Origin of the sequence: Corynebacterium sp. HMSC072A04 (genome assembly GCF_001809235.1) — a bacterium.
Lineage (GTDB): Bacteria > Actinomycetota > Actinomycetes > Mycobacteriales > Mycobacteriaceae > Corynebacterium > Corynebacterium hiratae.
In genome coordinates this window covers 1-109,349 of record NZ_KV796811.1, presented here as the reverse complement: position 1 = coordinate 109,349, position 109,349 = coordinate 1, and the positions used below count along the sequence as shown (strand labels likewise).

Below are 109,349 nucleotides of genomic sequence, written 5' to 3'. Positions count from 1 at the left end.
CCGACTGCGCTTGCACTTTCCGGACTGGGGGTGGGGCATTTCCTCTTCGATGCCTTCCCGCCGCGCAAACCCGGACCGCGTAAAGCCTGGCTGGAGTCCCTCGTGGGGGAGCGCCGTGCCATTGCTTTCTTTGAATCCCCGCACCGGCTAGCGCAGACGCTTGGCGACGCCTCAGCGATCCTCGGCGCGGAGCGCCGCGCTGCGGTCTGCCGTGAGCTGACGAAGACCTACGAGGAAATCAAGCGTGGCACCTTGGGCGAGCTTGCCGAGTGGGCGCAGGAGAATGCGCGGGGTGAAATCACCGTCGTCATCGAGGGCGGGGATGCCGCACCCGTGTCGTTGGAGGCCCTCGTGGAGCAGGTCCGTGCGGAGGTTGAGCGGGGCGTGCGGGCCAAGGATGCCTGCAAGCAAGCAGCAGCGGGAACCGAGTGGTCCAACCGTGAACTTTATGATGCATACCTCGCCGCGCGCGGCTGAGCTTTAACAATAAATTCTGGTGATGCCCGTCTCTTTTGGGCCAATCGTTATGGCATCGTTATGTCACCCGGCGTGGCCGCGGCATGCGCGGTAGGGATGCCATACCTCGGAAGTGCCTCCGAACAAGCTGGCAAGCTGCACAGTTGCGGTACAGATTCGGCAGCTGCGGTGGAATAGCGGTCGTGCAAAGAAGCTCGTGACAGACGCTTTAGGAACGCTATATGCCCGAAATGCATGTGGTGAATAGTCTTTTTGTTTCCGTTTTAGTTTGACTAGTTGATGAGACAGCACCAAGGTCGGGAGGTATGACAGACTCGACGAATGCAGACAATGTAAAGGACACGGGGGTGTCTTCGGCTGTGCCCCAAGGCGAGAGCTCGCCGGCCGCGGTAGAGGAATACCGCACCGTCGACGAGCGCCTCGAGGAGGCCTCGGCCACAAGCCAGCTCCAGGATATGCTCACCAACAAGGCGTTCAATCCTGAGGCGGCTCCCGCGCCGGTGGAGGAGGAAGAGGACGAGAAGTTTGGCCCAGGCGGCATTGATTCACCGATCGACTGGACCATTGTGGGAATCGCCGGCCTGCTCGTTGCCGCCTTTGTGGCATGGGGCTTGGCCGCTCCAGAGAGCTTTGCCTCCTTCTCCAGCAATGCTCTGAGCTTCGTGGTGAATAACTTTGGCTGGGCCTATGTGCTCTTCGGGACCATTTTTGTGGTTTTCGTTATCTGCGTTGCGGCCTCGAAGTTCGGCACCATTCGTTTGGGCAAGATTAACGAGGAACCGGAATTCTCCACGGTCTCTTGGATTGCGATGATGTTCGCTGCCGGCATGGGCATCGGCTTGATGTTCTATGGTGCTTCCGAGCCGCTCAACTACTTTAAGAACGGCGTTCCGGGCCATGGTGAGAATGAGGTAGGAACCTCAATGGCCACGGCCATGTTCCACTGGACCCTGCACCCATGGGCCGTGTACGCCATCGTGGGGCTTGCCATCGCTTATTCCACCTTCCGTATTGGCCGCAAGCAGTTGTTGAGCCAGGCCTTCGTGCCGCTCATTGGCCAGCGCGCCGCCGACGGATTCGCAGGCAAGATCATTGATATCTTGGCCATCTTCGCCACCGTCTTTGGCACCGCTTGTTCGCTGGGCCTCGGCGCGATGCAGATTCAGGCAGGCCTGCAGGCCTCCGGAATTATTGAGAACCCCACGCAGAACGTCGTCATCGGCATCGTTCTCGTGCTGACCTTGGCCTTTATTCTGTCGGCCATGTCGGGTGTAGGCAAAGGTATTCAGTACCTCTCTAACACCAATATGGTCTTGGCGGCTCTGCTGGCCATCTTCGTGTTCGTCTTCGGCCCAACCGTGTCGATTTTGAACCAGATCCCAGGCTCCATTGGTAACTACCTGGCGAACTTCACCGAGATGATCGCTCGTACCGCTGAGTCCGATAACGGAAACGCTGGCGAGTGGCTATCTACCTGGACCATTTTCTACTGGGCTTGGTGGGTTTCCTGGTCGCCGTTCGTGGGCATGTTCCTCGCCCGCATTTCGCGCGGCCGTTCCGTCCGCGAGTTCTGCGTTGGTGTGCTTCTCGTCCCGGCTGGTGTCTCCACGGTGTGGTTTGCCATCTTCGGCGGTACCGCCATCCACATGGAGCAGAACGGCAACTCCATCTCCGGTGAGTCTGCCGAGCAGGAGCTGTTCAACCTGCTGCAGAACCTCCCCGGTGGTTTCATCGCGGGCATCGTCGCCGCCCTGCTCCTTGCCACGTTCTTCATTACGTCGGCCGACTCGGCGTCGACAGTCATGGGCTCGATGTCCCAGTCTGGCGCTACCACCGCCAAGCCGTGGCTGTCCGCGGCATGGGGTGTGCTCACTGCGGCTGTCGGCCTGACCTTGCTGCTGTCGAGCGAGAATGCCCTGTCGAACCTGCAGAACGTCACCATCGTGGCGGCGCTGCCATTCCTCTTCATCCTCGTCGGCCTCATGTTCGCTATTTACAAGGACTTGAGCAACGACGTAATTTACCGCGAGTACCGCGAGTCCCAGGCCTTCCAGCGCAAGCTGGCGCGTGAGCGTCGCCTGCACCGCGAGTTCCAGCGCGAACAGGCCTACAAGGCCCGCCGCCGCCAGCACAGCCACAAGAACTAGTTCTGGCGCGAGCATTTCTCTCATACACCCCCTCACTGCATTGCCGGTGAGGGGGTGTTCGATAGAGTAGGGGCCATGACTGAGACAGTTGTCGTTAATGTTGCTTGGCCCTATGCCAACGGACCCCGCCACATCGGACACGTGGCGGGTTTCGGTGTTCCTTCCGACGTGTTCGCCCGTTTCCAGCGAATGCGTGGCAACGACGTCCTCATGGTTTCCGGTACCGACGAGCATGGCACCCCGTTGCTCGTGCAGGCGGATAAGGAAGGCGTGACGGTTCGTGAATTGGCGGATCGCTACAACCGCCAGATTGTCACCGACCTGGCTGGGCTCGGCCTGTCTTATGACCTCTTTACCCGCACCACCACTCGCAACCACTACGCGGTGGTGCAGGAGCTGTTCAAGGGGCTGTACGAGAACGGCTACATGATTAAGGAGACCACCCAGGGCGCCATTTCGCCGTCCACGGGCCGTACCTTGCCTGACCGCTATATCGAGGGAACCTGTCCGCTGTGTGGTGCCGATGGCGCGCGCGGTGACCAGTGCGATAACTGCGGCAACCAACTCGATCCGGTAGATCTCATCAACCCGGTGTCCAAGATCAACGGCGAAACCCCGAAGTTCATCGATACCGAGCACTTCCTGCTGGATCTTCCTGCGGTCAAGGACGTCCTCGAAGAGTGGCTGAAGACGCGCGAGGACTGGCGTCCCAACGTTCTCAAGTTCTCCCTCAACCTGCTGGAGGATATGCGCCCGCGCACCATGACCCGTGACATCGACTGGGGCATTCCCATTCCGGTCGAAGGCTGGGAGGATAACGGCGCGAAGAAGCTCTACGTGTGGTTCGACGCGGTGATTGGTTACCTGTCTTCCTCCATCGAGTGGGCCCACCGCACCGGCAACCCGGAGGCTTGGAAGGACTACTGGCAGAACCCGCAGGCACGCCACTACTACTTCCAAGGCAAGGACAACATCACCTTTCACTCCCAGATCTGGCCAGCAGAGCTCTTGGGCTACGCGGGCAAGGGCTCCAAGGGCGGTGAGCTGCACACCTACGGTGAGCTCAACCTGCCCACGGAGATTGTGTCTTCGGAATACCTGACCATGTCCGGCTCCAAGTTCTCCTCCTCCAAGGGCGTCGTTATCTACGTCAAGGACTTCCTCGAGGAGTTCGGCCCAGACGCACTGCGCTACTTCATCGCCGTTGCCGGCCCAGAAAACAATGACACTGACTTCACCTGGGATGAGTTCGTGCGCCGTATCAACAACGAGCTTGCCAACGGCTGGGGCAACCTGGTCAACCGCACCGTGTCGATGGCCCACAAGAACTTCGGCGAGGTCCCGGCCCCGGCCGCGCTGGAGCAGGCAGACAAGGACATCCTGGCACTGGCGGAGGAGACCTTCACCACCGCCGCGAATTTCCTCGAGCAGTCCAAGTTCAAGCAGGCCATGACCGCCATCATGCACGTCGTCGGCGAGGCCAATGCCTATGTCGCGGCGATGGAGCCGTGGAAGCTGGCCAAGGATGAAACCCAGCGCGAGCGTCTGGCCACCGTGCTGTGGACCGCACTGCAGGTGGTCTCCGACTGCAACGTAATGTTGACCCCGTTCTTGCCCTTCACCGCACAGAAGGTGCACGAGACCCTGGGACGTGAGGGCGTCTGGGCCGCACAGCCGCGCATTGAAGACGTGGTGGATGATATGCCGGTCGAACTCGTTGGCGTAGACCTCCCGCCGGAGAATCACCCGTACCCGATCATCACCGGTGACTACGCGGCGCAGCAGGCTGCGTGGAAGCGTGTCGACATTACGCCGGGTACAACGCTGCAGAAGCCGAAGCCGCTGGTGGCTAAGCTCGACCCGGAGCTTGGTGAGACCGGCCCGGAGTGGGCCCCGGTTCAGAAGTAAAGGCGTGGGCTCGGCGTTTCGGCGCTCGCTTGCGCCCTTCCTGCTCTTTTCCGTTGTTTGCCTCACCGCGCTGAACCTGCGATCCGGTATCGCTTCGGTGGCACCGGTGCTGGGGCAGATCCAGAATTTCTTTGGGATCAGTTCTGGGCAGGCAGGTTTGTTGACCGCGCTTCCTGGCCTGTGCTTCGCGGCCATGGGTTTGGCCGCCGTGCCCATTGCTCGGCGGGGCGGGCTCAGCCGTACCTTGACCGGCGGCACGCTGGCCCTAGTGGTGGGCCTGGCGCTGCGTCCGTGGGTGAGCAGCTTCCCGCTGTTTATTGCGTTGACCCTGTGCGTTGTCGGCGGCATCGCTCTAGCCAACGTTCTGCTTCCCGCGTGGATCAAGCAACATGGTTCGGGCCGCACGCTGGTGGCGTTGATGACCACCTACACCACGATGCTGGGCGTATCCAGCGCCCTTGGCCCGCTGTCCGCGGTGACGCAAAGCACGTGGCAAGGTGCGCTGTGGATCTGGTGCCTGCCCGCCATCGCGCAGCTGGTGGCGTGGATAGTGGTTCTGCCGCAGGCTGGCAAGGACGTCGCCCACGGGGCGATCGACGGTGCCGGCGCGCCAAAGCCCATGTACACTTCGCCCACGGCGGTGGCCATGCTCTTTTTCTTCGGGCTGCAGTCCTCCATGGCCTATGTCCAAATGGGTTGGCTGCCGCGCATGCTGGTAGAGAAGGGCGTGAGTGAGGATACCGCCAGTGTGGCACTTGCTGTCATCGGTGTCTTTAACATCGCCGGCGGCGTGATCATGCCCTGGCTAATTTCTCGCCTGGACCGCCTAACACCCGTACCGATTGTGCTGGCGCTGTGCACCTGTGCTGGGTGGGGTGGGGTCCTTGTGGCTGCCGACGTCGCCCCGCTCGCCTGGGCCTGCATGATGGGGATCGGCGGTATGTGCTTCCCACTGGCTCTGGCATTGCTCACCGCCCGCACTCGGAGTGCGCTGACGACCGCACGACTCTCCGGTTTTGTGCAGCCGGGCGGCTACATCTTGGCGGGGCTGTTGCCGCTTTTCGTGGGCGTTGTGCGCGGCGCTACCGGTAACTGGACGGCCGTCCTGATTGCGCTGATGGTGCTCAGCCTTTGCATGCTGATGGCGGGTTTGCGCGCGACTAGGCGGGTCTACATTGACGACGAGCTCGCTGCCTAGCGGGGTCCTCCTTAGTTGCGGTAACTTTTGTATTGCAGCGTTAGTTAGAGTTAACGCCTCGCGTTATTGACGTGTCGCGTTATGGGGGGTATGGTGCATTTATGATTCAGTCGTTCGCGGATAGGGATACAGAGCGCTTATGGAATCGAGAGAGGGTGTCCTCGATAGATTCACGTATTCACTCGGTAGCTCTTCGCAAACTGAGGCAATTGGGCTATGTGCAGAGGCTAGATGAGCTTCGGATTCCTCCGGGGAATAGGCTCGAAGCGTTGAAGGGCGATCGGCGGGGTCAATATAGTATTCGTATCAATGACCAATGGCGGATCTGCTTCCGGTGGACCGCTTTAGGGCCAGAGGAGGTTGAGATCGTTGACTACCACTAAAAAGCTCCCCCCAGTGCACCCAGGTGAAATCCTGATGGAAGATTTTCTTAAGGAAATGGGGATTACCCAGCACAAGCTCGCTGTTTCGATAGGGGTCCCGCCTCGACGTATTAACGAAATCGTCCACGGAAAGCGGGCTATTACCGCCGATACGGCTCTTCGCCTTGCCAAGTTTTTTGGAATGTCCCCACAGTTCTGGCTGGGGTTGCAGACCCATTACGACTTGGATGTCGCAGAGGACAAAATTCTTGCCGAGCTGGACGATATTGTGCCGCTTCAGGCAGCGCCGGCTTAACGCGTTTGCCGTCTGTGACCGCGTAGCGCAGGGTGAGTTGCTCAAGCCGAAGTCGCCGTTGTTGCCAAAGTTTCTCGCCCGCCGCGGGATCTGGCCAGATCTTTGGCAACAATGGCAGTGCCGTCACTGGTGGTGGGGCGGCTGGCACGCGCCTCCCTGAGTTAGTGGCCATCAAACCGCTTTAGGAGCGGTCGAAGTCGCGCTGCAGGTGCACCAGCCCGAGGCGCACGCCGTCCTTGGTGTGGATATTGGGCATGCGGCCGGTTTCCACGAACCCGAACTTCTTGTGCAGGGCAATGGAGGACTCGTTGGTGTCCACGATGTAGGTAATCATCGTCTCCACGTAGTCATTTTCCTTCGCGTGGTCCATGAGCGTGTCCATGAGCTCGCTGCCCACGCCCTTGCCCCGTGCGGACTCCGCAATATAGATGGAATCCTCCGCCGTGCCGTAGTAGATAGCTGGGGTGACAAACTGGAAGTAGGCGGCCCAGCCAATGATTTCGTCATCGTCCACCGCCACATAGACGGGAAAACCTTCCTCCTCCATCTGTGCGAGCCACTTTTCGCGGTCCTCGACGGACTCCTGCCACGTGACTAGGTTGGTGGCCGGCTTCGCGGCGGAGGCGGCATTATAGATGGCGGCGATTGCGGGGGCGTCGGCAAGCTCTGCGGGACGTACGTGCATGATGTTCCTTAAACCATGAGTTGCAAGTGGGTGAGGTCTATCCAGCGCCCAGCTTTGCGGCTGACTTCTTTTAACGTTCCTACAGTGGCAAAGCCGAACTTCTCATGCAACTTGATGGATGCGACGTTGTCCGCCACGATGAGTGCCAGCAGCGTATGGACCTGCTCCGCCTCGCGGGCATGCTGAACGACTGCATCGAGCAAGCGCGTGCCTACCCCGCGGCCGTGGGCGGTGGGATCAACGTAGATCGTCGTCTCGTAGCAGCCCAGCCACACCTTAGGATCGCGGTAGGGGCGGTAGAGTGCCCAGCCCAAGTACGCGCCATCGTCATCGAAAGCCACGAAACAAGGACAGGCTTCGCGGCGCAGCTGGTGGAGATACTCGGTGCGCTCTTCCACTGTGGCGGGTTCGCTGCGAAAGATGAAGTGGGTCTCCCGGATGGCCCAGTTTAAGGTGGCGGTCATTGCGGGGACGTCGGCGTCCGTCGCTTCACGGATTATCATGCGCGCAAGACTACACTCGCAGCCATGTCTAAGAAGAAGCCACGCCCCATGCCCGTTCCCGCCGAAGGTTTGAGCCAGCTTATCGACGCCCACACGCACCTCGCCTCTTGCCGCGACGCTGACGCCGACCTCGTTGAGCGTGCCCGTGCCGCAGGTGTTGAGCGCATCGTCACCGTGGGCGATGGCCTAGCGGAGGCGGAGAAGGCTTTGGCCGCGGCGCAGGAATTCGACAACGTGTACGCGGCCTGCGCTATTCATCCCACCAAGGCGCATGAACTCGACGAGGCCGCCCGTGCGCGCCTGAGCGAAATGGCTGCGGACCCGCGCTGCGTGGCCATCGGGGAAACGGGTCTGGATACCTACTGGATTTATCATGAGCCGGAACGAACTGCGCCGCTTGACGTCCAGGAGGAAGCGCTTCACTGGCACGCCGAGTTGGCAGCGAAGGTGGGCAAGACGCTGATGATCCACAACCGCGAGGCCGATGAGGATCTCATGCGCGTGCTGGGGGAGTGCGCTGAGGCGCCGAAGGTCATGCTGCACTGTTTCTCCTCGCCACTTGATGTGGCCAAGGAGGCTCTGGAGCGTGGCTACGTTTTGTCCTTCGCCGGCAACGTGACGTTCAAGCGCAACGAGGAGATGCGCCAAGCCGCAGCGCTCGCGCCAGCCGGGCAGCTGCTCATTGAGACGGACGCGCCGTACATGACCCCGGAGCCCTTCCGTGGTGCGCGTAATGAACCTTCGTTGATTGGTCATACGTACCGCTGCGTGGCGCAGGCGCGCGGCCAAGAAGTGGAGGACTTGGCCGCAGAGGTGGCTGAAACCTTCGCCGAGGTCTTCGGAGTGTGATGATCTTCACTCAAAGCAAAGGTGCTGCTCAACGGTGGCGCGCGTGTTTGGTGTGACGAGTGTGTTGCCAGTGGTGGCGGCGTGTGAGAACGTCTCGATCGTTACGCTCTGTTACCGTATCGTTATCCAAAGTTAGTCCGGCCTTGATGTTGCCGGCTGGCGTACATTCGCACGCCACGTCAGGTGCTGAGGAGAGTTCAAAGACCTCTCTGGGCACGAAGCAACGCAGAGACGAGTAAAGGTTTATGTCCCCGAAGAAGCAGATCAAGCGAATCAACAACTCCCGCTCCCTGCCACTGCGCATGGCCACCGGCGGTGTGCTCGGCACGTTGGCTGTGGGTGGTGTCGTTGCCGTCGGTTCTCAGAAGGACATCACGCTCGACATCAACGGTGAGACCACCCAGCTGGCTACCTTCGCCGGCGATGTTAACGCGGCTCTCGAGGCCGCAGGTGTGAGCGTTGGCGGGGAGGACGTTGTCTACCCGGCGCTTTCTGAGCGGGTCTCCGATGGTGACTCGATTACCGTTCGCACCGCCAAGCCGGTTGCGGTGACCATCGATGGCGTGGAGACGAAGATGTCCTCCACTGACCTCACCGTGTCTGACCTGCTGGGCGGCCTCGACGGCATCGTCCCAGGCGCTGCTATCACCTCCGGTTCCAAGACCGTCGAGGATGATGAGGTTCTGACTGAGGGAATGAACCTTGAGGTGGTATCCCCGAAGATCATTAAGCTCTCTGACGGTGGCTCTGTGTCCTACGCCAGCGTTGCGGCTAAGACCGTGAAGGACGTGCTAGAAGCCCGCGGTATCACCGTGGGCAAGGATGACCGCGTGTCGCCGGACCTTGACGCTCCCGTCAAGGCCGGCACGGCCATCACCGTGGACCGCGTGGACATCTCCGAAGAGGAGAAGACGGAGGACTTCGACGCACCAGCTACCTACGTTGATGACCCGGAGCTGGAAGAAGGCACTGAGGAAGTCCGCGAGGAGGGCACCCCAGGCTCGCGCACCGTGACCCGCAAGATTGTGAAGGTCAACGGTGCGGAAGAGTCCAACGACATCATCAAGGAAGACGTGCGCACCGAGGCCGTCGCCGCAGTCATCGCGCGCGGTACCAAGCCGAAGTCCACCGCACCGGCCGTTGCTGAGGGCTCCGTATGGGATGCCTTGGCACAGTGTGAGGCCACCGGTAACTGGTCCATCAACACCGGTAACGGTTTCTCCGGCGGCCTGCAGTTCACCCCGTCGACCTGGGCTGCCTTTGGCGGCACCGAGTACGCCCCGCAGGCCTGGCAGGCCTCCCGCGAGCAGCAGATCGCCGTGGCCCAGAAGGTTCAGGCCGCACAGGGCTGGGGCGCATGGCCCGCCTGCACCTCGAAGCTCGGCCTGCGCTAAAGCTTCAGCGCCCTGCGTATTAGTCTGGATGACATGACACAACCCCACTTGCTGGGCCCGGTGGAGATCCGCGAGCTCGCCGCTGAGCTCGACGTGACGCCGACAAAGAAGCTGGGCCAGAACTTTCTGCATGATCCCAACACCATCCGGCGCATCGTGGCTGCCGCGGACCTGCAACCGGAGGACCGCGTGGTGGAGGTCGGCCCTGGTTTGGGTTCGCTGACCTTGGGACTACTGGGTGAAGTCGAGCACGTGACGGCCGTGGAGATTGACCCGCGCCTGGCAGGCAAGCTCCCAGATACCGTGGCGGCGCGGGCAGCCAACTTTGCGGATCGCCTCACCGTGGTGGAGAAGGACGCACTCACCGTTGAGGCAGGGGAGTTGGGGGAGCCGACCGCCTTGGTAGCTAACTTGCCCTATAACGTGGCGGTGCCGGTGCTGCTCCACCTGCTGGAGGTCTATCCATCCATTCGTCGTGTCCTGGTCATGGTGCAGCTGGAAGTAGCTGAGCGCCTCGCCGCCGCGCCGGGCAGCAAGGTCTATGGCATCCCCAGCGTGAAAGCATCCTTCTATGGACCGGTTCGCCAGGCCGGCACGATTGGCAAGAACGTGTTTTGGCCGGCACCTAAGATTGAGTCAGGGTTGGTGCGCATCGACTGCACCCGCCCCTTCGACGAGTCACTGCGCCCGCGTCTGTTCGCGCTGATCGACGCCGCCTTTGCGCAACGCCGCAAGACACTTCGCGCCGCCCTGGCGGGTTTCTATGGTTCCGCCGCAGCAGCCGAGGAAGCGCTGCGCGCGGCGGATATCGATCCGCGCCTGCGCGGTGAGAAGCTGGGCGTGGAGGACTTCGTCCGATTGGCGGAAGCCTCATGAGTAGGACGGGAGACGACTCCCCGCAGATCTGGCAGGCGCGCGCCCACGCCAAGGTCAACCTGCACCTGGGGGTGGGGGAGGCCCGCGCGGATGGCTTCCATGAGCTGGCCACCGTGTTTCAGGCCCTCGACGTACATGACCGCGTGAGCTACCGCTGGGGCGAGAAAACCGCAGTGGAGGTCACCGGCAACCACGCGAAGGGTGTGCCGGCGTCAGCCGAGAATCTTGCGTGGCGCGCGGTGGAACTGGTGGCCCACAACCTCATGTTGCCAGCTGCTGGCACGCTCACGATGGAAAAGAACATCCCCGCCGCCGGGGGCATGGCCGGTGGCTCTGCTGATGCCGCGGCCGCCTTGCTTTTGGCCAACCAATCTTTGAGTACCGAATTCGGACGTGAAGCTCTCAGCATGGAGAAGCTCTACGAACTCGCCGCGGAACTGGGCTCCGACGTGCCTTTTACCCTCATGGGCGGCACGGCCTTGGGGCGCGGGCGCGGCGAACTCTTGACCCCGATGCTCTCGCGCGGGCGCTATATCTGGGCAATCATCACCAATGCGGAGGGCTTGTCCACACCCTCTGTCTTCCGCAAGCTGGATGAGCTGCGCGCTGCCGGCCGTGGAAGCACACCACACTTGGACACGGAAGCCGTGGGCCAAGCCCTCGTCGGCGGCAACCCCCACGAACTTGCCGCGGTGATGCACAACGACCTCCAGCCGGCAGCACTCTCTCTGCGTCCGGACTTACGCAAGATTCTCGACACCGGTGAGGCCGCCGGCGCCCTCAAGGGCATCGTTTCCGGGTCTGGGCCGACCTGTGCTTTCCTCTGCGAGGACGAGGAGACCGCACAGGAAGTGGTGGCCCAGGTCTGCGCCGATAACCGCGGAACCCGTGGCCTGGTGACCACAGGCCCCGCAACCGGAGCAACGCTGGTCTAGCACCCGCGTTGCATTAGTTAGCGGTCCTTAAAGAACGGCCATCTCCACGGGCTTGAAGTCGAGCTTGTAGCGCTGTGCTTCCTGGTCGCCGAGGAGGTCAAGGACCACCAGTTCTTGCTTGTTCGCATCCGTTACGTAGGCATAGCCGTTTGCCGCCTTGAGGATCGGACCCGGCTGTTGCCACTCCTCGTTTTCCTTCCACTGGGAGATAGCGTCAATCTTCTTTGTTACCTCGCCGGAATCTGGGTCGATGACGTTGAGTTTGCCGTCGGTCGTGAGGACTAGTGCCTCACCCAAGGGGCCGCGGGCCAACGAGCGGAACCAATAGGATTCGCCCAGCTCGACCTTCTTGGCAGAGTAGTCCTCCGTATTGATGAGGGTCACTGAGGTGGGACGCTCGAAGTCGGCATCCTTGTCGGTCTTGTTGTCTGCCAAGATGATGTTGGATTCCTCCGAACCCGCAGAATTGCCGGAGCGCTGGTATCCGTCCTTGCCCGCGTATGCGGAGACGTCGATCTTGTGGAATTCAGTGCCGTCGAAGACGACGGGCCCATCCTCGCAGCCGAAGAAAAGGGAACCGTTGCCGGCGGCAGCTTCGCCGTGGACGCCAGGACACTCAGTGGTTTCCGCAAGGACCTTGCCGGATTTGTCGAGGTGCTGGATGGTGTGGCGCTCGTCTTCCGTGCCCTTCGTGGTGACCACGGAGCCGTCTTTCAGCGGGACGGCCACACCGTGGTGCGCAGCGCCTGTCTCGACGGTGTTGACAGGCTTGGCGTCTTCCTTGCCGATGTCCTCGGTCTTGTAAATCCGTGCCACACCATCGCCGTCGGAGAAGAGCGCGGTAAAGCCGTCGTGGTGAACCACGTGACCGGCGTGCGGTGCGTCGATGGCTGCGCTGAGAAGCTGCGGCTGCGCCGCGTAGTAGTGCTTGTGGTCGCCGTGGGGCTTGGTGATGCGCCCCGTGTCGAAGGTGAGGAAGCTATCGCCCTTGGTCACCATGATGTGGCGGTTATCGCCGGCATCGCTTAGACGGAGGAATGCTTTCAGATCTTCGCTCTCGATGACCTCACCGGTTTCGCCGTCGAGCGTGGTGAGGCCGTTCTTGTGCGAAAGAAGGATACGGTTTGGCAGCTCGGCTACCTCAGTCTCACCTTCAGCGGCTTCGAAGCCGTCATGGCTGTGCTCCCCGTCATGGCCATCGCCGTGCTCGGCATGCGCGTGGGAGGCTTCAGTGCTGGAGGGCGACGTGGATTCCTCGCTGTCAGGGGAGGAGCAAGCGGACATGGTGAGGATCGTGGCGGAAAGTGCGGCGCACAGGGCGAGACGTTCTTTTTTCATAGTGCGCCAGAGTATTGGAAGTGAAAATCAATATCAATAAAGGTAATGGTGCGGGGGTAACCGCGCTGAGGCACTAAGATGAACTCTCGATATGGCGAACCTCATTAACCTCGAAAACGTAACCAAGTCCTTTGGTCTTAAGACCCTGCTGGACGGGGTCTCCCTCGGCGTGCAAACCGGTGATCGCATCGGCATTGTCGGCGTCAACGGCGGCGGCAAAACTACGCTGCTGGAAGTTCTCACCGGTATCGAATCCCCAGACTCGGGCCGCGTGTCCCACAACTCGGATTTGCGCATGGCGGTGGTAACCCAGCGATTCGAACTAGAGGAGTCGCTCACTATCGCCCAAGCCATCATCGAGCCGCTCGGGCTGGAAACCTTCGAGTGGGCTTCTAACGCCAAGGTGCGCGATGTCCTCGGCGGCCTCGGCATTGTTGACCTAGGGCTAGACACCCCTGTGGGCTCGCTCTCCGGTGGTGAGCGCCGCCGCGTCAACCTGGCTGCCGCACTCGTTCAAGACCTCGACATCGTGGTGCTCGATGAGCCGACCAACCACCTCGACGTCGAAGGCGTGCAATGGCTGGCCAGCCACCTGCTTTCGCGCAAGCTAGCGGTCGTCGTCGTCACGCACGATCGCTGGTTTCTCGACACCGTGGCCACCACTACCTGGGAGGTGCACGACGGTGTCGTCGATGCCTACGAGGGTGGCTATAACGACTGGACCTTCGCCCGCGCCGAGCGCGCCCGCCAAGCCGATGCTATTGAGCAGCGCCGCCAGAACTTGGCCCGCAAGGAGCTGGCGTGGCTGCGCCGCGGGGCACCGGCTCGTACCTCGAAGCCTCGCTACCGCATCGAGGCAGCCGAGGCGCTCATCGCCGACGTCCCCGCACCGCGCGACAAGGTCGAACTCATGGCCTTCTCCAAGCAGCGCCAGGGCCGCGTCGTCATCGAGCTGGAGGACGCCAAGATCACGACCCCGGACGGTCGCATGCTGGTGGACCACCTCACCTGGCGGCTCGCGCCGGGCGAGCGCATCGGCCTCGTCGGCGTTAACGGCTCCGGCAAGACCACGCTGCTGCGCGCCCTTGCTGGGGAAGTAGAGCTTGCCGCGGGCAAGCGCATCGAGGGTAAGACCGTGCGCCTGGGGTGGCTGCGCCAAGAACTCGATGATTTGGATCCACAGCGCCGGCTTCTCGACGCCGTCGAAGACGTCGCCACCTACGTTCACCTGGGTAAGAAGGAACTGTCCGCGTCCCAGCTAGCTGAGCGCTTGGGCTTTTCCGCCAAGCGCCAGCGCACGCCGGTCGGCGACCTCTCCGGCGGTGAGCGCCGTCGCCTGCAGCTGACCCGCGTGCTCATGGCGGAGCCAAACGTGCTGCTTCTCGACGAGCCCACGAACGACCTCGACATCGATACCCTGCAGGAACTGGAGTCCCTGTTGGACTCTTGGCCGGGCACGCTGGTGGTCATTTCGCATGATCGCTACCTCATCGAGCGCATCGCGGACAACACCTATGCGCTATTTGGGGATGGCAAGCTCACCAACCTGCCGGGCGGAATCGAGGAATACCTGCGCCGCCGCCAGGAGATGGAGGCCGCCACCGCCCGCGGCGTTCTCGATTTGGGAGAAGCCTCCAAGAACTCTGATGAGCAGAGTGCGGATGCCGCCCCGGCCAAGCGGTTGAGCTCCCAGGAGGAGCGCGAGCTGACCAAGAAGATGAATGCGCTGGAGCGCAAAATGAGCAAGCTCGACGATAAGACGGCGAAGCTGAATGAAAAGATGGCGGTGGCTGCAGAGAAGATGTCCTCCGGTGAGGGGGACAGCGATGAGCTAGCGAAGCTCGACTCCGAGCTCAAGGCCATCGCCTCCGAGCGTGAAGAGCTCGAAATGGAATGGCTGGAACTCGGGGAAAAGCTCGAGGGGTAGAACCAGCCCTACCCAAAGAACCCAGCGATAGCCAGCATCGCCGGCAGCGAGAGGAAGGTGGTGAGGAAGACCGTATCGCGCGCCACCGTTTCTCCCGACTGGTAGGTCGCGGCATAGTTGTAGACGTTCTGCGCGGTCGGAAGCGCAGCCAAGATGAGCGCTGCGTAGAGCTCGTTGCCGCTCAGCCCCAGCGCCAAGCCGGCCGCCAGCGCAATCGCCGGCATGGCAATGAGCTTGAGAACCGTGGCGGTAATCGTCGGCAGGCGGTCAACGGCTAACAGCCCGTCGCCGGTGAGTGAGGCGCCAAAGCTCATCAGGATCATCGGGATGGAGGCACCACCAAGGATTTCGAGCGGAGCCATCATGACGTCGGGGACGTGCCAGCCTGCTGCGGACACGATGAAGCCGGCAATCGCCGCGATGACCACTGGGGCTGTCAGTCCTGAGCCCACGGAACTTAAAACCGAACGCAGGCTCGTTCCCTGGGCGTTGAGGCCGGCGATGATGAAGGGCGAGAGTACCGCCATCTGGAGTACGAGCGCTGGCACCACAAAGGTGGCATCACCGATGACATAGGTGGCGATGGGCAGGCCGATGTTGACGGAGTTGTAGTAGCTGGCTGCGGCTGCGCCGGCCATGGTCTCGGCTCCACTGCGTCGGAAGAATAACGCGCTCAGCATCCAATACAAGGCCATGGTGGCGACCGAAGCTATCGCGATGACGGCGACAACCGGCGAGGCAAAGGCCGCGGTATCAGAGGCGGCCACGCTGGAAAAGATCAGCGCTGGGGTCGCCGCCCAGAACGCCGTGCGGTTGAATTGCAGGCGCGCCTCACCTTCGCCGATAACGCCGCGCCGAGCCATAATGAAGCCCACGCCGATAACCACAAAAATGATGGCGAAACCGGTTAAGACGTCCAGCAACAGTGATCACCTTTCGGATACTCGTTAAAAAATCCATGCTAAAGCCAGCCTTGGCTATTCTTCCATGTCGGCATGCAGCCACCGGCAAGTGATAACAAAGTGGTATCGAAAATCCCACATGAGCGGTTAGTCTTTTTCCGCCGAAGCATTTTTGTGGCACGGTTGAAGGCATGAATTCTTTCCGTCGTGTTTCCCGCATGTCCGCCACCGCCGCCGTGGCAGCCACCCTCACCGCTGCTCTGTCGGTGTCCGCTGCCCAGGCCGCCCCGGTCAACTCCTCTTCCGCACAGTTGCAGGACGTAAACCAGCTGTCCTCCCAGGCCGTTGAGCAGGTCAACTCTTTAGAGATCGAGCTGCCTGCGCAGGCCTATGACTTGGCGAAGCAGTTTAACGTCCAGTTGCCGGGCTTCATCAAGAAGCCGACCCCGGCCGTCGCCGGCGAACTTGTTGGTGCTACCCATGCCCACCTGCTCAAGCAGGGCCACCACGAGGATGCCAACGCCAAGAACATCGCGCAGGAGTGGGCAAACCAGGCAGCAGCTGGCAAGGTCACCTTCCACGACAATGCAGGCGATGGGCTGACCCACCTGGAGGAGGGCAGCGGCAACATTTACAAGCTCACCGAATCTGAGGCCAAGGAGCGCGTGGACTGGCTCAACCGCGACGTGCCCGTGACCAAGACGGATGGCACCGGCTTCGGCGTCGCCCAGGCCTTTGACGGAACCTACGTCTACGTGGCGGAGTACTTCTTCAACAACTAATTCTCCCGAGAGGCTTTTTACAAGGCCTTCTGCGCGTTTTCATGGAGCAGGTTACAGTGGGGCCCATGATTTTGATCAACGTACAGTTCCACGTCAAGCCCGAGTACGCCGAGACCTTCCTCGACGAGATCGACTGGTACACCAAGGCCTGCCAGGCAGAGCCCGGCTGCATCGACTTCAAGTGGTTCCGCGATCCGGAAGACAAGCAGCGCTTCCTGCTCCTCGAGTCCTACAAGGACGGCACCGACGTTGACCACGTCAACACTGAGCACTTCAAACGCTCCTGCGAGGAGTTCCCGAAGTACCTGGTGGAGACGCCGGACATCATCAATACTCACATCCCAGGTAAAACGCAATGGGATAAGATGGCTGAATTTTCCGTCTAGGAGATTGAGCAGCTTTCAGTAACACCGGAAGCGCACAAGCATCGGCACAGCGAGAACGGCCGGGGAGGCACATCCCCGGCCGTTTTCTATGTGCTCGGGCCTAGAGGCGAATCCTGTCAACTGCCCTAGTTGCCAAAGTTATAGGTCCTGCCGCAGGATCTGGCCAGATCTTTGGCAACTAGGGCAGTGCTGCTAGGGCGATGCTGCTAGCGCACTGCCCTGATTGGAGAGCAGCTGATTCGAGAGCGGCCGAAGGCTAGAGCGAGCAGCCCGTGGTGATGGATTTTTCTCCGCGGGAGTACTGCTCGAGGGCGTCGGAAAGCGCCTGCACGTACAGCGCTGCGCCCTCGGCCTGTGGGTGCACGCCGTCGTCGTAGAGCAGCGCCGGGTTCTCTTGGGCCATGCCACACCAGTCGGCCACGTAGACGTTGTCGTGCTCTTTGGCGGCCTCGATAATCTCTGCGCGTGCCTGCCCCATCCAGTCGCGCTCGCCGTAGGGCACGACGAGGATAACCGTGCGATCGGAACCGAGGATGGTGAGGAGTTCGTCCATCTCGCCGTCTGCAGCCGATCCGTTCGTGCCCAGCCCCACAAAGACGGTGGAGCGTAACTGACCGGATTCCTTCAGCTGCCGGACTTCTGCAATCGCCTCGGCATATTGGCGGGACACTTCCGCGTCGATGAGAATCCCCGGGAAACGCTCGTTGAGGGCTTCGGAGGCAGCAAGCATGACCGAATCACCCACCGCGTTGATCGCCGTGCCCGCAGGCAGAGCGCGCTTTTCTGCGGGCTTCTCGGTCTCTGTCGGTGTTGCCGATGCCGCTGCCTGCTCGTTGGCTTGGGACATGCGCTCCAATTCTCGCTCCAGCTCGGTCTGGTCCTGTGACGTGACCAGCCCATAGGCCACGCCCAGCGCGGAGAAGATCACCATGGCGGGCACGGCAGGCCACATGGCCTTGCCGAAACCGTCCTTCATCTCGGCCACAGTGGGGCGCGAAGCCCAGTAAGTGCGCCACGTGGCGATATACCCGGCGCGGCGGAAGGGGTTTTCCACGAACTGATACGTCACCTCAGCCAATAGGAAGGACAGAGGAAGCGCGAGCAAACCCAGCAGCCACGCCGGGGCATCAGACAGCTCGCGAAGGATCATCACCACAGGCCAATGCCACAGGTAGAGCGAGAAGGAGCGCTGGCCCAGCCACCGCATCACCCGGGTGCGGAAGAGCCATGTGAGAGGTCCGGTCTCACGCACCACACCCCAGATCATTGCCGCGCCGAGGAGGCTGGTGAGGACCAGGCCGCCGCGGTAGGTGACCCCAAGGTCTGCGCTCATCCACACCAGCTGCGCCAGGTAACCAACCAGGGCGAGGGCTCCGACGGTGCCGGCGATAACGCCTGTGCTTGTCGACGCCCATGAGTCCGCCTTCGCCTCCTTCGACGTCGAGGTGAGAAGAAGGGACAGCAGCGCACCGATGAGGAGGCCGAAGGCATGGGTATCGGTGCCGTAATAAACACGGGTAGGGTCTTCGCCCGGAGTGAACAGCAGCGCCATCGCGGCAGCGGAGGCGGCTGCGAGGACGAGAGAGAGCGCGATGGGCAGGCGCTTGGGTTGGCGTCGCGACAGCGCGAAAGCGCCAAACATGAGCAGAGGCCACAGGAGGTAGAACTGCTCCTCAACGGCCAGGGACCAGTAGTGGGCGAAGACTTGCACCTCATTGGGCGCAAAATAGGTCTGGCTGGTGGCGATTTGGGTCCAGTTGTTGACGAAGAAGAAGGTACCCAAGAATTGTTCCCGGATCCCCACGGCGAGGTCCCCGCCGATCACCGCGACGAGGGCCGTACACAGGCATAAGACGACGAGCGCAGCCGGAAGGATGCGCCGGAAGCGCCGGATCCAAAAGTCGGTGAGGCTGATGCGCCCGGTCACGGCGAACTCGCGCACGAGCAGCGAGGTAATGAGGAAACCGGAGAGGACAAAGAACATGTCGACGCCGAGGTAGCCGCCAGGGAGTAGATCCCCGAAGAAGTGGTAGAGCACGACCGCCAAGACCGCGAGACCGCGCAGCCCATCCAGGCCCGGTACCGGGCGCAGGCGCGCGCGACGCTGGCGCGTGACGGTGGGGGATTCTTTCGGCACCGCTGGAGTGTCAGCGCCCTTCGTGTTGCCCTGGCGCGCGGTTTGGCGCTGCTCGCGGGAGCGGCGTGGTGCTTTGAGCTGCTTGCTCGTCGGTGTGCCGACGGGCTGCGAGCGCCGCGCCAAGGCGCGCGATATCTCATTCTCAGGCCGTGGTTCGGGGGAACTCTCGGCGGGTGTGGGCTGAGCTGGGGGCTGCGAAGCGGCCTTGGCGATCCGTTCTACCGGCCGCGCCGGACGGGGCTGTTCGTCGCACTGCGGCCGGGTAGATTGAATACGCTGCGGCCGAGTTGGGCGCGGGAGCGGGCGGCGGCGCGGCGAGGGGGTTTCCTCGGCGGCTTCGCGGGCTTTGTGCAGCTTGGCCTTGCGCACAGCGGAGGCCTTGGGGAGGGACCCCGGGTTCAGCTCAAGGGAGGTGTCCGTGGCCCGACGAGGGACACGGGGCCCAGGGGATCGCAGGAACTTCTTCACTGAACACTCCACACGTAAGGGATTGGGGTCTAGGGAACCGGGGTAATCCTACTCGGGTGGTGGCAGAGAATCGGGAAGGTTTCCTGGGAGCGTGTTAGGTGCGCAGAAGCTGGCGCAGCACCGTGCTCACACCATTGTCGGTATTGGCAGGCGCGATAATATCCGCTATTTCCTTCAGCTTCGGATGCGCGTTGTCCATGGCGATAGCCGTCCCAGCGGCGCGCAGCATTTCGAGGTCATTGAGGTAGTCACCGAAGGCCACGGTGGCGGTGATTGGAACGTTGGCAAGTTCAGCGAGCTTGAGCAAGGCTGCGCCTTTATCCACGCCGCGGGCCATGACATCGAGCCAGACTTTGCCCGATACCGCCACGTTGTCCTCCGGTACGGCGCGACGAATCGGCTCGTAGAGGTGAGCCTCGGAACCGGATTCGCAGAAGATGGCGATCTTGATGATGTCGCTATTGGGGACGTCGTCCAAGTCGTCGACCCACGTGACCGCCTTGTAATACTTGGAAATCTCCGCGCGTGCTGCCTGCGTGACATCCCGCGCCACGTAGGCGGTCTCCGGAGAACATAGAACGACGGTGTGCGCCTCGCTGATGGCGGCTGCGGCCTCGCGCGCCGCGCGCACGGTTTCTTCCTGCAGCGGGAAGGTGGCGATGATCTCGCTGCTGCGCAAAATCACCGAGCCGTTCTCGGCAATGAATGTGCCACCCTTTGGGAACATGTCTTGTAGGGTGGCCAGCTGGCGTCCCGAGGCCGGAACCAGCTCGCAGCCGCGGGCAGTGGCGAGCTCCTCAAGCTCTGAAAAGTCTGCGGGCAGCTGACCGTGGGCATCGAGGAGGGTGCCGTCCATGTCAAGAGCAACAAGCTGTGGGAGCAAGAAATTCACACCAATCTGAAGGTTGGGTTTAGAAGCAGGGGTCGATGTTAAAACCAGCCTCAAAAACAGGTGGCTGAAACATGTGTGATATGGAACACTGGTGCGCATGACTACGACTGATCCAGTACTCGTTTCCGTCCGCAACCATACCGGAGTCCTCGAACTCAATCGGCCGAAGGCCCTGAACTCGTTGACCCCGGACATGATCGATATCATCCGCCGCTCCCTCGAAACGTGGGCGCAGGACGATGAGATTGAGCAGGTCCTGATTTACTCCAATAGCCCTAAGGCATTTTGCGCGGGCGGCGATGTGCGCCACGCGCGGGAGGGAATCGCGGAAGGCAAGCTGGAGGAGGTCGATGCCTTCTTCGCCAGCGAGTACCTCACTAACGGTGATATCGCAGAGTTCCCGAAGCCCTATATCGCCGTCATCGACGGTGTTGTCATGGGCGGTGGATTGGGCATTTCTCTGCACGGCTCGCACCGCGTGGTGACGGAAAAGGCCTTCGCCTCGATGCCGGAGATGAACATCGGCTATGTCACCGACGTCGGTGTGGCCTATGCGGCCCAGCGCATGGTGGGCACCCGCGGTATCGCCTCACCGGGCTTGGCCAAGTTCTGGGGTCTTAGTGGATACCGCATGTATGCCGCAGACATGTTGTGGACTGGCGTGGCAACCCACGTTGTCAAGGATGCACACGAGCTGATTGAGGCCTCCATTGAGCGCGGTATTGATGCCGCGCTGGAGGACCTCGCCCTGCCCGCACCCGAAGAGCCCGCCCCGCTGGAGCAGGTGGCCAAGGACCTGGAGGAGACGTTTGCCCTGCCAACGTGGGAGGAAATCTCCGCGGAGCTGGACAAGCGCCCGCTCATTGCCGGTGAGGTCCGCCGCCTTATGGCAGGGGCGTGCCCAGCTGCCATTATCGCGGCTAACGAGCTTTATGAGGCAGAGGCCGGTGTCGACGACATTCGCGAGGCCCTCCTTTTGGAACTCAAGCTGGGCATGCATATGTACCGCCGTCCCGACTTTTCTGAGGGCGTGCGCGCGGTACTAGTGGACAAGACTCAGGACGCAGCGTTTAACCCGGCCACCACAGAGGAGGTTGACGTCGAGGAGTTCCGCGCCGTGCTGAACTCCTAACGCTCCCAGCTGCACATGCTTTCAGCGCTGTCCGAGCACTTATAGGGGGCGCGCCCGGTGGTAGGCAGCGCGCGCCCGCTGCTCGTCTACGCCTGCCGGCACCGCAACGTTGAGGGTGGCTTGCGTGGCCGCCGGAGTCGGTGCGGGGAGGTGGAACGCGGGGGCATTGGATAGCGCGAGGCCTTGGCGGCCGTCGGGAAGCTGCACCGGCAGCAAGGTCCACAGGCCCAGAACTGGCATGGCCAGCTGTGGCAAGCGTGCAGAGCGTGCCTCAGTGATGGACACGCGGGCCCGAATCAACTCGGGGATGGCCTGGTCATATCCGAAACGGCGCAGGTTACCCGCGGCCTGAGCGGACAAGGAACCGGCTAGCTCGTCTGCCCAGGCCCAGGTGAAGATGTTCGTGGAGGCGTCGATCGTCGCGATGAGGTGCGCGGGCACCGTGAGCGAGCCGTAATCGGAGTTTACAACGGTCCGCGAGGTTACAGGATCAAGGTCCGCCCACAGGTTGGGGAAGCGGGCCTCCAAGAAGAAGTTGTGCTCGGTGGCGAGGAAGTGGGCGTCGGCCAACACCTCGCGCGCGCTGAGCCCAGCGCGGCCCGGGGCCTGGGGGAGAGCTACGGTCCGGGAGCCGTGGAAAAGCGCGAGATTTTCCACGTGGCTCTGCGGAATGCCCAGGTAGCAGGACAACTCGGCGGTGGCTAGGCGCTCGTCGACGCCACCGGTGACGTCCCCTGAGTGCTCAATTCCGGCCAGGATGCTCACCCGGGGATCCGGGTTAATCTCCGCGAAATCGACGGCGACCAATGCTTCGCCATCGCCCTGTGGGACGCGGACAACAGGCCGGTCGCCCACCAGCCGTCGTGCCAAGCCGCGCAGCAGGGCAGAGTCAGGTTGTGGCCCGTGGAATTCCGGCTGCGGTGCGTGCTCTGCCATGCCGGTGGCCCAGCGAAGCTCCCCGTTGTGGATGGTGGCAAGACGCAGTCCATCGAAATCATAGACCCCGGAATCAGTGCTAAAACGCACGACGGCGCGTTGATCCAGGTCTGGCTGCCCTTCCTCCGAGGCTGCTGATACGGAATCGGTGGGAATGAAATTCACCTCGACGTCGCGAACGACGCCTAGGCGTGAGGCAAACGTGGCGTCGATGCCGGCTTGGATAAAGGCGCCAGCGGAGTACAGGTTCTGGGCTGAATCCATGGGTCTCCTTGACTAGTTTGTATTCCTGCGGAAGGGGTGCTCGATGGCCTCCTCGTAGGCCTGAAGGAGGGCTTGGGTGGATTCTACCCAGGAATGTTTTTCAGCTTCGCGGCGGGCGGCCTGTCCCATCTGCGCCCGGCGGGAGGAATCACGCAGGAGGCCGAGAGCGGCGCTGGCCCACGCGGTGTCGTCAGCGTCGGGCTCGATGAGATGTCCTGTGACGCCTTCTTCGATAACGAAGGGGATGCCGCCGGCATTCGTGCCGATGACCGGAACCCCAGAGGCGAAGGACTCGAGAGCCACGAGTCCCAAGGTCTCTGTGGCGGAGGGGAAGAGGAAGACATCCCCCACGGCGAAGGCGGCGGCGAGCTCCTCGCCGGAGAGGTAGCCCGTGAATACGGTGTGCGCAGGATCGAAGTTGGACTTGAGCTCCTCCAAGGCGGGGCCATCGCCGACGATGGCCAGGCGGGCGTCGCTAAGCTGTGCCCTCACCAGTTCCATCACGTGATCGAGGCGTTCCAAGTCCTTCTCCTTGGAGACGCGGCCGATATAGGTCACCAACGGGGAATCCGGGTTACCGTCGGTCAGGCGCTCGCGCATCTGTTCCGTGGCGCGACTGGGGTGATAGGTCTGCGTATCAACAGCCTTGGGCCACAGCTGCACGTTGCGGATCCCCATCATCCGAGCCTTATCCACCATGGGGCCGGAGGTGCACAGGTTCACCGCAGCCTGGTTGTGCAGATACTTCAGCGCGGCTTCGGTCAGCGGCCTAGTCCACCCAATCCCCAGCGCTTCAACGTACTCGGGGACATTGGTGTGGAAGCTGGCTACCAGCGGTACGGCATCGCGCTGCGCGGCAAAGACGCCGAGGGCCGCGGTCCAAATGGGATTGACCGCGTGGATGACATCGGGATCGAAATCCCGGATTTCCTTGAAGAATTTCCACGAGGGCAAACCGAATTTAATCTCCGGGTAGACCCACAGCGACAAACTGGGGATGCGGGTGACCTCGAAGCCGGCATAGGTGTCAGGGGCCTTGCCTGTGGCAAAAATCCGCACCTCATGGCCCATCGCGGCCAGCTGGTCCAGCGTGCGCGTCAGGCGGGTGACCACGCCGTCGATCTTGGGCAGGAAGACCTCGGTAACGATAGCGATGCGCACGAAGGTTTAAGCCTCCGCAGCGTCCGCGCCGTTGGCCAAGGCTTCGGGAACACCAGCGTGCTGCTGGCGCGTCCACAGCGACTGGGCTGGAATCTTGGAGCGGTCAACACGGTCGGCGTACTTACGCGCGACTTCCTCCACCTCGTGGAGCAACCCCTCCGACAAAGTGGTCGGCTCCAGGCCGAGCTCGAGGAACGTGTCGTTGGTGACGTGGAGTTCATTCTCTGCGGATTCCTTGCGCGGGTTCGGCACATAAGCCACTTCCGCACCAGAGATCTTCGCCAGTAGTTCTGCCAGGTCACGCACGCGGTGGGTTTCGGTCATCTGGTTGATGATCTTGACGCGCTCCCCGCGTGCCGGCGGATTCTGCAGGGCTAGCTCGATGCAGCGCACCATGTCACGAATGTGAATAAAGGCGCGGGTCTGTCCGCCGGTGCCGTGGACGGTCAGCGGATAACCAATGCCGGCCTGAATGAGGAAGCGGTTGAGCACCGTTCCGTAGTCACCGTCATAATCAAAGCGGTTAATGAGGCGCTCGTCCTTCTGGGTCTGCTCAGTGTGCGTGCCCCAGATGATGCCCTGGTGTAGGTCGGTGATGCGCAGCTCATCATTCTTGGCGTAGTAGGCAAACAGGTGCTGGTCCAGGACCTTCGTCATGTGGTAGACCGAGCCCGGGTTGGAGGGGTAGAGGATTTGCTGCTTGACGACGCCATTCTCGCCCGCATCCACCTGCACATCCAGGTAGCCCTCCGGAATCTTCATACCGGCGGTGCCGTAGCCGTAGACACCCATGGTGCCCAAGTGGGCGACGTGGATATCTTGCTCAGATTCCACGATGGCGGCGAGCAAGTTGTGGGTGGCGTTGATGTTGTTATCCACCGTGTAGCGTTTGGTGCGCGAATTCTTCATGGAATAGGGGGCGGCGCGCTGCTCAGCGAAGTGCACCACCGCATCCGGGTGTTCGGTATTCAGGAACTCCAGCAAGCCGTCGTAGTCCTGGGCCACGTCGAGGTTACGGAAGCCGATGGTCTTGCCGGAAACCTCGGTCCACGCGGCCAGGCGCTCCTCAATGGAGGCGATGGGTGTTAAGGATTCCGCGCCCAACTCCTCATCGATGGCGCGCCGGGAGAGGTTATCCACGATGATGACCTCGTGGCCTTGGTCGGAGAGATAAAGGGAAGCGGGCCAACCGCAGAAGCCGTCTCCGCCGAGAATCGCTACCTTCATTTTTTGTCTCTCCACTTCTTGGGTCGGGGTCAAAACGTGCTGTACCAGCAGGGGTCTAGTCTATGTTGACACGCGTAAGTTGGGGGTTCGTTACGTGGCACACTTTTTTCGAACATACCGTTTGCTCGCCTGCGTCGGGGGCGCGCGGGGTAAACAGTAGATGAATGTTCTCTAAGAGCCTGTAGACTAGCCCGCATGCTTGAAGCCGTGCTGAATGCCTTCGCCGATTCCGTCAACGCGCTTCTCATCGGAATCCTGGTGGCCATCGGCATCATGCTTCCGCGGGGGAGCTACCGCAAGATCGCGGCCCTCGTCATCGTCGGTGACTGGTTCGGCGTGCTCACCGCCGCTGCTGTGGTGATGTTCGTCTTCGTCGGTATCCAGGACAAGGTGGCCGCCGCGCTGGAATCACCGCTGCTTGGTTGGGGTCTGGTGGTCATCGGCCTGGGGCTGGGCCTTCTGGCCTGGCGCTCCAAGGGCGAACCCAATGACATGGTGCAGAAACTCCTCGGCCCACTGCGCACGCCCTCGGCCAAGACTGTCGCGGTGGGCTATGCCATGGGTGTTATCCAGTCCTTGACCTCCGTACCCTTTTTCTATGGGCTGATGCACCTTGCTGCCGGGGATTTCAGCAACACCGTTAAATACGGAGGCCTTTTCTTCTATGCCACCTTCGCGCTCTCGCTGCCCACGGTGTGCGGGCTTTTCATCGCGCTTGTGCGGGCGAAGCCAGACTCCTGGGCTGGTCGCGCCTTCGCGTGGGCGCGGGAAAACTCTGCAGCAGTGGCACTATGGAGCGGCTACGGAGTGGCCGCCTTCCTGGTGGTGATGGGTCTCGTTGCTCTTCTATAACGAGCCGGCTGGTGGGCAAGAGTTCAAAAGTGAACTGCCCTAGTTGCCAAAGTTCTGGTCAGTTTTTGCGGCGGACTCGGGAGTTTTGTCAACAACGGCAGTTGCGGTGCTAGTCGTAGAGGACTTCGTCGAGGGGGAGGGCGTCGCCATGCGGCGCCTGATTCTTAGCAATGTCGACGTAGCGCGCGGCGTGCGGGATGAAGGCGGCGGATTCCTCAGGGCTCAACGCACGGCGCACCTTGGCGGGCACCCCGGCGGCCAAGGCACCGGCGGGAATGTTTTGGCCCTCGAGCACCACCGCGCCGGCGGCGATGAGAGAGCCTGTGCCCACGGTGGAGCCGGAAAGCAAAGAAGACTTCATTCCAACCAGCGTGCCCGCGCCCACGTGCGTGCCGTGGAGCATGGCCATGTGGCCCACGGTGACGTCATCCTCCAGCACACACGGCGCAGTGGTTTCGACGTGGATGACGCAGTTGTCCTGGATATTGACGCGGGCGCCAAGGCGAATGGCACCAACATCCCCGCGCAGCACGCTGCCATAGAACACGGAAGAATCCGGCCCGATGGTGACGTCACCGATGATGGTGGCATTCGGTGCTATCCAGGCGCTGCGGTGGATGCGGGGTGTGTGCCCTTGGAAGGGGAGGATGAGCATGGCGGACTAGCTTTCTTCAGGGGTGGGTTCGACGGACACAGCGAGTGACTCGGAAATTTCATAATCGCCGGGCTCCGCGTTGAGTTGGGACAGCGTCTCTCTTTCTGCAAGCGACAACGGGATGGCCCATCCCTTCTTGGGGTCGTGGACGGGACGCTGTTCTTTAGTCGTGGGGGAGAGATGCACCGTGGTCTGAGGGCCACGTAATTGCGCAGATTCGCCGGAGCGCGCCACCTCACTGAGCACCTGCGCACCGGCAGGGGAGGTAACCAGGATGATGAGACCGCTCGCAGTGTGCACGGAAAGATGATCGAAAGAAACCTCGACGGCGTGGGGATCCGGGGAGGCCAAACGGACAGTGCTGGAGCCGCCAAGCTTGTCGACGGCATTCTTAACCGCAGAAAACAATCCCATGGCGCGATCCTAGCGCGGGGGTACCATCGGGCACTGTGATTGACGCGAAAGATACAGCACTCGTCATTGAAGGCGGCGGCATGCGCAATTCCTATACCGCCGCGTGCATCGTCAAGCTCCTAAAGGAGGAGGTGGAATTTGGCTGGGTTGGAGGTGTTTCCGCGGGCTCTTCACACACCGTGAACTTCCTCTCCCGCGACGTGAGCCGCTCGGAAGAATCCTTCGTGGATTTTGCCAAGAACCCCAGCTTCGGTGGCCTGGGTTCGCTGCTGCGCGGTAGCGGCTACTTCAATGCGGAGTTCATCTATGAGAAGGCCGCCGATCAGGACATGCCCTTTGACTGGGAAGCATTTCAGGCCAACCCGGCGCAGATGTGTATTTCCGCCGCGCGCGCCGATACCGGGGAGAGCGTGTACTGGGGGCGCAATGACATAAAGACACAAGAGGACCTGATGGTGCGCGTTCGCGCGTCTTCGACGTTGCCGCTGATCATGCCGATGCGTGTTATCGATGGCGCACCGTACGTCGACGGTGCGATGGGGGAATCCGGTGGCATCCTCATCGAGCAGGCGGAGAAGGCCGGCTTTGAAAAGTTCTTGTTCCTTGGCTCGAAACCGCGTGGCTACGTGCGGCCTGAGGTAGGGCGGCCCGCGGCGCTGCGACGAATCTTCCGAAAGTACCCTGCCGTGGCGGAGTCAATGATTGCCCGGCCGCCCCGGTACAACGCCTCCAAGGAGCGGCTTCTGGAGCTGGAAAAGGAGGGGCGTGCACAGCTTTTCTTCCCAGAGGATATGCAGGTGGCTTCGACCGAGCGCTCGGTGACTAAGCTGCGCGCGAACTATGAAGCCGGGCGCGCGCAGACCTATGCGGAATGGCCGGCGTGGAAGGAATTCCTCAGCAGTTAAGGGAAACGCTGTGCCTAATCCGCCACGAGGGTTTCGATGGTGAGCTCCGGGTGCTCCTTCTCAATGAAGGCCAGCTTCCACTTATCACCAAAGAGCGCGATGAGCTCGCCGTCGGTGCGGGTGAAGATCTCCACGCCGCGCTGGCGGCCCAACTCGGGCGCGGATTCGGCGTCGGTGCGGCGCGCCACGGAGTAGGGGATGGGCTCGGTGATGGTCTCCACGTTGTACTCGACCTCCATGCGAGCCTGCATGACCTCGAACTGCATGGGGCCCACCGCGGCCATGACTGGGGCGGCATCGCCACGCGTATCGTTGCGCAGAATCTGGACCACGCCCTCCGCAGCCAGCTGGTCCAAGCCCTTGCGGAATGCCTTGTAATCACCCAAAGACTTCGCGCGTAGGATGCGGAAGGACTCCGGCGCGAACTGCGGCATGGGCTTGAACTGTACCTTCTTGCCTGTGTAAATCGTGTCACCGGGAGCCAAGGAACCGGCGTTGACCAAGCCCACGATGTCACCCGGGTAAGCCGTGTCCACGGTGTCACGCGTGCGGCCGAAGACCGTCAGCGCATACTTGGTGGAGAAGCTGCGGCCGGATTGGGCGTGGTTGACCTGCATGCCGCGCTCAAACTCACCGGAGACCACGCGCATAAAGGCCAAGTTATCGCGGTGCTTGCGGTCCATGCCCGCCTGCACCTTGAAGATGACGCCCGCAAAGTCGTCAGTAACCTCACGTACCTCGTCGATGGCGGAGGTGGCCGCTTCAATGGCCTGCGGATCCGAATCACGGGAGCGCGGAGCCGGGGCGATGGCGCACAGGGTATCCAGAATCTGGTGCACGCCGAAGTTCAGCATCGCGGAGGCGAAGATGAGCGGGGAGGTCACGCATTGCTCGAAGAGTTCCTGGTCGTGCAGGGCGCCGTCCGCAGCCAGCAGCTCTGCCTCCTCCACGGCTGTTTCCCAGGCGTCCTCTTCCTTCGCGGCGGCTTCCTCAGGCGCGTAGTGCTCCTCCGGGGCGATGGTGGAACCACCGGCGGTGCGCAGGAAGTGCACGTACTCATCGGCCTCGCCGTCATCGTTGATGTGGGCCAAGCCGCGGAAGTCGCCGGCGATACCCACCGGCCAGTACAGTGGGGTGGGCTGCAGCTGGATTTCGTCGACAAGCTCCAGCGGCTCACGGCCCACGCGGTCCCACTTGTTGATCACCGTGATGATCGGCAGGCCGCGGGCCTTGCACACGCGGAAGAGCTTGAGGGTCTGGGGCTCGAGGCCCTTGGCGGCGTCGATAAGCATCACGGCAGCATCCACCGCCGTGAGCACGCGGTAGGTATCCTCCGAAAAGTCCGCGTGGCCCGGGGTATCCACCAGGTTGATCATGTAGGGCTCGCCCTCGTGGCCCTCGGGCGCGTACTCGAACTGCAGCGCGGAGGAGGCCACGGAAATACCGCGTTCCTTCTCCATCTCCATCCAGTCAGAAACCGTGGACTTGCGGTTGCCCTTGCCGTGCACCGCGCCGGCCTCGTTGATGACGTGCGCGTGGAGCGCCAGCGCCTCCGTCAGCGTGGACTTACCAGCATCCGGGTGGGCGATGACTGCGAATGTGCGGCGGCGGGAAGCTTCGGAGGCAATACTCATGCGGGCTAGTTTAGCCGCTGCCTGCTACCACTCCACATTGAGCTGGCGGCCCAGATCATCAAAGATGCGCCGGGCCACGGAGAGCTTCTTCGCAATCGGCCGCTGCAGGCCTGGCTTGCGCTTCTGGTTGTAATACTCGCCGGAGTCGAAATGGATGCCCGGTGTGCCGCTGAGGAAGTAGGCCAAGTTCTCCCCACCCTTGTCCGCCTTGCCCAAGACGTATTGAGCCGCAGTGGTCGAATAGAGCTTGCTCGTCCTGCTCGTTGAGTTATGCCCGAAACCAGTATTCAATATCCCCGGGTGGAAGGCCACGGAGGTCAGCCCGTGGGAGGCGAGGTAGCGGGTCAGCAGGATATCGCCCAACTTGGCGTTGCCATAGGCGCGTTCGGCGCTGAATTTTTCAAAGGTATTCGGGTCACCGGGATCGAAAGAGGAATACAGGACATTGGCCAAGGAAGCAGTCTGCACCACGGTGGCGTCGCTGGCCCGCAGGGTATCGCGCAATAAAGAGGTCAGAAGAAAAGGCGCCACGACGTTGATCTGCCACGTGCGCTCGAAGCCGTCGGCGGTGGCGAAGGGCCCGTCGAACATGCCGCCGGCATTATTGCCCAAGGCATCGATCTGCGGGTACTGGCTTAGCTCTTCTGCGAGGGTGCGAACCTGGCCCAAAGACTCGTAGTTGGCCACGTGAAAGGACGCACCAATTTCTTCGGCCACGGCCTGCGTCTTTTCCGGGTTCCGGCCCACGAGCACGAGCGAATCCTGCGGGCGGCGCTGGTGAAGGATGCGGGCAGCGGCCGCGCCCACCCCGCTCGAAGCACCGGTAATGACAATTGTTCGAGGGTCATGATTAGAAGGCAGGTTCTTGCTCGCGCGGCTCATACTTGGACAGTGTAGGGCGTTGAGCGTGGCCGCGCCGGGGGTTTATTTAGCCCGGGAATGGATTTCCTGTTGGGCCTTGTTGAGTCCCTCTGTCACGATGAGGCGGGCGGCCTCAGCAGCGGTGGCGATGGTGGAATCGAGTTCAGCGCTGGCGTCGACAGGCGCGAGCACCCAGTCCGGAATGGAACCGCCCTTGGGCGGGCGCCCGATACCCACACGCACGCGCAGATAATCGCGCGTGCCCAAGCGCTCGCTCAGTGACTTAAGGCCGTTGTGGCCGTTTTCGCTGCCGCCCTTCTTAATGCGCACCTTGCCGGCGGGCAGGTCGAGCTCATCGTGGATGACGATGATGTTCTCTGCCGCAACGCCCAGCAGCGTGGCCAACGGGGCGATGGGATCGCCAGAGAGGTTCATGTAGGTGTGTGAGCGCAGCGCTACGACCTTCGTGCCCCCAAGCTCGAGCTGTGCCGCGCTGAGTTGGTGTCCGGTGACAGGCTCGAGCATGTCACCAGATTCGGCGAGGAGATCATCCACGGCCATGTACCCCACATTGTGGCGGGTCGCGGCGTATTTCGCGCCGGGATTACCCAAACCCACGATGAGCCACTCGGCGCTTAAATCCGAGGGGTTAAGTCCGGAGGCGGCGGCCTTCTGTGTTTTCTTATTCGGTGCTTCGCCGGCGCGGCCAAAGAGGCGGGTGAAAAAGTCACGGATGGCAGACACAACTACTTCCTTGATGGTTTTCTTTAGGCTGGGTAACCATGAGTCAACTTCTTGAGACTATCACTTGCCCTGTCCTACCTGCTCCGATGGCGGGCGGGCCCACCACGCCTGAACTAGTGGCCGCCGCCGACGCCGCCGGTTCCTTCAGCGCGCTGGGGCTGGGAACCTGCTCCGTCGACGCCGCGCGGGAGGCCATCGCTGCGTGTGCCGGTACGCGCTTCGGGGTCAATATCTTTCACCCGCAGCGCGCACTGACCGAAACGGAACTCGCCGCTGCGCAGTCCCTCGCCGCCGAAGAGGGCGCCGTGCTTGGCGACGTCTCCCTCAACTTCGGCTGGCAGGACAAGCTCGACGCCGCGCTGGAGGGTGGGGCAGCGGTGCTGTGGTCGATGTTCGGCGTCTTTAGCGAGGACGAGGTCGCGCGCATCCATGACGCTGGGGCAGAGGCGTGGACCACGGTCACCAACCCCGAGGAGGCGCAGGCCGCGGCCGCCCGCGGCATCGATGTGTTGTGCGTGCAGGGCCCTGAAGCTGGCGGGCACCGTGGTGTGTGGGACCCGAGTGCGGAACCCGATCAGCGCCCTCTCGAGGAACTCGTCGCGGCGGTCCACCAGGTCACGGACCTTCCGCTCATTGCCGCGGGTGGTCTGCGCACGGCGGAAGATGTTGCCACGGCCCTGGCCTGGCCGGGGGTAAAAGCAGTCAGCTGTGGTTCCGCCTTCCTGCTCTCCGAGGAAGCGGGGACGAGTGAACACAACCGTGGCCTTCTGCGCCGCGGTGGCCAGACGGTGTCCACCCGCGCGTTCTCCGGGCGCTACGCCCGCGGGCTGGAGACCGCCTACACGCGGGCACACCCGGACCTGCCTTTGGTCTACCCCTACCTTAACGCGCTACTGAAACCTCGTCGCGCCCAGCTTGACGCGGACGTGGACTATTGCCTCGTAGGTGTCGATGTAATGAAACTTGGCGGGGGTAGTGTGGCGGAGATCCTCGCTCAACTACACCCAAACGGGCATGAATAACGGTTAATATTTACGGATGGACAGAGTTTTACACCCTTTTTGACGAGTAAAGGATACAAAGCACGTGACTTCGAACGCGCACATTGGGCACGAGGACTGGAACGAGCGCCTGGAGCTGGCCCAAGAGATGATTCCGCTCATCCACCAGCTGCACCGCAACAATAACGTTGTCACCTCTATCTACGGCCGTCTGCTCATCGGCGTGACCGACATCGACATCATCAAGGCGCACCGCTACGCCCGCCGCATCGCTGAGCGCGAGCTTTCCACCGCAGAGACCCTGCCTATTCTCAAGGAACTGTGCTCGATGAACCTGGGCACCGCTTCCATTGACCTGGGCCGCCTGGCCACCGGCTTCGAGGAGTCCGGCTCCGATAACCTGCGCAACTACCTCGAGGAGACCCTCGTGGATCTCGTCGGCGCCGGTGTGGATAAGGAGTCCACCGACGTCGTTCTCTACGGCTTCGGTCGCATCGGCCGCCTCTTGGCTCGCATCCTCATCGCCCGCGAGGCTGCCTACGGCGGCGTGCGCCTGCGCGCTATCGTCGTGCGCAAGAAGGGTGACATTGACATCTTCAAGCGCGCCTCCCTCCTGCGCCGTGACTCCGTCCACGGTGCCTTCAATGGCACCATCGCTGTTGACGAGGAGAACGAGGTCATCTGGGCCAACGGCACCAAGATTCAGATGATTTATGCCAATGACCCGGCGGACATTGACTACACCAAGTACGGCATCGACAACGCCATCGTCGTCGACAACACCGGTGTGTGGCGCGACCGTGAGGGACTGTCCCAGCACCTGCAGTCCAAGGGTGTGGCTCGCGTGCTGCTCACCGCTCCGGGCAAGGGCGATCTGAAGAACATTGTCTACGGCATCAACCACGGCGACATCGAGGACTCCGACCAGATCCTCTCCGCCGCATCCTGCACCACCAACGGCATCACCCCGGTGCTCAAGGTCATCAACGACCGCTACGGCGTGGTTCATGGCCATGTGGAGACCGCACACTCCTTCACCAACGACCAGAACCTCATCGATAACTTCCACAAGGGTGACCGCCGCGGTCGCGCAGCTGGCCTGAACATGGTGCTCACGGAAACCGGTGCAGCCAAGGCCGTGTCCAAGGCTCTGCCGGAGTTCGAGGGCAAGCTCACCGGTAACGCCATCCGCGTTCCCACCCCGGACGTGTCCATGGCTGTGCTCAACCTCGAGCTGGAGAAGGAAGCTGACCGCGACGAGGTCAATGACTTCCTGCGCAACGTGTCCCTGCACTCTGACTTGCGCCAGCAGATCTCCTACATCGCTTCTCCGGAAGTTGTGTCCTCTGACTTCGTTGGTTCCACCCACGCCGGTGTGGTCGATGGTCTCGCCACCATCTCCTCCGGCAAGCACCTCGTGCTTTACGTGTGGTACGACAATGAGTTCGGCTACTCCAACCAGGTCATCCGCATCGTCGAGGACATGGCCGGTGCCCGCCCGGTGGTCTACCCGAAGCGCGTTGACGTCTCTGAACTCTAAGAGCTAGAACAAGAACACCGCCCGCGCTGCATGGCGCGGGCGGTGTTGCTGTTTTGAGGGCCTGCTCTGGTTTGCGACCTAGCTTTGCCAGGATGTTTCAAACACGCAACTGCCCGATTTGCCAAAAGTAGGGGCTGAGATTGAAAAATCCGGGCGACTTTCGTCAGATTGGTCGGTTTAGCGGGAAGATAGCGCTCGAGTATGGAGTAAATGCCGTGCGCGCAATGTTGCAGCCACACCGAGCACTGCGGCCAACATCACAGCGACGGCATAGCGCAAAGGTGAGTGCGCAACCAAAGGCCAGGCGGGGAAGGCAAGGATCCATAGGCCGGTTTCTGCCAAGACATCGCCGCCTAACGTGATGGAGACGATCGTCCCTACGATTGTGAGGGCGATAGCACTCACGATGCCGAGGCGAATCACCAGTATGAGTGATACGGCCGCGATGACAAAGCCCACCCCAACCGCCAGGGGGAAAGCCAGAAGCTGGGCAGCGATATCGCCACCTGCGAGTGCACTAGTCAGGCATGCGGCAGCGCAAACCGCCACGATGACGGACAAAAACCACATGAGGATTCCGGATGTGCCGAACCGTGTTTCCATATACACCAGCGGCCACGAATCTGACATGCGCGGCCATACGAGGACAGGCAAAATACCTGCGCCGACCGGCAGCAGAAAGAAGTAAAAGAAACCTTCGACGTAGTTAGCGGGATAGAGCAGGGCGACAAAGCCTAGCGCCAGAATGCTGAGCATCAGGCAAGAGAACACCGCTGGGCTAAAAGCTGCACGGTGGAGTCCTAGCAGCGTAGACCACAGCGAGGACTGTGCCGCCGCACGTGGGTGGTTCGTAGGCTGCCATACTTGGGCTTTTTCCACGGTGGTATCAGCCACGTCGGCGTCAGCCTGGGCTTTTGTAGAACGCGTGAAACGGTGTCGCAGCGAGAACATTGGCTGGTATCGTCGCGGCGTGTAGACTGCGGCTAATGCTCCGAGCACGGCGAGGATGACGCACAATATGAAAGCCGGTAGTGGACTGCTGCTTAGAAGTGGGTCGTGTGGTTCAAGAGGCACCGAGTTCTGGTGAATACGCAATGCGCGTAAAAGCAGTCGTTGCGGCCATGCTGGGGGAAAGGCCCACCACTTGCCTGATTCAACAGTGCTCGGAAGGATGCTGAGCATTTGCCACAAGGCCGCAGCAACCAGTGTAAAGGCGAAGCCCAGTCGGCGGGCACAGGCAGCGGAAAGCCCGGCAATGCCAAGTGCACCAAGGAAAGAATAAAGCCCGGCGACGAGGATAAGCTCGTGGTTCTCGCGCCCCTGGATGGCGACAGCGAGCCAGGAACCACCAAAGTTCAGCATGTGGAAGAGCGCAATGCTGGCAATGACGCCGAGAAGCCGGACAGCGTTCTCCCGACGCGGGTTGAGGTTTCTCCACTGCGTCCCGCCGCTGCGGGTAACGGCCTCACGGTGTTCTGGGACCGCAGCGAATAGCGCAACAAGTGGGGCGTACATGCCGGTAACAAATAAGGATTGCCAAGCCAAGACGCCTGTGGCATCACTGTGCACCGATGCCATAGATGAAAAGATCACCGTCATGATGACCAGCGGTAGAGCAAGTAAAGGCAACCACTGTAAGGTGCTTCCACGGCTGCGCAGTAGTTCTGCTGAAAGGTAACTCGGGCGAGGAACAGTAGTGTGCTTAGGCACGTGACTCTCCTCCCCGGTTGGTAGGCGCTTGGGAGGGGTGGCCAGGTGAGGTAAGTCGGAAGAATTCCTCCTCCAACTGACCACGTGGAGCTAGCTCGTGCAGGGAACCGGAATAGCGAATCGTGCCCTCGGCCAAGACGGTGATGTCATGGGCAAGGTGCAGGACCTCTCCAAGTTGGTGGGAGCTGACGATAACGGTGTGCCCAGCTGCGGCTAGTTGTTGTAGTAGCTCTCGCAATTCCTTGATGCCTTGGGGATCGAGGCCATTCTGGGGCTCATCAAGAACAAGTACCTCTGGATCGCCGAGGAGAGCTTGTGCTAACGCCAGGCGGGCCTTCATACCAGTGGAAAAGGATTTCGCCTTCTTGGAGCCAACGCCGTTGAGCCCAGCGATGGAGAGAACCCGGTCAATCTCGGAATCAGGAAGGCCCAGAAGTCGAGCGTGAACGCGAAGATTCGCCGAGGCAGAAAGATGGCCATAAAAGGCTGGCCCGTTCACTGAGGCACCAATGCGGCGAAGCACATTGCGGTTCCAAGGTTGGCCCGCCACGTTGATGGAGCCTGAGTCAGGCGGCAGGAGACCTAAGAGGATGGAAAAGAGCGTCGATTTTCCTGCCCCGTTGCGCCCGAGGAGCGCATGCACGCGGCCCGGGGAGATGCGGAAGGAAACATCATCGAGGACTCGTTGCCGACCAAAAGACTTCGAGATGTGCTCAAAAGAGATATCGCAATTCATAAAATGCAGTATCGCCGGGGCTTATCATAAAGGAATCCGCCTGCATGATGGTCTTCAGCGAGCAGACCTCCTACCGTGGTAGGAGCTTAGGCAACCCCAGCACGCTGCGCTAAGAGAACGAGGGCCACTCGGTCACGTGCGGCGAGTTTAGACATGAGCGCGGAGACGTGAGTTTTCACCGTGGTTTCTGCGATGACCATGTCGGCGGCTATCTCCGCATTTGTAGCACCACGCGCGATGAGCGAAAGCACTTCCATCTCGCGGCGTGTTACAAGACTGAGTCCTTGGCGTTCCTGGGCGCTGAGGTTTTCGCGCGTCAGCGCCGAGCGATAAGCCTCCAGCACTGGGCCGGTTACCCCGGCGGCCAGCACCGATTCTCCTTGCGCCACGTTGCGAACGGCGGTCACAAGAACCTCTGGGTCGGCATCCTTCAGCAGGAAGCCGTGGGCGCCAGCGGAGATGGACCGCGCCACGAGTTCTTCATCATTGAATGTGGTGAGCATGATGATGCGGCACTCGGGCTTGCGCTCGAGTATGGCTTGAGCCGCTCCGATGCCGTCCATGCCGGGCATGCGAATGTCGAGGATAGCCACATCAATGTGGTGGCTTAGTGCTGCTGTCACGGCGTCCGCCCCAGTGGCAGCGGTTGCCGCGACCTCGATGTCTTCTTGCGCAGTGAGGATGGTAGACAACGCTGAGAGCAGCATTGCTTGATCATCGGCCAATAAGACGCGGATTCTAGATCTGCTGTGTGGCATCCTTGGTCTCCTTCATCGGTATCTGTGCGTGCAAGGAAAAGGAATGAGCATCGCCGGAATAGTCGAGGCGACCGCCAAGCGAACGAGCTCGTTCCGCCACTCCGACTAAGCCCACGCCGCTGCCCGCGACGTTGCTTGGCGTGGGATGAGGATTGGTGGAGGTGAGGGTGAGCGCGGCGGCGTCATCAAGTACAAGCTCAACCACGACATGCGTGCCGACGCCCTGATGGCGCAGAGCATTCGTCAAGCCCTCCGTGGTAATGCGCACCAATGCCATCTGCACCAACGACGGCACGGCGTATTCAGCTGGGAGGTTTGCGTCGACTTTCAGCCCAGCAGCGCGGAAGCCTTCGAGGATTCCTTCGATGTGCTCAAGTTGTTGAGCAGGCTCCAGAGCCGTGGGTCGGGGTGAGCGCAAGGCAGCGACGATTCCGCGAACCTCGCGCAGGGCGGTATCCGCATTATCGCGGATCGAAAGAAGTGCTTCTTCAGCCGCGCCGGAGTCCGCAGTCGCTGCAATGATGCCTGCATTAGCCTGAACCTTAATCAGGGTGAGGGAATGGGCAAGGACATCGTGCAGTTCCCGTGCAATGAGGAGGCGTTCTTCTTCTTGTGCCTGGTGGAAGCGCTCGCGGGCTAGTATCTCCCGTTGGCGATCACGGTCAAAATACCGGGCAGCGATGAAATACGTGCTGCCCAGCACTGCCCAATGGGCCACCACCATGGCAAGGAAGGGTGTGTCTACCTCATAGCGCAGAAGGTAAGTCTCAGTGTCGATGCGCCACATGAAGGGGGAGATAAAGGTACCGAGTGCGGTGATGAGGAGGACCACCCGCGGAACCAGCCTCTGGGTGATGTACCGCGAGGTGGTGTACACGGCCATGGGGGCGGTCAGCGCCCACGGGGTGAGGCCGCTATTGGTGGGGAGCTGGTTCATCCATATGACAGCCCAGGCCAGGAGCAGAACTAGGAATCCTGTTGCGCTCACGATTGGCCTCGAGCGCCACACGAGGAAGAACGGTATGAACAGCAGCGACAAGAGAGCCTCGAGTACTTCCACCGTTCCGGAAGAGGAAAACGCCAAGGCACAATAAAAGGCCGCTACGAGCCCCGCGACTCCTGCGAGTAGCGCGTCCCCCAAATGCACCGAGGACAGGAAGGTACGCGCGGTGCGGGAAGAGCTCATAGACGGCCATGGTAGTACATGCCGAAAGTACTACTTCTTTTTCTTGTCCTTCTTGCCCTTCTTTTTCTTTCCCTGCTTCTTGCCGGAGCCGTTGCCGTTGACCTTGTCGCGCTCCAAATCGGCTGCGACATCTGGTACGTAGGCAAATTCATTGCGCGGCGGGCGTACGTATTCGGCCTCGAGCTCGGGGCGATCTGGGATCTCAGGAACATCCTGCTCTACGTGCTGGTACGGAACCATCTTGAGGATGTGGTTGATCACGTTGATGCGCGAGCGCTTCTTGTCCTCGGATTCCACGGTGTACCACGGGGAGGACGGGGTATCGGTGTGGACGAACATTTCATCCTTGGCACGCGAGTAGTCTTCCCAACGGGTAATGGACTGCAAGTCCATGGGGGAGAGCTTCCAGCGGCGCAGCGGATCGTTGCGGCGGGACTTAAAGCGTGCGAGCTGCTCCTCATCAGAAACGGAGAACCAGTACTTAAGAAGGATGACGCCATCCTCGATGAGCATGTGCTCCAGCAGCGGAGCCTGGTGAAGGAAGCGCACGTATTCTTGCTGGGAACAGAAGCCCATGACACGCTCCACGCCGGCGCGGTTGTACCAGGAACGGTCGAAGATGACGATCTCGCCGGCGGTGGGCAGCTTCTCAATGTAGCGCTGGAAATACCACTGGCCCGCCTCACGGTCGGTGGGCTTCGGCAGCGCCTCGATGCGGCAGGTACGCGGGTTCAGGTATTGCGTAATGCGTTTGATGGCGGAACCCTTGCCGGCAGCGTCGCGGCCTTCCATAATGATGACCACGCGGGCGCCGGTCTCAACGACCCACTGCTGCATCTCGACGAGCTCCGCTTGGAGGCGCTTAAGCTCGTCCTCATAGGCTTGCTTGTCTAGCTTCGGCGGCTTGGTGGCAGACTTCTTAGACTGTGAACTCATACCTTTAAATTTACCTCTTAGCTGGGGAAATGCCTAACCGCAGGGGTTAGAGATGTGCGTGGGATGGAGCTGGGGATCAGACTGGCGATCAGTCAACCTCGTGTTGCATCACCGCGCCGCTGGCGGCGTCGACATCGAGCTCGTGTTCCTGGCCGTTGGCCTTGAACTCGATCTCCCAGTGCGGGCCCTTGCCGTCATCACCATCGTCGTAGTCGACTTCCTTTTCTGTGACGGCCTGGGCATCAACGCCGGCGTGGGCTAAGGCTTTCTCAAAAGCTTCATCGCCGCTGAGCATGCCGGAGCCCTCTGCGTTGCCGGTGGCCCCGGCGCCAGCCGTGCCGGCAGGCTGCTGAGCGTCATCATCGTCGCGGTCATCATCACGGTCATCGTCGCCAGCATCCGTGCCCGTCGCTGTGGCCGTTTCCGTCACGGTTTCCACCGGCGCGGGAGTCGGCGTCGGGGCGGGCTCGGCCTCCTTATCCGACGAGCACCCCACCAGCGCGGTGCTGGCGCAGAGTGCGATGCCGGCGGCGGTGAAACGGGAATGAAGAGTCATCGAGGCTCATCCTCCTCAGTCAATCAGGGGGAAATGTGGTGCCTCACCGTATCGAAATCAGAGCGTGCTCGCTGAAGAGCCTGGATATGGCTGACTGTTAACGGCCGTGACAGGTGCAGCCTTCGCCGCAGCCACCGGCAGCAGGGGGCTCACCGAAGCGCGTAGTGTTCTCAATTGCCCCTAGCCCTTCGAAGCTGATGCGGGTGCGGGAGCCGTCGCCCAGCAGCGCCTCCTCACCACGCGCGAAGCCCACACCTTCCGGAGTGCCGGTGGCAATGACATCGCCCGGATTGAGAGGGTAGAGGGAGGAGCAGAAGGCGATGAGCTCGGCCACGGAGAAGATGAGGTCATCGGTGTTGTCGTCTTGGCGCACGTCGCCGTCGACGGTCGTGGTGAGCCGCGCGGCCTTGCCCGGGGCCCATTCATCAGCCGTGGTCAACCACGGCCCGAAGCCGGCGGTGCGGTAGAAGGATTTGCCGGCGTGGAACTGCGTGGTGGCGCGCTGATAATCCCGCAGGGTGTAGTCGTTCATGATGGCATAGCCGGCCACGTAATCCAGCGCATCTTTCGTGCTCACCCGGTGCGCGCGGCGTCCCATGACCACGGCGAGCTCTCCTTCGTAGTCCAGCTTCTTCGTGGCATAGTCCGGGACATAAACGTCGTCGAAGGGCCCGGTCAGGGCCTCCGGAAACTTGATGAAGAGCGTGGGCTGCGTGGGAAGCTCGCGCCCCATCTCCCGGGCATGCTTGGCGTAGTTGACGCCAACGCAGATAATCTTTCCCGGGTTCGGGATGACGGGGGCTAGGTCGGCATCGTTGAAAACCACAGGCTCGCCGGACAGCTGCGCGGCCTTGCTCCAATCGGGGCTGGCGAGCAATTCTCCGACGTCCTCATAATCCAGCTCGGTGCCCACGTTGGGGCCGTCGATGCGGATAGCGCAAGTACCAAAACTGGTGCGGAGAGTAGCGAGCTTCATGGCGGCTAGTCTAACGCGCGAAGAATCTCATCGACGGCATCGGCACAGATGATGGGAATCTCGTGGGCCTCCTGCTTAGTCCACGGCTTGAGCACGAATGCGGCCGGATCCATACGGCCGGGCGGGCGGCCGATGCCTACTGAAAGCCGCTGATAATCCTTGGTGCCCAGGGACTTCGTGGTGGAGCGCAGGCCGTTATGGCCGTGGTCCCCGCCGCCGAGGCGTCGCTTGATGGTGGCGAAGTCGAGCTCCAATTCATCGTGGATCACGATGATGTGATCATGAGGAACATTGAAGTATTGGGCGAGTGCCTTGATGGGACCGCCGGACAAGTTCATGAAGCAGCGCGGCTTGGCGACGATCACTTTGGTATCGCCACGTCGCGCTTCGGCGACATCCGTGTTTGTCTTTTTGTGAACGGAAAAGGAAGCGAATAGCTCGTGGGCTAGTTCATCAGCCACGTCAAAGCCGATGTTGTGGCGAGTTCCGGCGTACTTCGGCCCGGGGTTTCCTAGGCCAACGACGAGAAAAGGAGAAGAAGTCACGCAGCCATTCTAAGCCGCTGGGGTGAAGACACAAGAGCGCACCGCCACCTGCACGCTCACCCCCTCGGTATGTAGGGGAGGGAGTGAGAAAGAATGCAGGCAGCGGTGCGCTAGAGAATGAGGAGTGATAAGGAGAGGGGAGTTTTACTCCTCGTCGGCCTTCTCCTCGGCGGCGCCCTCGTCTGCGGACTCGGCGCCAGCCTCAGCGCCGCCGTCCTCGGCAGCCTCAGCGGCAGCCTCGAGCTCCTCATCAACCTGCGGCTCGGAGATGGAGACGATGACGGTGTCTTCCTCGGCCACGAGGGTGGTGCCCTCCGGCAGGGTGATGTCGCCAGCGGTGACCACGGTGCCATCCTCGAGACCCTCGATGGACACGGCGATCTCCTCCGGAATGTTGAGCACGTCTGCCTCGACCAGGAGGACGTCGGCATCCTGGATGGACATGAGGCCCGGAGCCGGCTCGCCCTCGAGGACAACCGGAACCTCGACCTCAACCTTCTCGCCACGCTTAATGGAGAGCAGGTCGATGTGGTCGATGTTGAAGGTCAGGACGTTCTGGTCGACGTGCTTGACCATGACCAGGTGCTGCTCGCCCTCGAGCTCCAGCTCGAACACGGCGTTGACGCCGTGGTTACGGACCAGTGCGGTCATTTCCAGGCGGTCAACGGCGAAGTGCAGAACGTCGACGGCGTGGCCGTAGACAACGCCCGGGATCTTGCCTGCAGCGCGCAGACGGCGAGCGAAGCCCTTGCCAAACTCAGAACGGACTTCAGCCTTCAATACGGGGCGCTCAGAAGCCATAAGTAAATCTCCTTAAAGTATCGTTGTGCGGCAAGGGCTCATGAAGAACCGTGTAGATACGACAAAAGCCTGCCGATGGACGTCTTGGACGAGTCATCGCAGGCTTAATACAAGATTCACTGCTTAACTTGTGCTATCGCGTCGATAACGGATTTCTCCCTCGCCGAGACGCACAAGATTTTAGCAGCAGCGTCGTCGCAGAACCAAATCTAGTGAGTCTCAAACAGCGTGGTCACAGAACCGTTCTCGAAAATCTCGTGGATGGTGCGAGCCAGCAGCGGGGCGATGGACAGCACAGTGAGGTTGTCCCAGCCCTCGGTGGACTGCGGCAGGGTATCGGTGGTGATGACCTCGACAGCGCCGCACTCGGACAGGCGCTCGCGAGCCGGGTCGGAGAAGACACCGTGGGTACAGGCAATAACCACGGACTTGGCGCCGGCCTCCTCCAGTACGCGGACCGCGCCCGCGATGGTGCCACCGGTGTCAATCATGTCATCGAGCAGGATGCAGTCCTTGCCCTCGACGTCACCGACGACGCGGTTGGACACCGTCTTGTTGGCTTCGGTGTTAGAGCGGGTCTTGTGGACGAAGGAGAGTGGGGCATCGCCCAACTCGTGTGCCCACTTCTCTGCCACCTTCACGCGGCCGGCATCGGGGGAGACCACGGCCAAGTTGTCCATCGGGTACTTGGACTTGATGTAGTCGGTCAGGATCGGCATGGCGTGCATGTGGTCGACCGGGCCATCGAAGAAGCCCTGAATCTGGTCGGTGTGCAGATCCACGGACACGATGCGGTCGGCACCGGCAGCGGCGAGCAGGTCCGCCACTAGGCGGGCGGAGATAGGCTCGCGGCCGAGGTGCTTCTTGTCCTGGCGCGCGTACGGGTAGAAGGGCAGGATGGCGGTGATGCGCTTAGCAGAGCCGCGCTTGAGCGCATCAATCATGATGAGCTGCTCTACCAGCCACTTGTTGAGCGGCTGGGTGTGGGACTGCATCACGAAGCAGTCAGCACCACGGACGGACTCCTCGAAGCGAATGAAGATCTCACCGTTGGCGAAATCGCGGGCGGTGGTCGGAACCAGATCGGTCTTGAGCTCCTTGGCCACAGCCTCAGCCAACGCCGGGTGAGCGCGCCCGGTGAAGAGCATCATGTTCTTGCTGCTGCCGGTAACCTTGCCAGTCATCAGTAGATATCCCTTTACTTGTCGTTAGTTAGTGGTCTGATCGTCAGCCTGGGCGTCCTGTGCCTTGTCGGCGGCTTCCGCTGCCGGCGTGCCCGGACGCTTCTTTTGCACCCAACCTTCGATGTTGCGCTGCTTGCCGCCGGAGACCGCGAGCGCTCCCGGGGGAACGTCGTCCTTAATTACTGTACCCGCACCGGAGTAGGCGCCATCACCGACGGTGACGGGGGCGATGAACATGGTGTCCGATCCGGTGCGCACGTGGCTGCCGATGGTGGTGTGGTGCTTGTTGACGCCGTCGTAGTTGACGAAGACGGAAGAGGCACCGATATTCGAGTAATCACCCACGGTGGCATCGCCGATGTAGGTCAGGTGCGGCACCTTGGTGCCGCGGCCAATCTGCGCCTTCTTCGCCTCGACGAAGCCGCCCAGCTTGCCCTCTTCACCCACGATGACGCCCGGGCGGATGTAGGTAAACGGGCCCACCTGAGCGTTGGTGCCGATGACGGAGTCGAAGCCGTGTGTGCGCACCACGCTGGCGCCAGCGCCCACCTGCATATTGGTCAGGGTGGTGTCGGGGCCCACCTCAGCACCATCGGCGATGGTTGTCGCACCCCACAGCTGGGTATTGGGGTGAATGACAACGTCCTGGCCAATGGTCACGTTGACGCCGATCCAAGTGGTATCGGGATCGACGATGGTGGCGCCGCCGCGCATGGCTTCCTCGACCACACGGCGGTTGAGAATGCGACCGGCCGCGGCCAACTGCACGCGGTCATTCACACCGGAGAGCTCCTCCGGATCGACAGCAACGTGCGCGCCGACGCGGTGGCCTCCCTCGCGGGCGATCTCCAGCACATCGGTGATGTAAAGCTCGCCCTGGGCGTTGTCGGAGTTGAGCTTCGTCAAGGCGTCGCGAAGCACGGCTCCATCGAAAGCAAAAACGCCGGAGTTGACCTCGCGCACCGCGCGCTGCTCCTCGGAGGCATCCTTTTGCTCCACGATGGCGGTGACCGATCCATCCTCGGCGCGCAGCACGCGGCCGTAACCGGTGGGATCCTCCAGGGTCATGGACAGCACGGTCACGGCGTTGCCTTGGCCGGTGTGGGTCTCGTGCAGCTGGCGCAGTGTCTCCGGGCGCAGAAGCGGAACGTCACCGTTGGTCACGATGACGGTGCCGTCGAAGTCAGGCAACGCACTCAGGCCGCACTGGACGGCGTGACCGGTACCGTTCTGCTCTTCCTGGACGGCCTGGGAGACCTCGCAGTCCAGCTCCTCGGAGATGGCATCGACGGCAGGGGAGACCTGGTCGCGCTGGTGGCCCACGACGACCACGAGGTGCTCCGGGTTCAAGCCAGCGGCTGCGTGGAGGGCGTGGCCGAGAAGTGACCTCCCGCCAATCTCATGCAACGTCTTTTGGGTTGAGGATTTCATGCGGGTACCTGCGCCTGCGGCAAGGACGATGGCGGCGCAGTTCGTTACTTCAGCCACGAGTGTGTGCTTCTCCTGTGATTGGGGATGTCAGGACTTACTTTTTTCATCATAACGCCTGCGTTCTATTTTTCGCGTGAGACCTCCGGAAGTGCCCGGGCACGCCAGGCGCCGAGCAGACCGATGCAGGCCAAGAACAGAATGGCTGCCGAGGGACCAGCCAGCGCGATCACGGCGGAGATGCCGCCAATCACGAGGAGAATGACACCCATCATGGTGTTTGCAGCCCCGACGTAGCGGGTGCGCTTGTCTTCGCCAGCCATGTCCACCACATAGGTCTTGCGCGCCACGCGAATGGCAGTGTGCGCCAGGTTGACCAGGAAGAAACCGAGAGGCAATGCCCACATGCTTACCGCTGCCGGCGCCCACGCGGCACACGCGACGATGCCCAGCAGGATGATCGCTGCGGCACCCGCACCCCAGGACATGACCAAGCGGGAGGACTTATCTGAGAGCACACCGGATACACGGCCACCCACGAGGCTGGCCAGGCCTGAGGCCAAGACGAAGCCGCCGAGCCCACTCAAAGCCTGCGAACCGATGCTCTGCGAAAGCACCACGATAAAGGAGGTGGACAGGGCAGACACCAAAAGCAGGGCACGAACGTTGACGAAGCTGCGGAAGCGGGAATCCTGGGTGTATAGCTTCCAGGTATCCGTCCACCAGCTGCGGTTCAGGCACTTCTGGCCGGCATCATCCGGCACCGGCTCCTCGATGGTGCGGAATACTGCTGCCGCCAAGAACCACGTGGCCGCACCGATGGCCAGCAATGCCGCCAAGCCCCAGCGCGGGAGCTCACCCAGCACGGCGAGGATGCCACCGGTAATCAAGGTGACCGCGCCGCCGAGCTGCGTGGCCCGGCCGGTCACTACTCCGCGGTGGCCCTTGGAAATGGTGCGGCCCTGCACGTCTTTGCCGGTCAGCGAACACAGCGCGCGCAGCACGGCGAGAGCTGCCAGGGCGAGGCAGACGATGAGGCCGAGGAGGGGGCCGTCGACAAGCACCGCAGCCGCCGCGATGATCGCCGCGCACAGACCCTGGCCCACCGAGCCCAGCACCCACAGGCGTTTGCGTGCTGGATGGGACACCACCCACGGGGTCAGCGCCGCCTGCGGGAGCATGGAGCCGGACTCGCGCAAGGGGACCAGTAGGCCCGTGAAGAAGCCCGGCACCCCGGCCACGCTAAACAGCCAGGGTAGGACCGTCTTTCCGGAGAGCAATTGATCGCCCACTCCCTGCAGGCCATTCGACCAGACGAAGCGGCGGGCATTGGCGGACTCTTCGGACGGTGAGGAGCCGTGGGGAGATGCTGAACGCGAAGCCATGACTGTGATCTTAAGCCCGGCTCGCTCCAATCCGGGGTCTAAGGTTCACCTGATCTCTATCCTGGGAGGCATGTCTATCTCCGCTCGCCCTACAGTATCCCGCCGTATTTTTGTCCAGGGTTCCGTGCTGACTGTTGCCGGTGCCGCCGTGATGGGGTTGAGCGCCTGCTCCACTTCGGGGTCGAAGAATCAACCGGAGCCGCTGGGCTACGACGGCGAGCCGCGTGCCCTGCCCATCCCGCCCGTGGAGGAAGGGGAGGTCGTCGACGGCACGCGCGTATTCAAACTCACCGCCCAGGACGGCTACTCGGAGATCCTCCCCGGCAACGACCGCACGCGGACGTGGGGCTTCAACGGCGCCTTCTTGGGCCCCACTCTGCGGGCTCGGCGGGGCGAGAAAGTCCGCGCGGAAATCACCAACGACCTCATTGAGATGACCACGGTGCACTGGCACGGCATGAAGCTTCCGGCCTATTCGGATGGCGGCCCGCACTCACCGATTGAGGTGGGCAAGACCTGGAAGCCCGAGTGGGAGATCATCCAGCCCGCGGCCACGCTGTGGTACCACCCGCACCCGCACATGGCCACGGCCACGCATGCCTACCGCGGGCTGGCGGGCATGTTCCTCATCGGTGACGATGTGGCCGATGACCTGGACCTGCCGCAGGACTACGGTGTGGACGACATCCCGGTAGTCATCATGGATGCCAAGTTCACCGACGATGGCCAGATTGATGAAAAGAGCGATAACACTCTGGGCCTTCTGGGCACCACGCCTCTGGTCAACGGCATCACCAATGCGCGCTTCGACGCCACCACGCGCCGGGTTCGCTTGCGCCTGCTCAACGGTGCTTCGATGCGCTTCTACACACTGGAGCTCAGCAACGGTCCCTTCCACGTCATCGCCACGGACACGGGGCTTCTCGACGCCCCCGTGGAAGTCGACTCCCTCTTCCTCGGCCCCGGCGAGCGCGCCGAAATCATCGTGGACTTGGAGCCCGGCAAGGAAGTCCAGCTGCGCTCGGTGCCGCGCAAGGATAATTTTGGGGTGCCCAAGGACAAGGACGCGGCCGACTTCGGCTTCCAAGATTCCTTCGACCTGCTCACCATTTCCGGGCCGGCGGAGAACGCCTCGGAACCACCCGCCCTGCCGGCAACCCTTGACCCCGCCGCGGCGGAGACCCCGTCCACGCAGGGCCTTGAAGAGCGTGAGTTCGTGCTCAACACCTTCATGATCAACGGTGAGCAGATGGACATGGCACGTGTGGATACCGTCATCGATCACGACGCCCCGCAAATCTGGACCGTGACCAATGAGAACTCTGACTGGCCGCACAACTTCCATATCCACAACGCCCGCTTCAAGGTTCTGGAGTGGGACGGCGACGAGAAGATGGATGTGTTCAACTCCGGCTGGAAAGACATTGTCAACCTTCCGCCGAAGGTGACCGCACGCCTGCTGGTGGAGTTCGGTCACTTCCCGGATAAGACCATCCCGTACATGTACCACTGCCACATGCTGCTGCATGAGGACGAGGGAATGATGGGGCAGTACGTCATGGTCAACAAAGGCGAGAAGCCCGACGTGCGCGTCAAACCCGCCGCCTTAGTCTTCGACCAAACCGCCACCGCCCACTCCGCACACGCCGGCCAGGTGGTGGACTCCTCCCGCAGCCCCTATGCGACTCCGGAGGCGAAGGCCTAACCGTTCACGATTCTCTCGTAGGCACGGCCTGCTAGCGGTGTAGACGGTTTCGATGTTTGCAAAAGTGCAGACCTGGAAGTGCAGATCTGCTGGTCGTCGACAAGCAGTGCGTTGGCGCTTCACGACGCCCACCTGCGTGAATGCACTTCCAGGTCTGCACTTTTGGAAACGGTGGCCGTCAAGGGCGCCTGAGTAAGGCACTTTGAGGCGGCACGGGGGTAGCAATAATGAACTGCAACAAATTCACTATCGTTATGTGAGTAGTGCGCTAGGGTCAGTATCTGTGATTCAGGACGTCGACCCGCTCATCCATTCCCTGTACCAGGTCTTTGACCTCATCGGTGTGGTGCTCAACGGCATTATTGGTGGCACCATTGCACGCCGTAGGGAATTCGACATTATTGGTTTCGTCTTTCTGGCGCTCTTTTCGGCGCTGGCTGGCGGCATGATCCGTGACATGCTGATCTCTCATGGCCCAGCAGCCGCTATCTCTGATCCGTGGTATCTCACTCTGGCATGCGTGGGTGCGCTTATTGCTTTCTTGATGGATCTAAAAGGCAAGGTCTGGGAGATCTTCCTTGAGCACGCGGATGCTGTCATCTTGGGTGTGTGGTGCACGACTGGCTGCGTGAAGGCGCTGGCCTACGATATGCCATTTATTGCCTGCGTCTTCTTAGGTGTTCTGACCGCAGTGGGTGGCGGAATGGTGCGCGATGTTGCTTCCGGGCAGATTCCCTCGGTCTTTGGCGGCAGCCCGCTGTATGCCGTGCCGGCGGTACTTACCGGAATCGTGATGGCTTCCTTCGCACACTTCGATAAGTTTGCCCTCGGTATGATCGTCTCGCCCTTCGTGGGCTTTGGCCTGGCAGTTACGGCGTATTGGCGCGGGTGGGTGCTTCCGCGAGCAGGTGTAGCGCCCCTGAATTACACTGCGGCGCAGGTGGCATCGATTGCGCGGAGGGCCGAAATCAGGGGCTTTAGACGGGGGCGGAGAAAACGTAAATAGGTTCTCACGGGATTTGAACCTGTAACTTGCTCAATACGGTCAGTTCCACGCGGCCCCGGAGGCTTTCGTCCAGCGCTTTCTCAATATGTTCCTTCGTTTTTCTCCATATGCGTCATCGCACCGTCGAACCATGTACGGTGCTCGGGGCACGCAGCTGCCCGCCTCGCTGCTCGGTCCGCAATAGTGCTTTCGGACCAAGATCTTTACGCCGCTTAACCTGCTTCTCGATCACCTCTCGGGCGACTGCCACCGCGTGACGATCACATGTCTTAGGAGTGCCCGATTAATCAATTTAATCCTCACCCCGTTTCAAGGTCTTGATTTCGGCTTCTAGAGCTTTCATGTCTATTTCGTTGACCTTAGAATCGAGTTGGCGTTGGTAAGCATCCCATTCTTCCTCGGCTTTGTTTACTGCCTGCTCGTGTTTCCTCTTCCCATATCTTTTGAGGACTTCGCGTTCGTTGAAGATGAGCCAGGCTTCCGTTTTTTCCACCCAATCCTTCAAGAGCATGGTTTTTCCCATCTCGGCTTGGTCTTCTGCATAGTCCAAATACATTGTGGTGAGCCTGCGCATACGCCTAGCTTCGTCTTCGTTAAGGAAGTTTTTCGCAATGCCCATGTCGCTTTTGTGGGGCGATTCTCCGCCCCACGTCGTGAGCCCGGCGTATGGCTTAGTGTGGTCTGCGCGTTCCCAGATTAGCTCTGCTGCGGTTCGGCCGTGGGTGGCGAAGTGGAGTCTGTTTTGAATCCCTGCGAAGAATTGTTGGACTTCTTTAAACGATTTCTTTTCCTGGTAGTCAGCGCTGGTTGCGGCTATGACGTCACAGATTTTGCGGAAAAATTGGCGTTCGGAGACCCGAATCTCTCGAATGGTTTCAAGTAATTCGTCGAAGTGGGTGTCAGCACCATCGTTTTTGAGTTTTTGAGCGTCGATGGCAAAGCCTTTGGTGAGGTATTCGCGTAGAACTTCTGTGGCCCATTTTCTAAATTGCGAGCCGCGTGGACTTCGTACGCGGTAGCCAACGGCGAGAATCATGTTTAGGTTGTAGTGATTAACGGACCTGGTTTGACCTGGTACTTTCAAAAGTTGTTTGAAAGTAGCTTCTGCACCTAATTCGCCTGAGCGTGTGATTGACTGAATATGATGCGAGACGGAAGCTGTGGTGACGTCGAAGAGATCGGCCATCTGCTTCTGGGTGAGCCAGGCGTCGTTGTCTTTTAGTTGGAGTCTTACGTGTGCTTTACCATCTTGGGTGGTGTACATAGCGACTTGGTCGGGGGTAGTCACTGGTATCCTCTCCTCGATTTTCTCGTTCTTCCTGCTTATTCAGTGACGAGTCCGCAGCGAATTTGTCCGGCTCGTGGTCAAGCTCGCGGACAGCACTGTCATCCTCATCCTGCAGTGAAACAGAGGCACCGGACATGGGGGTCAAGATACGGGATATCTTCACGTTCGACCACGTGGTCAAAGGTTTCTGCTCAGTGGGCGAGTATATTATTGATGCGGCGCGCTACATCTGCGATTACCTGTTGGTCTGTAAGTGCCCGGAGCGGTTTCCACAGGTTCCGAAGTATCGCCAGCGCAATAACCCGCCACCTGAAAACGCAGGTAGACGGGCTATGCTAATCAGCTTCCCCACCAGGACTCGAACCTAGAATAGAACTCACCTTTCACCAGGCTAAACCGCCTTTCCACCACCCTCCTGACGGAGAACTGACGGAGCCTGAGAAATATCCACCACCTCCGCAATCATCCCATCCATCGTCTCTGCCACCTCATCCAGCATATCCGGGAACAAATCCGCGTACGTATTCAGCGTCTCCGCCGCATCCGCATGACCCAACTGAGTCTGCACGACCTTCACGTTCGCCCCCGCATTAACCAGCAATCCCGCCGCCACATGCCTTAGCCCATGCGGCGTGATGCGCTCAAACGCGCGCGGCTCCGGCAGGCCAGCAGCCTTAGCCTCATCAATAGCCTGCTTCGCACTCGCCTGCATCCGCTTCACCGCACCATCAAACCACGTCCGATGACCCGGGGAATGCATCGGCGTGCCATCCCGCGTCTGCCAAATCAACTCATCCCGCCTACGACCAGAGGCGACCGCGAGCACCTGGTCCATAACCGCCTTCGGCACCGCCACACTCCGCCGTTTATGGTTCTTCAGCGTCGTGTTGAAATGCCACCTCTTCTCGTTATCCAAATACACCGCATTCCGGCGCACATGGATACGGTTATTCAGCGGATCCAAGTCCCTCGGGCGCAGTGCTGCGAGCTCACCCCAGCGCAGGCCTGTCGTGCCTAGCAGCATCACAATCTCACCGTGACGCACACACTCATCCGCGAGGTCTTTCAGCTCCTGCATCGTCAGATACACGTGCACCGTCTTCACCTTCCGGGGCAGGCGCACACCGCGCGCAACGTTCTTCTTCACCCGCTGGTCCTTCACCGCAACATCCAGAATCTGGCACAGCACACTGTGGCAATTGCGTACCCAGGACGGGGAGTAGCCCATGCCGGATACCCACCGCTGTACCTCGCGGTGCGTGATGTCCTTGACCTTGCGGTCACCCCAGTAGGGCTTTACGGTGCCGCGCCATATGGTCAGGTTCATGTCCGAGCTTGAGGGCTTGAGTAGCTCGTTGAGTACGAGCCAGTCCTCGGCAACCTCATGGAGTTTTGCTGCGCCCTTGGTGGGATCGACCCAGTCACCATCGGCGATAGACACCGCGTTGCGGTTGGCCCATTCTTCTGCTTGGGGTTTACGTTTGAAGCCGCGTTTTGTGGTGTTTTTGCCGTCTGGTTTGACGTAGTCGACGCGGTAGCGTGTGCCGCGCGCTGTCTCGTATGCCTTGATGGATGCCATATGATGGTCTTGTCCTTCCTAATTTTCGTGGTTGGATGTTCCGGTCCTGGTGCTCGCGACTTCCACATGTTGAGCGCCAGGGCCGGTCTTGCTTTATGCTGTTGCTGGGCCCACATCCCCCCCCCCGGTTGGGCCTAGGATGCCTTCGCGTATTTGAGCTCAGCTCCGCGAAGGCATTCCTACTCTCCGCACCCGTAGTACGAGTAACTGCCGTCCTCATTCATGGTCGCTCCCTCGCAGCCGAGGTCCTCGGCAATACCGTCGGCAATGTCATCAGAGTCGACTGCTTCCGGCGCGGGCGGGTCAAGCGTTTCGGTGTCGATGTCGAATTCTTCGGCCAGGGCGTCAGCCATAGCGCCATAAAGCCCGTCCTGTAGCTCCTCCACGGTGTTGAACGGGCCCATGCAGCCGTTCGGCGTGTTGTACTCGGGGACCTCCGGGTTGCCTTGAGGGGTGGCTTTGTCGCATAGCCAGTAGCGGCCCTGGTTGTCCTGGAAGCGGTTGACGCGGTCGGCATTGGCGCCCTGCTGCTGCATGTCTGCTTGCGCTGGGTAGTCACCTGCCGGGACTGGGTCGTCTTGCTCAGCGGGGGGCTCTGATGACGTAGCCGCTGTGGTGGTGCTGCTGGTCGTCGTTGAGGTCGACGAGGTGGCGCTAGTCGTCGCCGTGGTAGTGATTGGCTCGTCACTGTCGCCAGGTGCACCGCACGCGGACAGGGGCACCGCAAGGGCCGCGATGAGAGAGATGGCGAGCTTTTTCATGCTGATTGCCTTTCGTAGAGGGATTGCCACGTGGTGGCGAGGTGGACGGTGACCCCGAGCTCGTGCGCTATCGCAGACAGGCTAGGCCCATGGAGTTGCTCGGCCAGTGCGTACTCGATAGGGCTGATGAGCAACCGCGCGGCGAACTCGTCGGCCTGGCGCTCCTGCCTCGCGCGGATCCAGCCCGCAGCTGTCGGGTCATGCCCGGAGATGAGATGCCCAAGCTCATGGGCGAGCGCGCATCGGCGATTCACCGGGCCAAGACCGCGACGCAGGCTGATGTGCCTGCCGCCGTAGTAGCGGCCTTTCTCGCCCCCGGTGTGCTCAGCGAGAATGACGCCGAGGGCTTCGGCAAGGGCATCAGGGTCCATCATGGTAGTCATCATCTCCCGGCTCTGGCTCAGTATCACTGCTGTCGGCAGCATACGGACGCGCATGGACATCGCTGTCAGTACTGTTCGAACGCGCGTCGGCGAGGGAGGCGACGGGGGCGATGCTGGGGTCCAGACCGATGACGTCATCGTCGGTGTCGTTGCCGAAGAGGTAGCGGGCCTCGGGGTCGGAGCGGCGCATGATTTCGTTGAGTAGTTGCTGGTTGGTTGCGCCTTCTAGTGCTGCCTCGACGCCGTACTCGTCGATAGCCGAGGAAGTGATGAACCCGAGGGCTAGAAGGGATTCAATCTCGTTGACCCCGTAGGCGCGGGAAATGATGATGACGAACTCGGCAGTCGTCTTGCCGGCTTTCGCGTGGCGCAGCAGCGTCGCTTTCGAGATGTCGGAGTGGTCGGCTGCCTGGCTGACTGTGGGGGAGCCAGGAAGTGTGTTTAGCCATTCTTGAAGTTCCATAGGTTCATTATGAACCATGTGTAAAAACGTGTCAAGCGCTGGGAAATTATCAAAATGAACCTGAAAGGGTTGACATTGAACCCAACTAGGTCCATAATGAATCTTGTCAGGTTCACAAGGGCCTCGACCAAAAACTTGAAAACCACATGGAGGTAACTACATGGCTGTCACACCGCCGCGGTTCACCTTCCGCCCCGGAGCACTCGACGCAATCATGCGCTCACGCAACGTGCAAACGGAGGAGCAGCTGGCCTTACTCATCGGAGTCCGCCCCGAAGACATGCCAAAGCTACGCGCCGGGGCAAAAGTGACCGCAGAACTCGCACTGCGAGTATCCGCCCTACAAGGCGACAAAAGCTATATCGGCGCCTGGTTCGACCAGGCCGAGCCCGCCGCCGCATAAGAAAAGGCCCAGCGCTGCAACGCCGAGCCAAGAAGAAAATCAATCTCTCGCCACAGGAGTCTACACCCATGCACCGACCCAGCGAACACCGCGAACACTTCCTCAACCTCAACCTCTACCTACGCCTCACTAAGACGCCGCCCTTGGACCGGGGTTGGTGGTACCGCGGCGTCCATCACGCATAAGGAGGCCTGCAGTGAGCACCCCATATTTAGAAGCCTTCATGCTCGGCTACCTAAAAGCAGCCTTCAAAGAGCACCTCAGCTCGGACCTCGTCGATGAGCTATTCGCCGAAGCCGCACGCGCCGCTCTCAGCGCAAAAGCGGTACGAGATTCAAGTCAACCGCAAGACTAACAGCCCGACTTAGCAGGCAGGGGAGTGCAAGCCTCCCCCCGGGCACCAGGCCGCCGAGGTCTTCCTGTCCCAGGGGATAGGGCAGGAGGTTGGCTGGCCGAGATGAATGAGAACTGAATAGTGAAGAGCGCCGGAAGATACCGGTCGGACGAGCGTGGTTCTTAGATCAGGCCCCATTGGGCCGCCCGAGAGGGTGCCAGGACTCCGACAAGCAGCAATGCAGGAACCCTCATCCTGGAGTGGTGAGGTGGGAGCGAACGGCGCCGACATAAATACCAAGCCCAGAACGGAAAACGAATTCATCACTTATTGCCTACAAAGCGGGTGACTGATTTCTTGCAAGCACTACCGGGGTTCGACTCCCCGGCTGGGCACCAGGGTTGTTAAGCGCTAGCTCCCGTCGGAGGAGAGATGGAGCGTCAAGGCTGTAACCGGGGTGGGGTGGCTTTCCGTCGCACCCTTTCCGGCCCCACCTTTTGGCACTGCACGCCTGCAACCCTTCACAAACACCCACCACAACTACATGAACTAAGGGGACCAATTGAACCGCTTTCTTAAACACTTTTGTCATCGCCGCCACCGCAAGCCACGCCCCCGCACCTTCTGGGTGGTATGGCGATGAACACGAAACAGCTTATGGAGATGGTTGAGGCTGTCCTCGGCAAAAGGGTCGCCAACCTTACCGTCGCCCAATTTGCCGCCATTACCGGCCTATCGCACCGCACCATCCGCCAGGACTGCGCCGCCGGACGCCTACCCGCATACCAAAGCGCGGTAGGCACCCCGTACCTCATCCACTACACACACCTGACCCGATACATGGAGGTCAACAATGCCGCCTAACCGCAAGTTCGAAATCCCGCTCGACCAGGCAGCCCGCGAGTTTTACGAGATTGAGGGCCGCTACCGCGCCCTCCTACTCGTCACCCGACTGCCGGAGGGCATGCGCAAACGCATCCTCGACGCCGCCAACTACGCCCGCCACCTCGCCATCCTCACAGAGAAAGAAGCAAAGAAAAAATGACCACCACCAACCGCCCACCACGCACCACACCGGATGCGCGTCGTGTTGCTTACTGGCAAGACATCGCCGCAAAACGCACAAGATTGGCCTGGGCTACCGGCATCCTCGGAATGCTGATTGGCTTCATCCTGCACGCTTTCCTCAGCATGCCGCCAGTCTGGATGTGATAGCTGTGCCGCTTATCGGATATTCCAGCTCGCACCCATCCCGTGAGGCCCGCAAAATCGCACTCGCACGACTCGAGGGCGAAATCCTCGACTGGATGCACGACCACGGGGATACTTTCCCGCAGCTGCGGGACAAGTGCTTTGAGATGGAGCAGCTTATCGATATGGAGCGCGCTTCGCTGTGAGAGAAGACCGCCTGATAAAACCCACTCTCGACAACGGACGCTGGTGGGCCAACATCCCTAAACGAACGCCGTTTAAGACGCGCGCAGCAGCATTAGATGCCCTCCTCGCATACCGCAGAGAAACGAAATGCCTCTATCACGGTTGTTGGAAGGAAGGCGCTGATGACCCTGACCTTGGTCGGGGTTTTCGTTTCTGCCCAGGCCATGCTCGCCTTGCGCACGCAATTCTCAACCTAAGGACCGCATGAACACCCCAAACCTGATGCCGGCGCGCATCATCCCACCCCGTAGTCGCCTCGACGAGCTCATCGACCAGGCCGCAACCACCATGCAGGCCTACCTCGCTGCAGGGCTCACCGAGGATACTGCCCTCGCACTCACCGACATCACCCTCGACCGCTTCGACCAAGGAGCCCAACCATGACCACCAACAACGACCGCAACACCCTGCGCCGCTGGGCAGCAGCCAAACACATCACCAAAGCCCAACTCGAAGACCTGATTGAGAAGGGATACATCACCACGCTGGAGGACGGGTCACGCCGCTTGACCGTCCACGGCACCAACCTCATCACCGGAAAGGACACCAACAATGACCTGGATGAATAAGGATTTAACCCTCGACCTGCTCGCCATCGGTATTGATACTCTGCAGCGCACGTACGACCGCATTAAGCAGGAGCCGGATAGCGTGTCCCCGTGGCCTCAGGTGGAGGGCCCGCAGGCCGCGCCGGGGCCGGTAGAGCAGCAGTCGGCAGAGCCCGCGGCGCAGCCGGAGACTTCGGAGACCTCGGAGACTTCGACAGAACCCGAAGCCCAGGACAATGCTCTGCTCCACGAAGCTCAAACCGTCCTGCGCCAGATTAGTCTCGCGGAAGGCCCCGGATGGATTACCGGCGAGCTTTTCCCGCACTTCGGGGTTAAGACACTGACCGACGTGCCGAAGGACAAACTGCAGGAGCTCATCAGCATGGCCACCAAGCACAAGGAGGCTATGGATGAGTGAATACCAAGCTCTCCTTGCCATACCTGATGCCGTTGGTGATGAGGAGCTTGCCCACATTGAGGACGTCATCAACCAGGTCGGCATCACCCACCTAGAAGGTGGTGACGGGGTCATCCGTCGTATTGCCGGCCACCTCAACAAGAAGAGCATCCCGCTGGCGAACGAGGACGGTAACGGCCCGACGCGGATGCCGTTCGGCAAGGTGAAAACACTGGGGACTCTCGAAGAAGATGAACCCGAGCCTGCGGGGCATGCCGGGCGTGAGCATGCTGTGTTGTCTGCCTCTAGTGCTCACCGCTGGCTGCACTGCACACCAGCCCCCAGGCTGGAAGAGCAATACCCGGACAGTAGCTCTGATGCCGCTGCCGAGGGTACTGCCGCCCACGAACTCGCGGAGCACAAGCTCCGCAACCTCCAGGGCCTGCCCAGCACGTTGACTAGCACCGACTGGATATCTGAGGAGATGGACGACTACACCGACGATTACGTCGACAACGTGGTAGCTGAGCTCGACCGCGCGCAAAAGAATAGTCCCGCCGCGTTCCTCGCTATTGAGCAACGCCTCGATTTTAGCCACATCGTGCCGGATGGTTTCGGCACTGGTGATGCCCTCATCGTCGGTGATGGCACCATGACCGTCATTGACCTCAAGTACGGCAAGGGCGTGGAGGTTAGTGCGGTGGGTAATCCGCAGATGCGTCTGTACGCCCTGGGCGCGCTCACCCAATTCGGAATGATCTACAACATCGACCAGGTGCGGATGGTGATTTTCCAACCGCGCCTAAACAACGTCAGCGTTGACGAGGTCAGCGTGGGGGAACTGATGCAGTGGGCTGACACGGTGGTCAAGCCCCGCGCCCAGGCCGCGATTAATGGTGAGGGGGAGCTTCGTGCGGGGGAGTGGTGCCGATTCTGCCGACACGCCCCACAGTGCACAGCGCTGGCAGCTAAGTGCTTCGCCCCAATACCGAAGGAAGCGGACGAGGTAACCCCGGCAGCACCGGCGCCGGAAACACTCACTGACGACCAGATAGCCCAGATTGTTACCTGGTCTGGGGAGCTGAAAAAGTGGCTGTCCACGGTAGAGAAGTTCGCCTTGGATAAGGCCAACAGCGGGCATGCTTACCCCGGGTTGAAGCTCGTGGAAGGCCGCAGTGTGCGCAAGTACACCGACGAAGAGAAGGTTGCCGCCGCGGTTGAGAAGGCCGGCCACGACCCCTACGAGAAGAAACTGCTGGGTATCACTGCGATGACGAAGCTGCTGGGCAAGAAGCAGTTTCAGGACACGCTCGGCGACCTCGTCCACAAACCACAGGGCAAACCCACGCTGGTGCCCGAATCAGATAAGCGCCCAGCACTGGCAGTAGCCACACCAGAGACCGTATTCCAACCACTAGGAGGACCAACTAATGACTGAACAAGAAGCCGCATACCGCAAGATTCAAGCCATCTTCAACCCGTCAGGGGAGAAGTTCGGAGACGACCAGGAACCGGAGCCGGACTACCCGGACGCCGCCTAACCCCATTTTTGCCGCTGGTCGATAGACGATTAACCGGCACCACCCACCACCCACCCAATGTTCCAAGGAGGAACCACCACCATGGCCATCACCAACCGCGACGCCACCTTCTCCGCACGCCTCAGCTTCAACGACCTCTTCACCCCACGCGCACAAGCCGAAGGCGCAGACCCCAAGTACCAAGCGGTCCTCCTCATCCCCAAGACCGATGAGAAGACCATCGCAGCAATCAACGCTGCGATTGATGCCGCCGTCCAGGACGCCGTCACCCGCGGCACCATCAAGCAGGCGATTGACCCCGCCATGACCCAGTACCCGCCGCTGCGTGATGGAGACCGCCCGAAGAACAACGGTGAGCCCCGCGGCGACGCCTACCAAGGTCACTGGTTCATCTCCGCGAAGGCACCAGAGTCCCGCAAGCCGTTCATCGTTGACGGCAACGTGCGCCCCATCATTGACCAGTCGGAGGTCTACTCCGGCATGTACGTCAACGCTGCTGTGCAGTTCTACGTGTACTCCAACTCAGGCAACGTTGGTGTTGCCGCATCCCTGAGCGGTATTCAGAAGGTTAAGGACGGTGAGCGCCTGGGCGCTGAGCCCACCACCGCAGAAGACGTGTTCTCCGCGCTCGGCGGCGGCGCTGCTGCGTCCCCGAACCTCGGCTTCTAAAAGCCAATCTCGCCCTTGGCGCCTGCCAGGGGCTTCAAGCTTCCACACGACAACTCAATAAAGAAAGACACTCCACAATGACCGACTCTTTCGCCTGCATCGCCAACGGCACAGACCGGCGCTTCACCCACCAGGGCATCAACTGCATGACCCAGATGGGACCGTTCAGCATCAACGGCTACATCGAACTACCCGAAAACCACCCATGGCTTAAGGAAGAAGACCTGCAATTCTTCGACGACGTAGAGGCGCATGGCGGATTGACCTACCACGAGGGGCACATCATCGGCTTCGACACCAACCACGCTGGGGACTGCCCACATCCCGAAGCGGAATTCTCAGGACAAATCAAGACGTTTCCCAATATCAGTTTCTTCTCCGGTTTCGCCGGCATCGCCCACATCTGGACGTGGGAAGAAGTCGAAGCAGAAACCCGACGCCTGGCAGAGCAGGCCGCCAACACTCTCAAGGAGGACCAGCAGTGACTTTGCGTGAAAAATTCTCGCAGTGGCTGGAGGAGGAGCCTTTTGACTTCATCCTCCTGACCTGCGTCCTGGTCGCGGCCATTCTGGTCGGCATCCTGACGATATCCGCCATCATGCTCGTCACAGTCATAGGGGGCCTGCAGTGACCGCTGATGACTACTGGGAGTTGCGCCGTGACATCCGCAAAGACGATGAAATCCTCTACGACGAGCGCTTCACCCCACCATCGGAGAACCCCAACAACTGGCGAAACAGGCAGCATGCCCCCATCATGCTCGGCCCGCGTGACGAGTTCCTAGTCATTGGTGCGGTTCGCTACGCCAGAGGCCGTGCCACCTACGTCGTGCGGGAAACCGTGGACTGGGTAATCAAACACTGGCACCAACTCTCGGACAACACGCGGTATGTCATCGCCCGCGACGTGCGCGAGGAATGCGAATACCGCGACAACACTCCCCGCAGCGTCCTCAGTGAAATCGACGACCCCGACTGGCAACGACTACTCAACCACATCAAGGAGAGCAAAAGATGACCAACCCGTTCGACTGCATCGCCAACGACAGCGCCCGCTACTTCGCACACCGGGGAATCAACTGCATGACGCAGCTGGGGCCGTTCACCATCAACGGATACGTTGAGCTGCCAGAGCGCCACCCATGGCTTGATTTTCCCGACACGCTCGAACTGCACCCCGACATCGAAGTACATGGCGGCATCACCTACCACGAAGGTCGCGTCATCGGCTTCGACACCAACCATCTTGGGGATGGACACCACCCCGGCGCTGAGCACGCCTGCCTAACAGGCGACTCTCTGAACATCCTCGGGGGCATCCCCCATGTCTGGACATGGGAGGAAGTCGAAACGGAAACACGACGCCTAGCAGACCAAGTAAAGGACACCACCAATGAGTAACCCAACCCGCCAAGAAATCATCGACGCACACGAGGCCCTAATCGAACTCTGTGGACTGGCTGAGGACCTAGCAGTCACTGAGGCACAGGCTCGACAGGTATGGAAGTATCACTCATCCATCCGTGCAGCCCTGCCACCCAAGCCACAACCCACCATGGCCGAGGTCGAATGGGACGATGACCTGCATTATCTCGCGGAGGCAACCCATCCCGTGTACGAGACAGTGCTCATGCTGGGGCCGTACATGGACGGCACGATTAAGTTCCTTGCGCTTAACCGTGCCGATAGTAAAACTGTCTGGGGCCAACCCGAAAACCTCATCCCGACTGGCAAGCGCTACACACTCACAGAGGTGCAGGAATGACTATTCTCGCGATAATTCTTGCGGCCGTAGCAGCATTGGGGTGGCTCGCCACGCTAGGAACGTTGATATACGGGCTCATCACCCGGCACCGCTTTATCGAGGGGATGTTTATAGCTCTAATCATTGTCACGCTCGTGGCAGCAGGCGCTTTTACCGGAGCTGCGTCACTACTCGGATACGAATGGGAGTAAAACATGACTGACTTGAGTACCACCAACCTCCAGCGCCTGCTAGACCAGGCCGCGCCCGGGCCGTGGACGGCGCTAGCCACGTACGACGATGGAGCGCCGCGCCCGGATACGACACGCGAAATGAGGGCTGCTGGCGAATACCTCGGGATTATGCATACCCCGAACGCAGAACTCGCCGCCCTCGCCCTACCACTCGCGCAGGAAGTGATCCTCCTTCGCGTGCGTATTGAGGGTCTAATCACTGCAATGGAGAACAAAGCCGCCGCTGGAGAATCCCCATCACCCGCAACCATCGCCAGCTACCTGAAAGAAAACGTTCTAGGAGACCACGATGGATAACCACGACCGGGCCGAAAGAATCATCGCCCACGGTATGAAAAACGGGGACAGCCCCGCACGCATCACCAAGCACCTAGCCGACTACGGGCTACTGGCTGAAGACCTCCCAGAGCCATGCATCTACCCCGACACCGGGGAACACGAATGGCACATGGACGACGGCTACGTAGGCCTGGAGGACGGCATCATCCACGTCATCCACGATGAGACCGATGAAGACTGGGAACCCGAAGAGTTAGACCCTGACCCTGGTGAGCTCCGCTTCTCCAACACCACCAAGGGGCGTGAGACTGCCTACGCAATCCTCGCCGCCTGCGACCTAAAGGACACACAAGATGACTAATTTTGACCGTGCCGGGCAGGTCATTTACGACGAGGTTAGAAAAACGTGGGAGCGCGGGGAAATCCTCACAGCGGCAGGCGAAGCAGAGCGCCTCGCCAACGCCCTCGCCGACGCGGGACTCCTCGCACCAGACCTGCCGGAGGCGAACGCCCCAGACATTTTCGTACCCGACGGCAAGGGCTGGCTGCTCGACGACGAAAACGGCCCTGTTGTGTGGACGGCACCTGGCGGGCTGGTCATGGTGCAGCGCGTCGAACCCGGCGACCTCACACCAGACGAAGCCCACTTATTCGCCCTCACCGTACTGGCCGCAGCCCAATACTCGAAGGGGAAAGCATGACGTATGGCCCGTGGCACCGCTGGTTCGCCTGGCACCCCGTCCGCACACGGCAGCACGGCTGGCGGTGGCTCCGCACTGTAGAACGCGCCCTGCACTACCCGCCTGACATCCCCTTCGCACCCGCCCCGTACTGGGTATACCGCCCAACCCCCAACAACAGGAAAGAAACATGAGCGAGACCAAAGAAGTCATCCGCATCGTCCTCAAGACCTACTTTCTCGCCGCCCTCATGATGCTGCCCACCGCTAACGGCATCCACCAAGCAGCCCAAGGCCACATCGCGCTTTCCACCGTCATGCTGGCATCCGGCCTCGTGGGGGCCATCGTGACAAACATCAGCCTCAAAAAGGAGCTAGACCAATGACCACCCTCGCAGACATGACCCCCACAGAGCGTGCCGAATGTGTCGGTATGTGGGGCAACCATATATTTTGGGGCCAAGTGCTCATTTCAATCACTGACGGCGTGCAATTTCGCGGCGTAAATGTGGAGGTCATTCGCTTTATTGATGGGCGACCCGTGCGCGAATGGGCAAGCACGAGTGAAGTCACCCCGCGCCCCGACCTGCCCCGCGCCTGGGCACCAGACGGCACACCACCAGCAGGGGAATGGGAGTATGTACCAGAAATCTGGAACCCGTGGCTTGACGATTGGCGCCCCATCGACGATGCCACCACAAACGAGATAGCAGCCGAAGCGTGGATGGGGATGGAGCAGTTCAATGACGAAGGGGGTCGCGTTCGGAAACGCTGGGTAGGAAGTTGGGAAGAGGCATGAATCAGGTAGTCCCGGCCTACGTGTTCCAGGCCAAGCTACGTAAGGCCACCGCACGGGAGCGGTTCGAGGAGGAAAACCAACGCCTTGAAGCGAACACGCGAGCCACCAGGTGCTGTGAGTTCATCACCACCGGAGCGCACCCAGAGCACGACACCCACCTATGCCTCCGCAAGAAGGGGCACCAGGGCTACCACCAAGACAAAAACACCGGCTTTAGCTGGAGATGGGAGGAAGAATGAACCGCTGGAGAGTCACTAAAGCGTACAGCCTATGGTACGCAGCCGAACGCGGATGGGAGCGCGTTGAATCATTCCCAACCTGGGCTAAGGCCATGGCATACGCCGACCGTAAATCTCGACTAGCCCCGGGCATCACCATCGAAGACCCCAGCGGCCAATTCTGTGACCTCACCGCCACCAACAAACGAGAGTACGTTCACCTCAAATCATGCGGCGACACCTTTAACCTCGCACCACACGAATGGAAACCACTAGCGCTCTTCCTACTCGATGTAGACCACCTGGTGGGGAAAGCATGAGTCGCTGGAAAGTAAGCAAAATCGGCGTCATGTGGAGCGCCGAAGACTACGACGGCCGCAACTACGAACTATTCCACCAATGGGACGAAGCCATGCACTACGTCGACCACATGACCCGCACCATCAAAATCCACATACCATCCGAATTCTCATTCACCCCAGCACAACTTAAACAAATCGAGACCCTACTCACCCCCGCCATAGAAGGAGGGTGACCACGCACCAATAAAACCGCAAGGCCCCGCATAACCACGTGCAGGGGCCCTTTTTTAATACCCAACGCAACCCCGTGGAGGAGAACACCAAATGAAAAACCGCGAGCTCAAAATCGCCACCGCCACCACCCGCACCTCCTCCCTCTGGACCAACCAGCTCACCACCCTCCAAGACCTCACCGCGCGCGCCTACGAGCCCATCATCGTCAACTGCACCAAAAACGAATACCGCAGCCTCCCCAAAGCAGAGAAGGACAAGCACAAAGACGTCGGCGGCTTCGTTGGTGGCCACCTCAAGCACGGCAGGCGCCGCAAAGGACACATCCTCACCCGCAGCCTCATCACCCTCGACCTTGACAACATCCCCGAAGACGTCGACCTCGCCCAGGTGCTTGCCGACACCCTGCCGTACGCCTGGCTCGCACACACCACCCTCAGCCACCTAGATACTGAACAACGCTGGCGCATCTGGGTATGGCTGACCCGCGACGTCACCGCCGACGAATACGGCGCCGTCGCCCGCCGCGTCGCCCAAGACATCAACCCCGGGCTCGCATGGTTCGACCCCACCACCTTCGAACCAGAACGCTTCTTCTACTGGCCCGCCACCCTCGAAGACGGCGACTACCACGTCGAAATCAGCTCCAAGAAAGAAATCCTCAACCCCGACAACTACCTCAACAGGTACGACACCTGGCAGGACGTCACCACCTGGCCCGGCGTCACACCAGACGACGCCAAAGCCATGCTCGGCACCTCCAAGCTCGACGACCCGCGCACCAAGCCTGGCATGCTCGGCGCCTTCAACCGCGCCTACACCATCCCCAACGCCATCAACACCTTCCTCGCGGACGTCTACAAGCCTGGCACCACAAAGGACCGCTACACCTACACCGGCGGCTCATCCTCCAACGGCCTCATCGTCTACAACGGTGGCCACTACGCCTACTCCCAGCACGCCACCGACCCCGCCGCCGACGGCCACTCACACTCCGCGTTCGACCTCGTCCGCATCCACCGCTTCGGCGACCTCGACGCAGACACCACCCCAGGCACCCCAGCCAACAAAAAACCCAGCTACCTCGCCATGATGGACCTCGTCAACAACGACCCCGGCGCCAAAGCCGAAAACGCTAAAGCCACCGCGGCGAAAATCAACGACGTTTTCCAGCCCATCACCGAGGACCAGGACGCGCGCGGCGAAGAGGACGACACAACACCACCCGAGGCAGGGGACAACACCACCGAGGCAGGGGAGAAGCAGGACACCGCCACCTGGCTCACCCAACTCGAAACCAAAAAAGATGGCGGCTTCAAAGACACCATCGGCAACTTCGAACTCATCCTCACCCACGACCCACGCCTCAACCACATCGCCTGGAACGCCCACGCCAACCAACTCCAAATCCAAGACCCCCAAGCCCTCCCCTGGGACCAACTCACACCAGGATGGACCGACAACGACGAAGCCATGCTCAAAACAGAAATCGCCCGCACCTACCAAGGCCTCTACGCACCAACCAAAATGCACGACGCCCTCATCTCCACCGCCACCAAACGCGCCTTCCACCCCGTCCGCGACTACTTCAACCACCTCCCACCATGGGACAAAACACCACGCCTCGACACCCTCCTCATCGACACCCTCGGCGCCGACGACACCCCATATGTCCGCGCAGTGACCCGCAAAACCTTCGTCGCAGCACACCGCCGCACCTTCCAACCCGGCTGCAAATTCGACCAAGTCCTCACCCTCGTAGGCCCACAAGGCGCCGGCAAATCCACAATCTTCGCCCGCATGGCCAACCCATGGTTCTCCGACAGCCTCACCATCACCGACATGAAAGACAAAACCGCCGCCGAAAAACTCCAAGGCAACCTCATCGTCGAACTCTCAGAACTCGCAGGCATGCGCAAAGCAGAAGCTGAACCAGTCAAAGGCTTCATCTCCCGCACAGAGGACAAGTACCGCCCGGCCTACGGGCGCACCGTTGTCACCTACCCACGCCAAGGCATCATCGTCGGCTCCACCAACGCCGACGAAGGGTTCCTGCGCGACACCACCGGTAACCGCCGCTGGTGGCCCGTCCACGTCACCGGCCAAGGCTGGCTCGGCAAACCACACGACCTAGACCAAGCCACCATTGATCAACTCTGGGCCGAAGCCCGCTACCGCGACAAGCAAGGCGAAAAGCTCTATCTCACCGGCGACCTCCTCCACCAGGCAGAGCACATCCAAGCCGAAAGTGTGGAGGCCGACGACCGCATCGGCATCGTCCAGGAATACCTCAACAAAGTCTTGCCCGGGAACTGGGACGCTTTGCCGCTTAACGTGCGGCGCGTCTGGCTCGACGGCGGAGGACTGCCAGACCATCTACGCCACGGCGGCCTCGCCGACGATTACTACACGCGCGACAGCGTGTCGAAAATCGAAATCTGGGCTGAATGCTTCGGACGCAACCCGGAAGACATGCGCAAGATTGACTCCCACGAGATCACCGCAATCATGCGCCAGATTGACGGATGGGAAGACAGCGGGCAGCGAGTGAAACTCCCAATCTACGGACAGCAGCGAGTATTCAAACGCACAGAATCTCGTTCAAATGTTCTACAAGTTGGATAGGTGACAAACCCTGTGGACAAAGCACATTTAACTTTGTCCACCCCTGGGACAAAGTGGACAAACAAAAACTTTGTCACACACTTTGTCACAGGGTAAAACCCGCATCAACCATTAAAAACACCCTCACTGTGACAAAGTGGACAAACTTTCTATTAAAAGACCCTGGAGAGAAACAGGGGATGTTATGTACAGAAACGTGCACATTACCTCTAAATTCAAGACCTAAATAGAAACGCTGACCGTTTTGTCCACGAAGCGCCCCAAGAAAGAAAACCAATGCTCGAACGCGAAGTCGAAAAAGCGCTAGTACACGCGGTCCGCAAACACGGCGGAATCGCCCCAAAACTCACCAGCCCCGCAAACGCCGGCATGCCCGACCGACTCATAATCCTCCCACCCGGCAAGGTCTGCTTCGTCGAACTCAAAGCCCCCGGCAAAAAACCCCGCCCCCTCCAAGTAAGACAGATGGCACGACTCACCCAACTTGGCTGCATGGTCCGCGTCATCGACCACCCCAACCAAATCCAACAACTCCTCCATGAAATTCAGCAGCAGCCTACTTTCAAACAACATTTGAAAGAGCCAGGACAGCACCCATGAAATACACCCCCCACGACTACCAACGCCACACCACCAAATTCATCATCAACCACCCCGAAGCCGCCATCTTCCTAGGAATGGGAATGGGCAAAACAATCTCCACCCTCACCGCCGTCAACGACCTGGTCCGCAACCGCTTCGAAACCCAAAAGGTTCTTGTCATCGCGCCCATTCGCGTCGCCCGCGACACCTGGCCCGCAGAACTGGAGAAGTGGGACCACCTGGCCGGACTTACCGTCAGTCCCATCATCGGAACCGCAAAACAGCGCGAAGCCGCCGCCACCAGGCAAGCCGACATCTACACCATCGGGCGCGAGAACATCCCCTGGCTCGTCAAGCACCACGGCAGCCGCTGGCCCTACGATATGGTCATCATCGACGAACTATCCAGCTTCAAGAACCCGCAAGCCAAACGCTTCAAAGCACTCAAGAAAGTTCGCCCGAAGATACACCGCATCGTGGGCCTCACGGGCACGCCCGCACCCAATAGCCTGCTGGATATCTGGGCGCCGTTCCGACTCATCGACAACGGCCAACGCCTCGGCAAGTACATCACCCACTACCGGGACCAATACTTCACCCCTGGCCGGCGCAACGGCACCATCGTCTACAACTGGAACCTGAGGCCCGGCGCGGACCAAGCCATCTACGACAACATCGGCGACATCACCGTCAGCATGCGCACCACCGACTACCTCCAACTTCCCGAAGCCACCCACCAACACATCACCGTCCAACTCCCCGCGAAGGCGCGCAAGCACATCGACACCCTCAAGCGTGACCTCGTCCTGGACCTCGACGACGACACCATCGACGCAGCCAACGCCGCCACCCTCAGCTTGAAGCTGCAGCAACTCGCCGGCGGCGCCATCTATAACGAGGCCGGTGATGACTACATCACCATCCACGACGAGAAGATTCAGGCGCTCACCGAACTCGTCGACCAAGCCGCCGGCAACACCATGCTGGTGTGCTACTGGTTCAAGCACGAACGCGACCGCATCCTCGACGCCATCCCCACAGCGCGCGTACTCGACACTCAGCAGGACTTCGAAGACTGGAACGCCGGCAAGATTCCGGTCGCCCTCATTCATCCCGCCAGCGCGGGCCATGGCCTCAACCTTCAAGCCGGTGGCCACATCATGGTTTGGTACACCACTCCCTGGTCACTGGAGCTCTACGAGCAAGCCAACGCCCGCCTACATCGGCAAGGCCAAACAGAGCCTGTCAGCATCATCCACATCGACACCGCCGATTCGATTGACCAGACCGTCCACCAGGCGCTTACCCGCAAAGACACCACACAGCAAGCACTCATCACCGCAGTCAAAGCCCAACTCGAGGAGGCAGCATGAAACAAACAGATGAATTCCAACTCCGTGATACCGCCCGCGAACTCGCCGAGCTCTATGTGGAGATGCACCGACTCAAAGACACCGCACCAACCCCACCAGAGGTCAAGACCAGGAACAGTATCAAAGGCGCTGGCCCAAAGTCACCAGGCAACTGGCTGTGGATGTACCGCTACGTGACGATGGAACAAAACCTCCGTGAGCTATGCCTCAATGCTTTTGGCGCCGACGGCATCCATGTACGCATCACCGAAGCCGACTTCACCGCCCCACGCCTGTGCGGGCTCATCGCCTGGCACGCCCAACCATTGTCCGAGCTGGACTGGGCGGCCGACCTGCTGCAAGAGCTCGACGACCAGGCGCGGATGATTAACCGGTGGGTCAACCCAGCTGACCAGGCTGCCGCACTGCTGCGAAGTGCGAGGGTGAAGTGGCATCTTGTAGAGAAATACGGTTCAAACCTTGACATGGGCCGGGATTAGAATGATAGGCTTGCGCTGACGTAAGAACCCCGGCAAGCGCTGGGGTTTTCGTCGTTTTAAGCCCCCTGGCACTTCCTGTGTTTCCTAATGGTGATTTGTGAGTCAACCCGCCAGGGGCTTCTAGTCTTACCGCCTGCCTCACTTCCGTCCACACAAGGGTGCCGCTATCCCACCCTGAGGCGAGGCCACCGGCTCACGACCGGAGTAAGACACCAATCGGAGGAGGTGGAGCATGCCATCGAAGGGTACAACCGCCGAGCGGGGATACGACAACGCACACAAAGTCAATCGCGCCCGCATGCTCTACAACCTCGTTGATGGCACCAAGTGCACCTACTGTGGCAAGCCAATGTACCGAGAAGCAGCCCTGAACTTTGACCAGGCGCCGCTGGAAGCCGACCACAAGCATGGAGATAAAACGAGCCCTGCTTACAGGCTGATCCATCGACGGTGCAATCGGTCGATTGCGAATCGCTGGGTTGAGCATGGGCCTGGTTGGTATGGCGTGGATGAGTCGGAATCTAGACCAAAAAGCCCGAAAAAGCCCGAAAAGGCATGTGACCTGCGAGAACGGTATGTTATCGAATGGTCGTTCTAATAATTAGTGGGGTGCACCAATTATTCCGGGGTTTGCCCACGACTCCCCCCTTCCGGCCCTTGCTCGCGAGCTTTTCTTCAGGCATTCGAAAAGTTGTGTGTTTGACCAGCTAGGAGGCGACGATGGAACATAGACCAATTGAGGAATTCAGCCCCGGCGGCCAGGCGCTCTACCAACACCTGACAAATCCCAACAATGACGCCTCAACACAGGCGTTGATTGTCGAGGCAGCCCGCACGAAGGACCGCCTGGACCGGTTAAACCGGATTACCAGCGGCGACGAGGACACATGGTGCCGCATTTTTCATGGTGAGGGCGAGATTGTCCTGAAGATGGACACCGCGGTGTCGGAGCAGCGCCAACTAGCGACGGTTTTTCGCCAATTGCTGGCGGAGATTCAGAGGAGGCAAGGTGACCAGGTCTCTAGTGATGAAGAGGACGGATTCGCCGGACTCTGATTTCAACGCTGATTACCGCTCCGAGCTTGAGATGGAGTTCCCGGAGCTCGAAGGGCGCCAATCACCGCAGGTATTAGTGAGGTGCGAGGGCGGGGACTTCACGCACGGCAGGAAAGCTATCGAGCTGGCGCGCCGCTTCGGCATTATTCTGATGCCGTGGCAGCGTGAGCAGGTGCTGTGGTCGTTGGCTGTCGATGAGCATGGCCGGTGGCTACACACCGACGTGGTGTTGTTGTGCCCGCGGCAGAACGGCAAGTCGCTGGTGCTTGAGGTCATCATGCTGTACCGCATGTTTGTGCTCAATCATCAGATTGTTTTCTCGGCGCACCAGTGGCGTACCGCGAAGTCGATCCGTAATCGCCTGTGGCGGCGTATTAAGTCGCGCAAGTGGGCGGAGCGCCGCATCGTTCGTAACACCGCGTCGGCTGGTGAGGCTGAGATGGAGACCGCTGAGGGCGGCAAGATTCAGTTCACGACACGGTCGAACGACATGGGCCGTGGTTTCGATGAGATTGACTTGCTGTTGCTGGATGAGGCGTACAACCTTGAGTCCGGCGAGTTGGATGCGGTCGCCCCAACCCAGTTGGCTGCGGCTGACCCGCAAACGTTTTATGCTTCGTCGGCGGTGAATCGCGATAAGCACCCCAAGGGCGCGGAGTTGTCGCGTATTCGCTACCGGGCGTTGAGTGGTGCGGCTGAGGGCATGCTGTTCTCCGAGTTCTGCGCGCCGCCGGATGCGGACCGTGATGACCCGCGGACCTGGATGCTGGCGAACCCATCGTATGGGTTTCCGAAGCTGGTGGATGCGAAAAAGATGCGGTCGATGCGTTCCAAGCTGACGGACAACGGCTTTGATGTTGAGATGCTTGGCTGGGGGCGGTGGTACGAGTTCGGGTCGTCTGGTGATGAAGAGCTGATTGTTCCGCGCGAGGCGATGCAAGCACTCATCACACCGGAGCCTGTTTCGGTCGCTGACTGCGTCCTGGCGCTCGAGGTATCGCCCACCGCTGACCGGGTGGCGTTGGTGTCTGCTGGTGAGGCTGCTGGTGGTATTCATCTGCAGCCGCGGCCGGCCTCGGAGGCCGTGTTCTCAGTCGATGACACGGTAAAGGTCGTGGCCGAGTTTGTGGACCGGTACCGTCCGGCGGCGGTGCTCCTAGACAAGGATGCTACGGCGGGCGTGCTTGTGCCTGCGCTGCAGACTGTGGGGATTGACCCGGTGTTGATGAATGGCGCGTCGGTGTCGTTGGCTTACCGCGAGTTCAAGCAGGCCGTGATGGATGGGGCGATTTCGCTGGACTCGTCCGAGTTGTGGATGGAGCAGTTGGAAGTTGCCCGCGGCCGCCAGGAGGGCGGTAAGTATCCGGCGATTGACCGCTACTCGGGTGATGTGTCGGAGCTGGTGGCTGCCACGTTCGCGCTGTGGGGGCTGCAGCGGTGGTTGGTGGAGTCCCGTGAAGGGGCTGGCCGGCCGGTTGAGGAGAAGAAAATGAACCCGCATGGTGTGTTGCCGATGTGGTCGAAGCGTAAGCAGGGAGGTGTTCTAGTTGCCTGACAATGTGCAGATTGTTCGCGAAGTTGGCCATGCCGCGGTGCCGCGCTTTAGTAAGCGTGTGGCGCGCCCCGAGGGGATGACGTGGGAGGCATTTCAGCGTGAGCTTGTGCAGATGCGGTTGACGGCGAAGATTGCGCAGGTTGAGAACGCGATCCGTAAGCCGATTGAGCAGGCCACGTGGTCGGTCGCACCGAACGGCGCCCCGCAGGAAATCGTCGACCTGGTCTCGCATGACCTTCGGCTACCGGTCGAGGGGGAGGAGGGACAGCAGCCGCGCCGCACGGGACGTGTGTCTTGGGATGAGCACTTGAAGGTTGCCTTGGAGGCGATTTTCACTGGCGTGGCGTTCTTTGAGCAGGTGTACGAGGTCGGGGTGGATGGTCGTAATCATCTGCGCAAGCTCGCCCCGCGCCCCAACCTGTCGATTCGAAGCATCGAGGTTGCTGACGATGGTGGCCTCGTTGGTATCCGCCAGCGGGGGATTAACGGCCACGAGGAGGTCTTTATCCCGGTTAGTCGTCTTGTGGCTTACCGGCATGGTCGGCGTGATGGCACGTGGGAGGGTGCGAGCGTGTTCGCCCCGGCTCGCGACAATTGGCTGGAGTTGCAGAAGCTGCAGAAGTTGAACTCGCTGGTGCTGCAGCGCAACGGCTTGGGTGTGGCCAAATATAAGGCTTCTCAGCTAACTGACCGTAGTGAAGTTAAAGCGGAGATGGAGGCAGGGCAGCAGCTTGCCGAGGAATACGCGGCCGGCTCAATCACCGGCTACTCACTACCCCCTGGCGCTGAGATGCCGGTGGAAGGTGTCACCGGCCAGCTGCCGGACATTCCGGCGTCGATGGAGTACCACGCCAACCAGATCGCTATCGCCTGCAATGCCACACACTTGAACCTGACAGGCGGGGGCGGCTCGTACGCGCTGGCCTCCGTGCAGCTTGGCGAGTTCATTCAAGGCTTGCAGTCGATGGCGGAGTGGATTGCTGATACTGCTTCGCAGCACATTGTGGAGGACCTGGTGCGGGTGGCGTTCCCCGAATATGAGGGGCCAACGCCGTTCATTACATCTACCAGGATTCAGGTTCAGAAGGACCTGACGCCGGGTGATATTTCGCAGCTGGCTGCCCAGGGTGTGCTGACGAAGGAGCCGAACCTGGAGCAGTGGGTGCGCTCGTCGTTCCGTATTCCGAAGGCCCGGTCGCTGTTTGAAGCACTGAAAGACAAGAAGACTCTCAGCGACGCTGAGGAGAAACTCGGGGTGTCGCTAACCCCAGATAATGAGAAGCCCCCATCTTCAGGTGGGGAAAACAGTGAGGAGGTGCCCAATGAATGACCTACTGATTTACGGGGATATTGGTTGGGAGAACACCGCTAAGCAGGTGCAGGAACAGCTCAACCAATTCGACGGAGAACCCGTCCGGGTGCGTATTAACTCCCGTGGTGGCGACGTGTACGAGGGCATCGCAATTCTTAATACGTTGCGCGCCTACGCCGGTGAGGTCACCGTCGTGGTGGAGGCCCTAGCGGCATCGGCGGCGTCGTTCATCGCTGTTGGCGTGGGTGGTCGAGTGGTGATTCGCCCGAACGCTGAGGTGATGATCCACAAGGCGTGGACGATGCTGTCCGGCAACGCTGACGACATTGAAAAGATGCGCGCTGACCTATCCCGCCAGGACGCGAAGCTTGCCGCTATCTACGCAGAGAAGGCCGGCGGAGAACTGGACGACTGGCTCGATGTGATGGCCGCGGAGACGTGGTACACGGCTGAGGAGGCTGTGGCTGCTGGCCTGGTGGACGCGATTGAGGATGCGAAGCAGCCGGTGGCGTTGGCCGCTGCGTATTCGGGCCGGATGGTTGCTGAGTTTCGGTATTCGTCCCGGTCTGCGGCGCCGCCGCCGACGATTGGTTGCCGGTCGGAATCGGCACCAGTAAACACTACGCCCAGTGATGGGCAGGAAGGAGATGCGATGAGCATCAAGAATCTCGCCCAGGAACTGGGTGTCGAGCCGGATGTGCTTCGTGAGAAGCTGTCCGGCTTTTTCAATGAGACCGTCGAGGTCTCCGGTCAGGTTGATGTGGCCTACCCGGAGGAGACCGCCGTGGCCCCGACTGAGCGCGTAACGGTCGAGCCGACCATTGCAAACACCGACGGCGAAGCTGGTGGCTCCCTGGGGCTGGCGTTCGCCGTATCTAATACTCCGGATGGGTGGGATATCACCGTGGACGAGTCCACCGGTGCGGTCACAGCCAAGGCTCCGGCTGGTGTGGAGCCGGGGGACACGGCCCCCGCGACCGTCACGGTGAATGACTCCGCTGAGGTGCCGGTGGCCTTCAAGGTGCGAGCCCTCGCCGACGACGATGAACAGCCGACTGGCACTGAAGACACGGAGACCCTGGCTGGGGCGGAGTCGCCCAACACCGTGACCCTTGACCGGGATACCTACAACCTGCTGGTGACTCAGGCCAAGCAGGGGGCACAGGCCGCGTCCGATAAAGCCCGTGAGGCCCGCATTGCCGAGGTGGATAACTGGATTGCCGAGGGTCGTGTCGCTGCGGCGCAGCGCGACAAGGTGCTGTCCGTTATGCACGAGAACGAGGCCCTTGCCCGCGAGGTGTACGGGTCGAACCCGAAGAACACTATCCCGATGACGGAGGCAGGCCACGTTGGTGCTGGCATGCCGAAGTCGAAGGCTGAAGAGCTGTTGGCGAAGGCCGACAGTATCCGCAACAACAACAAGAAAGGCTCGTAATGTCTAATCCGACTTTCAAGCATGGCCCGATTGGCTTCGATATCGCCACCGACCTCGACAAGTTCCGCGTCGTCGCCCTCAACCAGGACGGCAAGATTGCCTACGCCGACGGTAAGGCCGGCGCCCTGGGCGTTGTAACCGAAACCGGTCGCCTTGAGGCGAAGGAGCCAGGCGCGAAGAACATCGCCGTCCACTACGGCACCGCCGCCGTGAAGGTGGAGACCAACGGTGAGATTAAGGCCGGTGCTGCGGTGTACGCCGCCGCTGACGGCAAGGTATCCGCCACCGGCACCGTCAAGATTGGTGTGGCAATCCGCCCCACTGCTGACGGTAAGACCCTGACCATTCTTAATGGCCTGCCGACCGCGGGCCCTGATGCGGCCTAGAAGGAGCACCCATAATGGCTACGAACAACTCTTACTTTGACGCCCTCGAAGTGCTGCCGGTCGAGGACATCCTGACCTCCTCCGAACTTCTCGAGGCTGCAGCCTCCGAACTGCTTATCGGCACGCAGGCATACGACCTGCTCTTCAACGCACACAACGTTGACCACCTCACCATCGGCTACAACATTGATGTGGCGCCGGGCCTGGACGAGGCCGTGCAGACCGTTCCGGAGTTCGGCGAGATTCCGGTTGGTGACCCGGATGCTGGTGAGCGTAAGTACGCTGACCTGACGAAGAAGGCTATCGGTCTTCGTATCTCCAAGGAACAGCGCGACTACGGTACCGGTGCGGATATTCAGCGCGAGCTCGTTGGCCGCGTGGCTGAGATTCGCCGCGGCAACTCTGCTGATGCGATGGCCGCCCTTGAGGAGGCTGGTATCGAGGAGCTGCCGGTGGCAAAGAAGTGGAACACCGCTGACGCGCAGGCCGTGGATGACCTGTGGGCTGCTGATGACCTCCTTGCCGGTGCGAAGGACACTCGCGGCAACCTGTTCAACTACTCCGCTGGCTACGTGTGGGCGAACCGCAAGACGCTGAACGCCCTGAAGCGTAATAAGCAGACCTCCAGCTTCTACATTGGTGACATGGCGCACGCGAACCCGCTGTTTACTGGTATTGGTGAGCAGCCGCTGGTGGCTGAGCAGTTCAAGCTGGTGGCCGACCAGGCCCTGCCGGACGGTGTGGCTTACGTGTTCGCTGACTCTGATTACGGCACCGTGGGTACGCGCTTCCAGACCGGTGACCCGATTTTCACCCCGTTCTACGAGGAGCATGGCCAGTCTGGTCATGGTGGTTCCACCATGTCGTGGCGCTCTGACTATGCGCACTGGCGCGCTTTGGCGGTGCGTGCTCCGAAGGCCGCGGTGAAGCTCACCGGCGCTATTTAAGCGGGGCGATAAGCATGCCGCAGATTGTGTTGAAGAAAGCGGCGTTCTATCCGCTGGATTCACGGGTGGTGCACCCGTCTGGCACGGTTCTTGAGGTGACTGAGGATGAGGCGGCGGTACTGCGTGAGCGTGGTGTCGTTGCCGACGAGGTTGTCGAGGAGAAGCCGGAGCCGGAGCCTGTTGAGGAGCCCGAGCCGGAGCCTGTGGAGGAGCCGGAGGCCACCCCAACAGGCGGGTATCCGCCGCTGCCGAAGCGCACCGAACCGGTAGCCCGCTGGAAAGAGTATGCCCGCACCAATGGCATCAAGCTGACGGGTTTGACGCGGCGTAACGAAATCATGGGCTACATCATCAAGGTTGTTAACGCCCAGTAGAAAGGGGGTGCTATGCCCATGGAGGTCACTGTTGATGACATCCTGTCGGTATTCCCCCGGCCACTAACCGAGGATGAGAAGAAACGCGCCGAGGGGCTTATCGCCCAGGCGCTGGAGCTCATCGTCATGGAGTTCGCCCGCCGAGGACGTGACCTCACATCTGAGATTGAGGCCGAGCCGTGGCGTGCTGTTGCTGTGAAGCAGGCGGTGCGCATCATGGTGTCCCAGGCGGTACTCATCGGCGACAACGTGGGGCGTGCGTCTGCGTCGTCGACAACGGGCCCGCAGTCCGATTCCGTGTCCTACTCGCAAGGAGTAGGCATTCATTGGGGTGGTGTGGGCCTTGATGATGCCATCCTCGACCTGTTGGGGTTGGGTGTGCGTGCTGTCCCTCTGGGGCGCGGTGGCCGGGTGATTCCCTTTGGTCATCGTTGGCCACGTTGTGGGGCTGAATTCAGCGAGCGGGGGTGGTGCTAATGGCATGGCGCCCAGATGAATTTGGCGAGCCCATCACTATTAAGGGTGGTCTGGTTGGTCGTGACCATCGTGGTCGTCCGCAGTACGCGCCGGGCAGGGTAGTGGAGCACTGTGTGGTGTCCCCAGCCGGTGACCAGGTGGTGAGCGGTGATGGTTTCGCGCATGGTGACATTACGAAGCTTCAGGTGCTCGCCCCTCCCGGTACTCACGTGGAGGATGGTGACACCGTCGTGATTCGTGGTGAGGATTACACGGTGCAGCAGCGGCAGTCTTTCGACTACAGCGTTGGTCGGCGCCCTGTGGTGTCGTGGCATCAGCCGAAGGTGATCTTCATTGTGGAGCGAGGGGAGGTGTCAGACGGTGTCGCTTAACTACCACCAGTTGTTTAAGCAGATGGCGGCTACACCGCAGGTGAAGGCTGCGTCTCGTAAGAAGGCGGAGCAGGTGAAGCGGTTCATTGAGATTCGCTGGCCCGAGGTCAATGAGCTATCCGAGCGTGACCGTGCCTTCCTCCACGATGACCGTGGCGAGGTCGTGAAAATTACCGAAGCCACCCGTGGTACCAACCGCCCTACTCATGTGGTGACGGTGCGTCATCCTGGTGCGGTGGCGAAGCAGGCGAAGGACAGCTTCGTGACGAAGGCGGTGAAGGATGCTTCCTGAGTTTGGCCTCACTCCCGACCCTGTCGACATTGTCCACAAGCACGTTCTGAAGCTGTTTCCTGAAGCGGACCAGGACATGGTGCACCTGCATTTCTTGCCAGATGGCTATAACTGCCACAACGACGGCGTTGGCGTGGTCGTCTCGAGTGATGTGGCGCAGGTGGATGGAACGGCGCACTCGCGTGACCTGGTGAAGGTCAGCGTGTACGGCCCTGACCATGACCAGGTGCGCCGTCTCGGCAGGAATCTTTACACCGCCTTGACCCAGGGGATTACGGGGGTTGGGCTGGGTGTTTCCCGGTCCGCTTCCACGTTCTTCGGGTCGGGGCCTTCCTACCAGCCCACGGGGTTCGTGTCGACGATGAGCTTGTCGGTCGGTATCGCCAAGCTCTTCTTCCAGCCGTCGACGTAAACCCACCAACTAACCAACTTTTCCTTTTTAGCCACCCCGCGGGGTGGCTTTTTCTATGTCCTTTTGAAAGGGGATAAACAATGTCCAAGCTTCGTAGTGTTGGCCTTGACCTGCGCGTCCTTGAGGACCGCGAGGTCCTGGTCAACTTCTCTGATACCGCAATCATTGACAAGAAGACCGGCGCTTTTGTCGGCGAGTGGGAGTCCCTCGGCCTGGAGCCGACTGAATCTCAGCATGGCCACACCCGCGAGGTTTCCTCCAATACCACTAACCTCACCGGTGGCCAGTCGTCTACTTCTTACACCGCTGGCGCTATCACCGGCGCGGTCGACGGTATCGCTGGCTCCCCGGTGATGCGCTACATCGAAAACCCAGGTGCGGTGGTGCAGGAGGGCACTACCTACGGCAAGCACTCCGACGAGGTTGCCAAGGGATACGTCGCCTTTGTCCACAAGTTCACCTCCGGACTGGTTCATATCTGGGCATCTCGCGAGAAGGCTGACCTGGTCATCAATGAGCGCGTGGTCGCGAAGGACCCGCAGGCCCGACCAGTTCAGATCACTTTCAACAATGGTGACGATGAGCGCTACTACGAGGAGCGTTTTTACATCGTCGGAAAGGACGGTTCCGTGACCCGCGTCGAGGAGAAGATTTTCAAGGACATCTCGGACGTTGAGGCCCAGATCAAGGCCGGTACTGCGTTCCACCCGCAGGCCTCCGCTAATGGCTTGACCGCGATGGTCGTCAAGGAGGATGAGGCCGGTGATGTGACCCTGCATGAGTATGAGGACCCGAAGACCGGCGAGACCGCGGAGAACTCCAATGATGGTGTTCGTACCTCCGGCGGTGTTGCTGGCGCTTCCGACCAGTAGTCGCTAATCACGGGCTGTGTGTTTTCTTGGCGGTTCCGCACACAGCCCACCCAGGCTTTATCGAAGTCTAGGAACCGCCACCCCTTTTTTCTTTTTCAATTCCATAAGGAGGAATCGCCATGGCAACCGCCAACAACAAAACCACCACCCGCAAGACCACCACGAAGGCCGAGGACGTAGAAGTCCTCGACGCCGACACCAGCGCGGACAAGCCCGCCATCGTGGACGGCATCTACACCGAAGAGGTGACGCTGACTAACGGCGTAGCCCTCAAGATTGAGGTCATCGTCGACAAGGACCAGCTGCCCGCCTCTATGTCCTCGCTCATGTTCGAGGGCAACCTTGAGGGCATGATTCTTGCGCAGGTCACTCCGCTGACCCGCAAGCTTCTTGACCTGACCGGCGCGACGCGCAAGGACCTGCATGAGGTAATTGCCCCGGTTGTGCAGCGTGGAACTGAGCTGGCTGGTGAGTAATGTCTGCCCGGCTGATTCTCGAGGATGAGCCGGGCACCTGGGTCGAGTTTATACACGCCGGGGCACGCTACCGTGCGCGCCGCGACCCCATGGACCTCGGGCACGAATTCGTGACCCAACTACCGGAAAACCCGCGTCTCATCTGGCGGCTGTTTGATGAGTCTTCGCAGATTCGGGCGATGACCGCCGCCTACGCGCAGGGCGGACTGTATGAGCAGTTGGACGCCTACTTTGAGGCGACCGGCCTGTCGATATACAAGGTGGCTTTGGCTGCGCTCGCGGTAGAGAATATCGACCTTCTTGAGGTTGATTTGCTGCGTATTGGTATTGATGTGCGGGACTGGCTCGACCCCGAAGGGGGCCTGTCGACGCGGCGCGTGGTGGCCCTCTATGAGGATTTTCTGGAGCGGCCGGAAACACTGGTGGGGGCGAAACGCTGGGACATTAAACCAGCGGATAAAGCCGCCCTCGCAGTGGCGATGTTTCATGCGAGCTTTAGCGAGTCGGGGGATGAGCATAGTTTCCTTAAGTCTCCGAAGAAGCTGGCCCAGGAGCTGGAGGATGCGCGTATTGCGGCTGAGAAGCGTGAACGTATGAGCCGCGACCGTAAGACGGTGCTGACGGATGGTTCTGGTGGGTCGTTTGAGTCGTCGACGGATGCGTCGTTGCGCATGTTGGAAGAGATTGCCGCCGCCCAATAAATCGGGTGGTGGTTTTAGTTTTGAGGAGGCTTAAATGTCTGCTGGTTTCGTCGCCGTTCCTGTCGTCCCCACCTTCAAAGGCATGTCGAAAGAATTTTCGAAGCGTTTGGAGAAGCCCGCACAGGAGTCAGGCAAGCGCGCCGGCGAAGCCATCAGCAAGGGCCTCGGAAGCGCAGTCGACAACCTTGAGCGCCAGGTCAAGGCATCCTCCACGAAACTCAACGAGCTCGACCGTGCCTATGAGACCTCCGTCGGCAAGCGTGCTGCGCAGCAGGAGAAGCTGGAGGCCGTCACCCTGCGCCTGCAGGATGCCGAAGAGAAGTACCAGAAGGCCCTGGAAAAGGGCGGCAAGGGCACTGCTGAGCTGGCGAAGGTCAAGGAAGCTAAAGCCCGCGTCATCGGTGAGACCGAGAAACTCGAGCAGGCCGAAATTGATGTTCGCGTGGCTGAGGAGAAGCACAAGAACCAGCTCGAAGACCTGCAGAGTACCCTGTCGCGCTACGACCAGGCGCAGGACCAGCTGGCAGACCAGCTAGGGGTCACCCGTAGTGAGCTGTCCAAGATGGGAGGCGAGTTCTCCCAGCTGGATGCCGCTATGGATGATTCATCCAATAAGGCTGAGGGGTGGGGGTCCCGCTTTGCCGGCATCCTGAAGCCCCTGGGCAAGCTCGGCGGCCTGGCGGTCGGTCTTGCTGGTATTAACAGCATGGCCGGCACTTTGCAGGCGGGTTTTGACAAGGTGACCTCGATTGAGGACACCACCGCGTCGCTGGGTATTTTGATGGGCTCAGCTGAGGAAGCCACCAAGGTCATGGGGCAGCTGCAGGAATCCAACCAGGGCACCCCGTACTCCTTTGATGCGTGGGCTGACGCAGGTAAAAACCTCATCGCTTTCGGTGTGGATGCCGGCAAGGTGTCCGACATTGTTACTGGTCTTGGTGAAGCAGCGTCCGCATCCGGTAAGGGCGAGGACGCGCTGAACTCCATGGCGTCGGCGTTTGGTAAGGCTGCAGCCTCGGGCAAGATTTCGATGGACACCATCAACTCCCTGGCTGAGGGTGGTGTGCAGGGCCTGGCCATCATGGCCAACGAATACGGTGTGACGACTGAGGAGATGCAGAAAATGATCTCCAAGGGCGCCGTTGAGGCGTCTGAGGGTATCGACATCCTCACGAAGGGCATCCTGGAGGGCTCATCCGGTATCGCCGGTGAGGTGGCCTCCATGTCCGGTGTGATGGGTGAGATGGCGGAGACCACGTCTGGCCGTCTGACCAATATGAAGGCGGCTTTCAACAACGCCGCTAAGGCTGTGTTCGCGGAGATTAACCCGCTCATTGGTGACGCGGCCAAGCAGATGACCGACTGGACGTATGCCGGCATTGACCTTTTCAAGACCTACATGGTGCCCGCCATCCATGATGGTGTTGATGCCGCCAAGAACGTCATGGAGCAAATCAAGCCCGCGCTTGAGGCCACTCGGGATGTGCTGAAAACCGTTGTGGAGTGGCTTAAGTCCTCTGCGGAGTGGCTGTTGAAGAACAAGGACTGGGTCAGCTCCCTCGCGGTGTCTGTCGGTGTGCTGGTCGGCTCCTACAAGCTGTGGGTGCAGTACCAGAAGATTATGGCCGCTGGCGGTTTCGTCAAGTGGCTTGTGGCCGGTGTGAAGGCAACGAAGTTGTGGACAGCGGTCACTAAGGGTGCTGCTGCGGCGCAAACTGTGCTTAACGCGGTGATGAGCGCAAACCCGATCGGCTTAGTGGTTGTGGCCATTGCTGCGCTTGTCGCCGGACTGACGTGGTTCTTCACGAAGACCGAGACCGGCCGGGAGCTGTGGCAAAAGTTCACCGAAGCGCTCGGCGCTGGCTGGGACTGGTTCGTGGGGAAATTCCAGGCAGGCGTGGACTGGGTCAAGGAGAAGTGGGCGGTCTTCACCGACGCCTTGGCGACGGGCTGGGAGAACTACATCAAGCCTGTCTTTGATGCCATTTTGCAGGTGGCGAAGGTCACTATTGGTGTGATTGGCACGCTGATTCTGGCGCCGCTGCTGGTGGGCTGGAATGTGCTGTCTGCCGGTATTAAGGCTGGGTGGGAGACCATTATTAAGCCTGTGTGGGAGGCCTTGGTGGGCTTCGCACAAAACACCCTGTGGCCTATCCTGCAGGGTGTTTTCGGGTTCATTAAGAGTGCTTGGCAGGTCATGGCTGATGCCATGGGCGCGGTGTGGTCCTGGCTGCGCGATAACATCTTCGCCCCATTCATGGACAGCCTGTCCAACCTCGCCGCGTGGTTTAAGGCCCGCGTGGACGACATGGTCGCCGTGTGGAATTGGTTCCAGGGTCTGCTGCAGGCCGGCTGGCAGTTCATCGACAGCTGGGTGTTCGCCCCGCTGCGCACCGGTCTGCAGTTCGTCGCTGACTGGTTCCGCGCCCGTGTGGACGACATGCTGGCTATCTGGCAGGGCTTCCAGAATCTGCTGAAGGCCGGTTGGGAGTTCGTGGACCAGTACGTGTTCCAGCCGTTTAAGGGCGTGCTGGAGACCATGCAGGGCTGGTTCCGCACCACGGTCGATAACATCGGCAAAATCTGGGACGGAATTAAAGAAAAGACCCGCGTCCCTGTCCAGTTCGTGGTGGACGTGGTTTACAACAACGGTATCCGTAAGGCGTGGAACGCGGTCGCGGGCCTCGTCGGCCTGGACAAGCTGAAGGAGATTAAGTTCGCCACCGGCGGTATCCTCCCCGGCTACACCCCGGGGCGCGACCCGTACACCTTCATCGAGCCGCGCACCGGTATGCGTATCGGTCTGTCAGGTGGTGAGGGTATTTTGCGCCCGGAGGCCACCCGCGCCCTGGGCAAGGACTGGCTGGACAACGTTAATGCTGCCGCCCGCAAGGGTGGCGTGTCCGCGGTGCGCGAGCGACTGAAGCATTCCCACTTCGCCAATGGTGGAATCATCGACCTCGGCAACTTTGCCAACGGCGGTTTCACCAACATTGCGGGCGCGCTGTCTGCTATCCAGCAGTCGCACGCGAAGTTCGTATCGAAGTTCTTCCCGGGGATGTTTACACTGACCTCGGCGTCACGTAGTGAGCCTGGCTCGATGCATGACTTCGCCCGCCAGGCCGCTACTGACTGGCAGGCCGGCGATGGTCAGTACGCGACGCAGATGCCGACCCCGGCGTCGAAGGCGCTAGCTCGGGCGATTCACAAGAATTTCCCGAACACCACGCAGCTGATTCACCACCCGCTCGACGGGTGGCAGAACTTGCTGGACGGTCGTCCGTGGGACTACGGGCCGGGTACTAACTCTCAGCACGGTAACCACGTGCACTGGGGTACTAACTCCCCGCTGCGTTTCGACGGTGATGACATCGTCCTGGACGATGTGCCTAGCGGCACCTCATATAACCCTGTTTCGATGGTCAAATCCCTGTGGGATGCGGCTATCGGAAAGATTGGTGATTTCCCCGGCGCCGATAAATTCGGTGAGTGGGGCAAGTTGCCTGCCGCTTATTTGAAGACGATGGCGGAGTCTGCCTGGAACTTCATTAAGGAAAAGGCGGGGTCTCTGGCGTCCGCCTTCACTGGTGGGGGTGGTGCCCGCAACGTTCAGGAGTGGGCTCCTGCCGCTACGGAAGCGCTCCGTCGTGCTGGCTACGATAACTCGGTGCTTCCGGCCATGCTGGAGCAGATTGCTATTGAGTCCAATGGTGACCCGAGTGCGGTCAACAACTGGGACTCTAACGCTGCAAAGGGCACCCCGTCGGGTGGTCTGCTGCAGGTCATCGAACCGACCTATCGGGGTATGCGCAACATGTACCCGGAGGCATTCGAGGGCCTGCCGGATAACCATTTGGACCCGGTCACTAACATGACCGCGGCTCTTTTGTGGACGAAGACCCGGTATGGTGGCCCGTCTAATGTGTGGCCAACCCGTGGTGGCTACGCCATGGGTGGCATCGTCGACCTGATGAAGCTGTACGACCAGGGCGGCTGGCTGGAGCACGGCAAGGCTGCCATGAACCTGTCTGGCAAGCCTGAGCCGGTGCTCAACCACGACCAGTGGAAACTGATTGCCCAGATGATCCGCTCCGGCGCATCCATGGGTGATGTTGCCCGCGAGCTCGGGCGCCTCGTACCCGCCCTGCAGCAGCAGACTGAGGCTTTCGCCAAGTTTGCTGACAACGCGCAGGCGTGGCTGGCGAAGGCCGGGGACTACAACACCTTCGAGGGTATTAATGCTCGCCAAGGTGTGCGTCGTGTCCTCGACCTGGGCCTCGACCTTCCCGGCTCGGAGCAGATTCGTGTCATCCTCGACGGCGAAAAGGAGCTGTGGGATTCCCGCGCTCGTGCCGTCGGACATACGGAGGCGCTGGCCGAAAAGGAACAGGCCCTGGCTGATGCGAAGAAGAAGCTGCGTGAGCTGGAGACCGGTGAGGTAGAGCTCTCCGTCAAGGACAAGCGCAAGCTTGCCGACGCGGAGAAGGCCCTGGCGGATGCGCAAGCCGAGGCCGGCAAGTCCACCAGCAGCTCCGCCTCGGCTGCCCGCCGGGTAGCTGATGCGGAAAAGGCGTTGGCGAAGGCCCGCGAGAGCGGGGATGCCGACAAGATTGCCAAGGCTGAGGAGAAGCTGGCGCGTGCCCGCGAGAAGTCCACCTCATCCTCGGAGAAGGCAAACGACAAGATTGCCAAGGCTGAGGAGAAGCTGGCCCGTGTCCGCGAGGACTTGGGCATTAAGCAGGAGGAGGATGAGGCCAAGCGGGTTGAGGACATTGAGAAGGCAAACGAGGCCGTGATGAAGGCCGAGGGCGAGTTGGCGACGGCTCGCCGGAAGCAGGCCGAAGACCTCGACAACGTTGTCCTCATCTCGCAGCAGCAGATAGAGGGTCTTATTCCGCAGGCTGAGGCCCTGGCCTCCAAGCTTGTCGGGATGGGCGCCCCAGCAAGCGCGGTTAATACCGGCCTTGGGATGGTGGTTGGCAAGCTGGCCAGCATCGCCGGCCTGGCCGGGCCGACGGGTATCACCCTGGGCATGGCCATGGACATGCTGAAGGTCGGCATCAACATCATCAAGTCCATCGTCGGTGCGATTGTGGATCTGATTCATCGGATTCAGGATGCGCGTATCACCGCGCTGAAAACCCTGGCCGAGGGTCTGCAGGTCGTCGCTGACTATGCTGCGCTCAACCTTGAGCTGCAGGCTAATGTGGCTGCGCTGCAGCAGCAGTTGGTGCGCGGCCTGAACGAACAGCGCGTCGCCACGTTTAATCTGAAGGTTGCTAACCGTGACCGGATGGTGGCTGAGGCTGAGGGCATGCTGGCGATTGCTCAGGCCCGCATGAAGCTCGACGGTGAGATTGAGAAGGGCGCGAAAATCGCCCAACTCAAGATGATGGGCCTCCATGAGGACTGGGATTCTTATAATGCGTTCCAGGCGCAGGTGGGGCGCGGTGTTCTGGCCCAGTGGTCGGATGCCGCCCTGTCCGCCCTGTTCACCTATGAGAAGGCGCGTGCTGAGGCTTTCCAGAAGGAACTCAGTGCGAAGCTGACCCAGCTTGAGGCCGAGTACGAGCTGGCGGAGCGCGTGCGCCAGAATGCCCGCACCCAGGCCGATTTGATTACCGCGCAGGAGCGTGTGATTAAGATGGCCGCCCGCATTTCCGGCATGGATTTGGAGGGCGCTACTGGTCAGGCGCAGGTCGCGAAAATCATGGCCGAGATGGCCGAAAACAAAAAGAACCTCGACAACAACGTTTTCGGCCGTTGGGGCTACAAGCTGGGGGCGCAAGGCTCGCACGCTAATGAGTACCGTGGCCAGCTGGCCCGCCAGGAATCACTGCAGGCCGCGCTGGATGCGGTGATGCGTGAAACCGGTGTCAGTGTGGGCAAGGGTCAGATTGACCGCACACTGGATTTGATGTCCAAGGCCGCATTCCGCGGCGGGGACGCAATGTCTGTGCTGCGTTCGCAGATGCCGGATTTGGTGGCTGCGGAGACCGCTCTTCGTACGCAGGAGGCTATGAAGCCGATATGGGATATTCGTGACAAGAAGCGCGATATTGACCGCACGGCTGAGGACTTCCGCGCTGAGGTGAACCATTTTGAGAAGACGCAGCCGTTGAAGGAGCAGATTAAGGGCCTGGATTATGCGATCCGTGGTCTGGAGGCTTCGTCGGCGGCTTTTGCTGAGGGTAATGAGAAGGTGCGTGGTGAGTATTTGGCTTTGGCGCGTGCTAATCAGGCCTCGGCGGAGTCTTTGGGTGTGCGGTGGAAGATGGACCCGCGCTACGCAAGCGCGCATGACCAGGTGCGTCGTGAGACGACTGTGGTGATGCGTGGTGATGAGGTGTACACCGCTGACCAGGTTGACCGGATGTTGTCGGAGGTGCGGTCGTCGACGGGTGCGGGGGTTAAGACTCGTATTTCGTCGACGTTGTTGGCTAGTGCTCGTAGGAAGGAGCTTCGCTAATGGAGGTTACTTTGGTGACGGGTACTGGTGAGGAGTATCTGCTGACCGGGTCGGAGCGTACATCTCGGGTGTTGGCCCCGGAGGGTGCGCTGGTGTCGTTGACTGGTGAGGCTGAGAGGTCTGACCTTGCGGTGCCTGCGCGCTCTGGGGTGGTACCCGGCAAGCGCCGGTTTAAGCCGGTGGACACCACGATTGAGTTTCTTCTTGTGGCTGAGTCGCATGAGGAGATGGAGCGGTTGTATTGGTCGTTTCGTAGGGCGTGGTTGAAGACTGTGGCTGCGAAGGACCCAGCCCCGTGTGTGTTTCGGATTGATGGTGCGCGGGGCACGTTCTTTGTGGATGCGGTACTGGGTGGTGTGTTGCCGGGTGTTGATGTGGAGCCTGCGCGTCGGTTGTCGATGCGGTTGGAGGTTCCGGTTTTTAATGCTCGTGGTTTGGCGAGGTCGGCGGCGTTTGTGCAGTCCGGTACTGTCACAGTGACGAATACGGGTGATGGGGTTATATACCCCAAAATCAGGAGAAATGGCACTTACGGCTACATCGTCAGCCCCTCCGGGGCACGCTTCCATGCGGGCACCAAAATGCCCGATGTAATCGACACGGATCCGATGGTGCTGCGTGAGGATGGGATTCCCCCGGAGGGTGTGGAGCCGGGGGAGACCGCCACCTGGGAACTGCCGGGGTCTCGGATAGAGCTTGAGTGGTGCCAGTTGGTAGCCGACCCATGGGGATAGAAGGGAGGACAAAATGGCCGACATTGATTGGGAGTCCTGGCGCAAGCACGTCGACTACGTCGTCAGCAAGCGCGAGGTCTGGTACGGCATCGGAGACGGCGACGGTAATCCACTTTTTACCCTGCCGGAGCCGATTGATAAGGACACCCCCGACCAGTGGATGGAATCCACCGACCTCGAGGTAACCTTCTCAGCCCGCGGCACGGATGGCGAGATTAACCGGCTAACTGACCTTTTGGTGATGTCAGCGCTGCGGGATTTCGACCCGTCGGGCAAGCTCCCCACGGCACAAGGTGACTACATGCTGCTGGTCGCTTTCCCTGGTGAGGATGGTGTGGTGCGCCGCGGTGGAATGATTACTCACGTCGAGGCCAGCGACACCGACAATGATGGTGTGCCTGCCGAAATTACCGTGCATGCTCTCAACATCATGGACGTGTGGAATACGATTCCTGCGGCGTCGTGGCCCGCCGCATGGTGGGCAGCAGCACCGTATCCGAATGAGGGTGACGAGTCGGGTCTCATGTACAAGACCCCGCGTCTCATGGCGAGGATTGAGCTCGCCACCCGCACCACATTCACCTGGAAACACGGCCCCGCCGGCTTCGTCATCCGCCGCCTGGCGCAAGAATCACTCGACGCGACAATGATGACCCAGGCCGACCCTAACGGGAAACGCTGGATTGATGACCCCTACCACATCGTCGAAGTGCCCCGCACCGACCTATCCCCAACGATCGACCTGGAGGCCAAGGACGGTTTCTTGTGGGAGACGGTGGCGGGGCAGGCGGAGAATTCTGGCTTGATTTTGGGTGCGTATTTGTGGTGGCCGGGGGATAAACCAGTGCGCTCATGGAGCCTCGCGAACTCGCGCATGAGCCCAGCGCAGGTGGATATTAGCCCCTCGCAGGGCACATCCCAGCGGCGCGAGATTCTACAAACCTTCTCCCACGCAATGATTGTGATGACCGTCAAGGAGGTCAACTAGCATGCCCACCCCATACTTCGTGGCTGACAGCGCCCAGGTCACTGTCATGCGGTCTTTGGCCTCCACAGCTTTCGGAACCTACGACCTGACCCTGCCAGAGGGTATCACTCTGGAGGACCTGTACACGCTGGCAGCACCTGGCAATAAGCTCGGGTATGTTGCTTCGTTGGGTGGGCCGCGTGTGGGTGGTATGGCCAGGCGGTTTATCCGCTCGGATGTGGCCATCACCACTGCTGGTGGTGAGCAGGCGCCGGCCACCAACGTGGAAGAAGTCTTGGACGCTGCGGCGAAGCGTACCAGCGGTGATTTCTTCCTCGAGACCGACATCTCCAAAGCAGGCCTCGGGCCGTGGGTACCGTTCAAGGACTTTCAGGTGGGGGATAAGGCCCGCGTGGAAATCTGGGGCACCGTGGTCACCCTGCCGATTACCCGCATTGATGACGATGTGGTGCATGTGGGTGGGCAGTTGGTGTCTGATGCGGATGCGCGGTTGGCGGAGAATGAGGCGGTGCGCCGCGCTTTGGTCGACGACCGCAGGGACCTCTTCGGCCTGGACGAAAAGATTGAATCATCAGTCTCGTCAGCCAGGTCGGATTTTTCCCGTGATTTGAGCAGCACGACACAGACGTGGAACTCGAATCTGAATGCGGCCACAGGCCAGTGGAACGCAAGCCTGAATGCGGCGACGGGCCGGTGGGATAGGGAGCTGGTGGCTGCGAGGGATGCGATTGTTGCGCAGCTTGAGCAGCAGAAGGAGGACTACCAACGCGAATACGATAGCCTCTCCGAAAACATCCAGAAGTCCATTGACGATGCGGAAGCATCGAACAAGAAACTGCAGGCCTTGACCCGTGCCCTGCAGGGCGAAAACCAGGATTTGGACACCGCAGCCCGCCTAGTCTGGCAGCGCATCAACGGGGTCAGCGATACCGCCAATAAGGCCGGGGACTGGGTCACGAAGAACCAAGACGATGTCAACAAAGCCATCGCCCTGGCCCTGTCCGCGCAAGGCAAATATAACGAGTTCAACAACATTAAGTGGCTGAAGGACTCGGAGTGGAAGACTGAGCAGACGAAGATTAACAACTCGAATGACCTGTTTAAGCGGATGCAGTCCCAGGTCAACAGCCTGAACAACGTCCAATTCATCAAGATTAATGAGTGGCAGAAGGCCCAGGCTGACATCAACCTGGCGAACGAGCGTTTCAAGAAAACGCAGGAGGGGATTAACGAGGCGAATCAGCGGTTCCGTGAGGCGCAGGAGTACTACAACTACGTCAACAACCAGATCAACAACGCGCAGAACCGGTACATGGAAAGGTTGGCCGCTCTCCAGCAGGAAATGGTCAATGCGCAGTCTTTGGCTGTGGACGAACTCATGGCAACCAAGGCCGGAGCAAACCGTGACGATGCGCGGGTAACAAACAATTCCGACGGCTCCTGGACCGTGCACCTGCCCTATGTTGCTGGTCGCACGATGGTGCACACCACGTGGTACACGAAGGGCAGCTCGAATTTTCTGACGCGAGAAGGGGAGAAGTTAAGCGACGATATCGGCCGTTTTACTTTTAACCCGAGCACTGACTATGCGCATATCCGGTGGACACGTGCGAAAGGCTCTGTCGAGGTCATTGACCGTAGTCTCTCTAATGTTTCTGTCCCTCGCGGTAGCTGGTCAACTATCTACTCGTTCTCCACGCATAAGTCCGGTGGAAACCTTGTCATTGATGCGACCGTGACGTGGGCGGCAGCAGACCGTGGGTCTGGCTACGGTGTCCGTATATGGGCGGGTGGCAGGATGCTCGGGTCTGAGTACTCCACGGAGCTGGGGCCGATGACCGTCTTTGGTGATGGTGTTCGTAGTCAGTCGGTTAGCGGCACTAGGGCGAATATGCCGAGCAATATTGCTATTGAGGTGCAGGTCTTCTCGAATGCTCTATTGGCTGATAGTCGCAAGGTCAAGTCGGCGACAGTAAAAGGCACTTTTACTGCGCACTAGAAGAAGTGAAGGAGAAGGTTTTATGCCTACTGTGACTGGTGTTTTGCAGCACGTCACGCAACGACCAGACACCATTGATGAAGTATGGGTGCGCGCCCCGGAGGTGCGCGGCCACTCCGGTGGCCTTATCACCCGCAACCCTGACAGGTACAAAGTAGTGGGCGGGAATGTGCAGTTTCAGGTAGCACCCGGCCCGGCCATCCTGGTCATGGTGTCCGCCGGCAACCCGGTGGACAGCGTGAAAATGTTTATCGGCACCGGGTCCTCGCAGACACTGGCGGATGCGGTGAAAAACGCTGACCTGCTGGATGAGAATAGTGTCCGCGAGCTCGACCGCATCCTGCGTGAAATTCAGCGGAATGTGAATACTGCTGCTGAGTCGGCGGCGAAGGCTAAGACGTCGGAGACGAACTCCGCGTCCTCGGCTAGTTGGGCGTCGTCGTCAGCATCGTCGGCGTCGTCGTCGGCATCATCGGCAAAAGCGTCAGAGTCTCAGGCTAGGTCGTCGGCGAACGAGGCGAAACTCTACTCTCAGCAGGCCGGTGAGATGGAGCGCGCCGTTTCCGACTTGGAGAAGGAAGCGCGGAGTTCCGCAAAGTCCGCTAAATCCTCGCAGGATGCGGCGAAAACCTCCGAAACCAAAGCGGCCACCTCAGCCACCTCCGCTGGCAGGTCAGCAACAACCGCCGCGAGTGAAACTACGAAGGCTTTGCAGAAGTGGCGGGATGAATTCACAGAGAATGACATCCTCTGGGTGGGGGACCGGCTGGGCGTGTCCGGTAAGCTCAGCCCACCGCTGACTGGGCCGAAGGGTGCGCCTGGTGATGTGTCTAAATCCCAGATGGATGCGGCTATTACCGCCGCCATCGTCGCACTGGCCCCCACAGGGTTGAAGCTTGTGCTTGCAGCACCGGACGATAAAACGGCGGAGCAGGCGGACACCGCAATCCGCGCAAAAGGCTACCAGGCTGTTGTGGTCGTGCCGACCACCGGTAACTGGTGGGAATAAGAAAGGAAGGAGCTGAGGGATGCTGAAGAAGATTCGTCAGGGCCCGGTGGTGTTTTTCTATAACGGCGAGGCGTGGGAAATCATGGGTGGTACTCCGGATGGGTGGCGTATCTGGTCGTTGGGTCGTATTTATCCGCCGCCGGGTACGTATTGGGTGGAGTTGACGGAGAACGCCACTGTGGAGCATCGCCCGACGAATACGGGTGTGGCCATTAAGAATCAAAAGGTCGTGACCTTTAAGGAAGACGAAATGCTATTGGCGATGTACGCAAAGAAAGGTGATGCGCTCATGCTCACGTTTTTAGCTCCCCCCCCCCCTCGGTCTAAGCAACTTTGCCGCCGCATTCGTGAGGCGGTGGCGACATGGCGCTAAGACTCGTTGGTTCTCGCGACCAGACGGCGTTCACTCTGTCGGACAATGGGGATGCGTGGGCTGCCCCGTCCGAGTCCCGCGTGCCGTGGGCGGAGGCCGGGTCGAGTATTCGCCTGGCCCCTGGCCGCTACCGCATCGACACGGTAGGTGCGCGCTACGCCGCGACCTACAGCGTGTCACCGTGGGCGTCCACAGGCGATTTGGAAATGCCCACCGCCTATTTGGAGACCCACGAATCCGGCACACGACTGTATTTCCGAGGTGGGGGCACCGTTTTCATCACCAGACTCGCCTAACCCGCGTCGGGGGTGGTGCGTGATGGCGCTGCGCCTTATTAGCCGCTCGTCGGCAGCGTTCACCGCCCCAGCTGGGGCTAGGGGACGCTGGCTATCCAACAACGTCTACACCTACCACCGCCTCACTGGCCTGTACCTGATGACGGTGGAGATGACCGGCACCAACCCGCCCACCCTGAACATCCGAGGCGGGGCACACAACCAAGACAGCCAGTTCGGCACCTATTGGCGTAGCTCTACGACCGCCCACATACACCTGGATTCTGAATCCCAAATCGTCCTCATCGGCACAGGCGAGGGTGATGGAAAAACCACTGTTTCATTCATCAAGATTGGAGACCAATTATGACCATCCAAGACCTCAAGCAGACCATCACCAACCTCGACGAGGCCGACTTTTTTGACCTGTTCGGCTGGGTGTGTGGTGACGAATACGACCGCCGTAAAGCAGCACCGGCTGTGGAGAAGGCCCGCGCCGAGGACGCCAAAGAACTCTGGGAAACCCATCCCGAGCTGAAGCCCCAGTTTGCTACCGAGGTGGAGCCGGAAACCAGCATCGACCAGCTCGTTGCGAAGGTTGCCGCCTGGGCCAAGCCCACCAGCCGGGCCACTGCCTACCCGCCAGCAGCACTTGTTTCCCACGAGGGGAAGCTGTGGCGGAATCGTCGCCTGGGGCAGAATGCGAAAACACCGGGCGAAATTTTCTCCGGCTGGCAGGACGTGACCCGTGACTTCCTGCGTGACGAGCCGATTAATACGGAGGGTGAGGATGCCCCGGGGCTGATTACAGAACCAGACGAGCCTACCGAGCCGGACGCCTCAGACGAGCCGGTGGAGCCAGCCCCCACAGTCCCAGAATGGCGCGAAGGCGAACTCATCACCAAGGGAACCACACGCCTCTACAACGGTGCCCTCTACGTCGCCCAGCGGCTCCACACCACCCGCGATGACCGCAGGCCGGACACCGCGACCGACTACTGGACAAAGCTCTAACCCAACGCCCCCACTGACCGCCGCCTTCGGGCGGCTTTTCTTATATCTAAAGGAGGGTAATCATGTCACGCGATTATTACACGCTACAGCCCGATAAAATATACCGGGTTGGCAAGCACTACACGCCGGGAAGAGCGGGCCAAAAAATCCAATTCATTACCCGTCATCACCTCATGTACATCGGTGAAGGCGAAGCAGTCGTTGACGGAATCTGGAACCATCGGCCCGCCTCCGCCCACCACGTCATCGGCCCCGACGGTAGGTGGGTGCAAACCGTCTACGACAATGACACCGCATGGGCTAACGCATCCCAGTGGGCGAATCAGCGCACTATCGCCATTGAGCACTCCAACAACACTGGCCGTGCTCACGGCAGTGATTTCCACCCTGATTCCTGGAATATAAGCGAGGAAACAATTATCTCCGGCGCTCGTGTAGCCGCCGCATACTGCCTGTACTTCAACCTCGGCAGGCCCGTTTACGGCAAGAACATTCGAGACCACTTTGAGTTCACAGCGACCGGTTGCCCAGTCCACCTGTCCGGCCCAAAGGTCGGTAACGGTTTCGGTGGCCGCGCTGGCAAGTACCACCAGCAGTGGATGGACGAGGCGCAGCGATTCTACGACGAACTAAAGGCCGGTAAGACTGTCCCGGCGAAGCCGGTTAATAAGGAGAGCAAGGGAGCCACCATGAAGGCAGTAGAACAAGTCAACGCCCACACCCGCGCATTCATCACGGGGTTTTTCACTCCGCAATTTGACGCAATTCAAGAAATATGGCGACAACTTCGAGGCCCTGCCGGTAAGGGCTGGGAGCAATTAGGGCAGAACGATAAGGGCCAGAATCTCACCCTCGTTGATGCTGTGGCCGCGATTCGCCAGCAGCTCACACAGATTCAAGCAGACGTAAACGAATTGAAGCGGAGGAAGAAATAATGGGAAAGCACCACAAGAACCCAATCCTTACCACAGTGGGGGAGCAGGTCGCTGAGGCCGTCGCAGCGGAGCTAATCGCCCAGCCGTGGTGGCTGCGCTACAAAGGCTCTATCATGCTCGTGTTGCAGGCCCTCGCATGGCTGGCGGGTATCCTGCCCGTCTATCTGGCTGACGCACCCTCATGGTTCATCGCCGTGGCTGGCGGTATCGGCTTCATCCTCACCACGCTTGTCAACCGGCTCACGATTGATGGCGTGACCCCGAGCATGGCGGGACGCTTAGCCGAGCAGGCCCAGCACGCGGAAGACGCCGCCGCGCCCGCCCTGCCGGTGTACACCGGCCCCACCACAGCAGGGGAGCAGTCGTGAGATGGGAGCACGCTAAACGCCGCGCTGCTCGCTGGCTCGTGTCCGACGCCGCTGGCCTCCTAGTCCTCGGCAGTATCTCCATTGCACGCGGCATGTCCTACACGCCGGTGCTGGTTGACCCTGAGCGCAAGCCCACGCATTTCATGGAGAGTGTGCTCAACCCCCCAGCATGGGCAGTGGTGTGGATACTCATGGGGCTGCTGTGCCTGTGCGCCACGCGGGTGCCGAAACTCGTGCCCTCCGCTGTTGGCGCGGTGGTGGGGCTGCACTCCATGTGGGCACTCAGCTTTATCTTCGCCACGGTATTCGACGACCTCCCCCGGGCCTGGGTGTCCTCCCTCGGATACATCGGCATCGCCACCATGACCCTGTACGCCTACGGCAGGGGGCAGGCCAGTCAGGTCACAGTCACAGATGGGAGATGATGGTATGCCGGTAGACGGCCCGCTGGCAACAGTCATCGTCGGCGTGATTGGTGTCATCGGCACACTTATTGGTACTCACCTGACGGAGAAAAGCCAGAAGAAAAAGGCGGAGTTGGAGGCGCGTGGCCCGGAGTGGGAAGCATTCACCAAAAGCATTCGCGAATGGACGAACGAGCAGCTGGAGGCCCGCGACAAATCGATTAGCGAAATGCGGGTGGAGATTGCGGAGCTACGTGACAAATTGGAGGTGTGGAAAAGCCGCTACTTCGTCGCCGTCAACCACATTCGGCAGTGGAGGCTTCGCCACCCGGAGAGTGTGGCCGACATGCCTATCCCAGACGAGCTAGAAAACGACTTTTGAAGTCCTTTGAAGTTTATGAAGTTTGACCCTCACCCCACGCGGGTGGGGGTCCTTTTCTGCGTTTTAAGGGGCTACCTCAAAGTCGAAGTCCGCCAATGTATAAGCCATGCAGATGTGCCCCATGAGGGCGGTGTGCTCCGACCGGCTCAGATTCTCACCCGCGACCTCGTTGGTCAGCGTCACCTTCTTGCCTTCCTCCTCTGCCTTCTCGGCAATCTGTACAGCCTGGTCGATGCAGTCAGCGAAGCGGACCCACTTGTCCTGGAGCCACACGCCGGCATCGAGCGGGGGCTGGTGCGTGGACTCCCAGCGCTGTGCGGTACGGATATTCACGTCACAGGCGTCGGCAACATCCTGGGAAGTGAGTCCCATGCTGGTGCGGAGGATGCGGAATTCGTTTGGGGTCATGCGGCTTGTGTCCTTACTTCGGTGATGGTGCCAAGGTTGAAATACTGGCGTCCGACTTTGCGGTCGATGGTGCCCCACTGGCCCGGGGTGTTGGTGCGCCGGAATGTGACGTCATCGGGGAAGTGTTCTTTGAGGATGGCGTACATGTGGGGGCCGGTGAAGGTGCCCAGGGTGGTGACGATGGTCTGCATGGCTTATGCTCCTGCAATCGCGGCGTTGATGATGGCGTGCATCTCCTCGCCGCTGCGCAGCTGGATGTCTGCGCCGTCGATGGTGTGGGCCTTCGGGAGGTCGATGCGGACACCGCGCAGGGTCATGCAGTTCTTTACCCATTCGCCGCGAGCGCGGACATAGCCGAAGCCTTGGGCTTTGAGCTGGCGGCGGATACGCGGGGCGTGGGCTTTGTTGGTGATGGTTGCGATGAGGAACATCTTTCGGACTCTCTTTCCGATTCTTGCGGCCTCTTCCAGGAGTTGTTCTCCTTGCCGTCTACCACCATTATATGCCATAAAATACGACATTGCAAGTTGTGGGCAATAAAAAATCCCCGCTGACGCGGGGAATAAGAGCAATCTGCGTGATGGTTGAGCATCAGCAACGGCTCACCCCCGCAAACGCGGGGAACACACATGAGCCTACTTCATCCTTTTCCACTGCGCAACGGCAGACTGCTGACGGCCCGTCGCCTGCGCCACCCTGTACTGAGTCACGCCACTATCTAGGGCGGCGCGGGTGGCCTCCGCACGCTCACGCTTCAACCCGGCCAGTGCGTCCTCGGCGTCTTGCACCTGGCGGTCAATCCCCACCACCCGGGCGAGCAATTCATCCTGGCCCATGCTTATGCTCCCTTCTTGGCCATCGCGGCCATCGCGTTGGTGGAGGAGATGATGTAGCGGCGCATCAGGTCACGCTCGGCATCACCGGCCAGCAGGTTCATGCTGGCGCGGCGCACCACATCCGCAGCCACGCGGGTACCAGTGCGGTTGCTGAGCCGCTCCTCGGCCTCCTTGAGGCGAGCCTCCATGCGGCCCATTGCCTGCTCGTTGATGATGGTGGTCTCACAGTCGCCCTGCACGCCGAAGGCCTGTTGAATCTGGATGGTGTCGTAGATGGCGACGGCGTCCTCAACCATGTCGTCGAGGATGGGGCCGTGGGCAACGTCGGCGCCGTCGGCGACCTGCTCGGCGCGCTGAATCTGTGCCTCAACGTCCTCGACGCGCTCGGCGATGTAGGCCTCCAGCTGCTTGATGATGTACGGCATGAAGTGGATGGCGACCTCGTCGAGGTTGGCGATGAGGGCCGGGTGGTAGCCGTCCTTCAGGGATTCAATCAGGTCGCTGGCCTGCGCGGTGGTCAGCTCGTCGAGGGCGCACTCCAACTCGTGGTTGTGGGTGGTGATGAGCTCTTCCATCCAGTCGTTGAGGGCTTCCTGGTCGACGGTCTTGCCGAAGCGGACGAGGCGCTGGTTAATCAGGCCAATGTTGTCCTGGATGTGGTCGTCGTCGATGGTGAGGGCGTCGCGGTTGTCGCGGAGGGATTCGATGTAGCGGGCCTGCGCTGCGGTGGTCATTTTCTTTTCCTTTTCTCTGGGGCTCTCTGCCTTACACCTCTAATACTACATGCGATGTAGTACTACAGCAAGCGTAGTAGTGTGATAGTGACAGAACTCACAGACTAGAGGCTGGGGAGCGAAAACTAGGCCAAATCCGTGACGGACAAATGACGGAGAATTGACGGAGATTGAACCGTTTCCGCAGGTCGCCAAACGTCGCCAAAGCAACCGGGATCAAACACAAAAATGGCCCGCAACCAGCAAATACGCCGGTCAACGGGCCACCTTAATCGGCTTCCCCACCAGGACTCGAACCTAGAATGACGGTACCAAAAACCGTAGTGTTGCCGATTACACCATGGGGAAACTGCGCACACAACGTGGGCGCTGGGGGACATGTTACCTGACGGGTGCGGGCGAGACCTAAACAGGTGGCCAATCTTCTTTATTGCGTTGCAAGCTGCCGACTTTTAGCTGGTGCGGGCGATGTCCAGTGGGGGAGATACAGTAGAAGACATGGTTCGACAAAGGATGACCGGGCGTGAGCGCCGTGAGCAATTGATCTCCATTGGGCGCGCGGCCTTCGCAGAACGCGGCTTCGATGGTGCCAGCGTGGAAGACATCGCCGCGCGCGCCGGCGTGTCCAAGCCGGTGGTCTATGAGCACTTCGGCGGCAAGGAAGGCCTGTACGCCGTCGTCATCGACCGCGAGCTCGTCGCTTTGGAAAAGGTCGTCACGGAATCACTGCAGACGGGTTCGTGGCGCCAGCGCATCGAGCAGGGGGTCGTCGCTTTGCTGACCTACGTGGAGGAGGAGACCGATGGTTTCTTAATCCTCGTGCGCGACTCCAAGCCAGGGGAGGAGCGTAGCTTCTCCACGCTGTTGAACACAGCGGTAAATCAGATTGCGCATATCCTCGGTGAGGCCTTCGAACACCGCGGTCTCGACCCCGAGCTGTCGGTGCTCTACGGCCAAGCGCTCGTCGGCATGGTGGCCACCACGGCCCAGTGGTGGCTAGATGAGCGCGAGCCTTCGCGCGAGACAGTCGCAGCGCACATCGTCAATTTGTGCTGGAATGGTCTTTCTGGCATGGAAGCAGCACCGAAGTTGAAGGGAGCCAAGTAGGTGGCAACGCCGATGCTGGGCGGGCTGCTCAAAGTAGCCGCCTCAGATCCGAAACTCAAAGGTCTCGCTACTCAAGTGGGCACACCGTCGCTGCACATCACGGGCATCGACCAGGCGCGCCCCTGGGCCATTGGCACGCTGGCTCACCACGCGCCGGTGCTGGTGGTGACTGCCTCCGGGCGTGAGGCGGAGGACCTCACCGCAGAGCTGGCAGCCATGCTGGGGGATAAGGTCGCCTACTTTCCCGCGTGGGAGACGTTGCCGCATGAGCGGCTGTCGCCGGCCCCGGATATCGTCGGCAAGCGCGCGCGTGTGCTCGACCTAGTGGGGGCGGGCAAAGCCCAAGTGGTGGTGACCTCTGCCCGCGGGTATTGCCAGCCTATCCTGAGCAAAGTGGAAGGCCGCGAGCCCATCTTCCTGAAGGAAGAAGCTGAGCACGAGCTCTCACATATCCTTTCGGAGTTGGAGTTTCGCGCCTACAAGCACGTGGATATGGTGGCCAAGCGCGGCGAGTACGCCACGCGCGGCGGCATCCTCGATGTTTTCCCCACCACCTCGGACTACCCGGTGCGTGTGGAGTTCTGGGGCGATGAGATTACCGATATCCGCCAGTTCTCCGTGGCGGATCAGCGCGCCATCCCGGAGATTGAGGTCGGCGAGGTCGCCATCTATCCCGCTCGCGAGCTGCCGATTACTAATGAGGTTGCCGCACGCGCCCGTGAGCTGGCTCAGAAGTTTGGCGGGAATGCGGCTCTGGCAGAACTGCTGACCAAGGTAGGCGAGCACATCCCTGCCGACGGTATGGAGGCGTTGCTTGCCGTGCTAGCCGACGACCCCTTTGTCACCCTCCCCGAACTCCTCACGGCGGGCACGCACGTGGTGCTCGTGGCACCGGAAAAGATCCGCACGCGCATTGCGGACCTGGAATCCACCGATGCGGAGTTCTTGGCTGCTGGCTGGGAGGCCGCCGCGATGGGCGCGGATGGTCCGCTGGCTGCCGAGGGCTTGGATACCTCGGCGTCGAGTTACCGCTCCTATGAGTCGCTTGAGGCGACGTGCCGGAATATCGAGGCCCCGCTGTGGACTTTTGCCCCGCCGGGGATGTTCGCCGCCGCTGAATCGGAGACTCTGCCGCTGGATTTTGAGCCCGGACCTACCCCACGCGGTGATATCTCAGAGATTGATGCGATGATGGCGCAGCTTCTAGCGCACACCACCGCTGGTGGGCGGGCTGCGTTTATTGCTCCTGCCCAGGGTGCGATCAAGCGCATGGTGGAGCGTTTCGCGGAGAAGGGGATTCCCACCAAGGTGGCCACGCCTGGGTGGGAGCCGAGCCCCGGCGAGGTCACCCTCTATCAGGCCTTGTCCCATGCGGGTCTGGTTTTCCCAAAGGTGCGCAAGCTGAAGGATGCTGAAGCGCTGCCGCTCGTGGTTATTACGGAAACTGATCTGACGGGTAACCGCGTCGGTGATATTGCGGGTGCGAAGCGTCGCCCAGCAAAGCGCCGCAACCGCGTGGATCCCCTCGCCCTGAAGCAGGGGGATTACGTGGTGCATGAGACCCATGGCATCGGCAAGTTCCTCAAGATGGCCGAGCGCACCGTACAGTCCGGTGATGAGACGTCGCGCCGCGAGTACATCGTGCTGGAGTATGCGGCGTCCAAGCGCGGTCAGCCGGCCGACCAGCTGTGGGTGCCCATGGATTCGTTGGATCTGTTGAGCAAATACACCGGCGGTGAGGCGCCGACGCTGTCCAAGATGGGCGGCTCGGATTGGAAGAACACCAAGAAGAAGGCGCGTGCCGCGGTGCGTGAGATCGCCGGTGAGCTGGTGGAGCTTTATGCCAAGCGCCAGGCAGCCCCTGGCCACCAGTTTGGGCCCGATACGCCGTGGCAGGCGGAGATGGAGGATAATTTCCCCTTCGTCGAGACTGAAGACCAAATGCTGGCCATCGATGCCGTCAAGCAGGATATGGAATCCACGGTGCCGATGGACCGCGTGGTCGTCGGCGATGTGGGCTATGGCAAGACCGAGGTTGCGGTGCGCGCGGCCTTCAAGGCCGTGCAGGACGGTAAGCAGGTGGCGGTCCTCGTGCCCACGACTCTGCTGGCGCAACAGCACGCCGATACCTTCCGCGAGCGCATGCAGGGCTTTCCGGTGGATATTGAGGTCCTCTCGCGCTTTACCTCGGCCAAGGAGTCCAAGGAGATTCTCGCCGGCTTGGCGGATGGTTCCGTGGACATCGTCATCGGCACCCACCGCCTGCTGCAAACGGGCGTGCAGTGGAAGAACTTGGGCCTCATCGTGGTGGATGAGGAGCAGCGCTTCGGCGTGGAGCACAAGGAGCACATCAAGGCGCTCAAAGCCAGCGTGGATGTGCTCACCATGTCCGCGACACCGATTCCACGCACCTTGGAGATGTCCATGGCGGGCATCCGTGAAATGTCTACGATTTTGACGCCTCCGGAGGACCGTCACCCGGTCCTGACCTATGTGGGCGCGTATGAGGATAAGCAGGTGGCAGCGGCCATCCGCCGCGAGCTGCTGCGCGACGGCCAAGTTTTCTTCATCCACAACAAAGTCGCCGACATCGAAAAGAAGGCCCGCGAACTGCGGGACCTGGTGCCGGAGGCGCGCATCGTCGTCGCACACGGCCAGATGAACGAGGACGTGCTTGAACGCACCGTCCAAGGTTTCTGGGACCGCGAGTTCGACGTGCTGGTATGTACCACCATCGTGGAGACCGGTCTGGATATCGCTAATGCGAATACCCTCATCGTGGAAAACGCCCACCACATGGGTCTATCCCAGCTCCACCAGCTGCGCGGGCGCGTGGGCCGCTCCCGCGAGCGCGGCTATGCCTACTTCCTCTACCCGAAGGGCGCCACGCTGACGGAGACCTCCTATGACCGTCTGGCCACCATCGCCCAGAACAACGATCTGGGCGCGGGCATGGCCGTGGCCATGAAGGACCTTGAGATGCGCGGTGCCGGCAACGTGCTGGGCGCGGAGCAGTCCGGCCACATCGCCGGCGTGGGCTTCGACCTCTACGTGCGCCTTGTCGGTGAGGCGGTGGAGACCTTCAAGGCGCTCGCGCGTGGGGAGACCCCCGTGGTCACGGACGAAGGGCCGAAGGAAATCCGCATCGACCTGCCGGTGGACGCCCACATCCCGGAGTCCTATATCAACTCCGAGCGCCTGCGCCTAGAGGTTTACCGCAAGCTCGCAGCCTCCAAAGACAACGCGGACCTGGCACACGTGGTGGAGGAAATGCAGGACCGCTACGGCCCCGTTCCGGAGCCGGTGGAACGCCTTCTCGCCGTGGCCCGCCTGCGCCACCAGGCCCGCCGGGCTGGGGTCAGCGACATCACGGTGCAGGGCACGCGCATCAAGGTCCACCCGGTGGAGCTGGCGGATTCGAAACAGGTACGCCTCAAGCGCCTCTACCCGGGCTCCAACTACCGTGCGGCGGCTAAGGCCATCCAGCTCAGCTTCCCCAAGGCAGGACGGAATGTCACAGACCCCAAGCTGCGTGACATTGAGCTGCTGCAATGGGTGGCGGATTTCCTAGCGTCGATGTTTGAACTCGAGCACGTTGACGTCAGTGGTGCTAAGACTAAGAAAAACGTCATTAGCGTAGGAGAGAAGTAATGGACGCCGCGAACAACCGCCTTGGCTATCCTCGGGCGAATCAACGGATCGTCATGGTGGCGGTGTGGATGTTCGCGGCGTTGATCAGCATCCCCGTCTCGCTGGTCATAAAGTTCAGCGGCGAGAACGGTGGTTGGCTCACCTTCATGTTGATGATGTTTGGGGTAATCCTGGTTGGTGTCTGGGTGTTGCTTGGGCTGCTGCCGCTCTTTATCCGCAGTGATTACGAGAGCAAGCTGGAGTGGGCGTGGGTGTCCATGGCCCTGGTGTTCATCGGCTTCATCCTGGGCAACGCCAACCTGCCGGATTTTGGAGATATCGGACCGGCCACCGTACCGACGTGGTGGTTTGGCAACGAGGAAGCGGCCACAATCACCGGCGGCATCCTCCTCGTTATCAGCGGCATCGGCCACGTGATGTGGCTCGCAAGCTGCATCACGTACGCGGTGCTCTCGCACCGCTCAGCACCTGAGGTGTTCTAGAGAACGAGACGCCCAGTGCCCAAGCCCCACACCGCGGCGACAGCGCCGACGATCACCAGCGCCACAACGCACCATTCGAAGGTGTTAAACACGCGCTCCTTCTTGTGCAAGCGTGTGGCCACGTAAGGGATCATGCTCGGGACCACAGCCAGCGCGCCAAGCAGCACGTAGACCGGGTCGGCGGCGTAAATGAGCCAGACGGAATAAATGAAGGCGACGAGGCCGATGTAGAGGTGGCGGCGGTTCTCGCGGCGGCTCACCTCCGGGCCAGACAAGTCGAAGCGCACCCCGGCGTGCGGGTGGGTTAGCCCCTTGCCGCGCACCGCCAAGAGCACCAGGTACAGCGAGGAGAAGATGTAAGGCAGCAGGTACATGATGGTGGCCAGCTGCACCATTGCGTTATAGGACGTCTCGTTGAGGAAGAAGACGATGACGAAGAGCTGAATCGTCAGCGTAGAAATCAGCTGCGCAACCCAGGGCGCGCCGGCGATGTTCACGGTGCCGATCTTGCGGGGGAGAAGACCATCGACAGCCATCATGACGATAGGCTCCGCGCACAGCATCTGCCAGGACACATAGGCGCCAAGCACGGAAAGGCACAGGCCCAGGGAGATGAGCGCGCCGCCCCATTCGCCGACCGCGGCGGTGAGCACGGAGGCCATCGAGTTATCCGGAAGCGCTGCGAGCTCTTCCTGGGTAAGGACGCCGAAGCTCAGCGTGGACACGGACACCAGCAGCGCCAAGACGCTGATGAAGCCGATGACGGTGGCGCGGCCGACGTCGGCACGCGTGCGAGCCTGCTTGGAGTAGACCGAAGCGCCCTCCACGCCGATGAAGACCCACACGGTAAAGAGCATGATTCCCTGCACCTGCTCAAAGAGGGACTTATCAGAAGCCTTGCCCCAGATATCCAGGGTGAACTTGTCCCAGCTAAATCCCACGAAAGCGAGGATGACGATGAAGGCCAGGATGGGCACGATCTTGGCCACGGAGGTGACCATGTTCATGATGGCCGCCTGCTTAATACCGCGGGCCAGCACCGCAAAAATACCCCACGACAGCAAAGACACCGCAATGGCGGAAACCCAGCGGTGGTCGGCGTCAAAGAGGGGGACGTAGTGGCCGATGGTGTTGAAGAACAATGTGGCGTAGCCGACCTGGGCCATCACGGAGCCCAGCCAGTAGCCCCAACCGGAGGTGAAGCCGATGAAATCACCTAAGCCGGCGCGTACATAGGAGTACACACCGGAGTCGAGGTGCGGCTTGCGGTGCGCCAGGATTTGGAAGACGAAGGCGACGGAGAGCATGCCCACGCCGGCGATGAGCCAGCCGATGAGCATGGCGCCCGGGCCGGCGACGGAGGCGATGTTTTGCGGGAGAGAGAAGATACCCGCGCCCACCGTGGAACCGATGATGAGCGCGACAAGCGTCCACAGCGTCACGGAGTGCGTGCGCGGCGATTCGGTGAGATTGGAAGTGGTCATTGGTTAAAAATACCCCTTAAGGCGGGCTTTTGTGCAACTGCAGCGAAAGCTCATGGAGCCCGGGACCTATACTCGTTGCTTATGACTGTCCTGTTGTTAGATCCGCGCTGGCCCACCCTAATCCCTCTAGAGGCCGTTGGAAAACTGCAGGGACCTGTTGTTTTTACCGATGAAGTACCGGTGAAGGTGCGGTGGAATTTCGACCAGCTCCTGTGCGGTGAGGATCCGGCGGGCCACGGTGTTGTGGTGAGCACAGATCCGTCCCACCCGCAGGTGCGCGCGCTTATCGACGCCCACGCGGAGCTCATCCTTGCCCCCTCCCTGGAGGAACCGATGTGGCAGGCGCGCGAGGTGATGACGCGGGCCCGGCGCATCGGGGAGTGGGAACGCGATCAAACCCATGAGAGCTTGCTGCCGTATCTGGAGGAAGAGTCCGCGGAGTTCGCCGAGGCGGTGCGGGAGCGCGCCTCTGACGCCGAGCTGCTCAAGGAGCTCGGTGATGTTTTCTTACAAGTCCTTTTCCATGCCGAGATTGCGGCGCGCCGCGGAGCTTTTAGCCTCGATGACGTCGCCATGTCCTTCGTCAACAAAATGCGCTCCCGCGCGCCCTACCTTTTTGACGGCACGGAGGACGTCGTGGAGGTAGAGGAGCAGGAGCGCCTGTGGGCCGAAGGTAAGGCCCGAGAAAAGGACTAGCCCTTCTGGATGATGGAGGACAGCAGAGGAGCGTAGTCGGTGAGCGTGGAGGACAGGCCAGTGCCGCCGGTGACGATGGTGTCTTCCTTAACGATCTTGCACTCGAGGGCACGGTCAGCGGTCTGGCCGGAGTACTTCACAGCGGCGAGGGCCAGCGGGCCGAGTTCCTCGGTGTTGCCCAGAGCCATGAGGTTCTTTGATAGCTGGTTGCGGGTGGTGTCCGGGCCGAGCAGCTCGCCCTCGGTCGTCTGATCGATCAGCGTCAGGGTGCTGCGGAGGGTGTTGCAGTCAGCATTCTGGATGCCCTGGGAAAGGAAGCCGCCCAACTCCTCGAGGGATGCGGCGGACGCGGTGGCGGGCACGACAGCACCCAGGGTGACAACAGCGGCAGCAGTGGCAGCGATACGACGGATGAACATGGAACTCCTTGAGATTGAAGAAAGGGCGTTGAAAGAACGTGCAGGACCGGCGTAGGCGCGGCGGACCGTTCATCGGTGCAGTGTAGCGCACAATGTTACGCATGGGAATAGTTTGACATAATTATCCAAAATATTTTTGCTTAGCTAGGTTTCTTTCGTCGCCAAGCGGCGCCCTCTGTGTCGGTCTAACCCACACGTGAAACCGTCTGTAGTATTCACCTTTATGACACAGGGGCTACGGAGGATTGGGGGCTGTGGCCTCGGCATTGTCTTGGCCATCATTCTGATCATTTCCCTGGTGGCGTGGAGTCTTTCCTTCCTTGATAAGCCTTCCCCGTTCCGGCAGCTGTCCCCCGTTCCGGAGGATCTTCCACCCGTCGGTGGGGCAGAGGTGCCCAATATTGACGTCGAAGCGCCAGGGCGCACCGCGGACAAATTGACGTGGTGGTCTGATCAGCTGGCCGACGCCACCAGCATCCCCGCCCAAGCTTTGCGGGCCTATGGAAACGCCGAATTGATCGCGCGGCAGTCGTGGCCGAACTGCAATCTGCGCTGGAATACCCTCGCCGGGATTGGCTGGGTGGAAACCCGTCACGGGACCTATAACGGCAATATCTTCCACCGTTCTTCACTCGATGAGAACGGTCACCCCGAGCCGCCCATCGTGGGTATCCCTCTCGACGGTACGAACAATACCACCCACGTTCCGGACAGCGATGGCGGCGTGTTTGATGGCGATACTGAGTTTGATCGGGCGGTAGGCCCCATGCAATTCATCCCGTCTTCGTGGGAGCATTTTGGTCGCGACGCCAACGGTGATGGCGTAGCCGATCCAAATCAAATCGATGATGCCGCGCTGGGTGCTGCCGCCTTGTTGTGTTTCGGGGATAGGGACCTTTCGACGCCGGAAGGCTGGCGCTCAGCCATCCTCAATTACAACCAATCCGAGGATTACCTGCGTAAAGTGGCCGCTGCGGCGAATTCCTATGCCATCGAACAGCCTGCGACGTCCTAGCGCCTTTCTAGATCTTTATCACGTTGTCCGTTTCCGCCCGACACGTTCCGAAGTTTTCTGGAACAATTGGCTGCAGGTGGTTTGGGAGCCCCTCCCAGAACACGAACCCAAGATCAATTTGGCTCTATAGGAGTGAAAGCAGCATGGCTGACATCATCCACGTAATGGCACGCGAAATTCTTGATTCCCGCGGCAACCCCACCGTTGAGGCTGAAGTATTCCTCGACGATGGAGCACGCGGTGTGGCCGGCGTTCCGTCTGGCGCTTCCACCGGTGTTCACGAGGCTCACGAGTTGCGTGACGGGGGTGACCGCTACTTGGGCAAGGGTGTTCTCAAGGCAGTTGAAAACGTCAACGAAGAGATTGCTGATGAACTTGCCGGCTTTGAGGCCGATGACCAGCGCCTGATCGACCAGGCCCTCATCAAGCTGGACGGTACTGATAACAAGTCCCGCCTCGGCGCCAACGCCATCCTGGGCGTCTCCATTGCCGCTGCCAAGGCTGCTGCCGAGTCTGCTGGCCTGCCGCTCTACCGCTACGTCGGTGGCCCGAACGCTCACGTCCTGCCCGTTCCGATGATGAATATTCTCAACGGTGGCTCCCACGCTGATTCCGGCGTGGATGTCCAGGAGTTCATGATTGCTCCGATCGGCGCAGAGTCCTTCTCCGAGGCGCTGCGCCAGGGTGCCGAGGTCTACCACGCCCTCAAGAACGTCATCAAGGACAAGGGACTGTCCACCGGTCTGGGCGACGAGGGCGGCTTCGCCCCGTCCGTCGAGTCCACCAAGGCTGCACTCGACCTCATCGTTGACGCAATCAAGAAGGCCGGTCTGAAGCCGGGCGAGGACATCGCCCTGGCACTCGACGTTGCTTCCTCCGAGTTCTTTAAGGATGGCAAGTACCACTTCGAGGGCGGCGAGCACACCGCTGAGGAGATGGCCAAGGTCTACGAGGATCTCGTTGCCAACTACCCGATTGTGTCCATCGAGGACCCGCTGCAGGAAGATGACTGGGAGGGCTACACCAAGCTCACCGCAGCCATCGGTGACAAGGTCCAGATCGTGGGCGATGACTTCTTCGTCACCAACCCGGCCCGCCTCCAGGAGGGCATCGAGAAAAAGGCAGCCAACGCACTGCTGGTGAAGGTTAACCAGATCGGCACCCTGACCGAGACCTTCGACGCCGTCGAGCTGGCTCACCGCAACGGCTACCGCACCATGATGTCCCACCGTTCCGGCGAGACCGAGGACACCACCATTGCTGACCTCGCGGTTGCCCTCAACTGCGGCCAGATCAAGACCGGTGCCCCGGCACGTTCTGAGCGCGTGGCCAAGTACAACCAGCTGCTGCGCATCGAGCAGGAGCTCAGCGACGCAGCCGTCTACGCCGGCCGCTCCGCATTCCCGCGCTTCCAGGGCTAATTTCTAGGAATAGCCGGGAACCGGCCACTCGCTGAGATAGCGTCTAAGCGAAAGGTGTCACAGGAAACTGTGGCACCTTTTTTCGTCGGGGTGACCTCCGTGGTGCTGTGACGCATGTTATTTCTGAGACACGACGCGCGCCGCGCACCACCTGGGCTGTAGCGGGATACAATGACTTCCCGATGGCACGCACTACTTCTTCCCGCACGAAGCGCCGGAACACCGTTCCGGTCCACACGCGTGCCCGCGACGCGCAGCGCACCAAGCCGAAGAAGAGCCCGGCCCAGCCTAAGGGGCTCGACATTCTGGGTGTGGGCGTCATTATCGCCGTCGTGCTCGTAGTCCTCTTAACCATTGCCGTTCCGCTGCGCAATTACTACCACGGCCAGTCGGAGATAGCGCGCCTGGAAAGCTCCATCGCCGCCAAGCAGGAGCGGAAGGAAAACCTCCTCACCGAGATTGATAAGTATCGTTCCGAGGAATACGTCAAACAAGAAGCGCGTCGTCGCTTTGGTGTGATGGATGAAGGAGAAACTGCGTTCCGCATCATGGATCCGCGGATGGACTCAGGCGATACGGTAACCTCGGAACGCCGCGAGGACGTCGACGAGCGCGCGTGGTACACGGTGCTGTGGGATTCGGTGTCACAGGACGCCGAGACCCCACCGGACGCTGAAACCCCGCCGGAAGCGGAGAACCCGCCGGAAGACTCAGTCGAAGCTCCTGCTGAATAGGACGCACCCGCGCCTCCGTGTCACAATGGTTCCTATGACCGTGACCGATGCTGATCTTGAAGTCGTCCGCGAACAATTGGGCCGCACCCCGCGCGGCGTCGTGGACATTGCTTACCGCACCCCCGACGGAGCTCCTGCTGTGATTAAGACGGCGCCTAAGCTTCCCGACGGCACTCCGTTTCCTACCCTCTATTACCTCCCCGATCCGCGCCTGACCGCCGAGGCATCGCGCCTTGAAGTTGCCCACGTCATGAAGTGGATGGAGCAGCGTCTCGCGGCGGATGAGGACTTGCAGAAGGACTACCAGGCAGCGCATGAACACTACCTGGAAACCCGCAATGCCATGGAGGATTTGGGCACTGATTTTTCCGGTGGCGGCATGCCTGAGCGCGTTAAGTGCCTCCACGTGCTTATTGCTTATGCCTTGGCAGAAGGCCCGGGCCGGGTCCGCTTTGGCACCGAGGCCGTCGCGATGGCTGCAGAACACGGTAAACTCCGGGGAAGCGCCATCCCGGAGGATTGGCCCACCGTGGGGGATCTGGGCATTGATATGACCCAGTTTGATTTTTCTAACGCCGGTTAAGAGAAAGGCTAGCCTTATGACTCGCGTCGCTGCTGTTGACTGCGGAACCAACTCCATCCGCCTGCTCATCAGTGAGATCCAAGAGGATGGCAAGATTCGGGATATCTCCCGCACGATGGAGATCGTCCGCCTCGGACAAGGCGTCGACGCCACCGGTGAATTCGAGCCAGAGGCACTCGCGCGGACTCGTGCGGCCCTCGAAGAATACGTCAAGCAGATGAAATTTGAGAAGGTTGAGCGCGTGCGGATGGTGGCAACCTCGGCAACGCGTGATGCCAAAAACCACCGTGAGTTCTTCGATATGACCGAGGAGCTTCTCGGTGAGGTCCAGCCGGGTGCCCGCGCGGAGATCATTTCTGGGGAGGAGGAAGCACTGCTGTCCTTCACCGGTGCGGTGGGGGACCTGCGCTCTGAGAAGGGGCCCTACTGTGTCATCGACTTGGGCGGCGGTTCGACGGAGTTCGTCGTTGGGACAATCGACGGCGAGATTCTCGGCTCCCACTCTGCGCAGATGGGGTGTGTGCGACTCACTGAGCGCATGATGCGCAACGATCCGCCTACCGAAGCAGAAATAGAGATCGCTACTGATTACGTCGCTGAACGCATGGCTGAAGTGGAAAAGATCGTGCCCATCGACAAGGCCCAAACCTTTGTCGGCTGCGCCGGTACCTTCACGACGCTCTCGGCGCTGGCGCAGGGCATGGAACGCTACGATGCTGACTCCATCCACGGATCCGAGCTGCGCTTCGACGCCCTGCGGGTGCTCACTCGACAGATGATCGGTTTGTCCTCGGACGTGAGGGCCCTCAACCCCGTCATCCACCCGGGCCGCGCCGATGTCATCGGCGGCGGCTGCGTGGCCGTGGAGGGCATCATGACGATGATTGAGCGCAACAGTGATGCCCGTTCCTTCTTCATCAGTGAGAAGGACATCCTCGATGGCATCATTAGCGGCCTCGTCGCAAACTAAGCGAACTAGGCCGGTACCGTCCCGCGGACCGGCACAGTTCTACGGTTGCCGACCCTATTTTCGGCATGTGTCCACCCGTGCCCTAAGATAAGTGGGCACGGTTTGGCCCCCATAGCCCAATCGGCAGAGGCAGTCGACTTAAAATCGATTCAGTGTGGGTTCGAGTCCCACTGGGGGCACCATGACCAGCGGAAATGCTGGAAAAATTGGAGCAAAAAGTGAAAACCCTCTAAAAACCCTCTAAAAAATCGCTAGACAACACAGTTTTGCTGGAACTGTGTCTCTGACTCACAAGCCCCTAGCGGTACCGCCCCTGCATTCGGGCCGTGCTTTCAGCGTCGGGATCGGTTGTTGTGATGCGGGGTTTGTCTACTGATAGATGGAGCCGTCTGGGTCGGCAGCTCGGACTATATCTTCTACTGCGGAGCACAGGTCTGGGTCATCAATGTATCCGTCTTGGCAGCCGTGGTAAGTCTGGATTTCGCCCGAGGTTGGGTTACGGGCGCCATTATCTGCAGTGCCGTATCCACATGTTGCCGCCGGGCCGACGCATTCCTCAGTTTCTTCTAGTCCGGCCTGGCCCTCATTTTCGAGGTACTGCTCGCCGCCTCGGGTGTCGAAACACCATTGGGAGTAGGAGACTGTGCCATCTGACCAGCGGGCAGTGCCGGGGATCCCTTCGAGGCATTCCACGACAGTGGGTTCCGCGGGTACTTGTTCTACTGCCACAGGAGCGTCGGATGCGGGAAGTTCTGGGTCAGGTTGTGCCTCTTCCACGTGGGACTCTGGTTCCGTGGATTTGGAAGCGTCTGCGGGGGAGGTACTGGACGGGCTTGTGCTTGGTGGCGCCTCGTCGGCCCCAGTTTCGTTGCTGCTAGTACTCGTTGGACTTGGTTCAGGTGCAGGGGCGGTGCTGCAACTGCCGAGGGCAAAAGAAATAGCAGCAACCGCAAGGCTAAATTTCTTCATGCTGCTTGCCGCCTTCCATTGAAGTGATAGTGAATGAAAAGAACCCTAGCCTCTGCGCAGCGTACTTGGACGAGGAGCGGGGAGAAGACCTCACAATCCTTAGCCAAGGATGTTCAGAAGACTGAAATGGTAGCGGT

124 protein-coding genes and 1 tRNA gene (1 of these 125 running past the window's edge) are annotated in these 109,349 nt (G+C 60.6%); 85 read left to right on the top strand and 40 right to left on the bottom strand.

The features are described from left to right. The 6 genes from rsmI to HMPREF2565_RS12210 form a co-directional block, all read left to right on the top strand. Positions 1 to 477 carry the 3' portion of a 16S rRNA (cytidine(1402)-2'-O)-methyltransferase gene (gene rsmI / locus HMPREF2565_RS12235; protein WP_046646950.1) on the top strand. Its footprint begins 372 nt before the window's first position, so 477 of the gene's 849 nt are visible here — the last part of the coding sequence; the start codon falls outside the window, past its left edge; the stop codon is at positions 475 to 477. A gap of 305 nt (positions 478 to 782) precedes the next feature. Next, the gene (locus HMPREF2565_RS12230; RefSeq protein WP_046646949.1) at positions 783 to 2,624 is read left to right on the top strand and encodes a BCCT family transporter; all 1,842 of its coding nucleotides are present in this window, start codon (positions 783 to 785) and stop codon (positions 2,622 to 2,624) included. Positions 2,625 to 2,699: 75 nt separating this feature from the next. Continuing rightward, positions 2,700 to 4,532 carry a methionine--tRNA ligase gene (gene metG / locus HMPREF2565_RS12225; protein WP_049154222.1) on the top strand — a complete coding sequence of 611 codons (1,833 nt, stop codon included), beginning with the start codon at positions 2,700 to 2,702 and terminating at the stop codon, positions 4,530 to 4,532. A 4-nt stretch (positions 4,533 to 4,536) separates the two neighbouring features. Beyond that, positions 4,537 to 5,730: an MFS transporter gene (locus tag HMPREF2565_RS12220; RefSeq protein WP_046646947.1), complete on the top strand. Its 1,194-nt coding sequence runs from the start codon at positions 4,537 to 4,539 to the stop codon at positions 5,728 to 5,730. 101 nt (positions 5,731 to 5,831) lie between these two features. Continuing rightward, complete coding sequence (locus HMPREF2565_RS12215; RefSeq protein WP_046646946.1) at positions 5,832 to 6,113, top strand: type II toxin-antitoxin system RelE/ParE family toxin; 282 nt, start codon at positions 5,832 to 5,834, stop codon at positions 6,111 to 6,113. A gap of 34 nt (positions 6,114 to 6,147) precedes the next feature. Beyond that, a complete protein-coding gene (locus HMPREF2565_RS12210) occupies positions 6,148 to 6,408 on the top strand; it encodes a HigA family addiction module antitoxin (protein ID WP_046646945.1) in 261 nt (86 codons plus the stop codon). 181 nt (positions 6,409 to 6,589) lie between these two features. On the opposite strand, the gene HMPREF2565_RS12205 is transcribed toward HMPREF2565_RS12210, so the two are convergent. Further along, on the bottom strand, positions 6,590 to 7,093 hold the full coding sequence (locus HMPREF2565_RS12205; RefSeq protein ID WP_046646944.1) for a GNAT family N-acetyltransferase: 504 nt from the start codon (positions 7,091 to 7,093) through the stop codon (positions 6,590 to 6,592). An 8-nt stretch (positions 7,094 to 7,101) separates the two neighbouring features. Further along, positions 7,102 to 7,596, bottom strand: coding sequence for a GNAT family N-acetyltransferase (locus tag HMPREF2565_RS12200; RefSeq protein ID WP_080975046.1), 495 nt, complete (start codon positions 7,594 to 7,596; stop codon positions 7,102 to 7,104). Between the two features lie 24 nt (positions 7,597 to 7,620). Here HMPREF2565_RS12200 and HMPREF2565_RS12195 point away from each other — a divergent pair, with 24 nt between their 5' ends. The 4 genes from HMPREF2565_RS12195 to HMPREF2565_RS12180 all read left to right on the top strand — a co-directional run bounded on the left by HMPREF2565_RS12195 (position 7,621) and on the right by HMPREF2565_RS12180 (position 11,650). Continuing rightward, entirely contained in the window at positions 7,621 to 8,445 is an 825-nt protein-coding gene (locus HMPREF2565_RS12195; RefSeq protein WP_046646942.1) for a TatD family hydrolase, read from the top strand. A gap of 245 nt (positions 8,446 to 8,690) precedes the next feature. Beyond that, entirely contained in the window at positions 8,691 to 9,839 is a 1,149-nt protein-coding gene (locus tag HMPREF2565_RS12190; protein WP_070546192.1) for a resuscitation-promoting factor, read from the top strand. Between the two features lie 33 nt (positions 9,840 to 9,872). Next, positions 9,873 to 10,715, top strand: coding sequence for a 16S rRNA (adenine(1518)-N(6)/adenine(1519)-N(6))-dimethyltransferase RsmA (rsmA, locus tag HMPREF2565_RS12185; RefSeq protein WP_046646940.1), 843 nt, complete (start codon positions 9,873 to 9,875; stop codon positions 10,713 to 10,715). Then, on the top strand, positions 10,712 to 11,650 hold the full coding sequence (locus tag HMPREF2565_RS12180; RefSeq protein WP_071407472.1) for a 4-(cytidine 5'-diphospho)-2-C-methyl-D-erythritol kinase: 939 nt from the start codon (positions 10,712 to 10,714) through the stop codon (positions 11,648 to 11,650). The genes rsmA and HMPREF2565_RS12180 overlap by 4 nt, the downstream gene beginning before the upstream one ends. Before the next feature lie 27 nt (positions 11,651 to 11,677). Here the strand turns inward: HMPREF2565_RS12180 and HMPREF2565_RS12175 are convergent, their stop codons facing one another. Further along, a complete protein-coding gene (locus HMPREF2565_RS12175) occupies positions 11,678 to 12,988 on the bottom strand; it encodes an NHL repeat-containing protein (RefSeq protein ID WP_071407471.1) in 1,311 nt (436 codons plus the stop codon). A gap of 91 nt (positions 12,989 to 13,079) precedes the next feature. Between HMPREF2565_RS12175 and HMPREF2565_RS12170 the strand changes: the two genes are divergently transcribed. Beyond that, complete coding sequence (locus tag HMPREF2565_RS12170; protein ID WP_071407470.1) at positions 13,080 to 14,915, top strand: ABC-F family ATP-binding cassette domain-containing protein; 1,836 nt, start codon at positions 13,080 to 13,082, stop codon at positions 14,913 to 14,915. An 8-nt stretch (positions 14,916 to 14,923) separates the two neighbouring features. Here HMPREF2565_RS12170 and HMPREF2565_RS12165 read toward each other — a convergent pair whose 3' ends face one another. Beyond that, positions 14,924 to 15,838 carry an AEC family transporter gene (locus HMPREF2565_RS12165; protein WP_071407469.1) on the bottom strand — a complete coding sequence of 305 codons (915 nt, stop codon included), beginning with the start codon at positions 15,836 to 15,838 and terminating at the stop codon, positions 14,924 to 14,926. A 170-nt stretch (positions 15,839 to 16,008) separates the two neighbouring features. Here HMPREF2565_RS12165 and HMPREF2565_RS12160 point away from each other — a divergent pair, with 170 nt between their 5' ends. After that, a complete protein-coding gene (locus HMPREF2565_RS12160; RefSeq protein WP_071407468.1) occupies positions 16,009 to 16,599 on the top strand; it encodes a hypothetical protein in 591 nt (196 codons plus the stop codon). Between the two features lie 65 nt (positions 16,600 to 16,664). Then, the gene (locus HMPREF2565_RS12155) at positions 16,665 to 16,985 is read left to right on the top strand and encodes a putative quinol monooxygenase (protein WP_046646936.1); all 321 of its coding nucleotides are present in this window, start codon (positions 16,665 to 16,667) and stop codon (positions 16,983 to 16,985) included. Between the two features lie 256 nt (positions 16,986 to 17,241). Here the strand turns inward: HMPREF2565_RS12155 and HMPREF2565_RS12150 are convergent, their stop codons facing one another. Next, positions 17,242 to 19,590, bottom strand: a complete 2,349-nt coding sequence (locus HMPREF2565_RS12150) for an acyltransferase family protein (RefSeq protein ID WP_246819159.1) — start codon at positions 19,588 to 19,590, stop codon at positions 17,242 to 17,244. A 94-nt stretch (positions 19,591 to 19,684) separates the two neighbouring features. Then, complete coding sequence (locus tag HMPREF2565_RS12145; RefSeq protein ID WP_246819158.1) at positions 19,685 to 20,482, bottom strand: HAD-IIB family hydrolase; 798 nt, start codon at positions 20,480 to 20,482, stop codon at positions 19,685 to 19,687. A gap of 97 nt (positions 20,483 to 20,579) precedes the next feature. Here HMPREF2565_RS12145 and HMPREF2565_RS12140 point away from each other — a divergent pair, with 97 nt between their 5' ends. Beyond that, positions 20,580 to 21,614, top strand: a complete 1,035-nt coding sequence (locus tag HMPREF2565_RS12140; protein WP_071407467.1) for an enoyl-CoA hydratase/isomerase family protein — start codon at positions 20,580 to 20,582, stop codon at positions 21,612 to 21,614. 39 nt (positions 21,615 to 21,653) lie between these two features. On the opposite strand, the gene HMPREF2565_RS12135 is transcribed toward HMPREF2565_RS12140, so the two are convergent. From HMPREF2565_RS12135 to HMPREF2565_RS12125, 3 genes are read right to left on the bottom strand one after another with little or no spacing between them, the layout of a single operon-like run. Continuing rightward, a complete protein-coding gene (locus HMPREF2565_RS12135) occupies positions 21,654 to 22,814 on the bottom strand; it encodes a DUF6882 domain-containing protein (protein WP_071407466.1) in 1,161 nt (386 codons plus the stop codon). A 12-nt stretch (positions 22,815 to 22,826) separates the two neighbouring features. Next, on the bottom strand, positions 22,827 to 23,975 hold the full coding sequence (locus HMPREF2565_RS12130; RefSeq protein WP_070546183.1) for a glycosyltransferase family 4 protein: 1,149 nt from the start codon (positions 23,973 to 23,975) through the stop codon (positions 22,827 to 22,829). Between the two features lie 6 nt (positions 23,976 to 23,981). Then, on the bottom strand, positions 23,982 to 25,202 hold the full coding sequence (locus HMPREF2565_RS12125) for an NAD-dependent epimerase/dehydratase family protein (RefSeq protein WP_071407465.1): 1,221 nt from the start codon (positions 25,200 to 25,202) through the stop codon (positions 23,982 to 23,984). A 195-nt stretch (positions 25,203 to 25,397) separates the two neighbouring features. Between HMPREF2565_RS12125 and HMPREF2565_RS12120 the strand changes: the two genes are divergently transcribed. Further along, positions 25,398 to 26,054: a sulfite exporter TauE/SafE family protein gene (locus HMPREF2565_RS12120; RefSeq protein ID WP_046646929.1), complete on the top strand. Its 657-nt coding sequence runs from the start codon at positions 25,398 to 25,400 to the stop codon at positions 26,052 to 26,054. Between the two features lie 109 nt (positions 26,055 to 26,163). Here the strand turns inward: HMPREF2565_RS12120 and HMPREF2565_RS12115 are convergent, their stop codons facing one another. Further along, on the bottom strand, positions 26,164 to 26,709 hold the full coding sequence (locus tag HMPREF2565_RS12115; protein ID WP_071407464.1) for a gamma carbonic anhydrase family protein: 546 nt from the start codon (positions 26,707 to 26,709) through the stop codon (positions 26,164 to 26,166). A gap of 6 nt (positions 26,710 to 26,715) precedes the next feature. After that, positions 26,716 to 27,123 (bottom strand): hypothetical protein, encoded by a 408-nt coding sequence (locus HMPREF2565_RS12110; protein ID WP_049154249.1) that lies wholly within the window; start codon positions 27,121 to 27,123, stop codon positions 26,716 to 26,718. A gap of 35 nt (positions 27,124 to 27,158) precedes the next feature. On the opposite strand from HMPREF2565_RS12110, the gene HMPREF2565_RS12105 reads away from it, so the two are divergent. Beyond that, positions 27,159 to 28,028 (top strand): patatin-like phospholipase family protein, encoded by an 870-nt coding sequence (locus tag HMPREF2565_RS12105; RefSeq protein ID WP_049154251.1) that lies wholly within the window; start codon positions 27,159 to 27,161, stop codon positions 28,026 to 28,028. A 14-nt stretch (positions 28,029 to 28,042) separates the two neighbouring features. On the opposite strand, the gene HMPREF2565_RS12100 is transcribed toward HMPREF2565_RS12105, so the two are convergent. The 3 genes from HMPREF2565_RS12100 to pth (HMPREF2565_RS12090) are packed head-to-tail and all read right to left on the bottom strand — an operon-like array spanning position 28,043 to position 31,267. After that, entirely contained in the window at positions 28,043 to 29,662 is a 1,620-nt protein-coding gene (locus HMPREF2565_RS12100) for a peptide chain release factor 3 (protein WP_071407463.1), read from the bottom strand. A 24-nt stretch (positions 29,663 to 29,686) separates the two neighbouring features. After that, on the bottom strand, positions 29,687 to 30,544 hold the full coding sequence (locus tag HMPREF2565_RS12095; RefSeq protein WP_071407462.1) for an SDR family NAD(P)-dependent oxidoreductase: 858 nt from the start codon (positions 30,542 to 30,544) through the stop codon (positions 29,687 to 29,689). A 42-nt stretch (positions 30,545 to 30,586) separates the two neighbouring features. After that, a complete protein-coding gene (gene pth / locus HMPREF2565_RS12090) occupies positions 30,587 to 31,267 on the bottom strand; it encodes an aminoacyl-tRNA hydrolase (protein WP_071407461.1) in 681 nt (226 codons plus the stop codon). A 38-nt stretch (positions 31,268 to 31,305) separates the two neighbouring features. Between pth (HMPREF2565_RS12090) and HMPREF2565_RS12085 the strand changes: the two genes are divergently transcribed. Together HMPREF2565_RS12085 and HMPREF2565_RS12080 are read left to right on the top strand one after the other, a co-directional pair. After that, positions 31,306 to 32,289, top strand: a complete 984-nt coding sequence (locus tag HMPREF2565_RS12085; RefSeq protein WP_070510343.1) for a nitronate monooxygenase — start codon at positions 31,306 to 31,308, stop codon at positions 32,287 to 32,289. 64 nt (positions 32,290 to 32,353) lie between these two features. Further along, a complete protein-coding gene (locus HMPREF2565_RS12080; RefSeq protein ID WP_070646245.1) occupies positions 32,354 to 33,808 on the top strand; it encodes a glyceraldehyde-3-phosphate dehydrogenase in 1,455 nt (484 codons plus the stop codon). Between the two features lie 177 nt (positions 33,809 to 33,985). On the opposite strand, the gene HMPREF2565_RS12075 is transcribed toward HMPREF2565_RS12080, so the two are convergent. The 12 genes from HMPREF2565_RS12075 to HMPREF2565_RS12020 all read right to left on the bottom strand — a co-directional run bounded on the left by HMPREF2565_RS12075 (position 33,986) and on the right by HMPREF2565_RS12020 (position 46,009). After that, positions 33,986 to 35,518 carry an ABC-2 family transporter permease gene (locus HMPREF2565_RS12075; protein WP_084738745.1) on the bottom strand — a complete coding sequence of 511 codons (1,533 nt, stop codon included), beginning with the start codon at positions 35,516 to 35,518 and terminating at the stop codon, positions 33,986 to 33,988. After that, complete coding sequence (locus HMPREF2565_RS12070) at positions 35,511 to 36,254, bottom strand: ATP-binding cassette domain-containing protein (protein WP_049154265.1); 744 nt, start codon at positions 36,252 to 36,254, stop codon at positions 35,511 to 35,513. The genes HMPREF2565_RS12075 and HMPREF2565_RS12070 overlap by 8 nt, the downstream gene beginning before the upstream one ends. A gap of 86 nt (positions 36,255 to 36,340) precedes the next feature. Then, positions 36,341 to 37,012, bottom strand: a complete 672-nt coding sequence (locus HMPREF2565_RS12065) for a response regulator (RefSeq protein WP_070546173.1) — start codon at positions 37,010 to 37,012, stop codon at positions 36,341 to 36,343. Further along, positions 36,993 to 38,198 (bottom strand): sensor histidine kinase, encoded by a 1,206-nt coding sequence (locus HMPREF2565_RS12060; protein WP_070546171.1) that lies wholly within the window; start codon positions 38,196 to 38,198, stop codon positions 36,993 to 36,995. Before HMPREF2565_RS12060 ends, HMPREF2565_RS12065 begins: the two co-directional genes overlap by 20 nt. Before the next feature lie 30 nt (positions 38,199 to 38,228). Continuing rightward, entirely contained in the window at positions 38,229 to 39,134 is a 906-nt protein-coding gene (gene ppk2, locus HMPREF2565_RS12055) for a polyphosphate kinase 2 (protein WP_070447108.1), read from the bottom strand. An 88-nt stretch (positions 39,135 to 39,222) separates the two neighbouring features. Continuing rightward, on the bottom strand, positions 39,223 to 39,690 hold the full coding sequence (locus HMPREF2565_RS12050; RefSeq protein ID WP_246819157.1) for a PepSY domain-containing protein: 468 nt from the start codon (positions 39,688 to 39,690) through the stop codon (positions 39,223 to 39,225). A 97-nt stretch (positions 39,691 to 39,787) separates the two neighbouring features. Next, positions 39,788 to 40,666: a fumarylacetoacetate hydrolase family protein gene (locus HMPREF2565_RS12045; RefSeq protein WP_070546169.1), complete on the bottom strand. Its 879-nt coding sequence runs from the start codon at positions 40,664 to 40,666 to the stop codon at positions 39,788 to 39,790. A 5-nt stretch (positions 40,667 to 40,671) separates the two neighbouring features. Further along, a complete protein-coding gene (gene pth / locus HMPREF2565_RS12040) occupies positions 40,672 to 41,211 on the bottom strand; it encodes an aminoacyl-tRNA hydrolase (protein WP_070510332.1) in 540 nt (179 codons plus the stop codon). A 144-nt stretch (positions 41,212 to 41,355) separates the two neighbouring features. Continuing rightward, positions 41,356 to 42,012 (bottom strand): 50S ribosomal protein L25/general stress protein Ctc, encoded by a 657-nt coding sequence (locus HMPREF2565_RS12035; RefSeq protein ID WP_049154276.1) that lies wholly within the window; start codon positions 42,010 to 42,012, stop codon positions 41,356 to 41,358. A 209-nt stretch (positions 42,013 to 42,221) separates the two neighbouring features. Continuing rightward, positions 42,222 to 43,196: a ribose-phosphate diphosphokinase gene (locus HMPREF2565_RS12030; protein ID WP_049154279.1), complete on the bottom strand. Its 975-nt coding sequence runs from the start codon at positions 43,194 to 43,196 to the stop codon at positions 42,222 to 42,224. A gap of 24 nt (positions 43,197 to 43,220) precedes the next feature. Further along, the gene (gene glmU / locus HMPREF2565_RS12025; protein ID WP_049154281.1) at positions 43,221 to 44,684 is read right to left on the bottom strand and encodes a bifunctional UDP-N-acetylglucosamine diphosphorylase/glucosamine-1-phosphate N-acetyltransferase GlmU; all 1,464 of its coding nucleotides are present in this window, start codon (positions 44,682 to 44,684) and stop codon (positions 43,221 to 43,223) included. Between the two features lie 65 nt (positions 44,685 to 44,749). Next, entirely contained in the window at positions 44,750 to 46,009 is a 1,260-nt protein-coding gene (locus HMPREF2565_RS12020; RefSeq protein ID WP_070515884.1) for an MFS transporter, read from the bottom strand. 70 nt (positions 46,010 to 46,079) lie between these two features. Here HMPREF2565_RS12020 and HMPREF2565_RS12015 point away from each other — a divergent pair, with 70 nt between their 5' ends. Then, complete coding sequence (locus HMPREF2565_RS12015) at positions 46,080 to 47,714, top strand: multicopper oxidase family protein (protein ID WP_071407460.1); 1,635 nt, start codon at positions 46,080 to 46,082, stop codon at positions 47,712 to 47,714. Positions 47,715 to 48,000: 286 nt separating this feature from the next. Further along, entirely contained in the window at positions 48,001 to 48,720 is a 720-nt protein-coding gene (locus HMPREF2565_RS12010; RefSeq protein ID WP_246818597.1) for a trimeric intracellular cation channel family protein, read from the top strand. 292 nt (positions 48,721 to 49,012) lie between these two features. On the opposite strand, the gene rhuM is transcribed toward HMPREF2565_RS12010, so the two are convergent. The 5 genes from rhuM to HMPREF2565_RS13805 form a co-directional block, all read right to left on the bottom strand. After that, entirely contained in the window at positions 49,013 to 50,008 is a 996-nt protein-coding gene (rhuM, locus tag HMPREF2565_RS12005) for a RhuM family protein (protein ID WP_084738744.1), read from the bottom strand. A 391-nt stretch (positions 50,009 to 50,399) separates the two neighbouring features. Further along, entirely contained in the window at positions 50,400 to 51,587 is a 1,188-nt protein-coding gene (locus tag HMPREF2565_RS12000; RefSeq protein WP_071407458.1) for a site-specific integrase, read from the bottom strand. A gap of 179 nt (positions 51,588 to 51,766) precedes the next feature. Beyond that, positions 51,767 to 52,348: a hypothetical protein gene (locus HMPREF2565_RS11995; RefSeq protein WP_071407457.1), complete on the bottom strand. Its 582-nt coding sequence runs from the start codon at positions 52,346 to 52,348 to the stop codon at positions 51,767 to 51,769. After that, positions 52,345 to 52,722: an ImmA/IrrE family metallo-endopeptidase gene (locus HMPREF2565_RS11990; RefSeq protein ID WP_141745918.1), complete on the bottom strand. Its 378-nt coding sequence runs from the start codon at positions 52,720 to 52,722 to the stop codon at positions 52,345 to 52,347. The genes HMPREF2565_RS11995 and HMPREF2565_RS11990 overlap by 4 nt, the downstream gene beginning before the upstream one ends. Further along, entirely contained in the window at positions 52,709 to 53,194 is a 486-nt protein-coding gene (locus tag HMPREF2565_RS13805; protein ID WP_071407455.1) for a hypothetical protein, read from the bottom strand. The genes HMPREF2565_RS11990 and HMPREF2565_RS13805 overlap by 14 nt, the downstream gene beginning before the upstream one ends. A gap of 160 nt (positions 53,195 to 53,354) precedes the next feature. On the opposite strand from HMPREF2565_RS13805, the gene HMPREF2565_RS11980 reads away from it, so the two are divergent. The 25 genes from HMPREF2565_RS11980 to HMPREF2565_RS11870 all read left to right on the top strand — a co-directional run bounded on the left by HMPREF2565_RS11980 (position 53,355) and on the right by HMPREF2565_RS11870 (position 65,653). Continuing rightward, positions 53,355 to 53,597 carry a hypothetical protein gene (locus HMPREF2565_RS11980; RefSeq protein ID WP_070516771.1) on the top strand — a complete coding sequence of 81 codons (243 nt, stop codon included), beginning with the start codon at positions 53,355 to 53,357 and terminating at the stop codon, positions 53,595 to 53,597. 196 nt (positions 53,598 to 53,793) lie between these two features. Further along, positions 53,794 to 53,952, top strand: coding sequence for a hypothetical protein (locus HMPREF2565_RS14000; RefSeq protein ID WP_168162669.1), 159 nt, complete (start codon positions 53,794 to 53,796; stop codon positions 53,950 to 53,952). Positions 53,953 to 54,570: 618 nt separating this feature from the next. Continuing rightward, a complete protein-coding gene (locus tag HMPREF2565_RS11975) occupies positions 54,571 to 54,795 on the top strand; it encodes a helix-turn-helix domain-containing protein (RefSeq protein WP_070516769.1) in 225 nt (74 codons plus the stop codon). Continuing rightward, positions 54,785 to 54,976, top strand: a complete 192-nt coding sequence (locus HMPREF2565_RS11970) for a hypothetical protein (protein ID WP_071407453.1) — start codon at positions 54,785 to 54,787, stop codon at positions 54,974 to 54,976. The genes HMPREF2565_RS11975 and HMPREF2565_RS11970 overlap by 11 nt, the downstream gene beginning before the upstream one ends. Continuing rightward, positions 54,973 to 55,143, top strand: a complete 171-nt coding sequence (locus HMPREF2565_RS13995; protein WP_158013208.1) for a hypothetical protein — start codon at positions 54,973 to 54,975, stop codon at positions 55,141 to 55,143. Before HMPREF2565_RS11970 ends, HMPREF2565_RS13995 begins: the two co-directional genes overlap by 4 nt. Positions 55,144 to 55,148: 5 nt before the next feature. Continuing rightward, complete coding sequence (locus tag HMPREF2565_RS11965; RefSeq protein WP_070516765.1) at positions 55,149 to 55,328, top strand: hypothetical protein; 180 nt, start codon at positions 55,149 to 55,151, stop codon at positions 55,326 to 55,328. A 244-nt stretch (positions 55,329 to 55,572) separates the two neighbouring features. After that, positions 55,573 to 55,752, top strand: coding sequence for a hypothetical protein (locus tag HMPREF2565_RS11960; RefSeq protein ID WP_070516763.1), 180 nt, complete (start codon positions 55,573 to 55,575; stop codon positions 55,750 to 55,752). After that, a complete protein-coding gene (locus HMPREF2565_RS11955) occupies positions 55,749 to 55,937 on the top strand; it encodes a hypothetical protein (RefSeq protein WP_070516762.1) in 189 nt (62 codons plus the stop codon). The genes HMPREF2565_RS11960 and HMPREF2565_RS11955 overlap by 4 nt, the downstream gene beginning before the upstream one ends. Then, a complete protein-coding gene (locus tag HMPREF2565_RS11950) occupies positions 55,921 to 56,334 on the top strand; it encodes a hypothetical protein (protein ID WP_071407452.1) in 414 nt (137 codons plus the stop codon). The genes HMPREF2565_RS11955 and HMPREF2565_RS11950 overlap by 17 nt, the downstream gene beginning before the upstream one ends. Then, on the top strand, positions 56,327 to 57,751 hold the full coding sequence (locus HMPREF2565_RS11945; protein WP_246819156.1) for a DUF2800 domain-containing protein: 1,425 nt from the start codon (positions 56,327 to 56,329) through the stop codon (positions 57,749 to 57,751). The genes HMPREF2565_RS11950 and HMPREF2565_RS11945 overlap by 8 nt, the downstream gene beginning before the upstream one ends. A 184-nt stretch (positions 57,752 to 57,935) precedes the next feature. Further along, positions 57,936 to 58,523: a DUF2815 family protein gene (locus tag HMPREF2565_RS11940; protein WP_071407451.1), complete on the top strand. Its 588-nt coding sequence runs from the start codon at positions 57,936 to 57,938 to the stop codon at positions 58,521 to 58,523. A 77-nt stretch (positions 58,524 to 58,600) separates the two neighbouring features. Beyond that, complete coding sequence (locus HMPREF2565_RS11935; protein WP_071407450.1) at positions 58,601 to 59,008, top strand: hypothetical protein; 408 nt, start codon at positions 58,601 to 58,603, stop codon at positions 59,006 to 59,008. Then, entirely contained in the window at positions 59,005 to 59,154 is a 150-nt protein-coding gene (locus HMPREF2565_RS13990) for a hypothetical protein (RefSeq protein WP_168162668.1), read from the top strand. Before HMPREF2565_RS11935 ends, HMPREF2565_RS13990 begins: the two co-directional genes overlap by 4 nt. Further along, positions 59,151 to 59,540: a hypothetical protein gene (locus HMPREF2565_RS11930; RefSeq protein WP_071407449.1), complete on the top strand. Its 390-nt coding sequence runs from the start codon at positions 59,151 to 59,153 to the stop codon at positions 59,538 to 59,540. Before HMPREF2565_RS13990 ends, HMPREF2565_RS11930 begins: the two co-directional genes overlap by 4 nt. Then, entirely contained in the window at positions 59,537 to 59,923 is a 387-nt protein-coding gene (locus HMPREF2565_RS14335; protein WP_071407448.1) for a hypothetical protein, read from the top strand. Before HMPREF2565_RS11930 ends, HMPREF2565_RS14335 begins: the two co-directional genes overlap by 4 nt. Beyond that, a complete protein-coding gene (locus HMPREF2565_RS14330) occupies positions 59,916 to 60,287 on the top strand; it encodes a hypothetical protein (protein ID WP_071407447.1) in 372 nt (123 codons plus the stop codon). Before HMPREF2565_RS14335 ends, HMPREF2565_RS14330 begins: the two co-directional genes overlap by 8 nt. Then, positions 60,284 to 60,478, top strand: a complete 195-nt coding sequence (locus tag HMPREF2565_RS11915) for a hypothetical protein (protein WP_071407446.1) — start codon at positions 60,284 to 60,286, stop codon at positions 60,476 to 60,478. Before HMPREF2565_RS14330 ends, HMPREF2565_RS11915 begins: the two co-directional genes overlap by 4 nt. A gap of 3 nt (positions 60,479 to 60,481) precedes the next feature. Continuing rightward, a complete protein-coding gene (locus HMPREF2565_RS11910) occupies positions 60,482 to 60,817 on the top strand; it encodes a hypothetical protein (RefSeq protein ID WP_071407445.1) in 336 nt (111 codons plus the stop codon). Next, positions 60,810 to 61,160, top strand: a complete 351-nt coding sequence (locus tag HMPREF2565_RS11905) for a hypothetical protein (RefSeq protein WP_071407444.1) — start codon at positions 60,810 to 60,812, stop codon at positions 61,158 to 61,160. Before HMPREF2565_RS11910 ends, HMPREF2565_RS11905 begins: the two co-directional genes overlap by 8 nt. Then, the gene (locus HMPREF2565_RS11900) at positions 61,153 to 61,500 is read left to right on the top strand and encodes a hypothetical protein (protein WP_071407443.1); all 348 of its coding nucleotides are present in this window, start codon (positions 61,153 to 61,155) and stop codon (positions 61,498 to 61,500) included. Before HMPREF2565_RS11905 ends, HMPREF2565_RS11900 begins: the two co-directional genes overlap by 8 nt. A 169-nt stretch (positions 61,501 to 61,669) precedes the next feature. Continuing rightward, positions 61,670 to 61,864: a hypothetical protein gene (locus tag HMPREF2565_RS11895; RefSeq protein ID WP_071407442.1), complete on the top strand. Its 195-nt coding sequence runs from the start codon at positions 61,670 to 61,672 to the stop codon at positions 61,862 to 61,864. Continuing rightward, a complete protein-coding gene (locus HMPREF2565_RS11890; protein ID WP_071407441.1) occupies positions 61,861 to 62,277 on the top strand; it encodes a hypothetical protein in 417 nt (138 codons plus the stop codon). The genes HMPREF2565_RS11895 and HMPREF2565_RS11890 overlap by 4 nt, the downstream gene beginning before the upstream one ends. Beyond that, positions 62,274 to 62,516, top strand: a complete 243-nt coding sequence (locus HMPREF2565_RS11885) for a hypothetical protein (RefSeq protein WP_071407440.1) — start codon at positions 62,274 to 62,276, stop codon at positions 62,514 to 62,516. Before HMPREF2565_RS11890 ends, HMPREF2565_RS11885 begins: the two co-directional genes overlap by 4 nt. Before the next feature lie 295 nt (positions 62,517 to 62,811). Beyond that, a complete protein-coding gene (locus HMPREF2565_RS11875) occupies positions 62,812 to 63,030 on the top strand; it encodes a hypothetical protein (RefSeq protein ID WP_141745916.1) in 219 nt (72 codons plus the stop codon). 91 nt (positions 63,031 to 63,121) lie between these two features. Further along, complete coding sequence (locus HMPREF2565_RS11870) at positions 63,122 to 65,653, top strand: virulence-associated E family protein (RefSeq protein WP_071407437.1); 2,532 nt, start codon at positions 63,122 to 63,124, stop codon at positions 65,651 to 65,653. 303 nt (positions 65,654 to 65,956) lie between these two features. Here HMPREF2565_RS11870 and HMPREF2565_RS14100 read toward each other — a convergent pair whose 3' ends face one another. Beyond that, the gene (locus tag HMPREF2565_RS14100) at positions 65,957 to 66,247 is read right to left on the bottom strand and encodes a hypothetical protein (RefSeq protein ID WP_071407436.1); all 291 of its coding nucleotides are present in this window, start codon (positions 66,245 to 66,247) and stop codon (positions 65,957 to 65,959) included. Between the two features lie 2 nt (positions 66,248 to 66,249). Here HMPREF2565_RS14100 and HMPREF2565_RS11860 point away from each other — a divergent pair, with 2 nt between their 5' ends. The 30 genes from HMPREF2565_RS11860 to HMPREF2565_RS11720 all read left to right on the top strand — a co-directional run bounded on the left by HMPREF2565_RS11860 (position 66,250) and on the right by HMPREF2565_RS11720 (position 93,703). Beyond that, a complete protein-coding gene (locus HMPREF2565_RS11860) occupies positions 66,250 to 67,608 on the top strand; it encodes a DEAD/DEAH box helicase (protein WP_071407435.1) in 1,359 nt (452 codons plus the stop codon). Then, positions 67,605 to 68,087, top strand: coding sequence for a hypothetical protein (locus tag HMPREF2565_RS11855; protein ID WP_071407434.1), 483 nt, complete (start codon positions 67,605 to 67,607; stop codon positions 68,085 to 68,087). Before HMPREF2565_RS11860 ends, HMPREF2565_RS11855 begins: the two co-directional genes overlap by 4 nt. Positions 68,088 to 68,319: 232 nt before the next feature. After that, a complete protein-coding gene (locus HMPREF2565_RS13800; RefSeq protein ID WP_141745915.1) occupies positions 68,320 to 68,685 on the top strand; it encodes a hypothetical protein in 366 nt (121 codons plus the stop codon). Between the two features lie 122 nt (positions 68,686 to 68,807). Then, the gene (locus HMPREF2565_RS11850; RefSeq protein WP_070517521.1) at positions 68,808 to 69,143 is read left to right on the top strand and encodes a hypothetical protein; all 336 of its coding nucleotides are present in this window, start codon (positions 68,808 to 68,810) and stop codon (positions 69,141 to 69,143) included. Continuing rightward, positions 69,115 to 70,698: a terminase large subunit gene (locus tag HMPREF2565_RS11845; protein WP_071407433.1), complete on the top strand. Its 1,584-nt coding sequence runs from the start codon at positions 69,115 to 69,117 to the stop codon at positions 70,696 to 70,698. The genes HMPREF2565_RS11850 and HMPREF2565_RS11845 overlap by 29 nt, the downstream gene beginning before the upstream one ends. Next, a complete protein-coding gene (locus tag HMPREF2565_RS11840; protein ID WP_070517525.1) occupies positions 70,691 to 72,028 on the top strand; it encodes a phage portal protein family protein in 1,338 nt (445 codons plus the stop codon). The genes HMPREF2565_RS11845 and HMPREF2565_RS11840 overlap by 8 nt, the downstream gene beginning before the upstream one ends. Beyond that, on the top strand, positions 72,021 to 73,445 hold the full coding sequence (locus HMPREF2565_RS11835) for a head maturation protease, ClpP-related (protein WP_070517527.1): 1,425 nt from the start codon (positions 72,021 to 72,023) through the stop codon (positions 73,443 to 73,445). The genes HMPREF2565_RS11840 and HMPREF2565_RS11835 overlap by 8 nt, the downstream gene beginning before the upstream one ends. Next, entirely contained in the window at positions 73,445 to 73,831 is a 387-nt protein-coding gene (locus HMPREF2565_RS11830; protein ID WP_070517529.1) for a hypothetical protein, read from the top strand. Before HMPREF2565_RS11835 ends, HMPREF2565_RS11830 begins: the two co-directional genes overlap by 1 nt. 14 nt (positions 73,832 to 73,845) lie before the next feature. After that, positions 73,846 to 74,778 carry a hypothetical protein gene (locus tag HMPREF2565_RS11825; RefSeq protein ID WP_070517531.1) on the top strand — a complete coding sequence of 311 codons (933 nt, stop codon included), beginning with the start codon at positions 73,846 to 73,848 and terminating at the stop codon, positions 74,776 to 74,778. A 14-nt stretch (positions 74,779 to 74,792) separates the two neighbouring features. Next, positions 74,793 to 75,152, top strand: a complete 360-nt coding sequence (locus HMPREF2565_RS11820) for a hypothetical protein (protein ID WP_070517533.1) — start codon at positions 74,793 to 74,795, stop codon at positions 75,150 to 75,152. Positions 75,153 to 75,170: 18 nt separating this feature from the next. Next, positions 75,171 to 75,629: a Gp19/Gp15/Gp42 family protein gene (locus tag HMPREF2565_RS11815; RefSeq protein WP_071407497.1), complete on the top strand. Its 459-nt coding sequence runs from the start codon at positions 75,171 to 75,173 to the stop codon at positions 75,627 to 75,629. Beyond that, positions 75,629 to 76,000, top strand: coding sequence for a hypothetical protein (locus HMPREF2565_RS11810; RefSeq protein ID WP_083316502.1), 372 nt, complete (start codon positions 75,629 to 75,631; stop codon positions 75,998 to 76,000). Before HMPREF2565_RS11815 ends, HMPREF2565_RS11810 begins: the two co-directional genes overlap by 1 nt. Continuing rightward, positions 75,990 to 76,292 (top strand): hypothetical protein, encoded by a 303-nt coding sequence (locus tag HMPREF2565_RS11805; protein WP_070744546.1) that lies wholly within the window; start codon positions 75,990 to 75,992, stop codon positions 76,290 to 76,292. The genes HMPREF2565_RS11810 and HMPREF2565_RS11805 overlap by 11 nt, the downstream gene beginning before the upstream one ends. After that, positions 76,282 to 76,704, top strand: coding sequence for a hypothetical protein (locus tag HMPREF2565_RS11800; RefSeq protein WP_071407432.1), 423 nt, complete (start codon positions 76,282 to 76,284; stop codon positions 76,702 to 76,704). The genes HMPREF2565_RS11805 and HMPREF2565_RS11800 overlap by 11 nt, the downstream gene beginning before the upstream one ends. Positions 76,705 to 76,784: 80 nt before the next feature. Then, on the top strand, positions 76,785 to 77,576 hold the full coding sequence (locus HMPREF2565_RS11795) for a hypothetical protein (protein WP_071407431.1): 792 nt from the start codon (positions 76,785 to 76,787) through the stop codon (positions 77,574 to 77,576). A gap of 119 nt (positions 77,577 to 77,695) precedes the next feature. Next, positions 77,696 to 78,052 carry a hypothetical protein gene (locus HMPREF2565_RS11790; RefSeq protein ID WP_071407430.1) on the top strand — a complete coding sequence of 119 codons (357 nt, stop codon included), beginning with the start codon at positions 77,696 to 77,698 and terminating at the stop codon, positions 78,050 to 78,052. Then, positions 78,052 to 78,753, top strand: a complete 702-nt coding sequence (locus tag HMPREF2565_RS11785) for a hypothetical protein (RefSeq protein WP_071407429.1) — start codon at positions 78,052 to 78,054, stop codon at positions 78,751 to 78,753. The genes HMPREF2565_RS11790 and HMPREF2565_RS11785 overlap by 1 nt, the downstream gene beginning before the upstream one ends. A gap of 34 nt (positions 78,754 to 78,787) precedes the next feature. Continuing rightward, on the top strand, positions 78,788 to 85,222 hold the full coding sequence (locus HMPREF2565_RS11780; protein ID WP_071407428.1) for a tape measure protein: 6,435 nt from the start codon (positions 78,788 to 78,790) through the stop codon (positions 85,220 to 85,222). Next, entirely contained in the window at positions 85,222 to 85,956 is a 735-nt protein-coding gene (locus HMPREF2565_RS11775) for a hypothetical protein (RefSeq protein ID WP_071407427.1), read from the top strand. The genes HMPREF2565_RS11780 and HMPREF2565_RS11775 overlap by 1 nt, the downstream gene beginning before the upstream one ends. 13 nt (positions 85,957 to 85,969) lie before the next feature. Then, positions 85,970 to 86,944 (top strand): hypothetical protein, encoded by a 975-nt coding sequence (locus HMPREF2565_RS11770; protein ID WP_071407426.1) that lies wholly within the window; start codon positions 85,970 to 85,972, stop codon positions 86,942 to 86,944. A gap of 1 nt (position 86,945) precedes the next feature. After that, entirely contained in the window at positions 86,946 to 88,943 is a 1,998-nt protein-coding gene (locus HMPREF2565_RS11765; protein WP_071407425.1) for a hypothetical protein, read from the top strand. A 22-nt stretch (positions 88,944 to 88,965) separates the two neighbouring features. Then, positions 88,966 to 89,952: a hypothetical protein gene (locus HMPREF2565_RS11760; RefSeq protein ID WP_071407424.1), complete on the top strand. Its 987-nt coding sequence runs from the start codon at positions 88,966 to 88,968 to the stop codon at positions 89,950 to 89,952. Positions 89,953 to 89,971: 19 nt separating this feature from the next. Further along, positions 89,972 to 90,325, top strand: a complete 354-nt coding sequence (locus HMPREF2565_RS11755) for a hypothetical protein (protein WP_071407423.1) — start codon at positions 89,972 to 89,974, stop codon at positions 90,323 to 90,325. Further along, a complete protein-coding gene (locus HMPREF2565_RS11750; RefSeq protein WP_071407422.1) occupies positions 90,316 to 90,621 on the top strand; it encodes a hypothetical protein in 306 nt (101 codons plus the stop codon). The genes HMPREF2565_RS11755 and HMPREF2565_RS11750 overlap by 10 nt, the downstream gene beginning before the upstream one ends. Positions 90,622 to 90,643: 22 nt before the next feature. Next, a complete protein-coding gene (locus HMPREF2565_RS11745) occupies positions 90,644 to 90,970 on the top strand; it encodes a hypothetical protein (protein ID WP_071407421.1) in 327 nt (108 codons plus the stop codon). Next, a complete protein-coding gene (locus HMPREF2565_RS11740) occupies positions 90,967 to 91,614 on the top strand; it encodes a hypothetical protein (RefSeq protein ID WP_071407420.1) in 648 nt (215 codons plus the stop codon). Before HMPREF2565_RS11745 ends, HMPREF2565_RS11740 begins: the two co-directional genes overlap by 4 nt. A gap of 62 nt (positions 91,615 to 91,676) precedes the next feature. After that, the gene (locus HMPREF2565_RS11735; protein ID WP_071407419.1) at positions 91,677 to 92,549 is read left to right on the top strand and encodes a peptidoglycan recognition protein family protein; all 873 of its coding nucleotides are present in this window, start codon (positions 91,677 to 91,679) and stop codon (positions 92,547 to 92,549) included. Beyond that, positions 92,549 to 92,917 carry a hypothetical protein gene (locus HMPREF2565_RS11730; protein WP_071407418.1) on the top strand — a complete coding sequence of 123 codons (369 nt, stop codon included), beginning with the start codon at positions 92,549 to 92,551 and terminating at the stop codon, positions 92,915 to 92,917. The genes HMPREF2565_RS11735 and HMPREF2565_RS11730 overlap by 1 nt, the downstream gene beginning before the upstream one ends. Continuing rightward, positions 92,914 to 93,342, top strand: a complete 429-nt coding sequence (locus tag HMPREF2565_RS11725) for a hypothetical protein (RefSeq protein WP_071407417.1) — start codon at positions 92,914 to 92,916, stop codon at positions 93,340 to 93,342. Before HMPREF2565_RS11730 ends, HMPREF2565_RS11725 begins: the two co-directional genes overlap by 4 nt. Before the next feature lie 4 nt (positions 93,343 to 93,346). Further along, positions 93,347 to 93,703 (top strand): hypothetical protein, encoded by a 357-nt coding sequence (locus HMPREF2565_RS11720; RefSeq protein ID WP_071407496.1) that lies wholly within the window; start codon positions 93,347 to 93,349, stop codon positions 93,701 to 93,703. A 63-nt stretch (positions 93,704 to 93,766) separates the two neighbouring features. Here HMPREF2565_RS11720 and HMPREF2565_RS11715 read toward each other — a convergent pair whose 3' ends face one another. The 5 genes from HMPREF2565_RS11715 to HMPREF2565_RS11695 form a co-directional block, all read right to left on the bottom strand. Beyond that, a complete protein-coding gene (locus HMPREF2565_RS11715) occupies positions 93,767 to 94,111 on the bottom strand; it encodes a hypothetical protein (protein WP_071407416.1) in 345 nt (114 codons plus the stop codon). After that, positions 94,108 to 94,302, bottom strand: a complete 195-nt coding sequence (locus tag HMPREF2565_RS11710) for a hypothetical protein (RefSeq protein ID WP_071407415.1) — start codon at positions 94,300 to 94,302, stop codon at positions 94,108 to 94,110. Before HMPREF2565_RS11710 ends, HMPREF2565_RS11715 begins: the two co-directional genes overlap by 4 nt. A 3-nt stretch (positions 94,303 to 94,305) precedes the next feature. Beyond that, positions 94,306 to 94,542: a hypothetical protein gene (locus HMPREF2565_RS11705; protein WP_071407414.1), complete on the bottom strand. Its 237-nt coding sequence runs from the start codon at positions 94,540 to 94,542 to the stop codon at positions 94,306 to 94,308. Between the two features lie 204 nt (positions 94,543 to 94,746). Further along, complete coding sequence (locus tag HMPREF2565_RS11700) at positions 94,747 to 94,947, bottom strand: hypothetical protein (RefSeq protein ID WP_071407413.1); 201 nt, start codon at positions 94,945 to 94,947, stop codon at positions 94,747 to 94,749. A 2-nt stretch (positions 94,948 to 94,949) separates the two neighbouring features. Further along, entirely contained in the window at positions 94,950 to 95,681 is a 732-nt protein-coding gene (locus HMPREF2565_RS11695; protein ID WP_071407412.1) for a hypothetical protein, read from the bottom strand. Between the two features lie 498 nt (positions 95,682 to 96,179). On the opposite strand from HMPREF2565_RS11695, the gene HMPREF2565_RS11685 reads away from it, so the two are divergent. Genes HMPREF2565_RS11685 through HMPREF2565_RS11675 form a run of 3 tightly spaced genes read left to right on the top strand, consistent with a single transcriptional unit; the run spans position 96,180 to position 100,921 of the window. Beyond that, positions 96,180 to 96,788, top strand: a complete 609-nt coding sequence (locus tag HMPREF2565_RS11685) for a TetR/AcrR family transcriptional regulator (RefSeq protein WP_046648318.1) — start codon at positions 96,180 to 96,182, stop codon at positions 96,786 to 96,788. A 12-nt stretch (positions 96,789 to 96,800) separates the two neighbouring features. Then, positions 96,801 to 100,439, top strand: coding sequence for a transcription-repair coupling factor (gene mfd / locus HMPREF2565_RS11680; RefSeq protein ID WP_070510324.1), 3,639 nt, complete (start codon positions 96,801 to 96,803; stop codon positions 100,437 to 100,439). After that, a complete protein-coding gene (locus HMPREF2565_RS11675; protein WP_046648319.1) occupies positions 100,439 to 100,921 on the top strand; it encodes a hypothetical protein in 483 nt (160 codons plus the stop codon). Before mfd ends, HMPREF2565_RS11675 begins: the two co-directional genes overlap by 1 nt. Here the strand turns inward: HMPREF2565_RS11675 and HMPREF2565_RS11670 are convergent. Next, complete coding sequence (locus tag HMPREF2565_RS11670; RefSeq protein ID WP_049155530.1) at positions 100,918 to 102,405, bottom strand: amino acid permease; 1,488 nt, start codon at positions 102,403 to 102,405, stop codon at positions 100,918 to 100,920. The genes HMPREF2565_RS11675 and HMPREF2565_RS11670 overlap by 4 nt on opposite strands. Before the next feature lie 81 nt (positions 102,406 to 102,486). Here HMPREF2565_RS11670 and HMPREF2565_RS11665 point away from each other — a divergent pair, with 81 nt between their 5' ends. Continuing rightward, on the top strand, positions 102,487 to 103,101 hold the full coding sequence (locus tag HMPREF2565_RS11665) for a MazG nucleotide pyrophosphohydrolase domain-containing protein (RefSeq protein ID WP_070754590.1): 615 nt from the start codon (positions 102,487 to 102,489) through the stop codon (positions 103,099 to 103,101). Here HMPREF2565_RS11665 and HMPREF2565_RS11660 read toward each other — a convergent pair. Beyond that, on the bottom strand, positions 103,098 to 103,520 hold the full coding sequence (locus HMPREF2565_RS11660; RefSeq protein ID WP_046648322.1) for a hypothetical protein: 423 nt from the start codon (positions 103,518 to 103,520) through the stop codon (positions 103,098 to 103,100). The two genes, HMPREF2565_RS11665 and HMPREF2565_RS11660, sit on opposite strands and share 4 nt — an antisense overlap. A gap of 223 nt (positions 103,521 to 103,743) precedes the next feature. Here HMPREF2565_RS11660 and HMPREF2565_RS11655 point away from each other — a divergent pair, with 223 nt between their 5' ends. The 6 genes from HMPREF2565_RS11655 to HMPREF2565_RS11630 all read left to right on the top strand — a co-directional run bounded on the left by HMPREF2565_RS11655 (position 103,744) and on the right by HMPREF2565_RS11630 (position 108,425). Next, positions 103,744 to 104,535, top strand: a complete 792-nt coding sequence (locus HMPREF2565_RS11655) for a lytic transglycosylase domain-containing protein (protein WP_049155526.1) — start codon at positions 103,744 to 103,746, stop codon at positions 104,533 to 104,535. A 143-nt stretch (positions 104,536 to 104,678) separates the two neighbouring features. Continuing rightward, positions 104,679 to 105,956, top strand: coding sequence for a phosphopyruvate hydratase (gene eno / locus HMPREF2565_RS11650; RefSeq protein WP_070754589.1), 1,278 nt, complete (start codon positions 104,679 to 104,681; stop codon positions 105,954 to 105,956). 182 nt (positions 105,957 to 106,138) lie between these two features. Next, positions 106,139 to 106,690, top strand: coding sequence for a septum formation initiator family protein (locus HMPREF2565_RS11645; protein WP_071407411.1), 552 nt, complete (start codon positions 106,139 to 106,141; stop codon positions 106,688 to 106,690). 34 nt (positions 106,691 to 106,724) lie between these two features. Then, positions 106,725 to 107,273 carry a DUF501 domain-containing protein gene (locus HMPREF2565_RS11640; protein WP_071407410.1) on the top strand — a complete coding sequence of 183 codons (549 nt, stop codon included), beginning with the start codon at positions 106,725 to 106,727 and terminating at the stop codon, positions 107,271 to 107,273. A 16-nt stretch (positions 107,274 to 107,289) separates the two neighbouring features. Continuing rightward, positions 107,290 to 108,243 carry a Ppx/GppA phosphatase family protein gene (locus tag HMPREF2565_RS11635; RefSeq protein WP_071407409.1) on the top strand — a complete coding sequence of 318 codons (954 nt, stop codon included), beginning with the start codon at positions 107,290 to 107,292 and terminating at the stop codon, positions 108,241 to 108,243. 105 nt (positions 108,244 to 108,348) lie between these two features. Beyond that, positions 108,349 to 108,425, top strand: a tRNA-Leu gene (locus HMPREF2565_RS11630). A 187-nt stretch (positions 108,426 to 108,612) separates the two neighbouring features. On the opposite strand, the gene HMPREF2565_RS13795 is transcribed toward HMPREF2565_RS11630, so the two are convergent. Beyond that, positions 108,613 to 108,972, bottom strand: coding sequence for a hypothetical protein (locus HMPREF2565_RS13795; RefSeq protein ID WP_141745914.1), 360 nt, complete (start codon positions 108,970 to 108,972; stop codon positions 108,613 to 108,615). Between the last annotated feature and the right edge of the window lie 377 nt (positions 108,973 to 109,349).

Bases quoted from the DNA above. Each gene is read 5' to 3' on its own strand.
- HMPREF2565_RS11675 (WP_046648319.1), top strand. From the start codon at position 100,439: ATGGACGCCGCGAACAACCGCCTTGGCTATCCTCGGGCGAATCAACGG.
- HMPREF2565_RS11780 (WP_071407428.1), top strand. From the start codon at position 78,788: ATGTCTGCTGGTTTCGTCGCCGTTCCTGTCGTCCCCACCTTCAAAGGC.
- HMPREF2565_RS11640 (WP_071407410.1), top strand. From the start codon at position 106,725: ATGACCGTGACCGATGCTGATCTTGAAGTCGTCCGCGAACAATTGGGC.
- HMPREF2565_RS11750 (WP_071407422.1), top strand. From the start codon at position 90,316: ATGGCGCTAAGACTCGTTGGTTCTCGCGACCAGACGGCGTTCACTCTG.
- HMPREF2565_RS11735 (WP_071407419.1), top strand. From the start codon at position 91,677: ATGTCACGCGATTATTACACGCTACAGCCCGATAAAATATACCGGGTT.
- HMPREF2565_RS14335 (WP_071407448.1), top strand. From the start codon at position 59,537: ATGACCAACCCGTTCGACTGCATCGCCAACGACAGCGCCCGCTACTTC.
- HMPREF2565_RS11815 (WP_071407497.1), top strand. From the start codon at position 75,171: ATGGAGGTCACTGTTGATGACATCCTGTCGGTATTCCCCCGGCCACTA.
- HMPREF2565_RS11820 (WP_070517533.1), top strand. From the start codon at position 74,793: ATGCCGCAGATTGTGTTGAAGAAAGCGGCGTTCTATCCGCTGGATTCA.
- HMPREF2565_RS12020 (WP_070515884.1), bottom strand. From the start codon at position 46,009: ATGGCTTCGCGTTCAGCATCTCCCCACGGCTCCTCACCGTCCGAAGAG.
- HMPREF2565_RS13800 (WP_141745915.1), top strand. From the start codon at position 68,320: ATGCCATCGAAGGGTACAACCGCCGAGCGGGGATACGACAACGCACAC.
- HMPREF2565_RS11910 (WP_071407445.1), top strand. From the start codon at position 60,482: ATGACTGACTTGAGTACCACCAACCTCCAGCGCCTGCTAGACCAGGCC.
- HMPREF2565_RS14330 (WP_071407447.1), top strand. From the start codon at position 59,916: ATGAGTAACCCAACCCGCCAAGAAATCATCGACGCACACGAGGCCCTA.
- HMPREF2565_RS12125 (WP_071407465.1), bottom strand. From the start codon at position 25,202: ATGAAGGTAGCGATTCTCGGCGGAGACGGCTTCTGCGGTTGGCCCGCT.
- HMPREF2565_RS11790 (WP_071407430.1), top strand. From the start codon at position 77,696: ATGGCAACCGCCAACAACAAAACCACCACCCGCAAGACCACCACGAAG.
- HMPREF2565_RS11715 (WP_071407416.1), bottom strand. From the start codon at position 94,111: ATGACCCCAAACGAATTCCGCATCCTCCGCACCAGCATGGGACTCACT.
- HMPREF2565_RS11730 (WP_071407418.1), top strand. From the start codon at position 92,549: ATGGGAAAGCACCACAAGAACCCAATCCTTACCACAGTGGGGGAGCAG.
- rsmA (WP_046646940.1), top strand. From the start codon at position 9,873: ATGACACAACCCCACTTGCTGGGCCCGGTGGAGATCCGCGAGCTCGCC.
- eno (WP_070754589.1), top strand. From the start codon at position 104,679: ATGGCTGACATCATCCACGTAATGGCACGCGAAATTCTTGATTCCCGC.
- HMPREF2565_RS11890 (WP_071407441.1), top strand. From the start codon at position 61,861: ATGACCACCCTCGCAGACATGACCCCCACAGAGCGTGCCGAATGTGTC.
- ppk2 (WP_070447108.1), bottom strand. From the start codon at position 39,134: ATGAGTTCACAGTCTAAGAAGTCTGCCACCAAGCCGCCGAAGCTAGAC.
- HMPREF2565_RS12180 (WP_071407472.1), top strand. From the start codon at position 10,712: ATGAGTAGGACGGGAGACGACTCCCCGCAGATCTGGCAGGCGCGCGCC.
- HMPREF2565_RS12045 (WP_070546169.1), bottom strand. From the start codon at position 40,666: ATGAAGCTCGCTACTCTCCGCACCAGTTTTGGTACTTGCGCTATCCGC.
- HMPREF2565_RS12070 (WP_049154265.1), bottom strand. From the start codon at position 36,254: ATGAATTGCGATATCTCTTTTGAGCACATCTCGAAGTCTTTTGGTCGG.
- HMPREF2565_RS12200 (WP_080975046.1), bottom strand. From the start codon at position 7,596: ATGATAATCCGTGAAGCGACGGACGCCGACGTCCCCGCAATGACCGCC.
- HMPREF2565_RS12110 (WP_049154249.1), bottom strand. From the start codon at position 27,123: ATGGGATTGTTTTCTGCGGTTAAGAATGCCGTCGACAAGCTTGGCGGC.
- HMPREF2565_RS12175 (WP_071407471.1), bottom strand. From the start codon at position 12,988: ATGAAAAAAGAACGTCTCGCCCTGTGCGCCGCACTTTCCGCCACGATC.
- HMPREF2565_RS11990 (WP_141745918.1), bottom strand. From the start codon at position 52,722: ATGATGGACCCTGATGCCCTTGCCGAAGCCCTCGGCGTCATTCTCGCT.
- HMPREF2565_RS11770 (WP_071407426.1), top strand. From the start codon at position 85,970: ATGGCCGACATTGATTGGGAGTCCTGGCGCAAGCACGTCGACTACGTC.
- HMPREF2565_RS11775 (WP_071407427.1), top strand. From the start codon at position 85,222: ATGGAGGTTACTTTGGTGACGGGTACTGGTGAGGAGTATCTGCTGACC.
- HMPREF2565_RS11670 (WP_049155530.1), bottom strand. From the start codon at position 102,405: ATGACCACTTCCAATCTCACCGAATCGCCGCGCACGCACTCCGTGACG.
- HMPREF2565_RS11765 (WP_071407425.1), top strand. From the start codon at position 86,946: ATGCCCACCCCATACTTCGTGGCTGACAGCGCCCAGGTCACTGTCATG.
- HMPREF2565_RS11665 (WP_070754590.1), top strand. From the start codon at position 102,487: ATGACTGTCCTGTTGTTAGATCCGCGCTGGCCCACCCTAATCCCTCTA.
- HMPREF2565_RS11710 (WP_071407415.1), bottom strand. From the start codon at position 94,302: ATGCAGACCATCGTCACCACCCTGGGCACCTTCACCGGCCCCCACATG.
- HMPREF2565_RS11830 (WP_070517529.1), top strand. From the start codon at position 73,445: ATGTCTAATCCGACTTTCAAGCATGGCCCGATTGGCTTCGATATCGCC.
- HMPREF2565_RS12140 (WP_071407467.1), top strand. From the start codon at position 20,580: ATGACTACGACTGATCCAGTACTCGTTTCCGTCCGCAACCATACCGGA.
- HMPREF2565_RS12120 (WP_046646929.1), top strand. From the start codon at position 25,398: ATGCTTGAAGCCGTGCTGAATGCCTTCGCCGATTCCGTCAACGCGCTT.
- HMPREF2565_RS12230 (WP_046646949.1), top strand. From the start codon at position 783: ATGACAGACTCGACGAATGCAGACAATGTAAAGGACACGGGGGTGTCT.
- mfd (WP_070510324.1), top strand. From the start codon at position 96,801: ATGCTGGGCGGGCTGCTCAAAGTAGCCGCCTCAGATCCGAAACTCAAA.
- HMPREF2565_RS11970 (WP_071407453.1), top strand. From the start codon at position 54,785: ATGCCGCCTAACCGCAAGTTCGAAATCCCGCTCGACCAGGCAGCCCGC.
- HMPREF2565_RS12135 (WP_071407466.1), bottom strand. From the start codon at position 22,814: ATGGATTCAGCCCAGAACCTGTACTCCGCTGGCGCCTTTATCCAAGCC.
- HMPREF2565_RS13995 (WP_158013208.1), top strand. From the start codon at position 54,973: ATGACCACCACCAACCGCCCACCACGCACCACACCGGATGCGCGTCGT.
- HMPREF2565_RS12015 (WP_071407460.1), top strand. From the start codon at position 46,080: ATGTCTATCTCCGCTCGCCCTACAGTATCCCGCCGTATTTTTGTCCAG.
- HMPREF2565_RS12050 (WP_246819157.1), bottom strand. From the start codon at position 39,690: ATGACTCTTCATTCCCGTTTCACCGCCGCCGGCATCGCACTCTGCGCC.
- HMPREF2565_RS13805 (WP_071407455.1), bottom strand. From the start codon at position 53,194: ATGGAACTTCAAGAATGGCTAAACACACTTCCTGGCTCCCCCACAGTC.
- HMPREF2565_RS11795 (WP_071407431.1), top strand. From the start codon at position 76,785: ATGTCCAAGCTTCGTAGTGTTGGCCTTGACCTGCGCGTCCTTGAGGAC.
- HMPREF2565_RS11875 (WP_141745916.1), top strand. From the start codon at position 62,812: ATGAGTCGCTGGAAAGTAAGCAAAATCGGCGTCATGTGGAGCGCCGAA.
- HMPREF2565_RS11995 (WP_071407457.1), bottom strand. From the start codon at position 52,348: ATGAAAAAGCTCGCCATCTCTCTCATCGCGGCCCTTGCGGTGCCCCTG.
- HMPREF2565_RS11855 (WP_071407434.1), top strand. From the start codon at position 67,605: ATGAAACAAACAGATGAATTCCAACTCCGTGATACCGCCCGCGAACTC.
- HMPREF2565_RS12085 (WP_070510343.1), top strand. From the start codon at position 31,306: ATGAGTCAACTTCTTGAGACTATCACTTGCCCTGTCCTACCTGCTCCG.
- HMPREF2565_RS12030 (WP_049154279.1), bottom strand. From the start codon at position 43,196: ATGACTGGCAAGGTTACCGGCAGCAGCAAGAACATGATGCTCTTCACC.
- HMPREF2565_RS11785 (WP_071407429.1), top strand. From the start codon at position 78,052: ATGTCTGCCCGGCTGATTCTCGAGGATGAGCCGGGCACCTGGGTCGAG.
- HMPREF2565_RS11810 (WP_083316502.1), top strand. From the start codon at position 75,629: ATGGCATGGCGCCCAGATGAATTTGGCGAGCCCATCACTATTAAGGGT.
- HMPREF2565_RS11755 (WP_071407423.1), top strand. From the start codon at position 89,972: ATGCTGAAGAAGATTCGTCAGGGCCCGGTGGTGTTTTTCTATAACGGC.
- HMPREF2565_RS11700 (WP_071407413.1), bottom strand. From the start codon at position 94,947: ATGGGCCAGGATGAATTGCTCGCCCGGGTGGTGGGGATTGACCGCCAG.
- HMPREF2565_RS12155 (WP_046646936.1), top strand. From the start codon at position 16,665: ATGATTTTGATCAACGTACAGTTCCACGTCAAGCCCGAGTACGCCGAG.
- metG (WP_049154222.1), top strand. From the start codon at position 2,700: ATGACTGAGACAGTTGTCGTTAATGTTGCTTGGCCCTATGCCAACGGA.
- HMPREF2565_RS12000 (WP_071407458.1), bottom strand. From the start codon at position 51,587: ATGGCATCCATCAAGGCATACGAGACAGCGCGCGGCACACGCTACCGC.
- HMPREF2565_RS11720 (WP_071407496.1), top strand. From the start codon at position 93,347: ATGCCGGTAGACGGCCCGCTGGCAACAGTCATCGTCGGCGTGATTGGT.
- HMPREF2565_RS11660 (WP_046648322.1), bottom strand. From the start codon at position 103,520: ATGTTCATCCGTCGTATCGCTGCCACTGCTGCCGCTGTTGTCACCCTG.
- HMPREF2565_RS11850 (WP_070517521.1), top strand. From the start codon at position 68,808: ATGGAACATAGACCAATTGAGGAATTCAGCCCCGGCGGCCAGGCGCTC.
- HMPREF2565_RS11980 (WP_070516771.1), top strand. From the start codon at position 53,355: ATGGCTGTCACACCGCCGCGGTTCACCTTCCGCCCCGGAGCACTCGAC.
- HMPREF2565_RS11935 (WP_071407450.1), top strand. From the start codon at position 58,601: ATGACCGACTCTTTCGCCTGCATCGCCAACGGCACAGACCGGCGCTTC.
- HMPREF2565_RS11645 (WP_071407411.1), top strand. From the start codon at position 106,139: ATGGCACGCACTACTTCTTCCCGCACGAAGCGCCGGAACACCGTTCCG.
- HMPREF2565_RS11845 (WP_071407433.1), top strand. From the start codon at position 69,115: ATGAAGAGGACGGATTCGCCGGACTCTGATTTCAACGCTGATTACCGC.
- HMPREF2565_RS12190 (WP_070546192.1), top strand. From the start codon at position 8,691: ATGTCCCCGAAGAAGCAGATCAAGCGAATCAACAACTCCCGCTCCCTG.
- HMPREF2565_RS11900 (WP_071407443.1), top strand. From the start codon at position 61,153: ATGACTAATTTTGACCGTGCCGGGCAGGTCATTTACGACGAGGTTAGA.
- HMPREF2565_RS11915 (WP_071407446.1), top strand. From the start codon at position 60,284: ATGACTATTCTCGCGATAATTCTTGCGGCCGTAGCAGCATTGGGGTGG.
- HMPREF2565_RS11945 (WP_246819156.1), top strand. From the start codon at position 56,327: ATGAGTGAATACCAAGCTCTCCTTGCCATACCTGATGCCGTTGGTGAT.
- HMPREF2565_RS12210 (WP_046646945.1), top strand. From the start codon at position 6,148: ATGGAAGATTTTCTTAAGGAAATGGGGATTACCCAGCACAAGCTCGCT.
- HMPREF2565_RS11825 (WP_070517531.1), top strand. From the start codon at position 73,846: ATGGCTACGAACAACTCTTACTTTGACGCCCTCGAAGTGCTGCCGGTC.
- HMPREF2565_RS12035 (WP_049154276.1), bottom strand. From the start codon at position 42,012: ATGGCTTCTGAGCGCCCCGTATTGAAGGCTGAAGTCCGTTCTGAGTTT.
- HMPREF2565_RS11950 (WP_071407452.1), top strand. From the start codon at position 55,921: ATGACCTGGATGAATAAGGATTTAACCCTCGACCTGCTCGCCATCGGT.
- HMPREF2565_RS11835 (WP_070517527.1), top strand. From the start codon at position 72,021: ATGAATGACCTACTGATTTACGGGGATATTGGTTGGGAGAACACCGCT.
- HMPREF2565_RS11635 (WP_071407409.1), top strand. From the start codon at position 107,290: ATGACTCGCGTCGCTGCTGTTGACTGCGGAACCAACTCCATCCGCCTG.
- HMPREF2565_RS11955 (WP_070516762.1), top strand. From the start codon at position 55,749: ATGACCACCAACAACGACCGCAACACCCTGCGCCGCTGGGCAGCAGCC.
- HMPREF2565_RS11895 (WP_071407442.1), top strand. From the start codon at position 61,670: ATGAGCGAGACCAAAGAAGTCATCCGCATCGTCCTCAAGACCTACTTT.
- HMPREF2565_RS11655 (WP_049155526.1), top strand. From the start codon at position 103,744: ATGACACAGGGGCTACGGAGGATTGGGGGCTGTGGCCTCGGCATTGTC.
- HMPREF2565_RS12170 (WP_071407470.1), top strand. From the start codon at position 13,080: ATGGCGAACCTCATTAACCTCGAAAACGTAACCAAGTCCTTTGGTCTT.
- HMPREF2565_RS12100 (WP_071407463.1), bottom strand. From the start codon at position 29,662: ATGAGTATTGCCTCCGAAGCTTCCCGCCGCCGCACATTCGCAGTCATC.
- HMPREF2565_RS11960 (WP_070516763.1), top strand. From the start codon at position 55,573: ATGAACACCCCAAACCTGATGCCGGCGCGCATCATCCCACCCCGTAGT.
- HMPREF2565_RS11685 (WP_046648318.1), top strand. From the start codon at position 96,180: ATGGTTCGACAAAGGATGACCGGGCGTGAGCGCCGTGAGCAATTGATC.
- HMPREF2565_RS11905 (WP_071407444.1), top strand. From the start codon at position 60,810: ATGGATAACCACGACCGGGCCGAAAGAATCATCGCCCACGGTATGAAA.
- HMPREF2565_RS11745 (WP_071407421.1), top strand. From the start codon at position 90,644: ATGGCGCTGCGCCTTATTAGCCGCTCGTCGGCAGCGTTCACCGCCCCA.
- HMPREF2565_RS11760 (WP_071407424.1), top strand. From the start codon at position 88,966: ATGCCTACTGTGACTGGTGTTTTGCAGCACGTCACGCAACGACCAGAC.
- HMPREF2565_RS11885 (WP_071407440.1), top strand. From the start codon at position 62,274: ATGAATCAGGTAGTCCCGGCCTACGTGTTCCAGGCCAAGCTACGTAAG.
- HMPREF2565_RS11975 (WP_070516769.1), top strand. From the start codon at position 54,571: ATGAACACGAAACAGCTTATGGAGATGGTTGAGGCTGTCCTCGGCAAA.
- HMPREF2565_RS12205 (WP_046646944.1), bottom strand. From the start codon at position 7,093: ATGCACGTACGTCCCGCAGAGCTTGCCGACGCCCCCGCAATCGCCGCC.
- HMPREF2565_RS12215 (WP_046646946.1), top strand. From the start codon at position 5,832: ATGATTCAGTCGTTCGCGGATAGGGATACAGAGCGCTTATGGAATCGA.
- HMPREF2565_RS12195 (WP_046646942.1), top strand. From the start codon at position 7,621: ATGTCTAAGAAGAAGCCACGCCCCATGCCCGTTCCCGCCGAAGGTTTG.
- HMPREF2565_RS11695 (WP_071407412.1), bottom strand. From the start codon at position 95,681: ATGACCACCGCAGCGCAGGCCCGCTACATCGAATCCCTCCGCGACAAC.
- HMPREF2565_RS11740 (WP_071407420.1), top strand. From the start codon at position 90,967: ATGACCATCCAAGACCTCAAGCAGACCATCACCAACCTCGACGAGGCC.
- HMPREF2565_RS12065 (WP_070546173.1), bottom strand. From the start codon at position 37,012: ATGCCACACAGCAGATCTAGAATCCGCGTCTTATTGGCCGATGATCAA.
- HMPREF2565_RS12095 (WP_071407462.1), bottom strand. From the start codon at position 30,544: ATGAGCCGCGCGAGCAAGAACCTGCCTTCTAATCATGACCCTCGAACA.
- HMPREF2565_RS12160 (WP_071407468.1), top strand. From the start codon at position 16,009: ATGAATTCTTTCCGTCGTGTTTCCCGCATGTCCGCCACCGCCGCCGTG.
- HMPREF2565_RS11705 (WP_071407414.1), bottom strand. From the start codon at position 94,542: ATGTTCCTCATCGCAACCATCACCAACAAAGCCCACGCCCCGCGTATC.
- HMPREF2565_RS12060 (WP_070546171.1), bottom strand. From the start codon at position 38,198: ATGAGCTCTTCCCGCACCGCGCGTACCTTCCTGTCCTCGGTGCATTTG.
- HMPREF2565_RS12115 (WP_071407464.1), bottom strand. From the start codon at position 26,709: ATGCTCATCCTCCCCTTCCAAGGGCACACACCCCGCATCCACCGCAGC.
- HMPREF2565_RS11860 (WP_071407435.1), top strand. From the start codon at position 66,250: ATGAAATACACCCCCCACGACTACCAACGCCACACCACCAAATTCATC.
- HMPREF2565_RS11940 (WP_071407451.1), top strand. From the start codon at position 57,936: ATGGCCATCACCAACCGCGACGCCACCTTCTCCGCACGCCTCAGCTTC.
- HMPREF2565_RS11800 (WP_071407432.1), top strand. From the start codon at position 76,282: ATGCTTCCTGAGTTTGGCCTCACTCCCGACCCTGTCGACATTGTCCAC.
- HMPREF2565_RS11870 (WP_071407437.1), top strand. From the start codon at position 63,122: ATGAAAAACCGCGAGCTCAAAATCGCCACCGCCACCACCCGCACCTCC.